Source organism: Vibrio sp. KMM 9700 (assembly GCF_058545285.1).
The window spans coordinates 2,421,457-2,536,799 of record NZ_CM178589.1 but is presented as its reverse complement, the minus strand read 5'-3'; the positions used below and the strand labels follow the sequence as shown (position 1 = coordinate 2,536,799).

97 protein-coding genes, 6 tRNA genes, 1 other RNA gene and 1 riboswitch (1 of these 105 running past the window's edge) are annotated in these 115,343 nt (G+C 41.8%); of the genes, 46 read left to right on the top strand and 58 right to left on the bottom strand.

Annotated features, from left to right (window positions below):
- Window positions 1-4 precede the first annotated feature (4 nt).
- Window positions 5-490, bottom strand: a complete 486-nt coding sequence (locus tag AC2VOY_RS11290) for a DUF3015 domain-containing protein (RefSeq protein WP_491831463.1) — start codon at window positions 488-490, stop codon at window positions 5-7.
- 241 nt (window positions 491-731) lie between these two features.
- Here AC2VOY_RS11290 and AC2VOY_RS11285 point away from each other — a divergent pair, with 241 nt between their 5' ends.
- Entirely contained in the window at window positions 732-917 is a 186-nt protein-coding gene (locus AC2VOY_RS11285; RefSeq protein ID WP_491831462.1) for a hypothetical protein, read from the top strand.
- A 75-nt stretch (window positions 918-992) separates the two neighbouring features.
- Here AC2VOY_RS11285 and AC2VOY_RS11280 read toward each other — a convergent pair whose 3' ends face one another.
- The 3 genes from AC2VOY_RS11280 to AC2VOY_RS11270 all read right to left on the bottom strand — a co-directional run bounded on the left by AC2VOY_RS11280 (window position 993) and on the right by AC2VOY_RS11270 (window position 2,834).
- The gene (locus AC2VOY_RS11280) at window positions 993-1,232 is read right to left on the bottom strand and encodes a hypothetical protein (protein WP_491831461.1); all 240 of its coding nucleotides are present in this window, start codon (window positions 1,230-1,232) and stop codon (window positions 993-995) included.
- A gap of 459 nt (window positions 1,233-1,691) precedes the next feature.
- Window positions 1,692-2,168, bottom strand: a complete 477-nt coding sequence (locus AC2VOY_RS11275) for a GNAT family N-acetyltransferase (RefSeq protein WP_491831460.1) — start codon at window positions 2,166-2,168, stop codon at window positions 1,692-1,694.
- Between the two features lie 231 nt (window positions 2,169-2,399).
- Window positions 2,400-2,834: a GNAT family N-acetyltransferase gene (locus tag AC2VOY_RS11270; protein ID WP_491831459.1), complete on the bottom strand. Its 435-nt coding sequence runs from the start codon at window positions 2,832-2,834 to the stop codon at window positions 2,400-2,402.
- A 127-nt stretch (window positions 2,835-2,961) separates the two neighbouring features.
- On the opposite strand from AC2VOY_RS11270, the gene AC2VOY_RS11265 reads away from it, so the two are divergent.
- Window positions 2,962-3,276 carry a helix-turn-helix domain-containing protein gene (locus AC2VOY_RS11265; protein ID WP_491831458.1) on the top strand — a complete coding sequence of 105 codons (315 nt, stop codon included), beginning with the start codon at window positions 2,962-2,964 and terminating at the stop codon, window positions 3,274-3,276.
- 93 nt (window positions 3,277-3,369) lie between these two features.
- Here AC2VOY_RS11265 and ffs read toward each other — a convergent pair.
- Window positions 3,370-3,466: signal recognition particle sRNA small type (gene ffs / locus AC2VOY_RS11260), an RNA gene on the bottom strand.
- Window positions 3,467-3,673: 207 nt separating this feature from the next.
- Here ffs and AC2VOY_RS11255 point away from each other — a divergent pair.
- Window positions 3,674-3,991 (top strand): MGMT family protein, encoded by a 318-nt coding sequence (locus tag AC2VOY_RS11255; RefSeq protein ID WP_491831457.1) that lies wholly within the window; start codon window positions 3,674-3,676, stop codon window positions 3,989-3,991.
- A gap of 90 nt (window positions 3,992-4,081) precedes the next feature.
- On the opposite strand, the gene AC2VOY_RS11250 is transcribed toward AC2VOY_RS11255, so the two are convergent.
- Together AC2VOY_RS11250 and AC2VOY_RS11245 are read right to left on the bottom strand one after the other, a co-directional pair.
- Complete coding sequence (locus tag AC2VOY_RS11250) at window positions 4,082-4,399, bottom strand: YbaY family lipoprotein (protein ID WP_491831456.1); 318 nt, start codon at window positions 4,397-4,399, stop codon at window positions 4,082-4,084.
- 29 nt (window positions 4,400-4,428) lie between these two features.
- Window positions 4,429-4,959, bottom strand: a complete 531-nt coding sequence (locus tag AC2VOY_RS11245; protein ID WP_491831454.1) for a hypothetical protein — start codon at window positions 4,957-4,959, stop codon at window positions 4,429-4,431.
- 92 nt (window positions 4,960-5,051) lie between these two features.
- Here AC2VOY_RS11245 and tesB point away from each other — a divergent pair, with 92 nt between their 5' ends.
- The gene (tesB, locus tag AC2VOY_RS11240; protein ID WP_491831453.1) at window positions 5,052-5,912 is read left to right on the top strand and encodes an acyl-CoA thioesterase II; all 861 of its coding nucleotides are present in this window, start codon (window positions 5,052-5,054) and stop codon (window positions 5,910-5,912) included.
- Window positions 5,913-6,170: 258 nt separating this feature from the next.
- Window positions 6,171-7,532: a glycerol-3-phosphate transporter gene (glpT, locus tag AC2VOY_RS11235; RefSeq protein ID WP_491831452.1), complete on the top strand. Its 1,362-nt coding sequence runs from the start codon at window positions 6,171-6,173 to the stop codon at window positions 7,530-7,532.
- Here glpT and AC2VOY_RS11230 read toward each other — a convergent pair.
- From AC2VOY_RS11230 to AC2VOY_RS11220, 3 genes are all read right to left on the bottom strand, one after another.
- A complete protein-coding gene (locus AC2VOY_RS11230) occupies window positions 7,527-8,000 on the bottom strand; it encodes an Lrp/AsnC family transcriptional regulator (RefSeq protein WP_491831450.1) in 474 nt (157 codons plus the stop codon). The two genes, glpT and AC2VOY_RS11230, sit on opposite strands and share 6 nt — an antisense overlap.
- Window positions 8,001-8,190: 190 nt before the next feature.
- Window positions 8,191-11,313, bottom strand: coding sequence for a multidrug efflux RND transporter permease subunit (locus tag AC2VOY_RS11225; protein ID WP_491831449.1), 3,123 nt, complete (start codon window positions 11,311-11,313; stop codon window positions 8,191-8,193).
- Window positions 11,314-12,435 (bottom strand): efflux RND transporter periplasmic adaptor subunit, encoded by a 1,122-nt coding sequence (locus AC2VOY_RS11220; RefSeq protein WP_491831448.1) that lies wholly within the window; start codon window positions 12,433-12,435, stop codon window positions 11,314-11,316.
- A gap of 450 nt (window positions 12,436-12,885) precedes the next feature.
- Between AC2VOY_RS11220 and AC2VOY_RS11215 the strand changes: the two genes are divergently transcribed.
- The 6 genes from AC2VOY_RS11215 (at window position 12,886) to AC2VOY_RS11190 (ending at window position 16,769) form a co-directional block, all read left to right on the top strand.
- Window positions 12,886-12,970, top strand: a tRNA-Tyr gene (locus AC2VOY_RS11215).
- A gap of 104 nt (window positions 12,971-13,074) precedes the next feature.
- A tRNA-Tyr gene (locus AC2VOY_RS11210) sits at window positions 13,075-13,159 on the top strand.
- 104 nt (window positions 13,160-13,263) lie between these two features.
- Window positions 13,264-13,348 (top strand) — tRNA-Tyr (locus AC2VOY_RS11205).
- 80 nt (window positions 13,349-13,428) lie between these two features.
- A tRNA-Tyr gene (locus tag AC2VOY_RS11200) sits at window positions 13,429-13,513 on the top strand.
- 436 nt (window positions 13,514-13,949) lie between these two features.
- Window positions 13,950-15,380: a nucleobase:cation symporter-2 family protein gene (locus AC2VOY_RS11195; RefSeq protein WP_491831446.1), complete on the top strand. Its 1,431-nt coding sequence runs from the start codon at window positions 13,950-13,952 to the stop codon at window positions 15,378-15,380.
- A gap of 24 nt (window positions 15,381-15,404) precedes the next feature.
- On the top strand, window positions 15,405-16,769 hold the full coding sequence (locus tag AC2VOY_RS11190) for an 8-oxoguanine deaminase (RefSeq protein ID WP_491831445.1): 1,365 nt from the start codon (window positions 15,405-15,407) through the stop codon (window positions 16,767-16,769).
- A 205-nt stretch (window positions 16,770-16,974) separates the two neighbouring features.
- Here the strand turns inward: AC2VOY_RS11190 and AC2VOY_RS11185 are convergent, their stop codons facing one another.
- The 15 genes from AC2VOY_RS11185 to moaA form a co-directional block, all read right to left on the bottom strand.
- Entirely contained in the window at window positions 16,975-17,271 is a 297-nt protein-coding gene (locus tag AC2VOY_RS11185; RefSeq protein WP_491831443.1) for a hypothetical protein, read from the bottom strand.
- Window positions 17,272-17,496: 225 nt separating this feature from the next.
- Window positions 17,497-18,819: an anaerobic C4-dicarboxylate transporter gene (locus AC2VOY_RS11180; RefSeq protein ID WP_491831442.1), complete on the bottom strand. Its 1,323-nt coding sequence runs from the start codon at window positions 18,817-18,819 to the stop codon at window positions 17,497-17,499.
- A 167-nt stretch (window positions 18,820-18,986) separates the two neighbouring features.
- Window positions 18,987-19,904 (bottom strand): glutathione S-transferase family protein, encoded by a 918-nt coding sequence (locus AC2VOY_RS11175; RefSeq protein WP_491831441.1) that lies wholly within the window; start codon window positions 19,902-19,904, stop codon window positions 18,987-18,989.
- 184 nt (window positions 19,905-20,088) lie between these two features.
- The gene (locus tag AC2VOY_RS11170; protein ID WP_491831440.1) at window positions 20,089-20,856 is read right to left on the bottom strand and encodes a cytochrome b/b6 domain-containing protein; all 768 of its coding nucleotides are present in this window, start codon (window positions 20,854-20,856) and stop codon (window positions 20,089-20,091) included.
- Entirely contained in the window at window positions 20,853-21,674 is an 822-nt protein-coding gene (locus AC2VOY_RS11165) for a 4Fe-4S dicluster domain-containing protein (protein ID WP_491831439.1), read from the bottom strand. The genes AC2VOY_RS11170 and AC2VOY_RS11165 overlap by 4 nt, the downstream gene beginning before the upstream one ends.
- Window positions 21,671-24,196 carry a molybdopterin-containing oxidoreductase family protein gene (locus AC2VOY_RS11160; RefSeq protein ID WP_491831438.1) on the bottom strand — a complete coding sequence of 842 codons (2,526 nt, stop codon included), beginning with the start codon at window positions 24,194-24,196 and terminating at the stop codon, window positions 21,671-21,673. The genes AC2VOY_RS11165 and AC2VOY_RS11160 overlap by 4 nt, the downstream gene beginning before the upstream one ends.
- Before the next feature lie 320 nt (window positions 24,197-24,516).
- Window positions 24,517-25,515 carry a murein tripeptide/oligopeptide ABC transporter ATP binding protein OppF gene (gene oppF, locus AC2VOY_RS11155; protein ID WP_491831436.1) on the bottom strand — a complete coding sequence of 333 codons (999 nt, stop codon included), beginning with the start codon at window positions 25,513-25,515 and terminating at the stop codon, window positions 24,517-24,519.
- Between the two features lie 14 nt (window positions 25,516-25,529).
- Window positions 25,530-26,507, bottom strand: coding sequence for an ABC transporter ATP-binding protein (locus AC2VOY_RS11150; protein ID WP_491831435.1), 978 nt, complete (start codon window positions 26,505-26,507; stop codon window positions 25,530-25,532).
- A 21-nt stretch (window positions 26,508-26,528) separates the two neighbouring features.
- The gene (gene oppC / locus AC2VOY_RS11145; protein ID WP_491831433.1) at window positions 26,529-27,431 is read right to left on the bottom strand and encodes an oligopeptide ABC transporter permease OppC; all 903 of its coding nucleotides are present in this window, start codon (window positions 27,429-27,431) and stop codon (window positions 26,529-26,531) included.
- A 12-nt stretch (window positions 27,432-27,443) separates the two neighbouring features.
- Window positions 27,444-28,364 (bottom strand): oligopeptide ABC transporter permease OppB, encoded by a 921-nt coding sequence (oppB, locus tag AC2VOY_RS11140; RefSeq protein ID WP_491831431.1) that lies wholly within the window; start codon window positions 28,362-28,364, stop codon window positions 27,444-27,446.
- Window positions 28,365-28,686: 322 nt separating this feature from the next.
- Complete coding sequence (locus tag AC2VOY_RS11135; protein WP_491831430.1) at window positions 28,687-30,306, bottom strand: ABC transporter substrate-binding protein; 1,620 nt, start codon at window positions 30,304-30,306, stop codon at window positions 28,687-28,689.
- Between the two features lie 475 nt (window positions 30,307-30,781).
- Window positions 30,782-31,285, bottom strand: a complete 504-nt coding sequence (moaE, locus tag AC2VOY_RS11130) for a molybdopterin synthase catalytic subunit MoaE (RefSeq protein WP_491831429.1) — start codon at window positions 31,283-31,285, stop codon at window positions 30,782-30,784.
- 1 nt (window position 31,286) lies between these two features.
- A complete protein-coding gene (moaD, locus tag AC2VOY_RS11125) occupies window positions 31,287-31,532 on the bottom strand; it encodes a molybdopterin synthase sulfur carrier subunit (RefSeq protein WP_491831428.1) in 246 nt (81 codons plus the stop codon).
- Between the two features lie 9 nt (window positions 31,533-31,541).
- Complete coding sequence (moaC, locus tag AC2VOY_RS11120; protein ID WP_491831427.1) at window positions 31,542-32,027, bottom strand: cyclic pyranopterin monophosphate synthase MoaC; 486 nt, start codon at window positions 32,025-32,027, stop codon at window positions 31,542-31,544.
- 90 nt (window positions 32,028-32,117) lie between these two features.
- The gene (moaA, locus tag AC2VOY_RS11115) at window positions 32,118-33,107 is read right to left on the bottom strand and encodes a GTP 3',8-cyclase MoaA (protein WP_491831426.1); all 990 of its coding nucleotides are present in this window, start codon (window positions 33,105-33,107) and stop codon (window positions 32,118-32,120) included.
- A riboswitch (molybdenum cofactor riboswitch) is annotated at window positions 33,096-33,223 on the bottom strand. It overlaps the preceding gene by 12 nt.
- Window positions 33,224-33,426: 203 nt before the next feature.
- Between moaA and yvcK the strand changes: the two genes are divergently transcribed.
- Entirely contained in the window at window positions 33,427-34,323 is an 897-nt protein-coding gene (gene yvcK / locus AC2VOY_RS11110; RefSeq protein ID WP_491831425.1) for a uridine diphosphate-N-acetylglucosamine-binding protein YvcK, read from the top strand.
- A 42-nt stretch (window positions 34,324-34,365) separates the two neighbouring features.
- Here yvcK and AC2VOY_RS11105 read toward each other — a convergent pair whose 3' ends face one another.
- The 4 genes from AC2VOY_RS11105 to uvrB all read right to left on the bottom strand — a co-directional run bounded on the left by AC2VOY_RS11105 (window position 34,366) and on the right by uvrB (window position 41,416).
- The gene (locus AC2VOY_RS11105) at window positions 34,366-35,931 is read right to left on the bottom strand and encodes a GGDEF domain-containing protein (protein WP_491831424.1); all 1,566 of its coding nucleotides are present in this window, start codon (window positions 35,929-35,931) and stop codon (window positions 34,366-34,368) included.
- Window positions 35,932-35,990: 59 nt separating this feature from the next.
- A complete protein-coding gene (locus tag AC2VOY_RS11100) occupies window positions 35,991-37,496 on the bottom strand; it encodes a GGDEF domain-containing protein (RefSeq protein ID WP_491831423.1) in 1,506 nt (501 codons plus the stop codon).
- 104 nt (window positions 37,497-37,600) lie between these two features.
- A complete protein-coding gene (locus AC2VOY_RS11095; protein ID WP_491831421.1) occupies window positions 37,601-39,124 on the bottom strand; it encodes a sensor domain-containing diguanylate cyclase in 1,524 nt (507 codons plus the stop codon).
- Between the two features lie 243 nt (window positions 39,125-39,367).
- Entirely contained in the window at window positions 39,368-41,416 is a 2,049-nt protein-coding gene (gene uvrB / locus AC2VOY_RS11090) for an excinuclease ABC subunit UvrB (protein WP_491831420.1), read from the bottom strand.
- 516 nt (window positions 41,417-41,932) lie between these two features.
- On the opposite strand from uvrB, the gene AC2VOY_RS11085 reads away from it, so the two are divergent.
- The 7 genes from AC2VOY_RS11085 (at window position 41,933) to AC2VOY_RS11055 (ending at window position 51,374) form a co-directional block, all read left to right on the top strand.
- Window positions 41,933-42,008 (top strand) — tRNA-Asn (locus tag AC2VOY_RS11085).
- 348 nt (window positions 42,009-42,356) lie between these two features.
- Window positions 42,357-44,534, top strand: a complete 2,178-nt coding sequence (locus AC2VOY_RS11080) for a heparinase II/III domain-containing protein (protein ID WP_491831419.1) — start codon at window positions 42,357-42,359, stop codon at window positions 44,532-44,534.
- Window positions 44,535-44,536: 2 nt separating this feature from the next.
- A complete protein-coding gene (locus AC2VOY_RS11075) occupies window positions 44,537-46,690 on the top strand; it encodes a heparinase II/III domain-containing protein (protein WP_491831418.1) in 2,154 nt (717 codons plus the stop codon).
- A gap of 630 nt (window positions 46,691-47,320) precedes the next feature.
- Complete coding sequence (locus tag AC2VOY_RS11070) at window positions 47,321-48,283, top strand: TRAP transporter substrate-binding protein (RefSeq protein ID WP_491831417.1); 963 nt, start codon at window positions 47,321-47,323, stop codon at window positions 48,281-48,283.
- A gap of 101 nt (window positions 48,284-48,384) precedes the next feature.
- Window positions 48,385-48,873, top strand: coding sequence for a TRAP transporter small permease (locus AC2VOY_RS11065; protein ID WP_491831416.1), 489 nt, complete (start codon window positions 48,385-48,387; stop codon window positions 48,871-48,873).
- A gap of 24 nt (window positions 48,874-48,897) precedes the next feature.
- Window positions 48,898-50,205 (top strand): TRAP transporter large permease, encoded by a 1,308-nt coding sequence (locus AC2VOY_RS11060; RefSeq protein WP_491831415.1) that lies wholly within the window; start codon window positions 48,898-48,900, stop codon window positions 50,203-50,205.
- Between the two features lie 101 nt (window positions 50,206-50,306).
- Window positions 50,307-51,374 carry a polysaccharide lyase family 7 protein gene (locus AC2VOY_RS11055; protein ID WP_491831414.1) on the top strand — a complete coding sequence of 356 codons (1,068 nt, stop codon included), beginning with the start codon at window positions 50,307-50,309 and terminating at the stop codon, window positions 51,372-51,374.
- Between the two features lie 135 nt (window positions 51,375-51,509).
- Here the strand turns inward: AC2VOY_RS11055 and AC2VOY_RS11050 are convergent, their stop codons facing one another.
- The 6 genes from AC2VOY_RS11050 to AC2VOY_RS11025 all read right to left on the bottom strand — a co-directional run bounded on the left by AC2VOY_RS11050 (window position 51,510) and on the right by AC2VOY_RS11025 (window position 58,365).
- A complete protein-coding gene (locus AC2VOY_RS11050) occupies window positions 51,510-51,866 on the bottom strand; it encodes a hypothetical protein (protein WP_491831413.1) in 357 nt (118 codons plus the stop codon).
- Window positions 51,866-52,600, bottom strand: a complete 735-nt coding sequence (locus AC2VOY_RS11045) for a hypothetical protein (RefSeq protein ID WP_491831412.1) — start codon at window positions 52,598-52,600, stop codon at window positions 51,866-51,868. Before AC2VOY_RS11045 ends, AC2VOY_RS11050 begins: the two co-directional genes overlap by 1 nt.
- A gap of 187 nt (window positions 52,601-52,787) precedes the next feature.
- A complete protein-coding gene (locus AC2VOY_RS11040; protein ID WP_491831411.1) occupies window positions 52,788-54,332 on the bottom strand; it encodes a polysaccharide lyase family 7 protein in 1,545 nt (514 codons plus the stop codon).
- Window positions 54,333-54,406: 74 nt separating this feature from the next.
- On the bottom strand, window positions 54,407-55,255 hold the full coding sequence (locus tag AC2VOY_RS11035; protein ID WP_491831410.1) for a polysaccharide lyase family 7 protein: 849 nt from the start codon (window positions 55,253-55,255) through the stop codon (window positions 54,407-54,409).
- A 175-nt stretch (window positions 55,256-55,430) separates the two neighbouring features.
- On the bottom strand, window positions 55,431-57,206 hold the full coding sequence (locus AC2VOY_RS11030) for a sodium:solute symporter family transporter (RefSeq protein ID WP_491831409.1): 1,776 nt from the start codon (window positions 57,204-57,206) through the stop codon (window positions 55,431-55,433).
- Between the two features lie 442 nt (window positions 57,207-57,648).
- Entirely contained in the window at window positions 57,649-58,365 is a 717-nt protein-coding gene (locus AC2VOY_RS11025; RefSeq protein ID WP_491831408.1) for a FadR/GntR family transcriptional regulator, read from the bottom strand.
- Window positions 58,366-58,743: 378 nt separating this feature from the next.
- Between AC2VOY_RS11025 and AC2VOY_RS11020 the strand changes: the two genes are divergently transcribed.
- Window positions 58,744-59,466, top strand: a complete 723-nt coding sequence (locus tag AC2VOY_RS11020) for an oligogalacturonate-specific porin KdgM family protein (RefSeq protein WP_491831407.1) — start codon at window positions 58,744-58,746, stop codon at window positions 59,464-59,466.
- 101 nt (window positions 59,467-59,567) lie between these two features.
- On the opposite strand, the gene AC2VOY_RS11015 is transcribed toward AC2VOY_RS11020, so the two are convergent.
- From AC2VOY_RS11015 to AC2VOY_RS11005, 3 genes are all read right to left on the bottom strand, one after another.
- Window positions 59,568-60,329 carry a 3'-5' exonuclease gene (locus AC2VOY_RS11015; RefSeq protein ID WP_491831406.1) on the bottom strand — a complete coding sequence of 254 codons (762 nt, stop codon included), beginning with the start codon at window positions 60,327-60,329 and terminating at the stop codon, window positions 59,568-59,570.
- A complete protein-coding gene (locus AC2VOY_RS11010; RefSeq protein WP_491831405.1) occupies window positions 60,329-62,188 on the bottom strand; it encodes a DUF294 nucleotidyltransferase-like domain-containing protein in 1,860 nt (619 codons plus the stop codon). Before AC2VOY_RS11010 ends, AC2VOY_RS11015 begins: the two co-directional genes overlap by 1 nt.
- A gap of 198 nt (window positions 62,189-62,386) precedes the next feature.
- Entirely contained in the window at window positions 62,387-63,106 is a 720-nt protein-coding gene (locus AC2VOY_RS11005) for a FadR/GntR family transcriptional regulator (protein WP_491831404.1), read from the bottom strand.
- Window positions 63,107-63,401: 295 nt separating this feature from the next.
- On the opposite strand from AC2VOY_RS11005, the gene AC2VOY_RS11000 reads away from it, so the two are divergent.
- From AC2VOY_RS11000 to AC2VOY_RS10950, 11 genes are all read left to right on the top strand, one after another.
- Window positions 63,402-64,742: an MATE family efflux transporter gene (locus AC2VOY_RS11000; RefSeq protein WP_491831403.1), complete on the top strand. Its 1,341-nt coding sequence runs from the start codon at window positions 63,402-63,404 to the stop codon at window positions 64,740-64,742.
- Window positions 64,743-64,841: 99 nt separating this feature from the next.
- Window positions 64,842-65,420: an electron transport complex subunit RsxA gene (gene rsxA / locus AC2VOY_RS10995; protein WP_491831402.1), complete on the top strand. Its 579-nt coding sequence runs from the start codon at window positions 64,842-64,844 to the stop codon at window positions 65,418-65,420.
- A 3-nt stretch (window positions 65,421-65,423) separates the two neighbouring features.
- Window positions 65,424-66,047, top strand: a complete 624-nt coding sequence (gene rsxB / locus AC2VOY_RS10990; protein ID WP_491831401.1) for an electron transport complex subunit RsxB — start codon at window positions 65,424-65,426, stop codon at window positions 66,045-66,047.
- The gene (rsxC, locus tag AC2VOY_RS10985; RefSeq protein ID WP_491831400.1) at window positions 66,044-68,653 is read left to right on the top strand and encodes an electron transport complex subunit RsxC; all 2,610 of its coding nucleotides are present in this window, start codon (window positions 66,044-66,046) and stop codon (window positions 68,651-68,653) included. The genes rsxB and rsxC overlap by 4 nt, the downstream gene beginning before the upstream one ends.
- Window positions 68,653-69,705: an electron transport complex subunit RsxD gene (rsxD, locus tag AC2VOY_RS10980; RefSeq protein WP_491831399.1), complete on the top strand. Its 1,053-nt coding sequence runs from the start codon at window positions 68,653-68,655 to the stop codon at window positions 69,703-69,705. Before rsxC ends, rsxD begins: the two co-directional genes overlap by 1 nt.
- Before the next feature lie 5 nt (window positions 69,706-69,710).
- Window positions 69,711-70,337 (top strand): electron transport complex subunit RsxG, encoded by a 627-nt coding sequence (gene rsxG / locus AC2VOY_RS10975; RefSeq protein ID WP_491831398.1) that lies wholly within the window; start codon window positions 69,711-69,713, stop codon window positions 70,335-70,337.
- A gap of 85 nt (window positions 70,338-70,422) precedes the next feature.
- A complete protein-coding gene (locus AC2VOY_RS10970; protein ID WP_491833081.1) occupies window positions 70,423-71,124 on the top strand; it encodes an electron transport complex subunit E in 702 nt (233 codons plus the stop codon).
- 75 nt (window positions 71,125-71,199) lie between these two features.
- Entirely contained in the window at window positions 71,200-71,838 is a 639-nt protein-coding gene (nth, locus tag AC2VOY_RS10965; RefSeq protein ID WP_491831397.1) for an endonuclease III, read from the top strand.
- Window positions 71,839-71,988: 150 nt separating this feature from the next.
- Window positions 71,989-72,405, top strand: coding sequence for a lactoylglutathione lyase (gloA, locus tag AC2VOY_RS10960; RefSeq protein ID WP_491831396.1), 417 nt, complete (start codon window positions 71,989-71,991; stop codon window positions 72,403-72,405).
- 236 nt (window positions 72,406-72,641) lie between these two features.
- Window positions 72,642-73,304 carry a ribonuclease T gene (rnt, locus tag AC2VOY_RS10955; protein WP_491831395.1) on the top strand — a complete coding sequence of 221 codons (663 nt, stop codon included), beginning with the start codon at window positions 72,642-72,644 and terminating at the stop codon, window positions 73,302-73,304.
- Between the two features lie 78 nt (window positions 73,305-73,382).
- Entirely contained in the window at window positions 73,383-74,714 is a 1,332-nt protein-coding gene (locus AC2VOY_RS10950; protein ID WP_491831394.1) for a Na+/H+ antiporter family protein, read from the top strand.
- A gap of 99 nt (window positions 74,715-74,813) precedes the next feature.
- Here AC2VOY_RS10950 and AC2VOY_RS10945 read toward each other — a convergent pair whose 3' ends face one another.
- On the bottom strand, window positions 74,814-75,470 hold the full coding sequence (locus tag AC2VOY_RS10945; protein WP_491831393.1) for a DsbA family protein: 657 nt from the start codon (window positions 75,468-75,470) through the stop codon (window positions 74,814-74,816).
- Between the two features lie 128 nt (window positions 75,471-75,598).
- Window positions 75,599-75,934, bottom strand: a complete 336-nt coding sequence (gene grxD, locus AC2VOY_RS10940; RefSeq protein ID WP_491831392.1) for a Grx4 family monothiol glutaredoxin — start codon at window positions 75,932-75,934, stop codon at window positions 75,599-75,601.
- A 401-nt stretch (window positions 75,935-76,335) separates the two neighbouring features.
- Between grxD and sodB the strand changes: the two genes are divergently transcribed.
- Window positions 76,336-76,917 carry a superoxide dismutase [Fe] gene (sodB, locus tag AC2VOY_RS10935; RefSeq protein ID WP_491831391.1) on the top strand — a complete coding sequence of 194 codons (582 nt, stop codon included), beginning with the start codon at window positions 76,336-76,338 and terminating at the stop codon, window positions 76,915-76,917.
- Between the two features lie 431 nt (window positions 76,918-77,348).
- Window positions 77,349-78,038 (top strand): SDR family NAD(P)-dependent oxidoreductase, encoded by a 690-nt coding sequence (locus tag AC2VOY_RS10930; RefSeq protein ID WP_491831390.1) that lies wholly within the window; start codon window positions 77,349-77,351, stop codon window positions 78,036-78,038.
- A 225-nt stretch (window positions 78,039-78,263) separates the two neighbouring features.
- Here AC2VOY_RS10930 and adhE read toward each other — a convergent pair whose 3' ends face one another.
- Entirely contained in the window at window positions 78,264-80,954 is a 2,691-nt protein-coding gene (adhE, locus tag AC2VOY_RS10925) for a bifunctional acetaldehyde-CoA/alcohol dehydrogenase (protein WP_491831389.1), read from the bottom strand.
- Window positions 80,955-81,582: 628 nt separating this feature from the next.
- Here adhE and AC2VOY_RS10920 point away from each other — a divergent pair.
- Window positions 81,583-82,227 carry a YchE family NAAT transporter gene (locus AC2VOY_RS10920; RefSeq protein WP_491831387.1) on the top strand — a complete coding sequence of 215 codons (645 nt, stop codon included), beginning with the start codon at window positions 81,583-81,585 and terminating at the stop codon, window positions 82,225-82,227.
- A gap of 131 nt (window positions 82,228-82,358) precedes the next feature.
- Complete coding sequence (locus tag AC2VOY_RS10915) at window positions 82,359-83,288, top strand: ion transporter (RefSeq protein WP_491831386.1); 930 nt, start codon at window positions 82,359-82,361, stop codon at window positions 83,286-83,288.
- An 88-nt stretch (window positions 83,289-83,376) separates the two neighbouring features.
- On the opposite strand, the gene asd is transcribed toward AC2VOY_RS10915, so the two are convergent.
- The 3 genes from asd to yejK all read right to left on the bottom strand — a co-directional run bounded on the left by asd (window position 83,377) and on the right by yejK (window position 87,200).
- Entirely contained in the window at window positions 83,377-84,492 is a 1,116-nt protein-coding gene (gene asd, locus AC2VOY_RS10910) for an aspartate-semialdehyde dehydrogenase (RefSeq protein WP_491833080.1), read from the bottom strand.
- A gap of 239 nt (window positions 84,493-84,731) precedes the next feature.
- Window positions 84,732-86,018, bottom strand: a complete 1,287-nt coding sequence (locus AC2VOY_RS10905; protein ID WP_491831385.1) for a chemotaxis protein — start codon at window positions 86,016-86,018, stop codon at window positions 84,732-84,734.
- Between the two features lie 180 nt (window positions 86,019-86,198).
- Window positions 86,199-87,200 carry a nucleoid-associated protein YejK gene (yejK, locus tag AC2VOY_RS10900; RefSeq protein ID WP_491831384.1) on the bottom strand — a complete coding sequence of 334 codons (1,002 nt, stop codon included), beginning with the start codon at window positions 87,198-87,200 and terminating at the stop codon, window positions 86,199-86,201.
- 179 nt (window positions 87,201-87,379) lie between these two features.
- On the opposite strand from yejK, the gene AC2VOY_RS10895 reads away from it, so the two are divergent.
- The 5 genes from AC2VOY_RS10895 (at window position 87,380) to AC2VOY_RS10875 (ending at window position 91,499) form a co-directional block, all read left to right on the top strand.
- Window positions 87,380-87,598: a YejL family protein gene (locus tag AC2VOY_RS10895; RefSeq protein WP_491831383.1), complete on the top strand. Its 219-nt coding sequence runs from the start codon at window positions 87,380-87,382 to the stop codon at window positions 87,596-87,598.
- A gap of 30 nt (window positions 87,599-87,628) precedes the next feature.
- Window positions 87,629-89,464 carry a DUF3413 domain-containing protein gene (locus AC2VOY_RS10890; RefSeq protein ID WP_491831382.1) on the top strand — a complete coding sequence of 612 codons (1,836 nt, stop codon included), beginning with the start codon at window positions 87,629-87,631 and terminating at the stop codon, window positions 89,462-89,464.
- Between the two features lie 168 nt (window positions 89,465-89,632).
- Window positions 89,633-89,723 (top strand) — tRNA-Ser (locus AC2VOY_RS10885).
- 268 nt (window positions 89,724-89,991) lie between these two features.
- Window positions 89,992-91,026, top strand: a complete 1,035-nt coding sequence (locus AC2VOY_RS10880) for a 2-keto-3-deoxygluconate permease (protein WP_491831381.1) — start codon at window positions 89,992-89,994, stop codon at window positions 91,024-91,026.
- 2 nt (window positions 91,027-91,028) lie between these two features.
- Entirely contained in the window at window positions 91,029-91,499 is a 471-nt protein-coding gene (locus tag AC2VOY_RS10875; protein ID WP_491831380.1) for a hypothetical protein, read from the top strand.
- Between the two features lie 226 nt (window positions 91,500-91,725).
- Here AC2VOY_RS10875 and AC2VOY_RS10870 read toward each other — a convergent pair whose 3' ends face one another.
- Both AC2VOY_RS10870 and AC2VOY_RS10865 read right to left on the bottom strand, forming a co-directional pair.
- Complete coding sequence (locus AC2VOY_RS10870; RefSeq protein ID WP_491831379.1) at window positions 91,726-92,970, bottom strand: alginate lyase family protein; 1,245 nt, start codon at window positions 92,968-92,970, stop codon at window positions 91,726-91,728.
- A gap of 127 nt (window positions 92,971-93,097) precedes the next feature.
- Window positions 93,098-94,009 carry a LysR family transcriptional regulator gene (locus AC2VOY_RS10865; RefSeq protein ID WP_491831378.1) on the bottom strand — a complete coding sequence of 304 codons (912 nt, stop codon included), beginning with the start codon at window positions 94,007-94,009 and terminating at the stop codon, window positions 93,098-93,100.
- A 161-nt stretch (window positions 94,010-94,170) separates the two neighbouring features.
- Between AC2VOY_RS10865 and AC2VOY_RS10860 the strand changes: the two genes are divergently transcribed.
- From AC2VOY_RS10860 to AC2VOY_RS10845, 4 genes are all read left to right on the top strand, one after another.
- Window positions 94,171-95,952, top strand: coding sequence for a sodium:solute symporter family transporter (locus tag AC2VOY_RS10860; RefSeq protein ID WP_491831377.1), 1,782 nt, complete (start codon window positions 94,171-94,173; stop codon window positions 95,950-95,952).
- Between the two features lie 171 nt (window positions 95,953-96,123).
- Window positions 96,124-96,672, top strand: coding sequence for an acyltransferase (locus AC2VOY_RS10855; RefSeq protein WP_491831376.1), 549 nt, complete (start codon window positions 96,124-96,126; stop codon window positions 96,670-96,672).
- A 10-nt stretch (window positions 96,673-96,682) separates the two neighbouring features.
- Window positions 96,683-98,893: a DUF4962 domain-containing protein gene (locus AC2VOY_RS10850; RefSeq protein WP_491831375.1), complete on the top strand. Its 2,211-nt coding sequence runs from the start codon at window positions 96,683-96,685 to the stop codon at window positions 98,891-98,893.
- Window positions 98,894-98,947: 54 nt separating this feature from the next.
- Entirely contained in the window at window positions 98,948-100,492 is a 1,545-nt protein-coding gene (locus tag AC2VOY_RS10845; RefSeq protein WP_491831374.1) for a polysaccharide lyase 6 family protein, read from the top strand.
- An 88-nt stretch (window positions 100,493-100,580) separates the two neighbouring features.
- Here the strand turns inward: AC2VOY_RS10845 and AC2VOY_RS10840 are convergent, their stop codons facing one another.
- From AC2VOY_RS10840 to AC2VOY_RS10825, 4 genes are all read right to left on the bottom strand, one after another.
- The gene (locus tag AC2VOY_RS10840; RefSeq protein WP_491831373.1) at window positions 100,581-100,841 is read right to left on the bottom strand and encodes a hypothetical protein; all 261 of its coding nucleotides are present in this window, start codon (window positions 100,839-100,841) and stop codon (window positions 100,581-100,583) included.
- Window positions 100,842-100,940: 99 nt separating this feature from the next.
- Entirely contained in the window at window positions 100,941-101,666 is a 726-nt protein-coding gene (locus AC2VOY_RS10835; protein ID WP_491831372.1) for a response regulator, read from the bottom strand.
- A gap of 3 nt (window positions 101,667-101,669) precedes the next feature.
- Window positions 101,670-103,103 carry an ATP-binding protein gene (locus tag AC2VOY_RS10830; protein ID WP_491831371.1) on the bottom strand — a complete coding sequence of 478 codons (1,434 nt, stop codon included), beginning with the start codon at window positions 103,101-103,103 and terminating at the stop codon, window positions 101,670-101,672.
- A gap of 130 nt (window positions 103,104-103,233) precedes the next feature.
- Window positions 103,234-104,379 (bottom strand): glycerate kinase, encoded by a 1,146-nt coding sequence (locus AC2VOY_RS10825; protein WP_491831370.1) that lies wholly within the window; start codon window positions 104,377-104,379, stop codon window positions 103,234-103,236.
- A 165-nt stretch (window positions 104,380-104,544) separates the two neighbouring features.
- Between AC2VOY_RS10825 and AC2VOY_RS10820 the strand changes: the two genes are divergently transcribed.
- A complete protein-coding gene (locus tag AC2VOY_RS10820; protein WP_491831369.1) occupies window positions 104,545-105,351 on the top strand; it encodes a Cof-type HAD-IIB family hydrolase in 807 nt (268 codons plus the stop codon).
- 103 nt (window positions 105,352-105,454) lie between these two features.
- On the opposite strand, the gene tsaB is transcribed toward AC2VOY_RS10820, so the two are convergent.
- The 7 genes from tsaB to AC2VOY_RS10785 all read right to left on the bottom strand — a co-directional run bounded on the left by tsaB (window position 105,455) and on the right by AC2VOY_RS10785 (window position 110,900).
- Window positions 105,455-106,201, bottom strand: coding sequence for a tRNA (adenosine(37)-N6)-threonylcarbamoyltransferase complex dimerization subunit type 1 TsaB (gene tsaB, locus AC2VOY_RS10815; protein WP_491831368.1), 747 nt, complete (start codon window positions 106,199-106,201; stop codon window positions 105,455-105,457).
- A 204-nt stretch (window positions 106,202-106,405) separates the two neighbouring features.
- Window positions 106,406-108,319: a DNA repair helicase YoaA gene (yoaA, locus tag AC2VOY_RS10810; protein WP_491831367.1), complete on the bottom strand. Its 1,914-nt coding sequence runs from the start codon at window positions 108,317-108,319 to the stop codon at window positions 106,406-106,408.
- A gap of 57 nt (window positions 108,320-108,376) precedes the next feature.
- On the bottom strand, window positions 108,377-108,664 hold the full coding sequence (locus AC2VOY_RS10805; RefSeq protein ID WP_491831366.1) for a hypothetical protein: 288 nt from the start codon (window positions 108,662-108,664) through the stop codon (window positions 108,377-108,379).
- Entirely contained in the window at window positions 108,642-108,980 is a 339-nt protein-coding gene (locus tag AC2VOY_RS10800; protein ID WP_491831365.1) for a type IV pilus modification PilV family protein, read from the bottom strand. Before AC2VOY_RS10800 ends, AC2VOY_RS10805 begins: the two co-directional genes overlap by 23 nt.
- Window positions 108,970-109,650 (bottom strand): PulJ/GspJ family protein, encoded by a 681-nt coding sequence (locus AC2VOY_RS10795; RefSeq protein ID WP_491831364.1) that lies wholly within the window; start codon window positions 109,648-109,650, stop codon window positions 108,970-108,972. Before AC2VOY_RS10795 ends, AC2VOY_RS10800 begins: the two co-directional genes overlap by 11 nt.
- Entirely contained in the window at window positions 109,637-110,188 is a 552-nt protein-coding gene (locus tag AC2VOY_RS10790) for a prepilin-type N-terminal cleavage/methylation domain-containing protein (RefSeq protein ID WP_491831363.1), read from the bottom strand. Before AC2VOY_RS10790 ends, AC2VOY_RS10795 begins: the two co-directional genes overlap by 14 nt.
- A 115-nt stretch (window positions 110,189-110,303) precedes the next feature.
- Window positions 110,304-110,900 carry a VOC family protein gene (locus tag AC2VOY_RS10785; protein ID WP_491831362.1) on the bottom strand — a complete coding sequence of 199 codons (597 nt, stop codon included), beginning with the start codon at window positions 110,898-110,900 and terminating at the stop codon, window positions 110,304-110,306.
- Window positions 110,901-111,241: 341 nt separating this feature from the next.
- Between AC2VOY_RS10785 and argS the strand changes: the two genes are divergently transcribed.
- Complete coding sequence (gene argS / locus AC2VOY_RS10780; protein WP_491831360.1) at window positions 111,242-112,975, top strand: arginine--tRNA ligase; 1,734 nt, start codon at window positions 111,242-111,244, stop codon at window positions 112,973-112,975.
- A 227-nt stretch (window positions 112,976-113,202) separates the two neighbouring features.
- Here the strand turns inward: argS and feoB are convergent, their stop codons facing one another.
- Window positions 113,203-115,343, bottom strand: partial view of a Fe(2+) transporter permease subunit FeoB gene (gene feoB / locus AC2VOY_RS10775; protein ID WP_491831359.1) — the 3' portion only. The gene runs 151 nt beyond the window's last position; the window shows 2,141 of its 2,292 coding nt (coding positions 152-2,292); the start codon falls outside the window, past its right edge; it ends in the stop codon at window positions 113,203-113,205.

The window sequence follows — 115,343 nt, the reverse complement described above, 5'->3', positions numbered from 1 at the left end:
TCGATTAAATACGATATGCAGCAAGCGCTTCGTCTTGTGCAATCACGTTATTTAGATTCGCAAATACTTCTTCAGAAGTGACATTTTCAGAAGCAAAAATATCTGAGAAGTTTTCTTGAACGGTCGTATTGAATGCAGATTGATCAGCTTGGTTAATGCCCCAGACTTCAGACAAGGTTGCCAGTGTTTCGCCATCACCTTTCGCCATATCACGTGCTAGGTTATCCATGTTGCCATCAATAAACATTGCAAGTTTTTGCGAAGAAGTAATAGTGCCTGAACCGTCACAACCTAGTGTACCAAAAGTGATACCAATCGTTTGGTTACCAGATGTGCCGTTGGTTGTTGCGCCAAGAACTTTTGAGACTTTGCCAGATTTACCAGCAAAAAGCATCGAACCTAAACCACAACCAATATCTTGGTCAGCAAGAGCTAGGTTAGAGAAAGGAAGCGTCGCAACCAGAGCGAGTGCAGCAAGCGTTTTTTTCATAATACATCCTTATAATTAAATATTCAGTCCATCATATGACAGCAAGATAAACCGCTTCAAAGCCATATGAATTTTCAATATAGCATAAGCGTATAATTTTTTTAACAAAACTAAGTCATTTATTTAACCAAAAGGTGTGATAGATACTTGCGCAGGTGCAAATGCGCGTAACGCAATAGGTAATTCGGTGATGGGTAGATTTTTATGTATACTCAAATGAATACACAAGTGGAGTTTAGTTATGAAAATTAGATATATTGTACTTTTGGCGCTCGCCTTTTCTTCCCAAACCTTGGCTGCGCAATGGAAGTTATCGCATGAAGTTGAGATTTCTGATACCAGAAAGGTTTGTGTTTACACGGACAAAGCAGGCAACACAAAGCAAGTGGAACAAGCCAAAACTCAGTATTGCCGAACCTATATTTGAATGGGGAAATGGCCGAGTGTGGTTGGATAGGCTAAGTAAATAGTCGCCACTTTAGATTTTCGACGACTCAATTCATTAACCTAGCACCCAATTCGTTGCATAAACCACCAAAGTGATCAGAACCACTGGGAGCACGGCGATCAGCATCACCTTTTTCATCAGGCTTGCGCGATCAACAACTTCGCCGTCTTCTTCTCTCAACCTTCTATCTTCATCAAAATGCCATTTAATCGCGTAGTAGGCACCAATGGCTAATATAATAAGCTTAAGCGCGCCAGCAAAGTATGGAAAGATATCCGCCCAACTCTCATTCATGACCTGTCTCCATCAAACTAAAGATTGGTAGTACCCTAACATAATCAATGAATCATGTTTACTTTTTTGTAACCACTCTCGCTGGATTATATATTAAGAGCCAACAGGGCCACCAAAATAGCGTTTCCCTATCTGAAGTCATAACATTAAAATTCTTGTATGCGTCGATACTATAGCCTCTTATAAGTCGCATAATTTACATGGGTTAGTTGATGTTGTAATACAAATCAATATATTAAGTCCATTAAATAACAGTTTAAGGGCTCAATATGAAAATGAACAAGGGCACTTCTTGTTAAAGCAAGCGACAGGAAATTATCCGGGTAATATCGATTTAGATGCATCTTTGAATTATGGGGATTATTATTATCTCGAAGCACTCAAACGTTGTGAGTCAGGTAAGATTTAATTTTAGCTAGCACACACTGCCAAGTGCTTTCTCTCTTACCAATAGATAGCTTATTCATTTAAATAACTGATTCGTTCCATGACAAAGTTACGTAATTGTTGGCCACGAACCTCAACCCTTTGTTCTTGAACAAGTTTAAATCCAAATTTTTCGTAAAACGCTCGCGCTGTGATGCTCACTTCTGAGTAAATCCTCGTGATGCCTTGTTGCTTACTAAGTGTCAGCAGATGCTCCATTAAGCTTCGTCCCACCCCTTTGCCTTGATATTCATGGTGACAAAAGAAATGATCGATTAGTCCATTTTCTTGAAGGTCTGAATAACCGACAATTACACCGTCTATTTCAGCAATAAAAGGAGACAATGCATTCATTCTTTGTTGCCATATTTCAAGATCAAAATTATCTGGCGCCCAAGCTTCTACTTGCTCTTGCGAATAATCTTGTATATTCACGTTGCGAACCGTATGAAAAAATATTGCCCATAATTCACGAGCGTCTGTTTCTTTATAATTTCTAATCTTGATCATGTTATTTGAACCCAAAATGGTAAGTGTTAAGTCATTCTTCAACAGATTGTTATTCGTTTTCTGGAATATCAATATAACCAAATAAAATTACTTTGCCCATTAGCCCCCCTATACATTGATATTGTATGTTAAATCCTGAACATCATCACCATATTACGACCACAGTTCCTCCTTTGAAACTATAACGCCGAGTTAAAAATTGTAGGTATTATCTGCGACAAAACTTAAGATTTATTGGTTTTGATTAACACCTAGGATTGAAAAGTGATGACTTGCAATATGAAAGCCTTCGCGCAAGTAGAACTTATGTGCTTGGAAACGCTGAACCCCAGAATCTAGATGGATTTGCTTACAACCGATTTCTAACGCATACGATTTAAACCAATCGATGAGAACACGACCCACCCCTTGCGAGCGAAATTGAGAGTTCGTCACCAAGTCTTCGATGTAAATATGCTTGCCCCATGCTAGTTTTTCACCAACACTGAAACCAGCAACAGCCAGTACACCTTCTGAGGATTTAGCGTAAACGACTTTATAGCCACTTAACTGCTGCTTCTCGACTTGGGCAGATAAAGAGTTTAAATCATAGTCTGGCCGAAGTTGCAATAATACTTCCATTACTAAAGCATAATCAGAGTTTTTCTCTAAAAATTGAACTTCCATGTTTTCTCCATTTTGATGGTTAACGCTCGGCTAAGAGATGAGCAACGAAGCTAAGGTTACTAAGCACTCAATTTTAAGCTAAACTTAGGAAATCTAAGTAATCTAGCGTACAAAAAAGAGTATTACCATGCAAAAAGATAACCCAATTCCAGCCAGACTTAAAGCAGTACGTAAAAAAGCCAAAATTAGCCAAAAAGAACTTGGGCTGAGAATTGGAATCGACGAAAGTTCAGCAAGTGGGCGTATGAATCACTATGAAAAAGGACGTCATATACCTGATATTAGTACTTTGCGTCGTATGGCAGAAGAGTTTGATGTCCCATTGCATTTCTTTTTTTGTGATGATGAAGTGAGTGCTGAGCTGATATGTCTTATGCATAAATTAAGTGACAGTGAAAAAATAAACTTAATTAAAACGCTAAAGCATAAGGTGGATGATTAAGATGAAGCTAGTTTTGGAGAGTTCGAGATCAGATGATAGATGTAAGTATTGATAAATTTAGGATTGGAGTTTTATCATAGAGCAGATAGGTGGAAGCCCCAGCCACATCCCGGCACACACGTCATCCGCTGTGGCTGCTCCCTTCCGGGCCTGACCAAGTTCACGAACTAGTATTGCGGGAGGACCAGGGCCTCCATAGATTTGTTGTTCGAAAGCAAGTTTGTACTATGCCTTGAACGTGTGGGGATTATGGCCTAAGCCATTCACAAATGCAAGCGTTAGACTTGAAAAACACCCCAACTTAGGTTTGAATGCACAAAGTTTATTCATCTCCCTTCTATCCAATCAAGCTTTAGAAGATTTTAGTAGAAAAACTCTTAGTTGAAGAAATCTTAATATGACTCAATTAGACAGGCAAGACTTTGAAAAGCAAGTTTATCTTGTACTTGCACATATTCCCCATGGCAAAGTCACCAGCTATGGCGAGGTCGCCAAAATGGCAGGCTTTCCTGGTTATGCAAGGCATGTAGGGAAACTCTTGGCTCGCCTTCCAAAAGACAGCACACTACCATGGCACAGAGTGCTTAACAGCCAAGGTCAAATATCGCTTAAAAATGAAGATATGTTGCGTCAAAAGAAAAAGCTTTGCTCTGAAGGCATTGAAGTCAGTGAGTCTGGACGCGTTCGAATGCGAGTTTATCGCTGGGATCTATAGCTAACGGATGAATTTTAAATAAAAAAATAGCGCAGCTAGAGACTAACTACGCTATTTCCCAAGTGAGAATCGATACAACTGGCTATGCTTTTATAAAGCGCTATCCATTACGATCTCAAGACCTTGGGTTGGATTGCCACCTGTGATCACTAAATAGTCCGAGTTGGTGCGGTAAAACTCTTCCCCGTGAATTTCAACATTTGCAGTGACAGCATACGAGTGACTTGGGTCGATCTTCGCGTTATCAAAAGTAATGTTAAAATCGAACGGCATTTGCAGGCCAGTCGGTTCTATTGTTTGTGATGCAATTACGGTTTCATCTTCAACAGACTTATCAATTAATACCACATTGATACGTGCACTTTCAGGTAATGAGATGTGTTGTCGGTATCCTACCTGTCCCGTCACATTTTCCGTTGCGATGGCGTTTTGGTTAATTAATTTTTTTTTTCTAAAGCGTCAGCGGCATCAGATGCTGCGTCTGCTGTTGCATCAGCTGCGTCAGATGCTGCTTGAGATGTTGCGTCTGCTGCATCAGATGCCATAGCTTTTGCTGAATCAGTTGCATCAGCTGCTGCTTCTGATGTTGCATCAGCTGCGTCAGATGCCATAGCTTTTGCTGAATCAACAGCATCAGATGCTGCGTCTGCAGTTGCGTCTGCTGCGTCAGTTGCTGCTGCTTTTGCTTCTTCAGTTTTCTCAGCAACTTTATCTGCAACTTGATCTTTCAGCTCAGCCGCGCTGTCTTTTAGCTCTGCAACTTTTGCATCGGCTTCAGCTTTTGCAGCTTCAGCTTCGATTGCTTGTTTTGTTGCTTCAACTTTTGCTGCTGCTGCGTCAACTGCTTGATCTTTTACTTCTTGAACTTGCTCAGCTGTTTCTGTTTTTGGTTCTTCTGGTTGACCACAGCCAGCTAGTAGAGATGTTGCTAGCACCATAGATGATGCAAATAGGATTGACTTTTTCATAAGACCTCTAAATAGTAAATTAATTATATCGAATCACTTGTTATTGAGAGTAATACCCCCAATAATCAAAATCATAGCATCTAGGAGGCACAATGAGCAAACAATTAGAACAACTACAGGAACTTCTTTTACTTGAGCGGTTAGATACTGGCCTATTTCGAGGACAGTGTGAAAATTTAGGCCTGCCACAGGTCTATGGCGGTCAAGTGATCGGTCAAGCTTTAGCCGCTGCGGGGTACACAGTCGAAGCTGATCGCGGCTTACACTCCTTCCACAGCTACTTTTTATTACCAGGGGATATTCACTCACCAATTATTTATGATGTTGAAAACTTGCGTGATGGCAAAAGCTTCTCAACCCGCCGCGTGAAAGCGGTGCAACATGGGCGTCCAATTTTTTATCTCACGGCTTCCTATCAAACTGAGCAAGAAGGCTTTGAGCATCAAACCCTGATGCCAGAAGTGAAAGGGCCTGAGCATTATGCTAATGAAGCACAGCTGATTCAGCCGTATCTTGAACACCTGCCTGAGCCAGTCAAAAAAGCCTTCTCGCCAGATAAAGCGATTGAAGTCCGCCCTGTGGTGGTCAATGATCCTATGCGCCCACAAGCCATTGAACCAAAACAATATTTATGGATGAAAGCAAACGGTAGCTTACCAGATGCTCAAAATATACATCAATTTTTATTAGGTTATGCTTCGGATTGGGGATTCTTAGTCACCGCATTATTCCCGCATAAAGTATCATTATTCACACCTAAGTTTCAGGTCGCTACCATTGATCACTCGATGTGGTTCCATCGCCCATTTAAAATGGATGAATGGCTGCTGTATGAGATTGATAGTCCAAATGCAAGCGGCACACGTGGGCTTGTCCGCGGTAATATCTATAATCGCCAAGGCGAATTGGTTGCAACTGCTGTTCAAGAAGGCGTGATGCGCTTTAAAGGATAATCCAAGACTGGGCTGCGAACATGTAGCCCTAGTTTGATACATGCACGATCTTTTATATCCACTCTATTTTTCTGCTTTACTAGCCATTTTGTAACAAAAATGCAATATTTATGAGCGAACGCGCATTTTTTAAATATTGAAAGTTTACTTTATTATTTTCGATCGTAAATTACCCCAAGAATCTTCAAACGAAAGATTCCGAGCAAATAACAACCAAAATTATGCTCGAATATACCAATAACAAATAAAGGGTTATTTATGATTTCTATATTCAAACCAAAACCTCATATCGAGCGCTTAGCCGATAACCAAGTGGATTCCACCTACTCCCGTTTACGTTGGCAACTATTTTTTGGGATCTTCTTTGGTTATGCTGGGTATTATTTAGTCCGTAAAAACTTTAGTTTGGCCATGCCCTACTTGATTGAATCAGGCTTTAGTCGTGGTGAGCTTGGAATTGCACTCTCTGCGGTCTCCATTGCTTACGGTCTGTCTAAATTTATTATGGGAAGTGTTTCCGATCGCTCCAACCCTAGGTACTTTTTAAGCGTTGGCTTGGTTATGTCGTCTCTTGTGATGCTTTGTTTTGGCTTTATGCCATGGGCAACAGGCAGTGTCACCGCAATGTTTATTTTGCTCTTTTTAAATGGTTGGTTCCAAGGCATGGGATGGCCAGCATGTGGCAGAACTATGGTGCATTGGTGGTCAAAGAAAGAACGCGGCGAAATCGTATCCGTTTGGAATGTCGCACACAATATCGGCGGCGGCCTTATTGGACCTATGTTCTTATTGGGTTTATGGGCATTTAATGATGATTGGCGCTCTGCGTTTTACGTGCCTGCGCTGTTTGCTTTGTTGGTTGCTTTTTTTATCTGGCTCACCGTGCGTGATACACCACAATCTTGTGGCTTACCATCGATTGAAGAGCATAATAATGATTACCCCGAAGATTACCAAAAAGAGCATGAGAACGAGCTATCGGCAAAAGAGATCTTCTTCCAGTTTGTGTTTAATAATCCAATTTTATGGATCATTGCGATCGCCAATGCATTTGTTTATTTAATTCGTTATGGCGTGCTTGATTGGGCACCTGTGTATCTTGGCGAAGTGAAGCATTTCACTGTTGATAAGTCTTCATGGGCTTACTTCTTATACGAATGGGCAGGTATCCCTGGCACCTTATTATGTGGTTGGATTTCCGATAAATTATTCAAAGGAAAGCGCGCGCCAGCGGGTATTTTATTTATGCTACTGGTGACGATTGCGGTCTTAGTTTATTGGTATAACCCTGCGGGTAACCCTGGTGTTGATATGGCGGCACTCATTGCAATTGGCTTTTTGATTTATGGCCCAGTCATGCTGATTGGTTTATATGCACTTGAATTGGTGCCAAAAAAAGCGGCAGGCACAGCAGCTGGTTTAACTGGATTATTCGGTTATTTAGGGGGCGCCGTCGCAGCCAACGCTATTTTAGGCTTTACCGTTGATATATATGGTTGGGATGGCGGCTTTAGCGTACTCGTTGGTGCCTGCGTCATTTCGATTATTTGCTTTATTATTGCGCACTTTGGAGAGACAAAACGTGCCAATGCACAAGCGATAACAACCTCAGCATCATAAATTTGTTAACGGCAATTGCGTCGTATACTTTAATTTTTCCATCGCAAAGGTGGACGTAACATCAGAAATGCCAGCCACAGAATTGACTAATTTTTTATAAAAGAAGTCATAGGCTGGCATATCTGTCACGACGACTTTGAGCATATAGTCATACTCCCCTGCCATGCGATAAAACTCCATCACCTCCGGAAAGCTACTCACCGCCGCCACAAAGTCTTGATACCACGCATTGGAGTGATTTGAGGTTTTGATCAGCGCAAAGGCGACAAACGAAAGCCCTAATTTATCTGCATCTAATAAAGCGACTTTTTTACGCACTACCCCAGCATCTTGCATACGCTTTAAACGCTTCCAGCATGGCGTTGTGGTTAAATGCACCGCTTGGGCTATCTCAGCAAGGGATAAATCTGCATCTTGTTGCAGAAGATCGATAATTTTTTTATCCGTACTATCTAAGCTAATTTTCATGTTTATCCCTTTTATTCAAGCGCATACGTTCCAGTTCTAATTTTAAAAAATTTAACTCATGTCGATTTGTAGAAAATTTTTCTATTAAACCAATTCGTTACGGTAATTTTATACTAAATAGAAAAAAGCGCAGCCCTTTTGATTTGGACTGCGCCTTTGTTTTGCTCTATGTAAGCCCATAAAGCTACATCTAATTTAACTCACCATGATTATGACGCTTCGCCGTATCTTGCTCTAGTGCCTTATTTAATAAGGATTCCACATGCCCCGGTGACTTCGTATGTTTGGAGATCAAACTATACATTTGTGGGATCACAAATAAGGTCACCAACGTCGCAAAGCTCATCCCAAAGAGCACCACTGTCCCGACGGCAACGCGACTTTCATAACCTGCGCCAGTTGAGAAGACTAGCGGTAATGAACCTGCAATAGTGGTAAATGCTGTCATCAAAATTGGACGTAAACGCCTCACTGCTGCATCTTCGATAGCAAGTTTAAATTCTTTGCCTTGATCGCGTAATTGGTTGGCAAACTCAACGATTAAGATGCCATTTTTAGTCACCATCCCAATCAGCATAATCATGCCAATTTGACTATATATATTAAAGCCTTGTTGCATCAATACTAAACCGACAAAGCCGCCAAATACGCCCATAGGTACAGTAAACATCACTACCAATGGGTTGATAAAGCTCTCAAACTGGGCGGCTAACACAAGGTATGCGACCAAAAGTGCTAAACCGAATACAATCGCCACACTTGATTGGTTCTCTTTAAAGTCTTTTGATTCACCACTGTAGGCAATACTGATATCTGGTGGCAAGGTATCAATTGCTAAATCATCCAAATAATCAAGCGCTTGACCAAGAGTATAATCTCCAGCTAAGTTGGCGCTCAAGGTAATCGACTTTTTCTTGTCGTTGTGTGCAAGGCGTGAAGCGGAGCCCACTTCTTCAATCTTAGTGACTGAATCAAGAGTAATTAAATCCCCGTTGGCAGCGCGTAAGTAAATCTGGCTAAGATCAGAAGCATTATTAAAGCTATCTTCATCGCCGCGGACATAGACATCATATTCTTCCCCGCGCTCAATAAAGGTGGTCTCATTGACCCCGCCAAGCATCACCTCAAGCGTATCAGAAATATCTGTCACGCTGATCCCAAGCTCGGCTGCGCGGTCTTTATCTATCGTGACCACAAGCTCCGGGGTTTTCTCTGAGTAATTTAAGTCTGCGCCGCTTAAGACGCCATCAGCTTCACCTTGTTCTTTGAGTTGATTGGCCCACTTGTTCAGCTCGGCATAATCTGAGCCACCTAGCACATATTCAACAGGTGAGTCTGAGCCACCACGAAAACCTGGCATCATTCGGCGCACACGTACATCTGGAATATCTTTTAAGGCTTTGCTTACGATCCCCAAAGCTTGTTGGGCTGTGAAATCTCTGTCTTGCCAATCAGGTAAGTTCATGATCACAAAACCTGTTTCATCCCCAGCGCGGCCGCCAAATGCAGGCGCAGATAAGCTAAAGGTACGTAAGGTACCATTTTCAACCAATGGATTAAGTCTTTGTTCGACAATATCCATATTTTGGCTCATACGGTTAAAACTTGTGCCATCTGCGCCCTTAATAAAGGCAAAAATAACCCCTCTATCTTCTTTTGGCGCTAGCTGTGATGGAACTAAGTTCACTAAAGCCGCACTACCTAAAATACAAGCCAAGATACAAATTGGCGCTAGCCATTTCATTTTTAATGCAAATTTAAGAATTCTTCGGTATGTATTTTCAATACGCTCAAAGATTTTATCTAAACACTGCGTCAGTTTGCTTGGTTTGGTATTGCCTTTAAGTAGCATACTGCCCATCACGGGGCTTAAACTTAATGCCACCAGTGATGAAAAGAGCACAGCCATCGCGAGCAAGACCGAAAACTCAGTAAACAGAAGGCCGACCATCCCATCCATAAATGAGATAGGTAAAAAGACCATCACCAACACAAGAGTGGTTGCGATCACAGCAAAGCCAACTTCTCGGGTGCCTTTGTACGCGGCTAAAAGTGGCGGTTCGCCCTGCTCTAAATGGTGATAAATATTTTCAACCACAACGATGGCGTCATCCACCACCAGACCAATTGCCAAAATTAACGCAAGTAAGGTGATAAGGTTAATTGAAAACCCAAAGAAATACGCGGCCATAAAGGCTGAAATCAATGAGACTGGCACAGTCACAGCAGGAATAAGCGTGATCCGAACTTGGCCAAGAAAGATATACAGTACCAAGATGACTAAACCACCAGTAATAAGCAAGGTGTTATACACTTCATCGATCGATTGGTCGATAAACACAGTCGCATCGTACGAAATCTCAAGCGTTGTGCCATCGGGTAGAAAGTCTTGAATTTGATCGACCTGCTCGCGTACAAGGTTCGCCACATTTAGCGGATTGGCATCGGTTTGCGTGATGATCCCCATGTTGACAACGGTTTTACCGCCACTTTTATACATCGAGCTTTCATTTTCTGCGCCAAGATAGACTTCGGCGACATCTTGCAGGTAAATCAAATGATTATCCGATGTTTTCTTGACAACTAAATAATCAAAATCATCTGCGCTCAAATAATTACGAGTAGTACGTACTGTCATTGAGGTGGTGTCATTACGCACTTCACCACTTGGATTTTCGACGTTTTCAGCCTTCAACGCATCACGAATATCTTGAGTGGTGATCGACAACCCAGCCATACGCACCGGGTCGAGCTTCACATACATCACCTTATTTAAACCGCCGCCAACATCAATTGAACTCACGCCAGTTAATAAGCTAAATCTATCTAGTAGCACTCGGTTGACATAATCAGTTAACTGGGTGCGATCCATTTTATCCGAAGCAACATCTATATATAGCGCGGCTTCCCCAGAGCCATTGTCCTTAAAAACAATAGGATCATCGGCTTCATCGGGTAATGATCGCTGCGCCCGTGCAATCGCATCACGCACATCGCTCACACCGGTTTCTAAGTCATAATCAAGATCAAAGGTAATCGTAATGCGCGAACTGCCATTACGAGTGACAGATTCAATATCATCAATGCCGCTTATCCCAGAGAGCTGATCTTCAAGCACTGTGGTAATTTGAGTTTCCATTATGGTGGCCGAGGCCCCGTCATAACTGGTTGAAACTGTGACCACTGGGCTTGTGATATCTGGCATTTCACGCACAGCAAGTTTGGTAAACGAGACATAACCGAAGACGCAAAGCAAGAGGCTTAAAACAATCGCGACCGTGGGTCTTTTCACTGATACATCAGAAATCCACATTTATTTACCCTCAACTTGCTCAGTTTTTTCAGTGCTCACAGGTAGCGCTTCACCAGATTGCGGATCATAACGTTCCAATATCTTCACTTCTAAACCATCTCGCATGTTGACTAAGCCTTTCGTCACTATGGTTTGTCCAAGCTTGAGGCCCTTTTCAACAACGATTTTTTCGCCAACACGTGAGCCTAAGACCACTTGTGTACGTTGAACTTTGTTATCCTCACCAAGGACATAGACATAACGTTTAGTACCTGAATATTCAAGAGCTTGCACCGGAATAATAGGCGCATCAATATCAGGGAAGACGAGGCGTGCACTCATTAACATCCCCGGTTTTAATAAGCCATCTGGGTTTGGGATTTCAAGACGAATACGAGCGCTCAAGCTATTTGGGTTAATACGGGTATCAATAAAAGTCACTTTGCCCATAAACTTGCGATCGCCCCAAGCATCCGATTGGGTTTCAACTTGCATACCTGTGCGCAGCTGGGATAAATAACGCTCCGGCACTTGAATATCCAGACGCATCATAGACAAATCATCTAAAGTAAATAAAGACTCCCCTGTATCGACCATTTCACCTAAACTAAAATCAATTAAGCCGATGGTGCCAGCAAACGGTGCTTTAATTGTCATATCAGAAAGATCCGCCAAAGCAACATCTAAGCGCGCTTTGGCAATACTAGCGCTCGCTAGTTGCGCTGCAAGCTCAGTTTTACTAATCGCATTTCGCTTTATAAGCTGCTGATATTCATTTGCTTTACGCTGTTCATCTTGTAAGTAAGCACGCGCTTCTGCAACGGCTGCTTGCTCTTTTTCACGGTCAAGCTCAATCAAAACATCGCCCTTTTGGACCATTTGATTGGAAGTTACCAAAATTTTCTCAACTTTACCTGTAACCTCTGGCGTAACCTCTACTGACGTTTTTGCATCAAGTTTGGCGATTAAAGACAAGCTCTGCGCAATCGGATATGCCTCAACATCTTCAACCCCAACAGCCGTTGCCGTGCGCGTTTGTTTCGCCTCAGGCATGGCATTTACAGAAAGACTAAAACAAGTCATCCCGATCAGGGCGAGAGACGTAAGGACAAAAGGGCGTTTAAAAGTGTGTTTGAGAGTCATAATCCATCACATATAAAGATACAGAAGTTGATAACAATAGCGAAAACAAGCAAATAGCAGTCCGCTCTAAAACATTAGATCTATTATTAATAAGTCTAACAGACTTCTAAGTAAAGTGATGTCAAGGTATGTAAATGTATGATGAATACTTAATGATCTTTGAAACATTTTTAACTATTTGTCACGTTTCCAAAATGCCGCTTCAAGCAGCAAATATCAACAAACTTGTCCTTATAAGATGATAAGCGCTTAAAATTAGATAAGAATATAAAACTGTTGTAGTTTTCAACACCTTGCGCAAGAAAGCTGCAAAGACAATTAAAAACGCACAAAAACCAAGCAAGCAGTTAGAAAAATTAAAAAACTACTTTACACCCTGAACAAGTTTGTTATTATTCGCCCCGTTCTTGTTTAGAGAGATATATTCTTTGTTAAACAAAACGACAATGTGGAGGAGTTCCCGAGTGGCCAAAGGGAGCAGACTGTAAATCTGCCGGCTCCGCCTTCGATGGTTCGAATCCGTCCTCCTCCACCATTATTCTTCTCTTTTGAGAATGATTATATGGCACATTGCTCGTGCGGTATAAAAAAGACAATTTGATTGGCGCTTATAGGCCAGCTGATCAATACGAAATTTGTGGAGGAGTTCCCGAGTGGCCAAAGGGAGCAGACTGTAAATCTGCCGGCTCCGCCTTCGATGGTTCGAATCCGTCCTCCTCCACCATTATTCTTCTCTTTTGAGAATGATTATATAGCACGTTGCTCGTGCGGTATAAAAAAGACAATTTGATTGGCGCTTATAGGCCAGCTGATCAATACGAAATTTGTGGAGGAGTTCCCGAGTGGCCAAAGGGAGCAGACTGTAAATCTGCCGGCTCCGCCTTCGATGGTTCGAATCCGTCCTCCTCCACCATTCTTTCTTATAGTGCTTTTGCATTATTATATGACAATTTGATTAGCGCTATTAGGCCTGCTTATCAATACAAAATTTGTGGAGGAGTTCCCGAGTGGCCAAAGGGAGCAGACTGTAAATCTGCCGGCTCCGCCTTCGATGGTTCGAATCCGTCCTCCTCCACCATTCTTCTCTCTTTATGAGAACATAAAGCCAGCCTTGTTGCTGGTTTTTTTTGATCTCTATCCCAAGTTTCTTATCCTATACAATCTCTCGCCCATTTTGTACACAAAAGTTGAAATTTTAAGCTTTACTTAGTCCAGCAGAAATAATTTAAACCATATATGAATTCGCCTTTTGCACTAAATCCGTACATTTATGCCTAAGTTTAGTGCAAAAAATGATCAGTTCGTGCTTTTTGCTTTAAAACAATTCAAAGCATAAAAATGATAACAAAGAATTTTGAGTCTAATTTACAATATAAGTTAATGATTAAATTAACCTTTATATTTTAGCTGTAACAGATTGGATACAATTTACTAAAATGGCATACATATTGCTTTATCTAAAGGAGAAAATGGAAGATCACTTATACATATGGAATGAATGAAAAGGATTTGTCATGAAACTACTTTATAGCCTAAATGAAAAGCCGCCACTAAATACTACCCTCCTCCTCGCCTTACAGCATTTACTGGCTTCCATCGGCGGGATTGTTGCTGTGCCTTTAATCGTTGGCACGTCGGTTGGCCTCCCACCAGCTGAAGTCGCAAACCTTGTGAGCGCAGCTCTACTGGTTGGCGGGATCGCAACTATCATTCAATGCTTAGGTCTTGGCCCTGTCGGGATACGTCTGCCTGTGGTCATGGGTTCGAGCTTTGGCTTTCTTGGTGTGGCGATCATCATAGGTAAAGAGCAAGGGATGGCAGGGATCATGGGCGCGGCCTTAATTGGTTCCTTTATGGTGATTATTGCCGGCTTTTTTATGGAAAAGATCAAAAAACTCTTTCCTGATGTGGTCAGTGGCGTGGTGATCACTTTAATTGGTTTGACCATTTTACCCGTTGCGATGAACTGGATTGGTGATGCACCAAAAGGAAGTCCTGAGTTTGCCACCTTACCTAAAGTCTTTTTAGCCACTCTTTCACTAGGTATTGTCATTCTGGTTTCCGTCTATGCCAAAGGCGTGATTGCAGCCTCTGCCATTGTTATTGGCCTTATTGGCGGCTATATCGCAGCTTTTGGCATGGGTATGGTTGATTTAGACCAAATCGGCGCATCTGCTTGGGTTGGAACGCCTATTCCCTTGAAATATGGCATGACATTTGATTTAGGTGCCATTTTAAGCATGAGTCTGGCGTATGTTATTGTCGTCGCAGAAGCAACCGGCGATTTTATGGCTGTTGCAGCAAACTGTCACACCAAAGTGACGGGTAAAGATCTTAAACGTGGCGTGCTTGCAGATGGTGTGGGCAGTTCCCTCGCGGCAGTCATGACAGCAATGCCTCTGGCTTCATTTAGTCAAAACGTCGGGATTGTTGGTATCACCGGAGTGGCGAGTCGTTTTGTGGTCGCAACCGCTGGTGCGCTGCTTGTGATTGCAGGCCTTTTCCCTAAATTTGCAGCCCTTGCCGTGAGCGTTCCTAAGCCAGTGTTAGGTGGTGTCGGTTTTGTGATGTTTGGCATGATAGCTTATGCTGGGATCCGCATCTTATTACGCGCAGCCGATACACGCCGTAATGCAATTGTGATTTGTGTCAGCCTTGGCGCCGGCCTTGCCGTGACTTATGAGCCACAACTTGTGCAGCACTTTCCAAAAGCACTTGCAAGCTTTATGCACTCAGGGATCACCACAGGTACAATTGTTGCGATTTTACTGAACTTATTACTGCCAACCTCACGCCAAGATAAAGAAAATGAAGAACAGGTAAATCATGTAGAAACAGATGACGGTGATGACAAACATATGCAACCTAACTTCACTTTAATTGAAGCGCAAAAAGAAGCTTTAAAACAACAGGCGATTGAAACCTTACAAACGCCCAATAAATAATACTGCGACACAAAAGGAAGGATGATGTCAAAAACTTGGATCAAAAACCCAAAGGCAATTTATACCGGTATAGATGATAATTTAGCCCGTGGCGGAATTGTGATTGAAGATGATCACATTTGTGAGTTAGTTAGCGCAGATAGCCAACCTCGCCAACCTGTCGATCATGTGATTGACGCCAGCGAGCATGTGGTGATACCGGGTCTTGTCAATGCGCATCATCACTTCTATCAAACCTTGACTCGCGCCTACCCAGGCGCACTAAATAAAGAGTTATTTCATTGGCTCAAAGCCCTATACCCTGTTTGGGCAGGGCTTGATCAAGAAATGCATCAAGTGGCATCTGAGCTTGCCTTAGTTGAGTTGTTAATGTCTGGTTGCACCACAGCGTCCGATCATCATTATCTTTTCCCACAAGGCTTGGAAGATGGGATTGATATTCAGGTAGAAACGGCGCAAAAGCTTGGCATTCGCGGAATTTTCACACGCGGTTCAATGAGCTTGGGTGAAGATCAAGGCGGCCTGCCACCACGTCAAACGATTCAAACCGAGCAAGCTATTTTAGATGATAGCCAACGTTTGATTAAGCAATATCACCAAGCCGAAGAAGGCGCAATGACGCAAATTGCTCTTGCCCCTTGCTCCCCTTTCTCCGTCACCACAGATTTAATGCGTGAAACCGCAACCCTTGCACACAAACATAATGTGATGCTGCACACCCATCTGTGCGAAACCATAGATGAAGAAGATTTTTGCTTGAAAATGTTTGGTATGCGCCCTGTTGATTATTTAGAAGATACAGGTTGGCTGAGCGAAAATACTTGGCTTGCACACGGTATTCACTTTAATGATGAAGAAATTAAACGTTTAGGCCAGGCAAAAGTTGGGATTTCACATTGTCCGACTTCCAATATGATGCTTGCTTCTGGGATTTGCCGTAACCTTGAACTGGAAGCTGCGGGCGTCAAAGTTGGTCTTGGCGTTGATGGCAGTGCCTCCAATGATGGCTCAAATATGATTGCAGAAGTGCGCATGGCGATGTACTTGCAGCGCCTTAAATACGGCTCAGCCAAAGTCACGCATTTTGATGCACTGCGCTGGGCAACACGAGGCAGTGCATTGGCGATGGGTCGCCGTGATATTGGCATCATCAACATAGGCAAACAAGCGGATATTGCAATGTTTAAGCTTGATGATATTCGCTTTTCTGGCAGCCATGATCCGCTTGCTGCCCTACTATTATGTGGCGCACAACAGGCTGATCGCGTTATGGTTGCCGGAAAGTGGCGCGTTCATGATGGTCAAGTCATCGGCTTAGACTTAGATGCGCTACTGAATCGACACCAGCAGGCGGCAAAAAAATTAGTGAGTCGGTTTATGGCGAGTTAGACTCATCTTTCAACCGAAACCCTTTTGGGCGCTCGAAGCTAAAGGTTGAAACATTTGCTGCTTTAATATCAAATATAGATATATTTTGAGGCGTTTGATTGATTTCAGATATAAGTTAACCTTAAATCTTACGCCTTTTGAACTAAGCCTAAGGGCATTATTTTGGCTAACACAACATCTTGTGCGCCTGTTATATATTCTATATTCAAATAGCGAGCAAAATAAACAATGCTTCTTCTGCCGTCATATTAGCAATAGATAAGCCAGCACTGGCTTGTTTCCAACGATAGCCATAAGGCTTGTCATGATCATCACGAATAATGTCAAAATGCTTGCATAACATTTCTAAATTGCGCTGAATCGTACGTAAATCACGATTAATCCCTGCCAGAGCAAGCTGTTGATGCAATTGAGATGCGGTAATTTTATGAGACTTAGGAATGCGTTTTAAAATCTCTATCAATAAGATCAACGACGAGCTTGTTCTTGTTGTTTTTGTCATGGCTTCATTCTTCACATAATAATGATCAATTAACTTGTAGGAAAAATAAGCAATATAAAATTCTCGCTTAATTAACCACATCGTTTATGGGAAGAGTATAAGGTATGCCTACGACAAGATGCGCCGCAGCAAATTTGCAAGGCGCATCTATTTTGTATTTATGGTGGTTATATTTCTTTTTGATTATTTTATGATCGAATATCTGTTATTTCTCTTCTTCTGCATCTAATTTAGCATCATAGATAAGGCATATCCGACGCTCGTTGCTACGCCAACACCAATAAACCCAGGAATAATAAAGCTGTGGTTTAAGACATATTTACCAATGCGAGTGGTTCCTGAACGGTCAAAGGTAATAGCTGCCAAATCAGATGGGTAAAATGGGAAGAAGAAATATGCATAACACGCAGGAATCACACCGATTAATACAGGTGTTGGGATCCCAAGGGAAACGCCAAGTGGGAACATAATCGTCAACACGGCAGCTTGACTCTTTAGAAAAACAGATGATGCAAACATAGCCAGCGCAAATGTCCAAGGATGTGATGCGACCATGCCGCTAACCATTTCAATTAAGTACGGTTTATGGAAAGTAATGATGGTGTCACTCATCCATGCAATCCCGAAGATGATGATCACAGCGCTCATCCCTGCGGTGAAGACATTCGTTTTTACTATCGCTTTTGGATCAACCTTAGTGATAAGTAAAATGACAGCACCCACTGCAAGCATTAAAAACTGAATGGCGACCGACATCCCAACCTTTTCAGGTAAAAACCCAAGAGAGTGTCCAAACATTGCAACAAAGACGACAAATGCAATCCCGCCGAGGAAAATATTCAAGCCTAGTTTCGCTTTTTTATCTTCTAAAATTGAGGTATCAGTGCCAACCTCTTCATCGATCAAGGCTGCTTTAAATTCAGGGTCTTTACAGCGATCTAGATATTCTTCATCTTTATCTAAATCTTTGCCTCTAAATAAGCTCCATGTTGCCGCAGCAAGCACACCAACCAAGGTTGCAGGAATCGTTACTTGAAGCACATCAATAAGGGTGATATCTAAATTGTGATCAAATGCTGTTGCCATCACGACCGAAGCTGCCGCTGCAATAGGGCTTGCGGTGATCCCCATTTGCGAGGCAACAGAAGAAATTGCCATTGGGCGTTCAGGGCGGATCCCTTTTTTAATCGAAACATCGTAAATCACAGGTAAAAGTGGGTAAACGCTATGCCCTGTTCCCACTAAAACGGTGAGAAAATAAGTACATAAAGGGCCTAGAAAAACGATTTGACTTGGATGTTTGCGCAATAGCTTTTCTGCATAAGCAACAAGTAATTTGAGACCACCCGTTGCTTCTAAGGTCGCCGACGCGGCCACAACAGCTAAAATAATGAGCATCACACTCACAGGCGGCTCGCCCGGTGTCACACCAAACACAAAAGTGAGTATACTCACCCCAAGCCCACCTAATAGGCCAAAGGCTATCCCGCCAAATCTTATCCCGACAAAGATAATAGCTAAAAGTAAAAGCATGTGTACATAAAACATAATCATAACCTTGTTATATAAATTTCTTATATAACGATACAAGTCTGAAATTATTATTAATTGTTTTAGAACAACAAAATATTCATTTAAGCTTTTGTTTTATAAGTTATAAAATCAATTATAGTTTTCACTTACAACCATGAAAAATATGATTTAAGTTTTGTATTTTATAAGTTTAAATCAGGCCCTTTGGGTACAATTTGGGTCGGATTTAATTGCTTGTGGCTAAAGTAATAATGGCGCTTTATTTGGCCGAAATCGACCGTTGATTTAACCGCCTCCAGCGCATAAATACGTTTCATATAAGCAAAAATATGCGGAAAATCTTCAATCCGGTTTCGGTTGCATTTAAAATGACCAACATACACAGCATCAAAGCGGATCAAGGTCGTAAACAAGCGAATATCCGCTTCGGTTAAACTTTCTCCAACCAAATAATCTGACTGAGCTAAATGCGCTTCGACTTTATCTAAGCAAGCGAAAACTTTGTCAAAAGCCTCTTCATACGCTTCTGCCGTCGTGGCAAACCCTGCGCGATACACGCCATTATTTAAATTTGGATAAATCTCATCATTCCAAGCATCAATTTGTGCGCGTTTATCTTGCGGGTAATAATCGGTTTGATTTGAACTCAATGCATGAAATTCACTATTTAACATGCGGATAAGCTCCGAAGATTCATTGCTGACTATGGTTTGATTGTGTTTATCCCAAAGCACAGGCACTGTCACCCGCCCCGTATAATCAGCCTTGGCATGGGTATAAACTGGGTGCAACTTGGTGTAGCCATATAAAGGCTCTGGCTCTTGAAACTCCCAGCCATTTTCAAGCATATCAGGACTGACAGCGGTCACCTCTATATGCTGGGTTAAACCTTTTAGCCCAAGCATAATCAAGACGCGGTGCGCCCACGGACAGGCATAACATACATACAGATGATAACGTCCTGATTCTGGTTTAAATTTAGCATCAGGCGCATCCTTTACCCAATCACGAAAGCCTGCATCTTCGCGCACAAATTTGCCGCCACTTTTGTCTGTGTCATACCAAACGTCGCGCCATTTTCCTTCCACTAATTTGCCCATTGCTTCGCCTTTTATTGAAGAGTTCTCACTAAGTGTAGCAGCAAGAAAAAATCAGACGAGACAAGCCTCTTAATAGAGATGTTCGAATAATCTGAAGCTAGACTTAAGAGCATAAAAAAGCCTTGGCATCAAGATCATGACGCGCAAGGCTATATAAAGCTAATAAGATAAAAGCTTGATGAAATTATTTCGCTTTGTGTGAGTCTGCTTGGCTCACATCACCCTCATCTTGCGCAGCTTTTGGCTCATCTTTTGTCGTCAATTTTTGATACCACAATGGGTGATGATGTTTAATATGCTCTTTTGATAGCATCCCATCACCAAACATAGACTTTAGGCCCGCGCGGTTAATTGGGAAAACGGCAAAATAGATATGGCAAATCATCAAGATCATTAAACCGATGAAGCTCACCGCATGCACCATGCGAAAAAATGCTTGCACGCCTAGGCTAAAGCTATCACGAAACATCAAGACGCCGCCAGAGACTGTGATCAGCACAACCAATGCAATAATCGCCCACGCCATCAACTTTTGCGCCATATTATATTTACCAACTTGGCCATGCTTAAAGGTCGAATAAGTATAAATCACCTCTTGCGCGCCTTTTAACATGGTTTTGGGATGCCAGCTTTTCTCCGGCCAGATATGCCATTCCTTGATGTGCTTAAGCATATATATCACAAAAGGAATCGAGCTAAAGACAAACAAGAAAGCAAACACACGATGCAGCATACGCGCGACATTTAAGCCATCGGCCAGCACCACACCTTCTGTGCCATTGATAAAATCATAAGGCCATGCAAATAAATACCCAAGCCATGAAAAACTATGCGAAAGCACAGGCAAGCCGGTGATGATAAAAAAGAACATAAAGTGAATGATATGTTTATGATACCAACGCTGCATGCCATTAAAGGCTAGGACTTTCTCCTTGGTTTGTTCAGGTTTCATTGTCCTCTCTCCTCATTTTTATCTTGCTCTGCTTGCTGCACTTCTTGCTTGCGATGTTTCATATAGAAAAGCCCATGAGCCGCCGCAGCAACCAGTGTTGCGCCTATGCCTAAGCTGCCTAAGCTTTTGGATACATTACGAATTTGCATGCCGGTTGCCGCAGGTGATTCAGGCAATAAATAGGCTTCTTGATATTCCTGCGGCGCAATACTTATCCAATTTAGCTCACCCACATATCGACTTGGCGCGTCCACGCCATAAACCAAAATATCTTGGCCGAGATGTGATTGATAATGCGCTTGGCGACGCAATGCTTCTTGCACCATTTCTTCACGCGTGCCACTTATCATAGCGCCAGTTGGGCACGCACTCACGCACGCTTGTTTTAGGCCACTTTCGACTCTGTCATAGCAGCCAATGCATTTACTCGCGGTATTCGTAGCTGGGTTATACACAGGCACATCAAATGGGCAGGCATCGATACAAGTACGGCAACCGATGCATGTTGCTTCATCAATCACCACTTGCCCGCCTGGGCGACGCTCAATCGCATGCGCTGGGCAGTTTTCAAGACAAGGCGCTTTCTCACAATGGTGGCAATGTTTAAAACCAACCAATGTTTTTGCCTCTGGGTATTCACCGGCCTCTGTTTTCACAGGTCTTAAATAATAGGTCTCATCTGCGCTTGTGTTGGCAGATACCGCAATATCCGCGTGAAATTGACGGCTTTGGCGCAAGCGATTTTCATTACTACAAGCCGTCATACACGCCATACAGTTAATGCAATCTATTGCATCATATAAAATTACATCACTCATGCTTCAACCTTCTCAATTTTTAAAATCACATCTTGTGGGGTATGGGTATGCACACCCGGCGCGCTGCGCATCTTGCCAAACTGATTGACGTTAATCCCACTTTGGGCGGCCAAGTGCAGTTTCTCTTTGGGACCAAAACGTCCGTTGCCGCCACAGTAATACGAGAAGATGGCATCAGGATGCAGGATTTCAGTCAATTGCAGCGTTGCAATTTGCTCATCGGCTTTATCATCCAAGGACCAAAGACGAACTTTATCGCCCGATTGAAGCCCCAGCTTTTCAGCGCGTTTGCGGTTCATCAATACATCACTAAAATGCATTTCTTGCTGCAAAAAGTGCAATAAGCCGTTATTACGCGCTTGCGCACCAGTGAAACTGCCCAGTGGCGAGAAGCCGGTTACCGGAACAAATTCATCCTTGCCAAGCTCACGTGTTTGTTGCAACCAAAGTGGTGGCAGTTGATGGTTTAATGGAGAGGCATGCTGACGTAGGCTTTCGTCTTTTTCTTGAGAATAATCTTTATAAATTTTTGCCAGTTGGGTGCTATACAGCTCAAAACGTCCGGTTGGCGCAATCGAGGTAAGCTTGGTATCACCACGCTCACCAGACCAACCGCCTTGCGCTTCAAGATCTGCCAATGACTGCGGAAAACTCGCTTTATCAAGTAAACTTAACCCTGTTACCCCTGCAAACTGGTTTTGTTTGAAAGTTTCAAAGCCATTTTTTTCAAGGTCCGCAAAATAGGTTTGATACTCAGTTTCTGAAAGTACACGTTTTGCTAATTGAGCTAAAATCCAATCCCCAGGTTTCGATTCAAATAAAGGATCGATGGCTTTTTTATGCACCCCAATCACTGGCACTAAGGTTTTAAAATCAGCGCCAAGTGGCTCATCTCGCTCAAGATAAGTGCAATCAGGCAAGATCACATCAGCGTACATTAAGGTGTCATTCCAAAACGGTGACACACCGACAATGCTTGGGATTTTTTTCAGCATCATTTCAATATCATTGCCACCGGCTGCGCCGCCAAGTAAATTATTCCCCCACAAGAAGAGCATTTCTGGGGCTTTTGGCATTTGCTCATGAAAAGCTTTGGCAACCAATGCACGATGTGATGTGCCATGTAAGCCCCAATAATCTGGGCGATTTTCTTGATACCAAGCGGTAAAAGACTGCGCCTTAGGATCTGGAACTTGAATCGGCGCACCACCAAGTGCTGCGTTGCGGTTCGCGAGGATCCCACCTTTTTGATTGAATGTTCCGAGTAGCAAGTTTAGCTGAATCGCAGCTAACTGAGCGCGCATATCTGAGCTATGGCGTGAGAAGCGATAACCAAGCTCAACAAAACAATGTGGCATCGCATCAGCAAGACGGTCAGCAACCGATTGAACCTGCTCTTTGCTGATCCCTGACTCAGCAAAAAGTTTATTTTCATCTAAGGCTAGAAGTGAATCGCGCCATACCTGCCACGCAGGAACAAGGGTTTGATTTTGATATTCAAACTCGCCTTCCAGCGCTGCTTCTTGGGCATTGGATTGCTGCACCACTTGGTTTTGCTTGAGATCATAGACCCAATAATCTTTACTCTCGCCAAATGGTTGCATGCTATGTTTATCAATCAGCTGATCGGCATTGGTGGTTTGCTTAATCGCTTTAATGTTGACCTTGTTGTGTTCTACAAGATATTTCATCACTGACAGCAAAAATGCTGTGTCTGTGCCAGGGCGAATCGGCAACCACTGGGCATAAGCTTGACCCAGTTCAGATGGGCGACGCGGATCAACAATCGTAAATGGCACGGCATTTAGTTGAGCTTTAGAAACTAAACCAGACCAGCCATAACCAATTACTGAGCCGGCTGGGTTTTTACCAATAAAGACGCCATATTTGGCATTGCCCCAATCAGAAGTAAATGCGCCTGCGCCGCCTTTGCCAAACACCATATTTTGTGCAAATACAGTGCTAGTCCAACAAGTATCGGCATAATCGATAATATTTGGCGTACCCAATAAATGGAAAAAAGCTTTGTCATATGTTGGCGCAGATGTATAACGATATAAATAATAAAGTTTTTCAATACTATTTTTTGCTTTTAATCCATTAATTTTTTCTGCAACTTTATTTAATGCTTCATCCCATGAGGCTTGTCTAAATTTCCCTTCGCCACGTTCACCATCGCGAATTAAAGGCGTTTGGATACGATCTTGACTATAAAGAGCGCCAATCCCAGCGCGGCCACGACCACATACTTTGGCATATTGGTTCACTGGATTATTCTCAATACGCACCACTTTGCCTTGATCAACAATGGCAAAGGCAGGACAAGTTTGCGCGCACATGCGACATAGAATGGGAACTTTCTTTTCGTAAAGATAGGTGGCGCTTGTGACCTTTAAACGGCTGACATGACCAATATTAGCAGCTTGTGCAGGCTTATAAATTGCACCCATCGCAGCAGCGCCGGCTGCGCCTTTTAAGAATTGTCTGCGACTACAACTTCGGTTATTGATAGATTTAGACATACTTGACTCTCATGGTTTTTAATTATGCAAGCAAATCTAACACCAAAGTAGTAACAAATTATGATCTAAATCAGTTAAGTTTAATAAGCTGAAAATAAATCTAAGTAGATAAAATTGATAACAATTAGTATTTATATTTGATAGCTATTTTATATCTATTTATTCAATCTATTATTTTATATATGAGATAAATAATATTATATATACAAAGTGGATACAGATATTTAACTTATTCAAAAACAAAAAAAACAGCCTGTATTTATTAAATATAAATAAACAGGCTGCTTTAATTTTTGGTTATATTATCGCGGCAGTATCTATTAAGCCACTGGCGATTCTTTTAATAGACAGGACACGGCGTGCGTATCATTGCCTTTAATTTGTGGCTTTTCTTGTGCGCATTGCTCTGTTGCAATTGGGCAACGGGTGCGGAACACACAACCAGATGGTGGGCTAATTGGCGACGGTAAGTCCCCTTCTAGCATTTCAATCTTTTTCGCCCGCTCTTTTTTCGGATCAGGAATTGGCACGGCCGACATCAAGGCTTTGGTATATGGATGGGTTGGGTTTTCAAACAAAGACTCAGCTTCACCTAACTCCACTGCATTGCCCAAATACATCACCAAGACGCGATCTGAGATGTGTTTCACCACTGACAAGTCATGGGCAATAAACACAAGGCTTAGACCAAGCTCATTTTGCAGCTCTTTTAAAAGGTTTACCACTTGCGCTTGAATCGACACATCTAGCGCAGAAACTGGCTCATCACAAATGATCATCTTCGGCTCAAGAATAAGCGCACGCGCAATCCCGATACGTTGACACTGACCACCTGAGAACTCATGCGGATAACGGTTGATCACGTTCGGCAATAAACCGACTTTATCCATCATTTGTTTAACTTTCAGTTTCACTTCATCTTTCGACAATTCTGGGTAGAAAGTTTGCAGCGGCTCAGCAATGATGTCGCCAACTGTCATGCGCGGGTTAAGTGATGCCAAAGGATCTTGGAAAATCATTTGGATATCTTTACGCGTTTCACGACGCGCCGCTTTGCCCATTTGGGTGAGATCATTACCCATCCAGACAACTTTGCCGTCCGTTGCTTCAACAAGGCCGATAATCGCACGCGCGAAGGTTGATTTACCACAACCTGACTCACCAACAACGCCCAAGGTTTCGCCTTCATAAAGACGCACATTGACGCCATCGACCGCTTTCAATTTTAACGGTTTGGTCCAAGGCCAAGCAGATTTTGGCGCAATATTAAAGTGCACTTTTAGATCTGAAATATCTAGAATTAATTTTTTATCTTGCATGATGAGCTCCTTGCCTATGCCTGCGCTGTCCAGATGGTGTGATCAGAGAAACACGCACGCGCTCTATCCGTGCCAAATGGCTCAAGGCTTGGTGCTTCTACTTTGCAGCGATCAATGCTGCGATGGCAACGCTCTTGATACGGGCAGCCCGGTGGCAAGTGAAGTAGGTTTGGCGGATTGCCTGGAATCGTTGGCAAGATATCGCCTTTGGTATCTAAACGTGGGATCGCTTTAAGCAGGCCTTCCGTATATGGGTGGCTTGGTTGATAGAAGATTTCATCAACTGTGCCATATTCCATGGTGCGCCCAGCATACATCACCAAGACTTTATCGCACGATCCTGCCACAACGCCAAGATCATGGGTGATCATAATAATCGAGGTATTAAAGTCTTTTTTCAGATCGTTTAACAGATCCATAATCTGGGCTTGAACCGTTACATCGAGCGCAGTGGTTGGCTCATCGGCAATCAGAAGTTTTGGACGACACAAAAGCGCCATGGCAATCATCACACGCTGACGCATACCGCCTGAAAATTCATGCGGATACATATGCACGCGGTTACGCGCTTCAGGGATTTTGACTGCCTCAAGCATACGAATAGATTCTTCGAGTGCTTCAGATTTGCCCATCCCTTTGTGCAGCATTAACACTTCCATTAACTGCGCACTTACCTTCATATAAGGGTTTAGCGAGGTCATAGGATCTTGGAAAATCATCGCGATTTGTTCCGCGCGGATTTTATTTAGCTCATGCTCAGGCAAGTTTAGGATTTCTTTGCCTTCAAACTTGGCACTGCCAGAAATCACGCCATTTTTTGCTAGCAAACCCATGATAGAGAAAACCGTTTGAGATTTCCCTGAACCCGATTCGCCAACAATGCCTAAGGTTTCCCCAAGGTTTAAGTTAAAATTTAAATCATTGACTGCGGTGACCATCCCATCTTGGGTTTTAAACTCAACGCGCAAGTCTTTTACGTCTAATAAACTCATGTTCAATTCCTTTTGCTGCAATTATCTGTCTTTTGGATCGAGCGCGTCACGCAAGCCATCACCGACATAGTTAAAACATAATAGTGTCACGACCATGAATGCGGTTGGGAAGCCAAGCTGCCAAATCGCAATTTCCATTGTCTGTGCCCCTTCTTGCAGCAAAGCACCCCAACTTGTCATCGGCTCTTGCACACCAAGGCCAAGGAAAGAAAGGAAAGATTCAGTTAAGATCATACTTGGTACCAATAGCGTTGAGTAAACCGCAACAATCCCGAGTACGTTTGGCACGATATGACGTGTGATGATGCGCCAGTTGCTCACCCCGCACACGTGCGCCGCTTCAATAAATTCTTTATTACGCAGACTTAAAGTTTGACCACGGACAATACGCGCCATATCCAGCCATGCAATCGCACCGATAGCAACAAAGATAAGGACGATGTTACGGCCAAAAAATGTTACCAATACAATCACTAAGAACATAAATGGGACGGCATAAAGCACTTCTAGGATACGCATCATGGTGCGGTCAACCTTACCACCGATAAAACCAGAGGCTGCGCCATACAAGGTGCCGATTAACACCGCAACGAGTGCACCTAGTACGCCAACTGCAAGTGACACACGGCCACCCATCAAGGTACGCACATATAAGTCACGTCCAAGGCTGTCGGTGCCAAAAATATGCTCAGCAGATGGCGCCGCATGCAGTGCATACCAGTCAGTGTCATCATAAGCAAATTGTGCAAACATCGGCAGGAAAATCACTGCCAAAGTGATAAGGCATAAGATCACAAGGCTGACCATTGCCGCTTTGTTGCGCATAAAACGAATACGCGCATCTTGCCACAGGCTGCGGCCTGCGATTTCTAAATTTTCAGAGAACTTCTCAAGTGCTTCTGTATTTTGTTTTTGAGATATCATGAGACTCTCTCCTTAGTAACGAATTTTCGGATCAATTAATGCCAGCAATACATCGACAATGGCATTAAAGACAATGAAGAGAAAACCAATCAAGATGGTGATCCCCATTACTAGAGAGTAATCGCGGTTAAAGGCAGCGTTCACAAACAGCTTACCAATGCCCGGCAGACCAAAAATGGTTTCAATCACAACCGAACCTGTAATGATCCCAACAAATGCAGGGCCCATGTAAGACACAACCGGCAACATCGCAGGTTTAAGCGCGTGTTTGAAAATAATATAGCGATAGCTCAGCCCTTTTGAGCGTGCGGTGCGGATAAAGTTTGAGTTCAGCGTTTCAATCATGCTGCCACGCGTGATACGCGCAAAGGTTGCGACATATAAAAGTGACATACCAATAATCGGCAAAATCATGAACTTCAGACCGCCGCCTTGCCAACCACCGGCAGGAAACCAATCTAGGCTAATTGAGAAGATATAAATCAGCCCCGGCGCAAGCACAAAGGACGGCAGCACCACCCCGAGCATGGCGGTGGACATGATGGTGTAATCAATCCAGGTATTTTGTTTCAATGCGGCAATGGTGCCAACACTCACGCCTAAGATCACGGTAAAGATAAAGGCAAAAAAACCAACTTTAGCAGAAACAGGGAGCGCCGCTTCCACCAATTCGTTTACCGTTCTATCTTGGTATTTGAATGATGGGCCAAAATCACCATGCAAGATATTGGTGAGATAAGTGGTGTATTGCTCAAACACTGGCTTATCAAGACCATATTTCGCGTTAATATTTTCCATTACTTGTGGCGGCAGTGGTCGCTCACTTGAAAATGGGTTCCCTGGCGCAAAGCGCATCAAAAAAAACGAAATGGTAATTAGCACCAACAAAGTTGGGATAGCTTCCACAATTCGTTTCAAAATAAATTTAAACATAATGAAACTTCCAGTTTTAACGCCAAGCGTTTGTCAAACCGCATCGAATTGCTCCAACTTTGGCTTTTCCATTGACAAATAAAATCAGTACTAGACTAACTTTCCACTTGGGTTGATTTTAAAATTATGATTCACACCTTTTGCCTGGTGCGAATAGGCTTTGATTTCATGCTACCAAATATCCACAATAAAACTAGACAAAAAACAGGATAATATGAATATTTATAGCTGTTTGCTGAATTTTTATACCAGACAGCTAAAACAACAAAGCTAGGCCTCAAAATCTGAGAGCCTAGCTTTACATGCAATAGAGGCTTATCTATTACTTAGCGATTTTATACAAATCTTTTGAATAGATATTATCTTGTGCATTCGCTTTTGGATAGCCACCGACTTGTGGGTTCACCTGACGCACTGCAACATATTGATAAACAGGTGCAAATGGCATATCTGTAGCTAGCAAGTTTTCTGCTTCTTGATAAAACTTGTTGCGCTCAGCTTCTGAGGTTGCTGCCAGTGCATTATCCATCGCTTTATCATAGTCAGCGCTATTGTAGCCCATATCGTTTGATGTGTTGTTGCTACGTAGCAAAGATAGGAAAGTTGAGGCTTCGTTATAATCACCACACCAGCCTGCACGCGTCATGTCGAAGTTGCCTTCACGACGGGTTTGAAGGAAAGTTTTCCATTCTTGGTTTTCAAGCTTCACTGTGATGCCAAGGTTCTTCTTCCACATAGAGCTCACGGCTACCGCTAGCTTCTTGTGGTTTTCACTTGTGTTATAAAGAAGTGAGATAGGTTTTGATGTGTCTAGGCCTGCTTCTTCAAGCAATGCTTTCGCTTTCTCATTACGCTCTTTTTGAGTCAGTTTTGCGTAATCAGGCACTTCTGCTGTAAATCCAGCCGTTACATCAGGCGTTAGTGCAAATGCAGGTTTTTGGCCTTGACCAAGTAAGATCTTAGTGACAACGTCACGATCGATTGCATAAGAGAGTGCTTGGCGTACACGCACATCATCAAATGGCGCACGACGTGTGTTAAAGCCATAATAATAAGTACATAGATAACCAGGGTTTTTGATGGTTTCTGGGTGTTCTTTCTGTAGACGTTTGAAGTGCTCGTTCGGGATTTCATAAGTCATGTCCACTTCGCCAGATAGGAAGCGGTTCATCGCTGCAACTTGATCTTCGATAGGTAGATAAACCACTTCATCAAGAACAGTGTCTTTGTTGTCCCAGTAATTTTCGTTGCGCACCATTTCCATGCGCTCGTTGATCACCCATTTGCTAAGTGTAAATGCGCCATTACCAACGAAGTTTTCAGGTTTTGTCCAATCTGTGCCAAATTTCTCAACCACATCTTTTTTCACCGGCATCATAGTCGTATGCGCGGTCATTTGAACAAAATAAGGAACAGGTTGCTCAAGTTCAACTTCTAGCGTTTGTGCATCAATCGCTTTCACGCCAAGTGTGCCCTTGTCTGCTTCGCCTTTGATGATTTTAGCTGCGTTTTTCATGGTGGTCATTTCAAGATACCATGAATAAGGTGATGCAGTTGCTGGATCAACCGCGCGTTGCCAAGAGTAAACGAAATCATCCGCTGTCACAGGCGTGCCGTCAGACCATTTTGCGTCTTCGCGAAGTTTGAAAGTAAAAGTTTTGTTGTCTTTAGTTTCCCAGCTCTGTGCCACGCCCGGTACCACTTCACCGTCGCCATTTGTGATCACAAGACCTTCGAACATGTCACGAATAACGTTTGACTCTGGCACACCTTCAGTTTTGTGTGGGTCAATTGAAGCAACTTCAGTGCCGTTATCACGAACAAGAACTTGTTCTTCAGCGAGTTTTGTACCTTCAGGAACTTGTGCTGCGAATGCAACATTAGCCGTTGCAGTGAAAGCGGTTGCAAGAATTAAAGCGCGGGTAATCGAATTTTTTAGCATGCGAGGAAACTCCTTGTTTCTCATTTTTTAGTGTACGTCCATGACACCTTGCCTAAGGCAACTCATTCAAATTGTAGAAATGCATTGCCATCATGGCATGTTTAAGACTGGTTAACTATTAATCAAAAGCATTTAGGTATCATTCTCTATAAAACTGCATAATTGCAAATTAAGCTTCTATTTAGATAGAACTCCTTGCACATTAGCAATAAATCTTGAAAATCACCATATATTATCTTTAACAAGTATGTCATATAAGTGTGATTTCGTGATCTATATCGCAAAAAATAGAAAGTTTAAGAGGTTAATTTATTACATAGAAAGGAATTTTTCGATGATTGGCAGTTTGATAAGAGCATAAAAAACTTGTTAAGTATTTGTTTTAACAAGCCAAGATGAATAGTAATGCTATTGCTATGGTTTATTTATGCAGAAAATATGCCATTTACTGCATAAATATATTACCACTTTAGAGCTACCAACGCGAGATCGCATCCTGATCAGACTGACGAGCATCAATCCAACGGGTTTCATCTTGTGCATTGGTTTTATGAATGGTTTCTTTTTTCCAAAATGGTGCACGTGATTTTAAATTGTCCATAATAAATTCACAGGCTTCAAATGCTGCGCCACGGTGCATGCTAGCGACGCCAACCAATACAATTTGATCGCCGGTTTCAAGGCGTCCAACACGGTGAATAACGCGTGTGCCAAGCAGTGGCCAACGCTGCCCTGCTTCCTCGCAAACTTCTTGCAACGCCTTTTGCGTCATCGCAGGATAATGCTCAAGGGTTAAAGTTTGAACAGTATCGCCAAGGTTCATATCACGAACTTTACCAACAAAGGTCACCACAGCGCCAATGCTGTGCTTTTCAGAAAGCGCTTGATATTCTGCGCCAAGATCAAAATCTGCTTCTTGCACATCAATTGAAATTGGATTATCTAGTTCTGTGTTCTTAGAGACGGCTTGCTCAGACATCTTAGCCCCCTGTCACAGGTGGAAAAAAGGCAACTTCATCACCGGCTTTAATTTCGCTATCCATGCTGACCATTTCTTGATTTACTGCAACCAAGAGTTTGTCACTTGAAAGCGCCGCTTGCCAGTTGTCCCCTTTTGCTGCAAGTTGGGCAACCAAATCTTTAGCAAGAATCGAATCAATCGCCAGATTAATCCCTTCTTCGCCAATCATTTCACGGGTTTGGGCAAAAAATAATACTTTAATCATGACAGCCTCTTATTTCTCATCTGCTTTAAAGTGACCAGATTTACCACCGGTTTTTTCAAGTAATCGCACAGAGCCAATCACCATGTCTTTTTGCACGGCTTTACACATATCATATATGGTTAAAGCGGCAACAGATGCTGCGGTGAGCGCTTCCATTTCTACGCCGGTTTTACCTGCTAGTTTGCACAAGGATTCAATGCGTACTTGGTTGGTTTCTGGAAGCGCTTCAAGCTTAACTTCAACTTTGGATAATAAAAGAGGATGACAAAGCGGAATGAGATCCCAAGTTTTTTTCGCAGCTTGAATGCCAGCAATGCGCGCAGTCGCAAACACATCACCTTTATGGTGCGCACCAGAGATAATTAAATCTAAGGTTTCTTTATTCATGGTGATAAAGCTTTCTGCGCGCGCTTCACGAACGGTTTCATTTTTTGCAGACACATCCACCATGTTGGCTTCACCAGATTGGTTAATGTGAGTAAATTGATTTGACATGCTATACCTTGTTTTACTAAATAATGACGAGGGCAAAGCTAGGCCCATTTCGACCGAACTAAAAAGATGCAACACAACACCTTCAGGCAATTAGCCACCAATTGAGGCTAAATGCGGGGTTGCGCCTGAATTGCCTTGCTCTAAAAAGTGGCTCACAGACTTTTTCCCGAGACTGTCTTGAATCCGAGCGATCAAAGCGTCTTCTTGTTTATCTTCTTGCATTAAATCACGCAACTCGACGCCTTCATCACCAAATAGACATAGGTGCAGCTTGCCGGTTGCAGAAATACGCAAGCGGTTACAACTGGCGCAAAAGTCTTTGCTATATGGCATAATTAAGCCAATTTCACCAATATAATCAGGATGATAGAAAACTTGCGCGGGGCCATCGTTGCTGTCTTTGGCTTTGAGCTGCCAGCCATTTGCCATTAAATGATTTAAAATCTCAACGCCTGATTGATGCTCACGCTGAAATAAGTCATCCATTTCGCCAGTTTGCATCAGCTCAATAAATCTAAGCTGAATCGGACGTGTTTTGATCCAATTTAAAAATGCAGGCAATTGATGGGCATTTTGGGTTTTCATTAGAACCACATTGACTTTAACTTGGGCATAGCCAATTTCCAATGCGCGATCAATCCCCGCCATCACCTCAGCAAATTTGTTTTCACCTGTAATTTGATGAAACTGGCGTGGATCTAAACTATCCACGCTCACGTTAATATTGGTCAGCCCTGCCGCTTGCCAAGCATCGACTTGTTTTGCCATACGGTAACCATTGGTGGTCATCGCGACTTTTTTGATGCCTTGGGTTTGCGCCACGGTTTCAATCACAGGCACGAGATCTTTACGTAAAGACGGCTCACCCCCTGTGATCCGCACTTTGGTCGTGCCGCAATCAGCGAAGGCTTTAACCACACGCTTAATCTCAGGAAGCTGAATAAAAGACGAGTTTTTTTGCCCCGAAGGCTTGTAGCCATCAGGTAAGCAGTAGCTGCATTTGAAATTACAAACGTCAGTAATGGACAGTCGTAAATAATAAAACTTACGCTGGAATTGATCTTCAAATTGATGCGTCACACAACACCTTTCCAAACACGGGAGGAATAGGCATTTCTACACTATTCCCTGGCTGAGATCCCATATACAAGCCAAGGCTTGAACTTAGAGAAAACCGCTCGGAGTTAACGACAAAGCGAATAAACCATACAAAGCAGATGGTATACTCATTTGTATCTAATTATTGCGAATTATACGCAAGTTTTAGTGCCCTTGCTAGCTATCAGCAAAAGAAAAGCTTTAACTGAATAGAAAATACCCATGAAAACTGACAAACAATTCGCCAAGCTGAATTAAAAAGCAGTATCATAAAGCAAAATATGTCTTTAAATGAAAACCAATGAATATTTATAAACAAAATAAAATAGTCGCCCTTGGCGGTGGTCACGGACTGGGACGCATGCTCGCGGCCTTACGTGACTTTGGCTCCAATGCAACAGGTATTGTTGCGACTACAGATAATGGCGGTTCTACTGGCAGAATTCGTCAGTGTCAAGGCGGCATTGCTTGGGGCGATACACGTAATTGTATTAATCAGCTGATTACCTCGCCTGATATTCCATCCATGCTGTTTGAATATCGCTTTAAAGGCGCAGGCGAGCTTGATGGGCACAATATGGGCAACTTGATTTTAACCGCGCTGAATAATCTGTCGATTCGACCATTGGATGCCATTCGCTTGGTGCGCAGCATTTTGAAAGTGAATGTGAATCTAATTCCGATGAGTGAACACCCTGCTGATTTAATTGGTTTATCTATCACAGGGAAATGGGTGCGCGGCGAAACTGATGTGGATGATTTTAATCAGCCACTGCGCCGTTTGTTTATTGAACCTGAAGTCCCTGCCACCGAAGAAGGCATTAGTGCGATTCAAAATGCAAATTGGATTATTTTAGGTCCGGGCAGTTTTTTAACGAGTATAATGCCGCCATTATTATTGCCTGAAATAGGTCGCGCAATTGCCAATAATACGCAAGCAAAAGTCATTTTTATTGATAACTTGTCCAAAGAATACGGCCCAGCGAACAGCATGGATCTAACCCAACGTATTGATTGGTGTGAGCGTGCCTGTTCTGGGCGAGCCTTAGATATTATTGTGACTCAAGCTGAGCAAGCGCAAGAATTGCAAGATAAATACCAAATCCATCAAACAAATCTTGCCTCACCGAACTATGAATGGCGCCATGATAGGGAAAAGCTCAAGGCTTGTATTGAGCATTTAATTTCGCAAGCTTAACCCGTACGTGATGGGTCAATCACACCCTCATCTGATTAAAGCTCAGTCTTTTGAGTGAGCTTTTGCTTTATTTGCATACAGCATTTTATCTATACGTGTATATGCGCCATCAAAACATTCATCTTCAAGAATCAAATCTGCAGCGCAGGTGACTGAAACACGTAGTTCACTTGGTGCATCGGGCAGAGCGTGCTCGGCTAAGTAGCTGTGAATTCGCTCACTTATCTGTTCAAGTAAATCAACATCAGCGCCAGAAACGATAACTAAAAACTCATCGCCCCCCATCCGAATACAAAAGTCTTTCTCCCTAGTTGAAGATTTAAGCGCCTGTGCTATCAATAAAATCGCTTTATCACCAACTTGGTGTCCATAGGTGTCATTAATTAATTTAAACTTGTTAGCATCAATTAAAATGATCCCTATCGGCAAATCTAAATAAGGATTCATATAGGCTTTGGCTTTATTGCAATAGACCTTCACATCAATATCATCAATCACACGACGATTATACAATTTTGTCATCGGATCTTGATTAAGCTGTTTATATAAGCGACGACTTTCTTCATGCCTTATTACGACTTGATAAATGGCATAATTAATAATAAACAGGGCTAAAATCATGGCAAGCCAAAAATAATTAAGCTGCGAAATATAAAACATCAAGCCATAATCAACTTCCAATACGCCTAGATAAGGCAATTGATATTGATATGTTGCGAGGTGAAAAGAAAGTTTATCCGCATCAAAGCGAATGATATCTAAACTATTCTCAGATTCTCTGAGGTTTAATGTGATATCGACATAACCTTGAAAGTCAGGATGCAGGAAAAAGAATTGATCAAATTTATTGATATCTAAATCCACCCCAATATCACCTATTAAATGGCTATCTTTATATACAGGTGAGACCACAGAAATAACTTTGTTGTTCTTCAATATATTTTGATAAGGATAGCTAAAAAAGAAACCTCGCTCAGCTAACTCTTGCTCATAAACCCCCTCTAAACCGCGGCGATAACGATTTTGCGACACCATATTATGGCGTATTTGAATACCGCGTTCAGCCGTTTGAATGATGCTTGATGAATACACATATTGAAAATCATAATTTGAAAAAAACTTATTATTAAACTGAGTTTTGGTATCCGAGTAGCTCCAAGCACGATCAAGTTTATAGAAGATTTTCTTTTGTCCGTCTAAACTAGGATCTGGCTTACCATAGCCGATCAAGGTGCCATTTGCTGGCGTATTCGGATAAACCCCTTGATTAAATCCATATTCATTACGATTCGTATAGGTTTGGATTTGCAATCGGTCAATTAAGGCTTGATCAATAGGTTCACTGGAATCATCTTTTAAGCTTGCTTCCAGTCGAAGCGCCAATTTTGCATTCGATTCACCAAGATGGGCTAAGGTCTCATCCATACGCTGAAACACCAGCTCAAAGTACTCATTGCTACGTTTTGTTTGGTACTCAATGGCCACAAGGCTTAATAATGCAAAAATAACTAAACTGATAATGATCTGTAACCACCACCATCGATTCCCCCCTCGCATGCCTTTTGGGATAATGATTTGTGCCTGTTCTTGCTTTTCTTTTCCAAACATAGGAGACCTTAAACTTATAGATAACTGTGAACTAGACCACAAAATTCATATTTTGCATTCTACTCATTTGGTATAGGTTTTCTTTTCTTATTTTGATAAAGCGCTTTATCCATTCGCTTATAAGCTTCGTCAAAGCTTTCATTTTCAAACATTAATCCGCCGGCGCTGGTGACAGAAATACGAAAGCTATCTGGCGCACCGGTGAGCACATGTTGGTTTAAATAGTTATGAATACGCGTTTGCACTTTATTGATAATTATTGGCGTGGCATTTGGAATTAAGATTAAGAACTCATCCCCTCCCATACGGATACACAGATCACCTTGGCGGGTCGAACTCGTCAGGGCTTGCGCAATCAATAAAATAGCCATATCCCCGACATGGTGCCCATAGGTATCATTAATACGCTTAAATTTATTCGCATCTAATAAAATAATGCCCACCGGAAGGCTAAGATGAGGGCTGATATAATCTTGATCGCTTGGGAGTTGATCTAATTTAATTTCATCAATAATTCGTCGATTAAAGAGTTTAGTCATGGGATCTTGATTTAACTGCTTGTGTAGCAAACGCGTTTCTTCACGACGAAGCACTGCTTGCCAAATCGCATAATTAATAATACTTAGGCCCATGAGTAAAGTTACAACAAAGTAGCCCATTTGCTTGATATAAAACAAAAGCCCGTAGTCAACATTGATCGTCCCTAGATAATCAAAATCATATTGATAATGCCCAACCTTAAAGAGTTGCCGCGCAGTGTCAGCTTGCTTTAAATCTAAACGCTGATCTGAATGTCGCAGCTGAAGTGATATATCAACATAACCATCAAATGCGGGATGTAAAAAGAAAAACTCATCAAAATTCTCTATGTCCAAATCAACGCCTAAATCGCCGACTAAACTGCCGTCGACAAAAACCGGCGAAATAACCGAAATCACTTGATTTGATTGAAGTAAATTCTGATATGGGTAGGTAAAAAAGAAGCCTTGAGCTAAGATTTCTTGTTGATAAAAATCTTCAATTCCGCGTCGAAAGCGTACAGGTGTAAGGGTTGAACCTTGGATTTTAGTCCCTTGTTTACGCGCGCTAACTAGGCTTTCAGAGTACACATATTTAAATTTATAATTGGTGAAAAACTTGTCATTGAAGCTAGTTTTTGTATCTGAGTAACTCCATATACGATCGAGTTTATAGAATATATCTTTATATTTTTCTAGCTCTGGGGTGGGACGACCGTAACCAAGTAAGGTGCCGTTCGCAGGTGTATCAGGAAATATGCCTTGATTAAAACCGAACTCATAACGATCTTTGTATGCATGAATAACGATTTTATCAAGCATATCATCTGAAATATCTATTTTATCCAGATGATTCAAGTTTCGCTGCAAGATTTGAGCTAACTTTGCATTCGAATACCCCAGCTCAGTCAAACGCTCATCCAAGCGCTCAAAAACTAAGTCAAAATATTGGGTACTGATTTTATTTTGATATTGAAGCGCAACCAAGGTCAGACCTATAAAGATCATACTGCTCACGAAAAGTTGCATCCAGAGTAAACGCTTCATTAACTAACCCATTTAAAATTCACCCTATATATAGTAAGTATATTTAATGAAAATCATTTTTTTTAACAGGAAAAACGCGATCTCGGTTACATTTATTTTACATTTTAGGCTGCTGAACCTGTCATGCTGACACCTTTGGCATCATAAAGCATTTTATCCACACGCTTGTAAGCGGCTTCAAAACCCTCGTCAGTTTGGATTAAGTCATAAGCAATCGACACATCAACTCTTAATAGCTCTGGCGCGCCTGGGATTTTATAGCGACGTAAATAATTATGAATGCGTTGCGCGACAATCGCCAATACCTCTGGGCTCGCTTTTTGCACTAAAATAATAAATTCATCTCCGCCCATACGGGTGCAGTAATCATTGCCACGGGTACACGAGCGCATCGCTTGAGCAATCGCTAAAATCGCTTCATCGCCAACCTGATGCCCATAATTATCATTAATTTGCTTAAAGCGGTTGGCATCCAGCGCCATTAACCCCATCGGCGGCTGAAAATGCTCTTCAACCAGGGTATTACCACGGCTTTCGGTATCATCAATAAGTATTTGTAAATCGTCAATCAAGCGACGATTATAAAGGTTGGTCATAGGATCTAGGTTGAGCTGTTCGCGTAAATCATCCCCTTCACGGCTTTGTTGATATAACTTCCATAAGCCATAGTTGATAACACTCAGCGTAACGATGAGGGCAAGGACGAAATAACTTAATTGCGCAACGAAGAATAAGATATTGTATTGCACGACCATTGCGCCTACATATGGCAACGAATACTTGTACTGGGCAACAAAGTACTTATTCTTAAGAGTGGTGGGATCGATTAAATTAACGCGGTAATCTGAATGACGAAATGTCATCAATACATTCACAAAGCCTTGATAGTCGGGATGTAAAAAGAAGAAATCTTTGAATTTATCTATATCTAAATCGACGCCTAAATCACCAATTTCCTGTCCTTTTGAATCATGCACAGGTGAAATCGCTGAGATCACACGATTATTTTTAAGTAAATTTAAATACGGCGTGCTATAGAAGTAACCGTTTTTCTTAATATCTTCTTGATAATCTCCCTCTAAATGACGACGAAAGCGCAGAGGGTCAAACCTTTCAGCTGTCATTTCTACGCCTTGATTACGATCATGCACAAGCGTAGAGGTATAAATATATTTATGTCGATAATGAATGAAGAATTTATCGCTTACTTTTATCTGATCGCGTGTGTAGTTCCAGACTTTGTCAAGCTTCAAGAAAAGTGCACGCTCAGCTAAAAGATGCGACGTTGGTTTCCCATAACCCACTAAACTGCCATTTGGCGTCGTATCTGCAAACACACCTTGGTTAAAGCCAAATTCATTACGCTCTGGGTAGGCATAAATCATGACACTGTTGATCGTAGGCTTGCCGATCTCTGATTCCAAAGCATAATTAGAAAGACTTTGCTCTAAACGCCAAGCTGTTTTTGCATTCGCGTCACCTATTTCTTTCAAGCGTGCATCCATGCGCTCAAAAACGACGCTAAAATAGTCATTGCTACGATCAAGTTGATATCTCACCCCAGCGGCAATCGCGGCGCAAAAAATCAGCACACTAATCAAACATTGAATGACGATACGGCCAAACATATACATCCCTATCAAGCTTGCAAACAACCAAAAAACTAGTTGAAATGAAAGACATGATATCTGACGGAAACAACTAATTAACTCGCTCTTGCCTTATTGCGTTAATGGCACACCAAGAAGGCGGTTATTAGAGCATTTATCAGAGAAAAGCAAAATATTTAAGGAATAAATTATTTATTGAATGGCATAAATACGATCCAAATCAAATTCATACTTTATTTGGTGTTAATCAGTCGTTAACATTTAACTATTTTGTATAAACTGCTCGCGTAATAGACTTATTTGATCACGGGTCGCAGCCGCTTTTTCAAACTCTAAATCTTGCGCATATTGATACATTTGAGCTTCAAGTTTAGAGATTTCTTTTTCTAACGCTTGCGGGCTTAGAGTTTCAAGATCTGGCGTGTTGGCAATATCTTTTAAGGCCACCACTTTGGATTCACCTTTGGTCTTGCCACGCGCGATATGTCCAAGCTCCATTATATCTTGGATATTTTTCTTCAATGCTTGTGGCGCTTGGCCTAAAGATTCATTATGTGCTTGCTGCTTGGCGCGGCGACGCTCGGTTTCATCAATCGCGCGGCGCATCGATTTGGTGACATGATCGGCATATAAAATCGCCTTGCCTTTGAGGTTACGCGCAGCGCGGCCAATGGTCTGAATAAGCGAGCGCTCTGAGCGTAAAAAGCCTTCTTTATCTGCATCTAAAATCGCAACGAGTGACACTTCAGGCATATCCAAGCCTTCACGTAATAAGTTGATCCCCACCAGCACATCAAACACACCTAAACGCAGATCACGAATAATTTCGACACGTTCAACCGTATCCACATCTGAGTGTAAATAGCGAACCTTCACCCCATGTTCGGTTAAATATTCAGTTAGATCTTCTGCCATACGCTTGGTAAGAGTGGTGACAAGCACCCTTTCATCAATTTCAACTCTTAGATTTATCTCAGAAAGTAAGTCATCGACTTGGGTGGTGACTGGACGCACTTCAATTTCAGGATCAAGTAGACCGGTTGGGCGCACCACCTGCTCCACCACATCGTTGCCGGATTTTTCAAGCTCATAAGCTGATGGCGTAGCCGAGACATAAATGGTTTGCGGCGCAAGGGCTTCAAATTCTTCAAAGCGCAGCGGACGGTTATCTAATGCTGAAGGCAGGCGAAAGCCATAATTGACCAAGGTTTCTTTACGCGAGCGATCGCCCTTATACATGGCGCCAATTTGCGGCACAGTGACGTGGGATTCATCAATTACCAGCAAACCATCAGCAGGTAAATAGTCAAATAAGGTTGGCGGCGCTTCGCCCTCTTCGCGTCCGCTTAAATAGCGCGAGTAGTTTTCAATCCCAGAGCAAAAACCGATTTCGTTCATCATTTCCAAATCAAACTGGGTGCGTTGGGTGATCCGCTGCTCTTCTAACAGCTTATTGTTTGCTAACAAATAGGTGCGTCTTTCTTCAAGCTCTGCTTTTATCTTATCAATGGCTTCTAAAATACGCTCACGCGGGGTCACATAGTGAGTTTTTGGATAAACCGTATAACGCGCCAGATCCCGTTGTAAGATTTCACCGGTTAACGGATCAAACACCGACAAACATTCGATTTCATCATCAAACATTTCAATCCGCAGTGCTTCGCTTTCAGATTCCGCAGGGAAAATATCAATCACTTCACCGCGCACGCGAAAATTACCACGCTCAAACACCATATCATTACGTTGATATTGCAACTCTGCTAAACGATTAATAATGTCGCGTTGGGAGATAAAATCACCGCGGCGCACATGCAGCATCATTTTTAAGTAAGAATCTGGGTCGCCCAAACCATATATAGCTGAAACCGAGGCCACAATGATGGCATCTTGACGCTCAAGTAGCGCTTTGGTTGCCGACAAGCGCATTTGCTCAATATGCTCATTGACGGAAGAATCTTTTTCAATAAAGGTATCTGTCGTCGGCACATAAGCTTCGGGTTGGTAATAGTCATAATAAGAGACGAAATACTCGACGGCGTTATGCGGGAAAAAGGCTTTCATTTCACCATAGAGTTGGGCGGCAAGGGTTTTATTTGGCGCAAGTAATATTGTTGGACGTTGCGACCTTGCAATGACATTGGCAAGGGTAAAGGTTTTACCTGAGCCGGTCACCCCAAGTAAGGTTTGATGCGCGAGGCCATTTTCTAAGCCTTCAAGCAATGATTCAATTGCCTGCGGCTGATCGCCTGCCGGCTGATAATCACTCACTACTTGATAAGATTGACTGTTTGCTTGTTTATCTCTTTGCATGAAAATTCCAACTCATAAAATGGCGCATCAAAAGAGTTTAAATTCTACGTTCTAAAAAGGTCAAAAACAATTTAAAAGTGTTAAAAACAAATAGTCTTTCTGTTTTATCTCTGCTACTATGTGTGTCCTTTATTTGTTCTACTCAAATGATTTTGGCAATATTCTTCTTGCCAAGCCTTCAAAGCATCCACTGTTTTTCCCCAAAAAAAGCTTGAATTTTCATAATTTCTTCATTTTGTAATTTTAGCCTCTTTTATCTAAATCTTAAAAATCACTCAAAAACAAAAAGAATCAATAACTTACAATTGTGGAAAATTCTAATCTGAATTTCATTTTTTGTGCATTCTTTTTATCAAACAACAATTCACATACTTATCCACAAAAACCGTGGATAACTGATGCAAGCCCTTGCCACGTCTAAGCTGCAAAAAAGTAAAGCTCAAAAAACTTAATTTTTTTATAGAAAAAAGATTGACACAAAAATACGAGATCGCTATTATTCCCCACCTAAGCTATTCCCCCTTAGTTCAGTTGGTAGAACGGCGGACTGTTAATCCGTATGTCGCAGGTTCGAGTCCCGCAGGGGGAGCCATATTCAAGAAAGCCGCATCTTCATGGTGCGGTTTTTTTATGCCTAAAATTCCCCCCTTCTATACCTCTCGCTATTCACCTTAGTTATTCTTAAATTATAAATATAGAAATGAAATAGACTTTCAAGTAATACAAATAGCGAAATAAGTAGCTGATTTAGATCAAATGAAAGCATAGTAGTCGAAGTATATTTTTTGTTACAAAATTACACCCAAACTTAGTTGCCCCATATAAATCAATAGATTAAACGAACTTATGTGACTTGCATCATCTTTTTTGGTAGGAAAATAGCAATAATAGTTATATTGTATTACTTTATCTCACAGTATTTTCCAATAAGGTGTAAAAAATGACAAGTCAAGCAATACTGCTCACAAGCGATGAAATCGCAAAACTAAAACAAGAAGTGGGGCAAGATACCTTGATGGGTAAAACCATCGCCAGCAACGTCAAGCAAGTTGAAGCATTTATGCAACTTCCTTTAGATGTCCCTGGTCATGGAGAAGCTGGTGGTTATGAGCATAACCGTCATAAACAAAACTACACATTTATGAACTTAGCGGGCCGCCTATTTTTAATTACTGGCGAAGAAAAATACGCTACATTCGTAAAAGATTTATTAGCGCTTTATGCTGAAAAGTACCTAACTTTTGATTTTCATGTTCAAAAGAATACCAACCCTACTGGTCGTCTATTCCACCAAATTCTAAATGAGCACTGCTGGTTAATGTTTACGAGCCTTGCTTATTCTTGCGTTAAACACGTGATGACAGAAGAAGAACGTCACGCTGTTGAAAGCCGCATTTTTGAACCTATGCTTGAGATGTTTACGGTTAAATATGGTCACGATTTTGACCGTATCCATAACCACGGCATCTGGGCAGTTGCAGCTGTGGGCATTTGTGGCCTTGCAGTGGGCAAACCTGAATATCTAAAAATGTCTGTTTACGGCATTGAAAACAACGAAACTGGCGGCTTCCTCGCGCAAATCTCTCAGCTATTCGCACCATCTGGCTATTATATGGAAGGTCCATATTATCACCGTTATGCGATCCGCCCTGCTTGCGTATTAGCTGAAGTGATCCACCGTCATATGCCTGAAGTTGATATTTACAACTACAAAAACAAAGTCCTTGGCAATACGATTCAAGCGCTGCTTGCTACCGCTTATCCAAACGGTCAATTCCCAGCACTAAATGATGCCTCTCGCACCATGAGTATTACCGATCTTGGCGTGCAAGTAGCTGTAAGTGTGTATGCAAAACACTATGCACTTGATGACAACATCTTAGGTATGGCTAAAATTCAAGATGGCGTTTGGATGCACGCATGTGGTCTTGAGCTTTCCAATGCATATAAAGAAGCGATTGCAGATCGCGAAATCAACATGCCATTTTGGGAAAGTGTTGAGCTAAACGAAGGCTTTGATGGCACGAAAGGCGCACAAGGCTTTATCCGTATGCAAGATAAAACCGGCGATGTCACCCAACTTGTGATGAACTATGGTCAACACGGTATGGGCCACGGTAACTTTGATACGCTAGGTATCAGCTACTTTAACCGCAGCCAAGAAGTGCTACGTGAATACGGCTTTGGTCGTTGGGTAAACGTTGAGCCTAAATTTGGCGGTCGCTACCTAGATGAAAACAAATCTTACGCACGTCAAACCATTGCGCACAACAGCGTGACCATTGATGAAACTTGCCAAAACTACTTTGATGTTGAGCGCGCAGATAGCGTTCACGGTTTGCCGCACTTCTTTGATGCGCAAAACCCAAACATCAAAGCGGTCAGCGCATTTGCAAATGATCACTATGATAACTTCAACATGCAGCGTAGCGTATTTGTGCTAAATCTTGAAGAACTTGATGCGCCGCTTCTGCTTGATCTTTATCGCCTTGATAGCCAAGATGGCAAAGAGCACCAGTATGATTATTCTCACCAGTATGCAGGCCAAATCGTGCGTACTAACTTTGAATATCAAGCACAATCTGAGCTAAACCCACTTGGCGCCGATGCAGGTTATCAGCACCTTTGGAAACTAGCAGCAGGTAAAGCAAGTGATAATGCACTGGTTAGCTGGCTACAAGATAAGACTTACTACACTTGGATTGGTACCAACGCGAACCTTGAAACGCAGGCAAGCACAGACAATGAAGTTGTCTTCACGCGTATCGGCGCAAACGATCCAAGCTTCAACCTTCGCTCAGAAACTGGCTTCATGCTACGCACCAAAGCAAAATCAAACCTATTTGCAAGCGTTCTTGAAACTCACGGTTACTTTAACGAAGAGTTTGAGCAGTCAGTTAATGCACGCGGTCAAGTTCAATCTGTACGCATTTTAGGTTTTGATGACCAAGCATCTGTGGTTGAAGTCACTACAGCGCAATCAGTTATCACTGTAATGCTTTCAAACCGCCAAGGCATTGACGCGCAAACCGACAATACAGCTGAATTTAACGGCACAACATATAGCTGGAAAGGTTTTTACCAAATTGAAGTCCGCCAAGCGGCGCAGGAGAAATAAGCATGAGTTATCAACCTCTTTTAATGAATTTCGATGAAGCAGCAGAGCTAAAAAAAGCACTTGGTACTGATACCCTGCTTGGCCATGCATTAAGCCGTGACATCAAAAAAACTGATGACTATATGCAAACTGTTGGCATTGAAGTGCCAGGACACGGTGAAGCAGGTGGTTATGAGCATAACCGTCATAAGCAAAACTATATCCACATGGATATGGCGGGTCGTTTGTTCCTTATCACTGGTGAAGATAAATACCGTGATTATATTGCAGACATGCTGACTGCTTATGCAAAAGTATACCCAACACTTGAAAGCAATGTGAGCCGTGATACCAACCCACCGGGCAAACTGTTTCACCAAACATTGAATGAAAACATGTGGATGCTATATTCATCTTGCGCATATAGCTGCATCTACCACACGCTTAGCGATGATCAAAAACGTCTGATTGAAGATGACTTATTCAAGCAAATGATCGACATGTTTGTTGTGACCTATGCGCATGACTTTGATATCGTGCACAACCATGGCCTTTGGGCGGTTGCTGCGGTTGGTATTTGTGGTTACGCAATTAACGATCAAGCATCGGTTGATAAAGCGCTTTATGGCCTAAAAGGCGACAAAGTTAGCGGCGGTTTCCTTGCGCAACTTGATCAACTTTTCTCGCCAGATGGTTATTATATGGAAGGTCCATATTATCACCGTTTCTCACTCCGTCCGATTTACCTCTTTGCTGAGTCTATCGAGCGTCGTCAACCTGAGCTTGAAATCTACAAGTTTAATGATTCAGTTATTAAAACAACGTCTTACGCTGTATTTAAAACGGCATTCCCAGATGGTACATTGCCAGCACTAAACGATTCATCAAAAACGATTTCGATCAATGATGAAGGCGTTATTATGGCAACATCTGTGTGTTATCACCGTTATGAGCAAACCGATACCCTTCTTGGTATGGCCAATCACCAGCAAGATGTCTGGGTTCACGCAGCAGGTAAAACTTTATCTGACGCAGTTGCTGCAACGGATGATATCAAAGCCTTCAACTGGGGTAGCCTATTTGTGACTGATGGTCCTAAAGGTGAAAAAGGCGGCGTGAGCATTTTACGTCACCGCGACAGTGAAGATGATGATACTATGGCGCTTATCTGGTTTGGTCAGCACGGCTCTGATCACCAATATCACAGCGCGCTTGATCATGGTCACTACGACGGCTTACACCTAAGTGTGTTTAACCGTGGTCACGAAGTCCTACACGACTATGGCTATGGTCGTTGGGTAAACGTAGAGCCTAAGTTTGGTGGTCGTTATATCCCTGAAAACAAATCATATTGTAAGCAAACTATTGCTCACAACACGGTCACTGTTGATGGTAAAACACAAAATGAATTCAACACAGCGCTTGCTGAGTCTAAGTTTGGTCAAAAGCATTTCTTCAATGCAGATAACAACAAACTCCAAGGCATGAGTGGCCGCATTTCAGGTTACTACCAAGGCGTTGATATGCAGCGCAGTGTACTTGTGGCTGAGCTAGAAGAGTTTGAAAAGCCACTTATCATTGATATTTATCGCATTCAAGCAGACGCTGAGCACCAATATGACCTACCGCTACACTATCATGGTCAAATCATGCGTACTGACTTTGATTATGAGATGAACGCAAGCGTGAAACCTCTTGGTCAAGACAATGGTTATCAACACTTGTGGAACCTTGGCTCAGGTAAAGTGGCTGCGGGTCAAAGCTCATTAGTAAGCTGGCTACATGACAGCAGCTACTACTCAATGGTCACCAGCGCGCAAAGCGAAAGTGAAGTCTTCTTCACCCGTACTGGCGCGAATGATCCAGATTTCAACCTACGCTCTGAGCCAGCATTGGTGATCCGCCAATCAGGTAAAGATCACGTGTTTGCATCTGTACTTGAAACCCACGGTTATTTCAATGAATCCATTGAAGCATCACTTAATGCACGTGGTTTAGTTGAGTCTGTGACAGTTCTAGCTGACACTGAAGTAGGCACAATTGTTGAGCTAAAAACAGCTAAATCTAGCTATCAGTTTGCAATTTGCAACCTAGATGAAGCTCAACAAGATCAAACCCATAGCCTTGAAGCCGATGGCACAACTTACACTTGGAATGGTGCATTTGCCCAGCTTTAAGCTGATTAACAGCTAGGCGAGTCTGCAAACTGCTTAGCTTTAAGAAACGTTATGACTATCCCTAACTAATTTATTTGGTTAGGGATTTTTTTATAGCCTTAGCGACTAAATCTGCAATAAAACACATTGTATTTATTTCCCACCTTCCCCCACATTTGTGCAATCTATTTTTCCTTTAATATTTAATTCACAATCTAAAAATAAATAACATTTATCAAAAAAGTTTAAGTATTAAAATAATATAACAAACCTAATTTAAATATATATTTCCTTGATTTTAATCAGCTTTAGTTATCTTTAATAATTAGATCTGTGTCGTATTTTCCCCTTAATCATATTGTATGATTTATAGGTTAAGTCCTAAACTGTGTATGAAAAATATAATAATGAAACAGCTTCACAAAAATAACTGAAACAAAACCTGAATATATACCCTTCATATTCGAAGCATAGCCAATGCATCAAATATAGAGGATATATACTCAAAATAGTTGGAATTGCAGCAAGGCAACAAGCGAGGAATCCCTAGGAGCATATAAGAATATGTGACTAGGGTGACGCAGAGCAGTTAACGCCGATGCAGTTTCAAATATGAAGAGTATAAATGGAACACACAAAAAGGATCGACATATGAAAAAGCTTATTTTACCTCTTGTTATCGCATCACTTTTCTCCAGCGCTAATGTCTTAGCAAAACAACTTACTTTAGGTCATGCAATGAACCTTGACAGTGCAGCGCACCAAGGCATGGTTATCTTTGCGGATAAAGTAAAAGAAAAATCTGACGGCGATCTAACCGTAAAAATCTTCCCTAACGCACAACTAGGCTCTGAGCGCGACCAAGCTGAACAAGTGGTCACTGGCGCAATTGATATGGCTAAAATAAATGGCTCACTTGCTGAATCATTTGAACCAACCTTTAAAGTAATTTCTCTGCCATTTCTATTCGATAGCCCTGAGCATGTGCGCAAATTCATGAAAAGTGATGTCGGCGCAGAGATGCTACAATCAAGTAAAGGCAAAGGCTTTGTTGGCCTAACCTTCTATGATTCAGGCTCTCGCGGCTTCTATGGTAAAAAAGCATTCAAAACACCTGATGACTTAGCAGGTCTTAAAATTCGTGTGCCTGAGTCACCAACCATGATGGAAATGATTAACCTACTTGGCGCGAAAGCAACGCCTATCCCATTCAACGAAGTCTACACTGGCTTGCAACAAGGCGTGATTGACGCGGCAGAGAACAACATCTCAAGTCTCGTTGAAATGCGTCACAGTGAAGTGGCGAAGTTCTACTCACTTGATCAGCACACCATGTCACCAGATTTAATTATTATCTCTGAAAACACTTGGAATAACCTCTCTCCAGATGAGCAAAAAATTGTCAAAGAGGCGGCGCTTGAATCACTAGATGAAGAAATCAAAATCTGGGATGAAGTGGAAAACGAAAATATCGAAAAAGCGAAAGAGATGGGCGTAACGTTTGTTGAAGTCGATAAAGCTAAATTCCAAGAAAAAGTGGCACCTATGATCGAGGAAGCGAAAAAAGATCCTAAACTAGGCGCTTATATTGAAAAAATTAAAGCGATTAAATAATAGGATTTAAATTTTTCGAAAAAGGCTAAACATACCCTGAGTATGCACCATCATACGAGGGGTATTGATTGCTTGTTAAGCTGTCACTAAGGATACTTCCTATGCAAAACACACTTCAAACTATTCGAGGCTATTTAGACAAAGCCATTTTAATTTTCTGTGGCTTTACACTTATAACACTTGTTATCACTGTCACTTGGCAGGTATTTAGCCGTTATATCTTAAATGACCCAAGTTCATTTACCGATGAGCTGTCACGTTATTTAATGATTTGGTTTGGATTGCTCGGAGCAAGTTATTTATTTGGTAAACGTGGTCACTTAGCGATCACTTTATTAGCGGATAGTATTTCACCCAAAGCAAATGTGGTGCTGCAAACTTTTATTAACTTACTCACTTTATCATTTGTATCCCTTGCAATGATCAAAGGTGGCTTAGCCCTAATTGGGCGCACCATGCAACAGTTTTCACCTGCGTTACATATTCCAATGGCTTATGTATATTTTATTTTGCCGCTTTCTGGCGCGTTAATAATATTTTATGTCGTCTTAAATATTATTAACCCACAAGCGCAAGTAGAAGAACAATAATCCGTTAATCTAAGGAAGTCTCACATGGATATTTCTATTGGTTTTTGGCTACTTTGCTTATTTTTAGCCATGATAGCTTTCAGTGTACCGATTGCGATTGCGATCGCTATGTCGTCACTTGTGATCATGTACAGCATACTTCCATTCGATGTTGCTTCAATGACTGCAGGACAAAAAATAGTAACGGGGATAGATAGTTTTAGTTTACTCGCGATCCCATTCTTTATTCTCGCCGGTAACATCATGAACCGAGGCGGAATAGCAGGACGCTTGGTTAACTTTGCTAAGCTCTTTGTTGGACGTTTGCCGGGTTCTCTGGCGCACGTAAACATCTTATCCAACATCATGTTTGGCGCAGTCTCTGGCTCAGCAGTTGCAGCGGCTGCTGCGGTAGGTAAAACCCTTACCCCTGAAATGAAAAAAGAAGGCTATGACAAGTCCTACTCGACTGCCGTAAACGTGGCATCATGCCCAGCTGGCCTCTTAATTCCGCCAAGTAACTCATTGATTGTATTCTCTGTCGTCAGTGGTGGTACTTCGGTTGCAGCGCTCTTTATTGCAGGTTATGTGCCTGGGATTTTAATGGGCATCAGCTGTATGGTTGTGGCGTATTTTATCGCGAAGAAAAAAGGCTACACCAATGAGCATGCTGTCTCATATAGCGTCTCTGATAAGCTAAAAATTGCCTGGCAAGCACTGCCAAGCTTAGGCCTTGTGGTTGTCGTGATTGGCGGCATTATTGCGGGTATTTTCACTGCCACCGAGGGTGCTTGTATCGCTGTGCTCTATTCGTTTATTTTATCGCTTTGTTATCGCTCCATGTCATGGTCTGATATCAAACAAATCGGTATTGAGACCACAGAGATCACCGGCATCATGCTGTTTATTATCGGCACTTCAACCATTATGTCTTGGGCGATGGCCTTCACAGGTTTGCCAAGTTTAATTAGTGATTGGATGTTGTCTTTATCTGACAGCCCAATTGTCATCTTTATTTTGATGAATATTATTTTGCTGATTGTCGGTATGTTTATGGACTTAACGCCAGCATTATTAATCTTCACACCAATATTTATGCCAATTGCCACCCAGCTTGGCATGCACCCTATTCATTTTGCCATGATGATTATTTTTAATCTCTGTATTGGCATCGCAACGCCGCCGGTTGGTACAGCGCTGTTCGTTGGCTGTAGCGTCAGTGGCGCCAAGATAGAAAATGTGATTCGAGCGATTTGGCCATTCTGCGCCGTGCTGATTATCACTTTATTGTTTATTACTTTTATCCCTGAACTAAGCCTGTTCTTGCCTCGCGCATTTGGTTTAATTCAATAACTGTGCAACCTTAAAAACCCAAGAAACTTAACCTGAGGGCCTATCTTAGCCTTTGGGTTAAGGATCAAGGGAAAATTATAAAACAAACAAAAGGACATGATATGTTGAAGAACAAACTGACCCACGCAATGATGTTAGGACTTTGCACCCAAGCTGTCGCGTTTGGCGCATTAGCAGCTCAAGAGCAAGCGCCACAACCTGTCCCTGCGGATAAGTTTGACATGCTAAACTGGAAAATTACCGTTCCACAAGATAAGGATAACAACGGTAAGATTGATGAAATTGAAGGCGTGGCGATGCTTAGCTATTCGCATCCTTACTATTTCTTCTTAGATGACAATGGTGACATGGTCTTCCAAGTTCAAAACAATGCGATCACCACATCTGGTTCATCTAATGCGCGTTCAGAGCTGCGTCAAATGCTGCGTGGCACTGACTTAACTATTGATACCAAAGCACCTGCAAATAACTTTGCATTGAGCTCGCATCCAAATTCAAAAGAGTTTGGCGCAATTGGTGGCACACTTGAAGCGACGTTAAAAGTCAACCATGTCGCAGTGAATGCGAAACACCCTGATAAGCTGCCTGCATACTCTGTCGTTGTCGGCCAAATTCACGCCAATAAAGATGACAAGATGATCAAAGCAAATACTGGCTTTGGTTATGGGAATGAGCCTTTAAAAATCTTCTATAAAAAATTCCCAGGCCATGATAAAGGTTCAGTATTTTGGAACTATGAGCGTAACTTAGCAAAAGATGATCCAAACCGTACGGATATCGCATACCCTGTTTGGGGTAACACTTGGGATAATCCAGCTGATCCTGGTGATGCTGGTATCGCGCTCGGTGAAGAGTTCAGCTACAGCGTTGATGTAGACGGCACTGTGATGAAGCTAAGCTTTAGCGCAAAAGGCCACGATACAGTTAACTATGAAATTGATTTAGCTAAAAACGTAATGCCTGATGGCAAAGTTGATCCAAAAGATAACCCGAAAGGCTATGCAGGTGACTCTTTCTACTTCAAAGCGGGTGCATACGGCCAATGTAGCATCAAAGATGACGGCGGTTTCTGGTCTCCAGGCTGCGCAGGTACGGGTGACTTTGTGAAAGACAAAGAAACTGGCGACTATAACAGCGTAAGCTTCTCTAAACTTGTACTAACTAAATAAATTTATTTCTCCGAATCACTTAAGTTTATTTAATTAACTAAAAGGTCTGGCATGATTGCTGGACCTTTTTTATATCCTTTATCTATACTCGAAATCATTCAAGATGCATCTTCAAGAATAAAGAGTAGATATTAATTACTGGCGTGTATTCTCAAACAAATCATCAATCTCAGCTTGTGTATGCCAGTTAAGCCTAAAGCCATGACTATCAAATTCAATAAATACGCCATGCCAAGGAAATTCATTTGTCTGCGCGCGATATCTGGCAATATCCTCAAATAAACTATCAAGTAAGCGTCTAAACGATGCATCATCATTCTCTTCATTTGCGCTTAAAAACCTTGTGTGGCACCTTGTTAGACTCTCAAAATCATCCCCCTCTAACGCACATAGATAACGAAACGAATGTCGCTTTTGCGCTGGAAATTGCTCAAGTAGCATGCAAAAACGTTTTTCAATATAATTCTCATCATAAGCTTGTATATCTTCCATTACTTAATCTCTTTCAAATAGTTAAGGATGTATTTTCTATACTCTTGATGTCCATTGTAAGCTCTTGGATGTGCAATTCGAAAGCAAGTTGCACCTGCACCTTGGAATTCCCATATTTTTTTACTCACAAAAGTCTCTTCATTTTTTACTATCCCATCAAAATAAGTATTAAACAGATCTTTAATTGCTTCATCGATAACGTGATGCACTCCAGTGGCAAAAATAATCACATCTGGTTTAAAGGATTCAATTTGTGCAGCTAGCAAAGCAACTGAAAGTCTTTTTATTTCTTCAAATTCTTTCTCTTTGCATTTTGGCGAAAGTAATGGTGACTTCTTATTATAATCCCAAGAAAAAAAGTTCGAATAAATCAAGGCTGAAGGTTCAAGCTCAAGAGTTTTAGCTATTTTAAAATAAAATTGTTTAAAGCGGCTTTTTGATTTGGTCGTTTCCTTACCTTTTGAATCTAATAAATGCTTTTTATATCGTTCAACACCTTCTTGTACTATTTGCTCAGCACCACAATCAATAATACGTTTTATCGTATTTTTACTATTATTCGTATTCCAACCAGCTGTTTCTCGACCAATAAGCATTACTTTTGTAGTTGCTAAATGGTAAGCATCAAAGGCAATTGGAAGAAAAACACCAGAATACTTATCATTTTGGGGATCGAATTGGCTATAATCAATACTCGCCAAAATTGATTTATATTTGTCTAATAAAATGTCCATTTACACCATCCTCAAACTCATACAATCAGATAATGACTACTATGCAACCATAACTCAATATATATTACACGGCATAATGACAACTTACGCCGTATCAAATTTAACGCTTTTACTTATGCTTACAACACAAAAAAGCCAGCAGATTGCTCCACTGGCTTGCAAACACTTTAAATCAAGTGATTAGGTATTATTTACCTTGATATGTGTCGTGAGACTTCTCTAGTTTATAGAAAGTCGCTTGAACATAATCATCTAGGTCACCCGTGATGTTTTGGTTATATACGCCTGCTTTGAAGTACATGTACTTGCCGCCTTTGTCGTAACCACTCTTACTCATATCAACCACTTGTTGAACGTCTTTTTTACCTTCACGCATTACAGTCACAGTTAAAGTATTACCTTTAACATTGATGCGGTAGCTAAATTTCTCACCAAGAGCGATACCTTCATCACCGATTTCACCCGTCATGCCACCAACAAGATCAAAGAACTCATCAGTACCTTTTAGCGTATTTTCATGCGCGAAGTAAACTGTACCTTTGTCGTTGTTTGGTAGTTTACGATAGTAAAGACGGATTGGCTCATCATCTTGATCATGGATTTGACCAATGATGAAACGACCCACTTCACCCGGTTCACCTGTTGTTGTGGTGTGATCAATTTTCAGTGTTGCTTCAAGTGTACCGTCAACGCCACCTGCTGCTTTTTGGTCTTCAACTGGCGCAGAGCTAAATACCCAGTTGTTTTTGTTTACGCCTTTAGTTGAGATAGACGTATCACCGCGACGTAACATTTCACGCATTTCTGTACGTGCATATTTAGTGTTTGGTGAAGTACGAACACCTTTGATGAAGCTCTTGAATACTAAGCCGCCGTCATCAGCTGTATAGAATACATCTGGGTGCTCATAACCATTTGCAAGGTTCCACTCATCTACGTCATCTGGACGACCATTTTCATCATGATCGAACGGTTGAGATAGATACCAAGAAGTTAGGTCAAAGTTCTCACTTGGCTTGTTGCCCGCTTTTGGCGTTGCAGGAAGATTTGTTGGGACTGGAAGTGCTGATTTAGTATCACATTCCACATCTTTGTCACATGGATAAACAGCTGGCGCTCCAAAGTTACCTTTACGTAAGTCTTTACGTGCTTCTTTTTTCGCTTTTTCAGCGGCTTTTTGCGCTTCAATCATTTCTTTTTCAGCTGCAATGACTTCAGGGCTAACGATTTGATTATCAGGGCAATCATTCACATTACAGTTAAGCGCTGTTAATTCAGTGACTGACGTCCAACCGTTATCATTGTTACCATGACCGACATATTTGATGTAACGCGCTTTCACAGGTGCAAATTCAAAACGCTCTAGACCGATAATTTTGCCTGAGCTTTCTTGGTTTTCTAATACAGTTTTCCAAGTTTTACCATCTTCACTCACTTGGATATCAAACTTAGTTTGACGCTCATTTCCTTTGTGGAAAGCGGCAGCGATTGCGGTAAACTCTTGCACACTGCCATAATCTAGCATTGCCCATTCACCGTCGCCATTAACAGACCAGCGCGTTGTAAGATCTTTATCAAACATTAAATTTGGACCATTACCATCATGGCCACTTGCTGTTACTTTTACTGGTGTAAGAATATCTTGGGTAGCTGCTGTTGCCATTGTGCCGACACTGCTAAGCGCTAACAGCACAGAAGAAGCAATCAGAGATTTTAGATATTTTTGTTTCATGTTATTCACCTATTTCATCATTATAAATATGATTGTTTTAATTGGACAATACGGGTTAATAAAATTATTGGGATTTATTTCTTTTCAACTAAATAATCTAGTTTGTAAAATTTAACTTGGCTTTCACCATGACTAAATTGGTTATATACACCGGCTTTAAAATAGCTTAAACGCTCTTTCCAATAACCAATGTTATGTTTAACTTTTGTCTCACCATCAACTTTAATTTCGATATTTTGATTACCAACAATAATATCAAAATCTGTCGCTTTATTTTCCTGATAAGCACCTAGATCAAACTTTTTATAAGCATTTTCAGCTTTACATGCACGGGTGTTTTTAGGATCAAAACCTTCGCCTTTACATACCAAGCCATTATTTTTAATCATCGCCCAGAAATGACCATCTTTGCCATCTAGACTTTTACGCCATACCACACGCAATAAAGGGTGTGGAATATAACCGGTTCCTTCGTTATCAAAACCTTTGTTATGAACCTGCAAATATGTGATTTCATTTTGTGTAAAATCAGAGTCTTTGACAGATTCTCGCGGGTTAATTGGCTCAAGACTAGCCGTTAAGTGATAGAAGGTGTCTGGCAAATCTGTGCGAAAGTTCTCCTGCACACGTAATTCATTACGCATTTTATTGCCAGACATCTTAAATACAAAGGCTTGTGAGTCTTTCTCAACATAGAAGAACTCGTTCATGATGCCATCAAAATTACTATCTAATGCAACTTCTTTTTTATTGCTAGGCTTACCATCTGGGTCGCTAATTTGCAGCTTAGATTCAGATAAAATATGTTGAAACTTTGCCACACTAGCTGGCGCAATATGTTCGCCAGTCTCTGCTGCCAAACTACTGGCAGAAAAAACAAGACTTGAAGCAATTAAAGATAAAGAAAGTAATTTATGTTTCATTAGTGACTCTTAATTTAATTATAAGTATTTAGAGATTTATACCAGCATAAAATATGCCGATAAGATTTAGAGATACACGGGTTTAAAAATATTGGATATAAAATAAGCAAATTTGAAATTAGGGTCAAAAAAAGCGGCCACCCTCTCAGATAACCGCTTATTGTTATTTCAAATCTTAGTTGCCGTTTGCTTCAGTAGCAGCTTCGACTTTATCATCTACCGCTTTCACAAGTAGAAGACCAACACCTAGTACAATCGCACCACATAGAACGAAGACTAGACGTCCCCATAATGGGTTTGGTAGTACAAACATTGCCATTACACCGATACCTGCAATTGCAATCAGAGTACCAAGCATTTTACGTTGTTTGTTATCAAGCGCTTTTTGCTCAGAACCTTCAGATACAAGCGGCGTTGCAAGGTTTTCGAAGAACTTATCAACATTTTTCTGACGCTCTTCAGTAAGAGGTTTGTAGAAGAACATTGATACTAGGAAGAAACCACCAGTAAATACTAGGTGAGCAATCAGACCAATTGCAACTTTAAGGTCAGACCATTCACGGCCAGTAAGCTCGTTAAGACCAAATGCATTTTGAACAATTTCTGGTGTGATAACGAAACCAACGATATAAGAAACAATACCACCCATTACAAGCGTACCCCAACCTGCCCAGTCTGGCGTTTTCTTAATGAAGAAGCCAAGGAATGCTGGAATAGTCATTGGGAAGCCGATTAGGGCACCAACATACATCATGGTATCAAATAAGCTCATACCTTTCAGTGAGTTGATGAATAGTGCAACCAAGATGATCGCGATACCAAAGAAAGTAGAAGTTAGTTTAGAAACAAATACTAGCTCTTTTTCTGTTGCGCCTGGGCGTAGAATCGGCTCGTAGAAGTTCTTAACGAAGATACCTGAGTTACGGTTTAGACCTGAGTCCATAGAAGACATGGTCGCTGCAAACATTGCTGCAATTAGAAGACCCACCATACCTACTGGCATGTACTCTTGTACGAAGTATAGGTATGCAAAATCACCTGCTTTAGAACCTTGCTCAGGGAATTGAGCAGCTAAGTCAACACCTTGACCTGCGATGAACCAAGAAGGAAGGAACCAAATAATTGGACCCATAGTCATCAAGATACAAGCAAGAAGCGCTGCTTTTTTAGCATTTTTTGAATCTTTCGCAGCAAGATAGCGATAAGAGTTCAACATGTTGTTTGTGATGCTAAATTGCTTGAAGAAGATGAAGAACGCCCAGATACCGAAGATGCTTAGGTAGTTTAGGTCGTTACCAGCTAGGAATGAACCACCTTCATCAACAGGGAAGTTTTGGATAATCTCAGTGATGCCGCCACCTTGAACAACTGCAACGATAGCACAAGTAACAGTTACCGCCATGATGATAACCATCTGCATGAAGTCAGATGCGATTACCGCCCATGAACCACCTGTTACAGACATAACCAATACAACTAGACCCGTTAGGATGATTGTTGTAGTCAAGTCAAAACCAAAGATACCAGATGCGATAATAGCTAGACCGTTTAACCAAACGCCCGCTGAAATCACACTTGTTGGCATACTTGCCCAAGTAAATACTTGTTCGTTTTTGCTACCAAAACGCATACGTACAGCTTCAATAACTGTGACAACACGTAATTGGCGGAATTTCGGAGCGAAGTACAGATAGTTCATTAGATAACCAAATGCGTTCGCAAGGAAAATCATAGAAACAGCGAAACCATCCGCGTAAGCTTTACCTGCAGCACCTGTAAATGTCCACGCACTAAACTGTGTCATAAATGCAGTCGCGCCAACCATCCACCACAGCATGTTACCGCCGCCACGGAAATAATCACTAGTTGTACTTGTAAATGTTCTGAACATCCAGCCTATTGCAATTAAGAATAGGAAATAGATGCCAACAATGAGAGTATTGAGTTCCATCTTAAGACCTTTTATGTAGTTATGTGTAATCTCTACGTCATATACTAACTAAGGGTAATTGCCATTTGTACTACAATAACTCAAAAATGTGACGAGCTACTAAATTTCAGCCAAAAAGTCGTACAAATAGAAGTGTTTCTTTTTCAAAAACATGACATTCGGGGATTTAATGTACTATTTATGTAGTTAATATGTGAACTTTAGCAAAGATAATCTTGTACATTTCTTAAACAAAGGTTTTTATTTTGTACTATAAATAAAAATAAAATTGCGTCTAAAAGGCCCATTTTATCTGCTTTAGAGCGATTATAACGAGCTTAAGATTGGCGTTTGGAAGAGGAAATGAGGGGTCACACTCGAAGGACAAATAGCGAATTAACTTATGTGAAAATCTTGAGTTAAATTTTCACATAAGTGTCATTTGAAGTTTTTCGGCTAGCATTTAAACAGCAACAGGTAATCGATGTTTATTTGCTTGTAAGTGATCAATTGAAGCTTGACGCGCTTTATCAGCTTGACCAGCCATTATTGCTTCATAAATTTTTCTATGCTCATTAATGCAAGTACTGCCTTCTTCAGATGAATAAGCAATAAAGTTTACAAACATAGTCGTTAAGACATTACCAAATGGACGATAGAAGTCATTGCCCGTCGCATTAAAGATCAAGCTATGAAAACGAATATCAATGCTTGTCCATTGCTCTTGATCAAATGGCTTTATCTCAGAAACCTCACACATCTTCTGGAAAATCTCTGATAATTCAATCCGTTGCTCAGCTGTCGCATGCATCGCAGCAAGTGCGCAAGATTCAGGCTCAATTGCACGGCGTAAGCTTAGAAATTGAGAGCAATAGGAGTCGATATCAATTAAACCGTCCATCCACTCTATCAATTGTGGATCAAGAAAATTCCAATATGCACGGGTAACCACTTTGGTGCCAATTTTAGGGCGAGAAACTAATAATCCTTTTGAGGTTAATAGTTTGACTGCTTCACGTAATGCAGTGCGACTGATCCCAAATTGTTCACATAATTGGATTTCACCTGGCAAAATAGAACCTTCTGGCAGTTCGCCAGATAAAATTCCGCGTGCAAGTTCGCGGGCAACTTGAACATGCAAACTGCGTTTTGCCCCCGCGATGACATTAAACTTATTCATGCTTTACCTATTTTTCTTCGTTATTTTTTTATATGTATTATTTTATGTTAAAGATAACACTATTTTCCCACACATAAAACAAGCAAATGTCAATTATTTAATACATATTATATTTTTTAAATACCTATACTAAATCAAACTTATAGCACGAGAATTTCACTTATAACCCAAATTATTGTGCGTAATATCGCCAAAATAGCGAAAAAATATGAGCCTAGTCGCATTATTATTTGTGAAATTAAAATTTCGTGAACCAAAAATAAAATCCTATTGTATGATTTATCTCGAATTAAGCGCAGAGTGATGCAAAACTAAAACCGATAATTTGTGCTTAAGAACGGAATCTTTTGAAATTCAATAATATGAACTGAGGCAAATATGAAAAAGTTTAACCTTACCCTTTTAGCAGTAACAACCTGTTTAGCAGCATCTGCAGTTTCAGCCGCTTCTATCGACTTTCGTGAAGAATACAAAGAAGGTCAAGAGGACTGGGCAGGTCGTGTAAAAATTAGTGCAAGTGTTGGCCAGCATTTCTTTGGCGTTGAAATGAAGCACCAAGGTGACTTGGGTGAGCTTGAAAGTGGTGATAACGAATTTGAATATGGTTATAAATGGAAACTAAGTGAAGATTGGTTATTAACAACTTCTATGCCAATTACTTTTGGCTCTGATAAAGTAACGTTTAAACCACAAGCCCGTATTCAATATTCTTTCGAAAATGGTTTAGTTGCTAAGTTCCGCTATCGTCATGAGTTCCGTAACTCAGATACTGAAGATAGTGCGGGTACAAAAGATAAAGACGGTAATTACCATGAGCACGTAAACCGTAGTAAGTTCACAGCAAACCTTGATTATAAATGGGAAGCATGGCAATTCGGTCTTGAAGGTAACTACGCAGAGGATTTCTTCAACGATAACTGGGCAATGGGCTCATCTTCTGATAAAGATCACGAGTGGGATTATAACTTAAAAGTTGGTTATAAAGAAAAAGGTTGGAAATGGCGTCCATATATTGAGCTAGGTAATGTTCAATGTACTTCTAGTGAATGTGATTCTTCACGCCAGCTACGTAGCCGTGTAGGTATTACGTACAGCTTCTAACCAACTGGCTCCACTGCCTAACTAAAATTCTTGTGCTTTCAAGGACTTGGTATCAATAATTTGGTACCAAGTTTTTTTACCTTTTCACCACCTGCACAAACCTAATCCCCTGCACTTACCTGATATAAATCCCCTAGCGTTAACCCCGTACGCTTTTTTCGACTCGCGTAACGTTTCTTCTGTACTAAGAGTAATTCGGCTGTGGCAACTGCATCGACCAAAGCATTATGACTATTATATTCAGGGAGTTGGTAACGCTCGCGGGTGCTTGCTAAGGTTAGATCTAAATCCATTTGATTGCGCGCTGCGGCCATTTTTTTCTCAAATGCAAGGGTATCAAGCCACAATAACGGCAAGCTTTCGAGCTGATAAGTTTGTTTGATGTAATGATCTAGAAAATTCTTTTCTATCACACAACCATGCGCCACGATGAGCTTGTTTGCTGCTTGAGTTAAGAAAATTTCTAAGGCCTCATCTAAAGCTAATCCCGACTCCAACATTTGTGGGGTGATATGGTTGATCACCGCTGATTCCGCTTTGATTTTGGCATGATCTTGTTTGATGTAAAAATGCTTCGCCAAGCTTAAGTCTATCTTTCCATTTATAATTTCCACCCAGCCGATGGATAAAATCACATCTTGCTGAGCATCAAAGCCTGTGGTCTCAAAGTCGAACACTATATAATTAAAATCTTTTGCTAACGCCTCTTTTTCATATTGCGCTGATAAAAGGTCAATATAGACTTGGGGCAGTTTGTGTATAGCTTCTTGGTGCTCTGTTAAGAAGTCAGCGCGTCGTTGGTTGAGTCGGTCTAGCGGATCAAAATACTCAAAGACTTTCTTAAAAATACTTTTCTTTTCCACTAAAAACCAAACCTTATTTTCGCAGCATCTTGGAGATCAGAAATAATTCGAAAAGCGTCTTTTAAGTGCATACGCTCAAAACTGCCAAAACTGTCTGGGTTGATATGATTATCCAAGAGCTCACCTTTTTTCAAAGACTCAAGCTGATGGTTAAAGCGAAATGATAAGATAAATTGATATGCGCCAATAATATTTTTAAACGAATCTTCCGGCAGAATCCCCTGCTCATAAGCAGCTTCAAATCGCTCCCCCGAAGACGACTTATTGTACTCACAGGCCAGGCCATAGACTCGCGCTAAATCTGTAATGAGATCGATGGCATATTTTTTTATGTCTAAGGTTTTTTTATTTTCACCAGTTTTTTCAAGTACTAAACTGTTAAATATACCTAAAGGTGGGTTCACTTTTATCGCATCACGGACCAATACAGATAAAAAGGCATCATTCTTTTTAATATTCTTATGTAGCTCATCGCGCAAAATGGTTTCAAAGTCTTGGTTGCCATATATGCTGCGGATCTCTAAAAAGACGCTAATTTGAAGTAAGCAGTCATATTCAGGGTTGGCAACCCACTTTTTATAATATTCTTTCCATACTTCAAGTGGTTGGCACCATTTTGACGTTGCTGCCATAAACTTTCCGCTACATAAAGGGTAAGCACAGGCAGCAAGGCCATTATTAACAATCATCGCGAGGTGTTTAAAGTAAGCTTTGTCACGATCACTTGCTCCATCAGCCATAACGATTGCATTATCTTGATCCGATAACATATGGATTTCATTACGCGCATGCGATCCTGCTGCTATCCATGAAAACTCACATGGCGGCTCACCAAGTTTGTCGATAGCCAGTTGGATCAAGCGGCGGTTATACGCATCCATAATCATGGTCATGACTTTGCCGATGATCTCTGCGCTCACTTTGCCCTCAACTAAAGCTTCAAAAATCGCTTGACGTTCCGGGGTAAATTTAGCCAGAGCATCGACTGAATTTGCATATTTAATTTTTTCAATCAAGAAGATAGCTTGCATGCGGTGATTTTGCACTAAGTGGCTAGTCGTTAAGACCCCAACAACTTTATTATCTCGTACTAAAGGAATATTGCGGACATTGTATTGCATCATTAGAGCTGCTGCATGTATGACGAGATCATCAGGGCTGATGGTGACGGGATCTGGCGTCATCACTTCAGAGATAGGCAAAGCTGTGCTTAAATTCTTTGCAATCACACGTTTTGTCATATCTCTATCTGTGATCACCCCGACTATTTTTTGGTCTTGATAGATAACAGCGCAAGGTGAGCACTGCTCCAGCATATCACAGGCAACTTCTTGAATACTTTGAGTAGATTGAACAACTGATACCCGCGTGCTGGCAATATCTTCAATCTTTTTGATGAATAAGCCTTTTTCTTTATTCGACCAAACTACATCTAAGGCAGAGTGAAGACGGACTTGGGCTTGGGAAGCTAAATGCTCGGCTGCTTCTGGATGCGCTTTAAGAAGTTTTTGTAAGGCGTGATTTGGGATCATATAAAGCAGAGTGTTTTCTATCGCGACAACACGATAAGCTTTTTCTTCTGCGAGATCGTTTTGCAAAAAGGTAAAGCCAAATAAGTCTTCACTGCCTAAACGTGCGCGCAACACGCCATTAGTCTTGCGCTGCTCCATTGATCCGGTCCGTACAATATAAAGGTATTTATCTTTATCGTCTGGTTTTGGATCAATCGACTCCCCTTGCATCAAGTAGCTTATTTGAACTTGACCCGCTAACTCTCGCACGCTTTCTTTAGGGAGTTTATCAAAAGGATCGATTTGACGGATAAATTGAAGAATATTCGGTAATAAAGATTCAGACATGGGATCCCATTTGAGCAAAACTACTTTAATGTATTAATGTAAGACAAATATAAAGTAATCCTATGAGCATAGCAATAAAGCAATCGAAGAATTAATCGAAACCTATATAGATTTAAGGACAGGTTTTGCCTATTACTTTACTGCTAGCTTTAAAATCCAAGGTGTCGCCTAAATTATAGCTTTAGTTTTAGCTTTAAATTAAGCATCATCATCGAGTCTATGTTTACAACTTTGCAGGTGATCTGCCGATACTTGACGCGCTTTATCTGCATTGCCAGCCATGATTGCTTCATAAATTAAACGGTGCTCTTCAATACAAGTACCGCCTTGTTGAGAAGAATGCACGATAAAATTGACAAACATAGTGGTTAAGATATTACCAAAAGGTAAATAGAAATCATTGCCAGTGGAGTTAAAAATCAGACGATGAAACTCCATATCGATGTCACTCCACTTTTGTTGATCCAGTGGCTTAGTATCCGAGATTTCACACATACGTTGGAAAATCTCTGAAAGTTCAATGCGCTGCGCAGCGCTAGCATGAATCGCAGCTAATGCACAGGCTTCTGGCTCTATCGCTCGGCGCAAACCTAAAAACTGATTATAAAAAACATTGGTATCGATTAAACCGTCCATCCACTCAAGCAATTGTGGATCAAGAAAGTTCCAATAGGCTCTATCCACGACACGCGTCCCTACTTTTGGACGAGACTCAAGTAAGCCTTTTGAAGTTAATAGTTTTACGGCTTCACGTAAGGCAGTACGACTCACACCGAAATCTTCACATAATTGCATTTCGCCGGGTAAAATAGAGCCTTGAGCCAGCTCACCAGATAAAATACCACGCGCGATTTCGCGTGCAACTTGAACATGTAGACTACGTTTTGAACCTGAAATTGAATGAAATTGACTACTCATTAATTATTATTCTCTAAAATATTTATTCTTTCAAATATATCATTATCAATCCTAACAACCAACTGATATATGAATCAAAAGCATCCAAAAAGGTGCCTTGCCTCTCAATATAAGGAATAAATTCAGGACAGAGAAAAATGAAAATGAAACAAAATTTCAAATGTGGTATTGTATGATAAATATATATATAACAAAATTTTATAGTCTGTAAGATGCTTTATAATACAAATCACAAGTTAAACTGCATCTTCGCTCTAATCCATTATATTGAACGAATCAAGTGAATTGAAAATCCATGGACAAATCTGCTCGCCGTAGTTTCATCAAACAAAATCTGACCCTTGCTTGGCCTCTTGCACTCAATGCTATCTTGATGCAATCCATGCTCATGATAGATACATTTTTAGTTTCCCCTTTAGGTGAGATATCCCTTGCTGCGCTTGGGGTTGCCACCACGATTGTGGCCTTTATTTTAGGTATCCAAATGGCGCTTGCAAATGGGACTCAGCTTATCATCGGGCGTGCGGTCGGTTCGCAAAGTCAGCAAGCACTCTCCCTCGCCTTTTGGTCTGGACTTGTGATTAACCTCTTTTTTGGCGTTTTATTTTGGCTCATATTAACTGTTTTTGAGCGACCTTTAATTCAATCCTTAATTGATGATCCTAAATTATACCTTGAGATTAGTGAGTATTTAAACGTCGCCAAGTACCTCCTTGTGGTAAATAGTATCACCCAAGTGATGATCGCCTTTTTTAATGGATTAGCCCGAACTAAGATCCCATTTAAAGGTTATTTACTTGAGATGCCTATTAATGCTTTGATGTCTTATGTATTAATTCATCATTTTAATTTAGGCGTGACAGGCGCAGCCTTGGGGAGCTTAATCGCGATTTTAATTCGCTTAGCTTACCTGACTTGGGCATTAAAAGGTTTCTCGCAAATCTCTTTCAAGTTAGAAGTAACAAAAGCGCAATTTTTGCAAGACACCCGTGCGCATTTGTTTGAGATTTTCCCAGTCGCAGCAAACGTTGCCATGCTTTCAACCGGCGCCACGGTTTATCAACTCTTGTTCTCACAACTTAGCTTATATGCCTATGTGGCGATCACCTTGATTATGCCTTGGATGCGTTTTGGCACTCAGTTTATTACCTCATGGTCACATGCCTCAGCAATTGCTATCAGTCAATCCTTAGGTTCAAAATCAACCAAAGATCTAGGTAAACAAGTTGATATCTGTATCGATCTTGCAGTTATCATGTCAATTATCAGCGCAGTCTTTTTCTTTATCTTGAGCTTAGTGATAGATAAAATTTACCCAGATTTAGATCCGCAAACCTATACTGCGCTAGCCTTAATTGCACCTTTATATATCTTGCTGCCGTTATCGCGTTGTTATAATACTATTCATGGGCATATGCTGCGTGCACTCGGTAAAACGACCGCTGTATTTAATATCAACTTTATTGGTCAATGGCTGATATCCATTCCGCTGTGCGCCTTGATGATTTTGTACTTTGATGTCGGTGTATTTTGGGCTTTTTTCTTCATTCCATTTGAAGAAACCATTCGCACCTTGCCACTACGTATGCTCGCGCGTAAGTCAGTCAAAGAGTTTAATGCCAAGCATTTGCTGTAAAAACAAGCAAGCTCGTCACCTGATTACGTCTATAAGGTTGTTATTCTGTCCATAAATGATGATAATATCGGGATCATTGATTAGCGATATAAGAAGACTATGACAGACTATCTACTTTTGCTTGTTGGCACCGTGCTCGTCAACAACTTTGTTTTGGTAAAATTTTTGGGGATCTGCCCGTTTATGGGGGTCTCCAAAAAACTTGAAACTGCGATTGGTATGGGGCTTGCGACTACTTTCGTGCTCACCCTTGCCTCTGTCTGCTCGTATTTAGTTCAAACTTATATTCTGCGTCCATTGCATATCGAATATCTGCAAACCATGAGCTTTATCTTGGTGATTGCCTTTGTGGTGCAATTTACTGAAATGGTGGTACATAAAACCAGCCCAACCTTATATCGCTTGCTTGGGATCTTCTTGCCACTTATCACTACCAACTGCGCTGTACTTGGTGTGGCGCTCTTAAATATCAATGAAAATCATAACTTTATTCAGTCTGTTACCTATGGCTTTGGCGCCGCACTGGGTTTTTCTTTGGTCTTAGTCTTATTTGCTGCGATGCGTGAGCGAATTGCGGCCGCCGATACGCCACTTCCTTTTAAAGGCGCATCGATTGCGATGATCACCGCAGGTTTAATGTCTCTAGCCTTTATGGGCTTTACCGGTCTTGTGAAATAATTTATGAATACAATTTTAATTGCCATTGTTGCGATTGCGCTTTTGGCTGCCATTTTTGGCGCGATTTTAGGTTTTGCTGCGATTCGCTTTAAAGTTGAATCCGATCCTTTAGTCGATCAAATCGATGCGATTTTGCCGCAAACCCAATGTGGTCAGTGTGGCTACCCGGGTTGCCGCCCGTATGCCGAAGCGATTGCCAACGGCGATGAAATCACTAAGTGCCCTCCTGGCGGTCAAGCTGGCGTTGAAAAACTGGCTGACTTACTCGGTGTTGAAGTGCCCTCTCTAGATGAAGAAGTTACTGAAAATGTCAAAACTGTCGCTTTTATTCATGAAGATATGTGTATTGGCTGCACTAAGTGTATTCAAGCATGCCCTGTGGATGCGATTGTCGGCGGCACCAAAGCCTTACACACAGTAATCAAAGATGAATGCACAGGCTGTGATTTATGTGTTGCGCCTTGCCCAACAGATTGTATTGAAATGATCCCAATTCAAGACACACCTGAGACTTGGAAATGGGAGCTCAATGCGATTCCTGTGACCAATATCCCAGCATCACCAGTTTCACAATCCACAGCTTCTTCAAACACAAAAGCTTCAACCGATGGAGATCAAAAAGCATGAGCCTATCTTTGATTGAACAAATTAAACAAGGCAAGCTTTGGGATTTTCATGGTGGTATTCACCCAAAAGAAAACAAAAAGCAGTCGAGTAAATCGCAGATCTTGCCAGCATTTGTGCCAAAAACCTTAGTATTACCGTTAAAACAGCACATCGGCACACATGGCGAATTATGCGTTAAAGTCGGTGAAAAGGTGATGAAAGGTCAAGCCTTAACCCGTGCTAATCTTGCGTTTATGGTGCCAATACATGCGCCAACTTCTGGCACTGTGGTGGCGATTGAGCCAAGAACTGTTGCGCACCCATCAGGGCTTAGCGATCTATGCGTTGTGCTTGAGACTGACGGCGAAGATACTTGGGGAGAGCAAATTAAATTCCCAGATTTTAAAGCCCAAACGACCGAGGCTTTAATTGAGCATATCCGCAGACTTGGGATTGCAGGGCTTGGCGGCGCAGCCTTTCCTACCGCGCGTAAACTGCAAACTGGGGTCGCTTCAACTGAAATTTTAATCATTAACGCGGCTGAGTGTGAGCCTTATATCACAGCGGATGATCGCTTGATGCAAGACTACGCTGACGACATTATTGAAGGCATTCATGTTCTGCAACATATCCTCAAGCCCAAGCTGACAATTATTGCGATTGAAGATAATAAACGCCAAGCGATCAATGCCTTGTATCGCGCAGCGACGAATGATGACTCAATTTTGATCCGCGTGATCCCAACCAAATACCCATCTGGCGGCTCCAAGCAGCTGATTCAGATTTTGACTGGTCGTGAAGTGCCACACAAAGCGCACTCGGCAGCCGTTGGCGTGTTAATGCAAAATGTCGGTACTGCCTTTGCGATTAAACGCGCCGTCGTGGATGGCGAGCCCTTAATTGAGCGCGTAGTAACAGTCACGGGCAATAGCGTGCGTGACAAAGGCAATCAATTTGTATTGCTTGGCACTTTAATTGAAGACTTATTAGCCGAGCATAATTATCGCCCAGACAAGAAAAAGCCACGCCTCATCATGGGCGGCTCACTGATGGGCTTTACTTTGCCGCACACACAAGTGCCGGTCACCAAAATCACCAACTGCATTATTGCGCCAAAACGTCGAGAATTGCCTGATCCTGATGAAGCCTTGCCGTGTATTCGCTGCAGTGAATGTGCCAATGCTTGCCCTGTTTCTTTATTGCCGCAGCAATTGCACTGGTACGCAATGTCTCAAGATTATGACAAATGCGATGATTATCATCTGTTTGATTGTATTGAATGTGGCGCTTGTGCTTATGTTTGCCCAAGTGATATTCCGCTTGTGCAGCAATACCGCCAAGCCAAAGCTGAGATCAAACAGCGCCGCGCCGATGAAGCAAGCGCTGAACGTGCAAAAATTCGTTTTGAAGAAAAACAAGCACGTATGGAACGTGAAAAAGCGGCGCGTGAGCAAAAATTTGCCGATGCTGCGGCCAAGCGTCGTGAACAAATGCAAAAAAATGAGGCCAAAGATGGTGATGGCGAGGATGCGATTGCTGCTGCGATTGCGCGAGTGAAAGCCAAACAAGCCGGTGGTGAAACGGCTGACGCTGCAAAATCCAATGCGCAAAAACCAGCGGTTGCGGCTGCCATTGCCCGTGCGAAAGCTAAACAAGCGGCAGCTGCCAAAGCTGGAAGCGCTGAGCCTGATAACAGTGAAATGAAAAAGCTGCGTGAAGCGCGTAAAGCCGAAGCGAGAGCGAAGAAACAAGCACAAATGCAAGAAGCGGCTAGCGAGCAACAAACGCCGCAAAATGCCACTTCACAAGAAACTGCAACCGATGCAGATCCGAAAAAAGCGGCTGTTGCTGCTGCCATCGCTCGCGCCAAAGCACGCAAAGCGGCGCAAGCGCAAGATACTCAAGAGAAAGCTGAGCCAGCTGCTGAACCTACTGCAGCTGAAAGTGATCCGAAAAAAGCCGCTGTTGCTGCTGCCGTCGCTCGCGCTAAAGCACGCAAAGCAGCGCAAGCGCAAGATGCTCAAGAGAAAGCTGAGCCAGCTGCTGAACCTGCTGCAAGTGAAAGTGATCCGAAAAAAGTCGCTGTTGCTGCTGCTGTCGCCCGCGCAAAAGCTCGTAAAGCGGCGCAAGCGCAAGCTTCTCAGCAAGAGGATTCTCAAACTGAAAACGTCGAAACTGAGTCAGAAAAATCAGAAGCGCCTGCACAAGCAGATATAGATCCGAAAAAAGCCGCCGTTGCCGCTGCCGTCGCTCGCGCTAAAGCACGTAAAGCGGCGCAAGCGCAAGCTTCTCAGCAAGAGGCGTCTCAAGATCAAACTGAAAATGTCGAAACTGAGTCAGAAAAACTAGAAGCGCCAGCACAAGCAGAAATGGATCCGAAAAAAGCTGCGGTTGCTGCTGCCGTCGCCCGCGCTAAAGCTCGTAAAGCGGCGCAAGCAAAAGCTTCTCAGCAAGAGGACTCTCAAGCTCAAACTGAAAACGTCGAAACTGAGTCAGAAAAATCAGAAGCGCCTGCACAAGCAGATATAGATCCGAAAAAAGCCGCCGTTGCTGCTGCTATCGCCCGCGCTAAAGCACGTAAAGCGGCGCAAGCCAAACAACAAGCATCATCAGAGGATAAATCTTAATGTCATTATTTGTATCAAGCTCCCCTTTTGATCGCAATAAACGCCGCACCTCAACCATAATGCTCTATGTGGCGTTAGCGCTTGTACCTGCAATTGGGGTTCAAACCTACTTCTTTGGTTATGGAGTTTTAATTCAAGCCCTACTTGCCATGCTGCTTGCTGTTGGCTTTGAAGCCGGCGTATTAAAACTTAGAGGCAGACCAATTCGACGCCAACTCAGTGATAACAGTGCAATCGTAACAGGCTTATTACTGGCTGTATCGATTCCACCACTTTCTCCTTGGTGGATTCTAGCCATTGGCCTTTTCTTTGCCATTGTGGTCGCCAAACATTTATATGGTGGCCTTGGACAAAACCTATTCAACCCTGCGATGGTTGCCTATGTGGTCCTGCTGATTTCATTCCCAGTACAAATGACAAGTTGGCTCACGCCTGAGCAACTAACGGGCGTGCACCTTCACTTTAAAGATTGTTTAAGCGTAATTTTTACCGGCTTTGATCGTGATGGTTCATCTTTGCAGCAAATTCGCTTAGGCATTGATGGTCTCACCAGCGCGACGCCACTTGATAGCTTTAAAACGGGTGTACGCCTTGGTAATACGCCTGAGATGATCACAAGCCAAGCGCCATTTAGCTTCTTAGCCGGTGTCGGTTGGGAATGGGTTAACCTTGCCTATTTAGCCGCAGGGCTGATTTTGATCCGCATGCGGATTATCTTCTGGCATATTCCTGTGGCGATGCTTGCCAGCTTAGCGATTTTTAGCCTATTTTTTGACTTAGTATTGCCAGGACAAACCGCATCGCCTTTGATTCATTTATTCTCTGGCGCGACCATGCTTGGAGCATTTTTTATAGCCACCGATCCTGTCACCGCATCCACCACAGTGCTTGGACGCTTGATTTATGGCGCGTTTATCGGAATTTTAGTATACATCATCCGCACTTGGGGTGGTTATCCTGACGGGGTCGCTTTTGCCGTATTGATTGCCAATATGACGGTTCCTTTAATTGATTATTATACTAAGCCACGCGCTTATGGGCATAAGAGGTAATTGACATGCTAGACTCAATGAAACGAAACGGTTTACGTTTGGCAACTTTTGCCTTGGCAACCACTGCTGTAGTGTCGATTACTTATGCCTTAACCGCAGATACCATTGCCAAGCAAGAACAAAAACAGCTTTTGCAAGTACTCAACCAAGTGGTGCCAAGTAGCCTACATGATAACGATTTGCCAAAATCTTGTGTTTTATTGCCCTCACAAACGAGCGTCACGCCAAATCCGATGCCGGCATATATTGCCAAGCAAGGTAATAAAACCACGGCAATAGCGATTGAAACCTATGCACCAGATGGCTATAGCGGCGCAATTAAGTTGATTGTCGGGATGGATATGGATTCAAATGTTCTTGGCGTGCGCGTATTGCAGCACAAAGAAACCCCTGGACTTGGCGATCGCATTGATTTAAGCGTGAGTGATTGGATTTTAGGTTTTACTGGCAAAACACTTAATGATGATAATCTTAGCACTTGGGCAGTGCGCAAAGATGGTGGGGATTTTGATCAATTCACCGGTGCAACCATTACGCCGCGCGCTGTCGTCAAAGCGGTTAAAAATACAATCCTTTATTTTCAACAAGATAAAGACAAAATTTTAGCAACGCCAATCGGTTGTGAGGAATAGTATGAGCCAAGTGGATTCAACAACAGATCTCAAGTCAAGCGCCGATCTTGAAACGCCAAACACAGACGCAGTGCAAAGCATTAATATGATAACGGCCGAAGAACATAAAACGCTACGCGACAATGGCTTATGGCAAAATAACCCAGCTTTAGTGCAACTGCTTGGGCTATGTCCTTTGCTTGCGGTGACCTCCACCCTAACCAATGCGATGGGCCTTGGGCTTGCCACAATGTTAGTGCTGATTATCACCAATACTGCTGTCTCGCTGCTACGCGAATTTGTGCCAAATGAAGTGCGCATTCCGATCTTTGTGATGATTATTGCAGCCACCGTAACCTGTGTGCAGCTCTTGATGAATGCTTACACCCATGGCCTTTTCTTATCTCTTGGAATATTTATTCCATTAATCGTGACCAACTGTATTATTATTGGACGCGCTGAAGCCTATGCTTCAAAAAACAGTCCGAAAAAAGCAGCGATTGATGGCTTTTGGATGGGGCTTGGCATGTTAGCCGTGCTGTGCGTACTCGGCGCAATGCGTGAGATTTTAGGCCAAGGCACCTTGTTTGATGGCGCTGATCGTCTGCTTGGCGATTGGGCATCTGTGCTGCGAATTGATATTTTACATCTTGATTCAAGCTTTTTATTGGCACTCTTACCACCGGGTGCGTTTATTGGTTTAGGCTTTTTAATTGCTCTGAAAACCTTTATTGATGAAAGACACGCAAAGCGCGCACCCAAACAAGAAAAACCAAAAATCGAACGTGCGCGTATTCACAAGGTATAAAGCTTTAAACCTGCGCTAGACAAAGTGCATCAAAAATAAAGACAAACGCACTGCGCAAAGATTCAAGGAAGTCACATGAACAATCTAAAACGCGTCGAGATCTTAAAAAGGCTGCGTGAGAACAACCCAAACCCGCAAACTGAGCTCAATTGGTCAAATCCTTTTGAGCTTTTGATTGCTGTGCTGTTATCTGCCCAAGCTACGGATGTGAGCGTGAATAAAGCCACGGATAAGCTTTATCCTGTCGCCAATACGCCCGAAGCTATTTTGGCGCTTGGGGTCGACGGTTTAAAAGAATATATCAAGACCATTGGCCTGTATAACTCCAAAGCTGAGAACACGATTAAGACCTGTAAGATCTTGATAGAAAAGCATAATAGCCAAGTACCAGAAGACCGCGCAGCACTTGAAGCCTTACCCGGGGTTGGACGAAAAACTGCTAATGTCGTGCTCAATACAGCTTTTGGCTGGCCAACCATTGCCGTCGATACGCATATTTATCGCGTCTCTAACCGCACCAAGTTTGCGATGGGCAAGACGGTGGATGATGTTGAAGCTAAGCTTTTAAAAGTCGTCCCAAAAGAGTTTAAACTCGATGTTCACCACTGGCTGATTTTACATGGCCGTTATACTTGTATTGCAAGAAAGCCCCGCTGTGGCAGTTGCATCATTGAAGATTTATGCGAATTTAAAGACAAAGTTTATCCTGAGTAACTAAATTTAATTAAAATATGCCAAATTGACGCATAAGTAATATGCATTCAAGTCATAAGCAATTTAGATTTAACTTTGTTAGAATCATATCAATTCAAATAATAATGAATGCCTTATGATGGGGCATAGACACATAACAAGGAGCTATCCATGTCAAATGCACGCATGCTACACACTATGATCCGTGTTGGCGATCTTGATAAATCTATCAAGTTCTACACTAAGGTTCTAGGAATGGATCTACTGCGTAAAAGTGAAAACACCGAATACAAATACACACTTGCATTTGTTGGTTTTGGTGATGAGTCACACAACTCAGTGATTGAGTTAACTTATAACTGGGGCACCACTGAATACGATCTTGGCAATGGCTATGGTCACATCGCACTTGGTTTTGATGATATTTACAAAACTTGTGAAGATTTAAAAGCTGCTGGCGCAAAAGTAACTCGTGAGCCAGGCCCTGTACTTGGTGGCAGCACTCACATTGCATTTGTTGAAGATCCAGACGGCTACAAAATTGAATTAATTCAAAATAGCCAAGCTGCTGGCGGCCTAGAAGGTTAAGCCACACGCGTATCACACGCATCAGTTTAGGCTTTAATCACTAACGACCTCAAAGGGTTTATGACCTTTTGGGGTCTTTTTATACCCAGAGAATTTGCTTTCCCTCACAAATATTTCACTTTGCGAAGAAAAAAGCCACAAAGCCATAAAAAAAGCAAAGGATTGCTCATAATATTGATGACCTTCATTTTTGAATCTGTAATAATACCCGCCTAAGTTCACAAATTTGAGTACACATGACTGTTGTTAATGAAGCTTTAACCCTAAAAAAACGCTTTCGTGGCTATTTTCCTGTCGTTATCGATGTTGAGACCGCGGGCTTTAACCCTAAAACGGACGCACTTTTAGAAATTTGTGCCGTCACCTTAAAAATGGATGAAGAAGGTAACTTGCACCCTGCTACTTGTTTGCATTTTCATGTTGAGCCTTTTGAAGGCGCTAATCTGGAAAAAGAAGCACTTGAGTTTAATGGGATCGACCCTTTCAATCCGTTACGTGGCGCTGTCAGCGAGCAAGAAGCCCTCAAAGAGATCTTCAAGCTTGTGCGCAAAGAGCAAAAAGCAGCAGATTGTAGTCGTGCGATTATGGTTGCACATAACGCCACCTTTGATTTGAACTTTACCATGGCAGCAGCAGAGCGCAGCAAACTTAAACGCATACCTTTTCATCCTTTTGCAACCTTTGACACTGCAGCCCTAAGTGGCCTTGCGTTTGGTCAAACCGTACTAGCAAAAGCGTGTAAAGCGGCGGGCTTTGATTTTGATAATAACGAAGCGCATAGCGCACTGTATGACACCAAGATCACTGCGGATCTTTTCTGCCATATCGTCAATAAATGGAAAGCACTTGGTGGCTGGCCGTTAATTGATGAGACTCAGAAAAACAACGAGTCAGCATAAAAAGAAAGCCGTTTAAACGGTCAACACACATTTACGATTAAGACTTTAACCATACATCGGACAGTATAGGAAAATAAAATGAATCCTGTTGTAATCTCCGTTTGCATCATGCTTGTGCTTGCACTCATGCGTGTCAACGTTGTGGTCGCTTTGACCTTTAGTGCCATTATCGGTGGCGTTCTCTCTGGCATGTCGATGACCGACGCTGTCAGCACTTTCCAAGGTGGTCTTGGTGGCGGCGCTGAAATCGCATTAAGCTATGCGATGCTTGGCGCTTTTGCGGTTGCGATTTCTAAATCTGGCATCACGGACTTACTTGCAAATGCTGTAATAAAACGCATTAACGGCAAGCAAAATGAAACTGCCTCTACCGGTTTGAAATATTTCATGTTGGTTTGCCTTGTGCTTATCACTATGTCTTCGCAAAACGTTGTGCCGGTACACATTGCCTTTATTCCAATTTTGATCCCGCCTCTTTTAACTGTATTTAACAAGCTAAACATCGACCGTCGTATGATTGCTTGTATCCTAACATTCGGCTTAACTACGCCTTACATGGTTTTGCCAATTGGTTTTGGTGGCATCTTCTTAAACAACATTTTGCTTAAAAACCTACACGATAACGGCCTAAACGATGTCACTGCAAGCCAAGTGCCGACAGCTATGCTTTTGCCTGGCCTTGGTATGGTATGTGGTCTATTAATTGCGGTATTCTTCACTTATCGCAAGCCGCGTCAGTATCAAGAAATTTCAATCGCTGATGAAAACGATGAGCCAAAAGAGCAAGGCATTAACAAGCAGCACCTATTGGTTGCAATTGTTGGTATCGTTGCTGCGCTTGGTGTTCAGCTTTGGACAGGTTCAATGATCCTTGGCGCATTGGCTGGCTTTATGGTATTCACTTTTGGCGGCGTGATCGCTTGGCGAGAAACCACTGACGTCTTCACCAAAGGCGTTCACATGATGGCAATGATTGGCTTTATTATGATTGCAGCAGCAGGTTTTGCGGCAGTGATGAAAGCAAGTGGCGGCGTTGAAACTCTGGTTTCTGCACTTTCTGAAAGTGTTGGCGATCACAAAGCACTTGCAGCCTTGCTGATGCTGATTGTTGGTTTGCTTGTTACTATGGGCATTGGTTCATCTTTCTCAACCATTCCAATTCTTGCAACCATTTATGTACCGCTTGCAATCGCATTTGGCTTCTCACCAATGGCAACGATTGCTCTTGTGGGTACAGCGGCAGCGCTTGGTGATGCAGGTTCGCCAGCCTCTGACTCAACCTTAGGTCCAACATCTGGTCTTAACGCTGATGGACAACATGAGCACATTTGGAACTCTGTTGTTCCAACCTTCTTGCACTACAATATCCCACTGATCATCTTCGGTTGGATTGCGGCAATGGTTCTTTAATCATTCAGCCTCTTTAATAAGAGTCGCTTTAAAATAAATGGCACTTCAGTTGATATTGAAGTGCCATTTTTTATACTGGTTAATCTATCGCTAAGCTTTTTATTCGACTTGCTTTAGGTAAGAATCTAGCTGCGTAAGTATACCCGTTACATCCTTATAATCGATTTGAACCGGCGCAATTTGAAAACTCGCTTCACCCTCTTGCTCGCTCTTGATTGCAAAAATAAGACTTGGAAAGCCGCTTGCTTGCAGCGCTTGAGCAAAGTCTAATTGCGCGCCAAGCTCAGCCTCTATTTCTGGAGATAAAAGATCTGTATGAAATGTCTCAAGATTCAAATCTAGCTGCGCGGCTAACGCAAGGTGGGTTTCAACTAAATGCGGCGCTTTGGCATGTAAATAATACGCCTCTTGAATCGCAACATTCATTGCCTCCCCTGCGCCTTGTTTTTGCGCCGCAAGCACAGCGCGGCACGCCGGATAAGTTGCACGCACTGGGGTCACCTTGTCCCAAAATTCAAAGTTAAACTCAGTCCCAAGTTCTTGCTGGATACGCTGCCACGTCTGTTTTAGATAGTTTTGCATCTGCACTGGCATGACTTCCTCACTATCCGGCGCAAGACCGCCGAGCACAGGTTCAAAGCTAATTTGTGGGTACTTAGTTGCCAGCGCTTGCTTTAACTCTTCCAGTCTAGGCTTAAAGCCCCAGCACCAACTGCACATAGGATCATGGACATAAAATAGATGAATACTTTTCATAGAAACTCCCTTTCTGATATCCTTGATAGTTAAATTGCCACTATTTAGATATGTTTTATCTTTCAAATCATACAGATAAAAAAAAAGAGCCAGCAGATGCCGACTCTCTTTATGTTTATTTAAATCTATTACTCTGCAGCCGCATCACGACGTGCAGCAGCTTCTTTAATAAGTGGTTGAAGCTCGCCTTTTTGGAACATTTCTAAAATGATGTCACAACCACCAATTAACTCACCTTCAACCCAAAGTTGTGGGAAAGTTGGCCATTGCGCATAAGCTGGTAGCTCAGCACGGATGTCTGGGTTTTGTAGAATATCTACATAAGCAAATTGTTCGCCACAATTCATCAGTGCTTGAGAAGCTTGTGATGAAAAGCCACAGCTTGGCAATTTAGGTGAGCCTTTCATGTAAAGCAAAATTGCATTGTCTTCGATTTGCTTTTTGATTTTATCAATAGTTTCCATAACATCCTCTATTCTTGCCCCTGCGGGCCAGTATTGCTGCATTCAAAATATCATTTTACTCTTAATTAGTGAAAAATAAAAAGCATAAATTTAACATGGCCATTTAGATGCTTATCTTTTAAGATGCAATTTATGTAATTGTAGGCACAGCTTTGCTGCTACGCTAGATTATTTAACAAATAATACCCCTACATTTGGTCATTTCTTAAAGAAATTTCAACAATTTGCTTTTAATAAAGTAAAAACTTGCTAAAATGCAATTCAGTACCAATTGGTTATCATCTTAAAATCAAGTACCAGTTGGCGATCTTCGGATCAGAAAATCAGTCATAACAACTGAACCACACACTAACTGAAGTAAGAAAGTTTTAGATTTACTTTCTATACATGGAGAACGAGCAATGGCATTTGAACTACCAGCACTACCTTATGCAAAAGATGCACTAGAACCACACATCTCTGCAGAGACACTAGACTACCACCACGGTAAGCACCACAACACTTATGTTGTTAAACTAAACGGTCTTATCCCTGGTACTGAGTTTGAAGGTAAAAGCCTTGAAGAAATCGTTAAAACTTCAACTGGCGGCATCTTTAACAATGCAGCTCAAATCTGGAACCACACTTTCTACTGGAACTGCCTAGCGCCAAACGCTGGCGGCGCACCAACTGGCGCAGTTGCAGAAGCAATCAACCAAAACTTTGGTTCATTTGAAGCTTTCCAAGAAAAATTCAATGACTCTGCAGTAAACAACTTTGGTTCTTCTTGGACTTGGCTTGTTAAAACTGCTGAAGGTAAACTTGAAATCGTTAACACTTCAAATGCAGCAACCCCACTAACAGATGGCGTAACGCCGCTACTAACTGTTGACCTTTGGGAACACGCTTACTACATTGATTACCGCAATGTACGTCCTGAATACCTAAAAGGTTTCTGGGAACTAGTTAACTGGGCATTCGTTGAAGAAAACCTAGCTAAATAATAAAATTTATTTTTTATAAATATATATAAGTGGTCAGCATTGCTGGCCATTTTTTTATTTAAAATTCACAAACCTGATACATTTTAAATAAAAATAACCTGCATTTATGTATGTAAATATATACTTCTATCATTAAATTTGTGACTTATATCAAGCCATTTTATTGTTTTAGATCAATGCAATATATTTACATTGAATTTACATCTGCGCAACATCGATCCCTTTCACAAATCCCAATCAAACTATGTAACTAAATTTGGTTTTCTTGGAGAAATGTAGTTTTATTAATAGTAGAAAATTTAATTTCAGCGACACCTTTTGAACTACATATAAACTTATGCCAAAATAGAATTATTCGAATTATCACGGCATTTGATGGGTCATATAACTATCAAGTAGTAAAAATTGCCGCTACAGATAAGGAGTTTCGAATGCAAATCCAAGATATCACTATTATGATCACGCATGCCTCGTCTCCCCTTGGCTCCGTGACCACAAACCACTTACTAAGCTTAGGGGCCCGGCTGATTATTGTCGATAGTCATGCGGGTAAGTTAAAAGAAGTCTATGAATCAGCCTTACTTGTTTCTTCAAAAGTTGAAATGCTGCATTTGGATTTAGAAGATGAACACTCTATTGCCTCTGCCTTTCATCATGAACTTGAAAGCCTCACAGCAACCTACCCAGTTCAATGCTTGATCAATCTTTGGCCAAACCTGAACTATCCACATATCATGCATAACGATGAGTTCACTGAACAATCACGAATCATCAGCAAAATGATCGCAAGCACAAACTATCTAACGCGCTTAACCGCACAGCAAATGTATGCCAAACGAATTTCTGGGATTATCATCAATGTAAATGATAAATCTTGTCAAACATCGAATTTATTTAATAGCACACCAATTATTATTCAGGGCTTTACCAAAAAATGGGCAAGTGAGCTCAAAGATTACGATATTCGTGTGGCGGGTCTTTTGCCACCAGATGAAAGCTTCAATCATCAAGGTTTACAAAATAAGGCTTCGGAGCAAGGGATTAACATTGATGAAATTGTGCGCAACATCGAATATATCATGCGTAATAAATACTGCTCTGGCCGAGTACATGAAGTATAAAAAGCAGCATAATACATCCCTCAAGTTTTGCCCTTAGTTGATAAGATTAAGGGCTTTTTTTATGCCTGTAATCTAAGTACATACCTAAACTAAAAATACAACTGATGACACCTCAAATCAGAATCAAGAGACGAAAAAAAGCCCCTAACTTAGTCGCTAGAGGCTTTGGCTTCATTACAATGATTTAAATCCTAAGACTCAAATCTATCACTCATTTTGGTTCTTTTATTTAGCTGTTGCTTTTTTCTTTGGCGCAGCTTTTACTTGTGGCTCTTCAGTTTTTTTAATCACTGTGGTGCCTTCGAACGTTTCACCTTCGATATAAGCTTTACCATAGTATGCTGCAAGTAGAACTTCTTTTAGCTCAGCAATTAATGGGTAACGTGGGTTTGCACCTGTACATTGGTCATCAAATGCATCCACTGCTAACTCATCAAGTTTCGCTAGGAAGTCTGCTTCGTTAACGCCAGCTTCTTGGATTGATTTTGGAATTTCAAGCTCAGTTTTAAGCTCATCAAGCCATGTCAATAGACGCTCAATTTTCTGCGCTGTACGGTCGCCCGCTTGTGATAGACCTAAGTGATCCGCAACCTCTGCATAACGACGACGTGCTTGTGGACGGTCATATTGAGAGAAAGCAGTTTGCTTAGTTGGGTTATCATTTGCGTTGAAACGAACCACGTTTGAAATCATTAATGCGTTAGCAAGACCGTGCGGCAAGTGGAACTCAGCGCCGATTTTGTGCGCAATTGAGTGACAAACACCTAGGAATGCGTTCGCAAATGACATCCCAGCAATGGTTGCTGCGCTGTGAACTTTTTCACGAGCAATTGGGTCTTTCGCGCCAAACTTATAGCTGTTTGGTAGGTATTCTTTAAGCATTTTAAGCGCTTGAAGAGCATGACCATCAGAGAACTCGTTTGCAAGAACAGAAACATAAGCTTCTAATGCGTGGGTCACTGCGTCATAACCACCGAATGCAGTCAATGACTTAGGCATGTTCATCACAAGGTTTGCATCAACAATTGCCATGTCAGGTGTTAGCTCGTAATCCGCAAGTGGGTATTTCGCGCCAGTGCGGTCATCCGTCACAACAGCGAAAGGCGTTACTTCAGAGCCAGTACCAGATGTAGTTGTAATACATACGAGATCTGCTTTTTCACCCATTTTAGGGAACTTGTAGATACGTTTACGGATATCCATAAAGCGCATTGCAAGCTCTTCGAAGTGAGTTTCTGGGTGCTCGTACATTACCCACATGATTTTCGCAGCATCCATAGGTGAACCACCACCAAGCGCTAGAATCACGTCAGGTTGGAAGCTCTTCATTGCTTCTGCGCCTTTTTCAACTACAGACAATGTTGGATCCGCTTCCACATCATAGAAAGTATGCACTTCGATGCCTTGTGCTTTAAGTAGGCTCACCACTTCATCTGCATAACCATTGTTAAATAGGAAACGGTCTGTGACTAGGAATGCACGTTTTTTGCCTGCAAGGTCAGTCAGTGCGATTGGCAGACTGCCACGACGGAAGTAAATTGACTCTGGTAGTTTGTGCCACAACATATTTTCAGCTCGCTTAGCTACTGTTTTCTTGTTGATAAGGTGCTTAGGACCCACGTTCTCTGAAATAGAGTTACCGCCCCAAGAACCACAGCCTAAAGTAAGAGATGGTGCAACGTTAAAGTTATACATATCACCGATACCACCGTGAGTGGTTGGGATGTTCACCAAGATACGTGCGGTTTTCATTTTATCGCCGAAGTATTTGATGCGATCGCCGTTCACGTCTTGGTTTGTATATAAACCAGATGTATGGCCGATACCACCAATTTCTACCATTTTACATGCTTGTTCAACAGCATTTTCAAAGCTAGAAGCACGGAACATACCTAGTGTTGGTGATAGTTTTTCATGTGCAAATTCATCATCATGTGAGACTTCAAGGCCTTCACCGATAAGTACTTTTGTATCTGCTGGAACAGTTACACCAGCAAGCTCTGCAATTTTCACAGCAGGTTGACCAACGATAGCCGCGTTAAGTGCGCCATCAATCAATAGCACTTTACGTACTTTGTTGGCTTCAGCTTTGCTTAATACATAACCTTTATGAGAGATGAAACGCTCTTTCACTTCTTCATAAACTTCGTCCATTACGATAACTGCTTGCTCAGATGCACACACAACGCCGTTATCAAATGTTTTTGACATCAGTACAGATGCCACTGCACGTTTGATATCAGCAGTTTCATCAATTACAACTGGCACGTTACCTGCGCCAACACCAATTGCAGGTTTACCTGAAGAGTAAGCTGCTTTCACCATGCCAGGACCACCTGTTGCAAGGATAAGATTGATGTCGTCGTGTTTCATCAGTGCGTTTGACAGCTCAACTGAAGGCTGGTCAATCCAACCGATGATATCTTTTGGCGCGCCAGCTGCAACAGCTGCTTCTAATACTAGTTTTGCTGCGTCATTAGTTGAATTCTTCGCACGTGGGTGTGGCGAGAAGATAATCGCGTTACGTGTCTTAAGTGAAATCAGTGATTTAAAGATAGCTGTTGAGGTTGGGTTGGTTGTTGGAACGATACCGCAGATGATGCCAACAGGCTCTGCAATCGTAATCGTACCAAACTCATTGTTTTCTTCTAAGATGCCGCAAGTTTGCTCATCTTTATATTTGTTATAGATAAACTCAGAAGCAAAGTGGTTCTTGATTACTTTATCTTCGATAATACCCATGCCAGACTCAGCCACTGCTTGTTGTGCAAGTGGGATACGCGCTTGGTTTGCTGCAAGTGATGCTGCACGGAAGATTTTATCAACTTGCTCTTGAGAGTAAGTCGCAAATTCTTTCTGCGCCGCTTTCACACGAGCAATCATCGCATCAAGTTCTGCAATATTTGTTACAGGCATATGTAATCTCCTAAAGATTTAAAATTAAAATTAAAAACTATTTAGTAATCCCACAGCGCTTCCATTTCTGTTAGAAATTCATTCTTATGCTGAAAGTACCTCGTTTTAAGATACCCCTTTAGGTTTAGTAAATCGCTTTCGATATCGAGTATAAGCAGGTATAAGATGAAAAATATTGATCTTCATCAAGTTTTTACATGACTCATACTACCAAAGCGTTAACATTCAGCATAAAGCATTGTTATTTAAAGAATATTATTTATTTCTACATATGAAATAATATTTTATTTTTATCAAAATCACTTATATTCGTCTAAAAAATAAGCATAATAGATAACCTATCATAAACAAGCTCGGAAAATAACCAGCGTTATAGTGTATTTATTTTTACAGTGTAAATTAAATACAAAATCGTTATAAAATTACAAAAAAATAACAAATTAAGTTGACTATATTCCGTTCGATTGATTAGAAAAATACACATAAATTTGAAAAATATTTCACTCGATATTTGTATGAAATTACCTTACATTATGCACTTCTTTGTGACTGCACTGGTTTGGCGTCGTTTCTCGGCGCAGCCATTGCAGATTTCTTATATGACCACTTATTACTTTGAGAAGATGGGATGGAAAATATTTCAGGCTTAGGTATCTACCTACAGTTCTTTTTAGGCTTGGTTGCAACCGTCAACCCGATTGGGATCATGCCTGTTTTTGTGTCGCTGACTGGGCATTTATCTAAAGATGAAAAGCAGCATACCGCGCGAACGGCGCACATTGCGATCGCCGTGATCTTAATCGTGTCTTTGCTTGCAGGTCAGTTTTTATTAGATATGTTTTCTATTTCTCTGGATGCGTTTCGCATTGCAGGTGGGATGCTACTCATTAGCATCGCCTTTACCATGATGAGTGGTAAACTTGGTGAAGATAAACAAAACAAACAAGAAAAAACTGAATTTGTTAGCCGTGAGCAAATTGGCGTCGTGCCCCTTGCTATGCCGCTGATGGCAGGCCCAGGTGCAATTAGCTCAACAATCGTATTTGGCGCGCGCTACCCGACCATGATGGATATTACTTTTATTATCCTAACTATTATTGTGTTTTGTTTTTGCTCTTGGTTATTGTTCCGCTCTGCGCCTTATATTGTGCGCTTTTTAGGTCAAACTGGGATCAACGTGATCACCCGTATCATGGGTCTTATTCTTGGCTCGCTCGGCGTGCAGTTCATTGCCAATGGTATGGTCAGCCTTTTCCCTGGCTTAACTGGCTAAGCGCTTAGTGCTTAGTGCTTGAACAGATAAATAAACCTAGTTAAAAAATAAAGCATTGTTTCAAAGGTGAGTTTTGATTAACCTTGAAGCAATGCTTTTTTTATCTTTGAATAAAAACTTTAGGAAAACCGATGGATACGGATAACCACCATAATCACCACGAACACCGCTGCGCCCTGCGTCATCAGCTCTATGTCATTATCTTTGGCACTCACACGCGCGCAGGACGTATTTTTGATGTGATGTTAATTATTGCAATACTCACTTCATTAATTGTTTTGATTTTAGAATCTGTTGAGTCCTTAGCGACTAAATATGGACATATCTTTGATATTATCGAATTTAGCTTCACGATTTTATTTACCATTGAGTACCTGTTGCGCTTATATTGCTCGCCAAAACCTATGGCCTACGCACGCAGCTTTTATGGCACAATCGACCTCATTGCGATTGTTCCGACCTATATCGCTTTCTTCTTTCCGCAAATGCATTACCTAGGTGTGGTGAGACTGCTACGTGTGATGCGAATTTTCAGAATTTTAAAACTTGTACGTTTCTTACAAGATTCTAATATTCTTACACGTTCACTGATTATGTCGCAGCGTAAAATTTTTATATTTTTCAGCACAGTGGCCGTTCTAGTCACAATCTTCGGCGCATTAATGTATGTGATTGAAGGCCCAGAGAATGGATTTACTAGTATTCCGAAAAGTATTTACTGGGCAATTGTGACCATTACCACTGTTGGTTATGGCGATATTGCGCCGCAAACCGATCTTGGCCGCGCATTAGCATCCTTAACTATGTTAATGGGTTATTCCATTTTGGCAGTGCCCACTGGGATCATCACCGCCGAATTAAACCAAGAAATTAAAGCGCACCGCGAACTCGTCTCTTGTCCAAACTGCGCGCGCAATGGGCATGAAACCGATGCGCTTTATTGCAAACACTGTGGCAGTGAGTTAGCCGATCCGGATAAACGTGTGGTGCCAGTTTCCAGTGCGCTGCAAGATCCACAAGCAAATAAAGACAAAACAGATAAGAAAGAGAAAACAGATTAAGATTAGATAGATCGAATTATATAGAAAAAGCCCTGCTGATTCGCTCCAAGCAGGGCTTTGTTGTAAAGAAAGAATCTAAATTTAGAGATTAACGGTTCTCAAGCAAAATACGTAAAGTGCGACGTAGTGGCTCTGCCGCGCCCCATAGGAGCTGATCACCAACGGTAAAGGCATTTAAGAAAGTATCACCCATTGCCATTTTACGCAGACGACCCACAGGAACAGAAAGTGTGCCGGTTACTTTTGCCGGAGACAGTTCTTGGCAAGTGATATCACGCTCATTCGGGATCACTTTTACCCAATCATTGTGGCTTGCGATAATATCTTCGATTTCATCCATTGGCACATTTTGCTTTAGCTTAATGGTTAGAGCTTGTGAGTGACAACGCATCGCGCCGATACGCACGCAGGTGCCATCAATTGGTACTGGATTATCCGATAAACCTAAGATCTTATTGGTTTCAACTGTGCCTTTCCACTCTTCCTTGCTTTGACCGTTTTCACGTTTCACATCGATCCAAGGGATAAGTGAGCCGGCCAGTGGCACGCCAAATGCATCGGTTGGCATGTCATTGCCACGAATAGCTGCGGCAACTTTTTTATCGATATCTAAAATAGCATGACCCGGATCAGCAAGTTCGCTGCGAACACTTTGCTCGATATGGCCCATTTGGCTGATGAGCTCACGCATGTTTTTCGCGCCAGCACCAGATGCCGCTTGATATGTCATCGCGCTCATCCACTCAACCATACCTTTTTCATATAGACCGCCAAGACCCATTAGCATCAGGCTCACGGTGCAGTTACCGCCAACGAAAGTTTTGGTGCCTTGTGCAATGCCTTGTTCGATTTGTTTAAGGTTCACAGGATCAAGTGTGATGATGGCATTATCATCCATACGCAGTGTTGATGCTGCATCAATCCAAAAACCTTTCCAACCTTGCTTTTGCAATTCTGGGTATACTTTTTCTGTGTAGCTGCCACCTTGGCAAGTAATGATCGCATCTAATGTTTTTAGGCTTTCAATATCAAAGGCATCTTGCAATAAACCTGCATCTTTGCCATCAAAACTTGGCGCTGCAATGCCCACTTGTGAGGTTGAATAGAAAACTGGTTCAATCAGTTTAAAATCACCTTCTTCAAGCATGCGCTGCATTAATACTGAACCCACCATGCCGCGCCAACCAACTAAGCCTACTCTCATTTTCATCTTCCTTGCGTTATTTAAATGTAGTTCATGACTCAAAAAGTATGTCTAGCATTTATATCAGCGAGTCAAGCATCTCGAGCACATGGATGTGCGAGTATAGCCCCATGGATGGTTTATGGCGGCTTGACGGAGTCGATATAAAGCTAGATGTACTTCCCACATAAACAATAAAGTCTAAATTTAAATCTATCACCTGAATAAATTATCGTCTAGCCTATTTGGCACAAAAAACACTACTTCCTCGCCGTTAAATCATTAATCCGTTGATTTAAGGATTCAATTTGCTGATTATAATTCTCGCCATTGCCCTCACCTTTACGTTTGCCAAGAACAAAACCTAAGCCAAATGGCACGAAGAAGGTTAAAAGCATAAAAATTATTAAATAAATGAGAACATTTTCAAGCACTTTGCCTAACTCTGAAATCACCTTTTGTACCATGGAATCAGTTAAGGTATGCACGTCTTGCATCAAGAGTTCACGCTGGTCATTAATCATCAGGCCAACTGAATTACGTTCTCGTTCAATTAAATCAGCCAAAGCGATGCGCTCACGCTCAACCAAGTCATTCAAACCTTGACGCTGCTCAGCCAGTTTATCTAACTTGGTATCCACACGCTGATCAAAGTCATCCATCACAGGGCCAAGCTCTTCACGAATTGTCGCCATCATCGAGCGCATATATTCAGGGTTATTGTTCACAAACTCCTGCATGCTTGAAGCCGTTGCATTAATGTTATCTAAGGTTTGTGACAACTGCTTACGTGTCAGTGAACTGTTACGCGCAATTAATTGGGCCTTCCATGTCAAAAGTTTTGGCGACATATCTGAGGTTAGACTTAAGCGATCGGACATATCCCCCAAAGCTTCAGGCAAAGTACCGATAGATTTTAGTGCGCTTTTCTCTTCGATGTTCTCCGAGTCGAGCCAAGCTTTATACGCAGGGGTTAAAATAAAGCTTAAATCTTCAAATGGATGCTCTTTAACGAATTTTTCCACAAATGCGCTGGTGGTCAGGTAACGCTCAGGGGTTAATAGCTCACGTGCAAGTTGTGAGATCTGCGCGCTGAAGTCATTACTTACTTTCAAGCCTTCCTTGATAAGCTGTGGCGGTATATCTTGCGATAAAGCCGGATCACCTTTTGCAAGACGCGCAAAGTAGGTTTGCATTTGATTGGTAAAGACCCAAGTATCAATCAAAGCGCCAATCGGTGAGACTTGGTAAGTGGTCTTTTTGATCCCCTCACTAGCATGAATTTTCCACAATAAAACATAGGAATTTGCCGTATTGTCATCTGGGTCGAGCTGATTTTCTAAATCGCGTCCACTGCGCTCAATTTGTGAGAACATCTTTTGCGCATATTCACGGTTTAGCACGCGCATATTGAGTTCTTGCTCAGTCAGTGGCACAGTTTGTGAATCAATTTCAATTAATGAGCATGCATTTAAAAAGCTGATAGATAAAAGTAAGCACACACTTAATTTCAACTGGCGCCACTTGTTTTCCCTAAACAAAGTCATTGATGATACCTATTCTTCCATTTTTATCGCAGTTGCGATGCGAAGTTTCAAACGAATATTAAAACTTAAATCTATTAAACTAAAGTTGTCTTAAAAAAGTCGATAAAAAAGGCTCACCAACTTGATGAACCTCTCTCAATATTATCTCTTTATTGCGTCAACTGCTTAGCTTTTCACAAACTATTGATGACGTAAGAGCTGATCTTTCAAATTTGGTGGAATGCCTTTAATCGTCAACGTATCGGTTTCTGGGTCATAGAAAACACGCTCACCAAGCAGCATACTATCAAAGTTAATTGATAAACCGCCTCCGCTGCCAACATATTTAGCCAGTTTACGAATAGTGGTGCGATCAACAGGAAAACTATCTTCTAGCTCATAACCTTGTTTTTGAGTAAATTCTGCAAAGCTATCATGATGGCCTGAGTTGGTAAGTTCGCCTGAAAGCTCTTTAATTGCAACTTCATCTCCAGCTTTAAGCTGATCGCTACAAAAATCATGCACTTGTTTACGAGTATTAACCGTTTCTTCTTTAGAAAGCTGCGCATCGGCGCAATAATCATCAATCGCTTGCATTAAAACTTGGTTTTGCGCTTTCGCATCAAGGCCAACTTCAGCTTGCAAGAAATCTAGGAAAAAATCAGAAACTTTACGCCCAACACGGCCTTTAATATAAGCAAGGTAACGGTTTGAGTTTGGATCGCTTTCATAAGTAGACAAATCAATCCGCGCAGCAATATCCATCTTCGCGATATCTAAATAATCAGTATTGCTGATCTCAAGCTCATCAGTGACTTTCAGGCTTTTATTGGTCGGCAGCAAAGCGACAAACAAATATTGAGTAGCAAGGGATTGATATTCAGCAATCACAAGCAGACCAGTTTCGGCAAATGGGTATTTGGCAATCTCGTTTTTCATGCGCTCGCCCGCTTTCGCAGAAAAGTCATAAAAATTTAATTCACCGCCACGCATCTGCTTCAGCCAATGCGCAAATTCACTTTCATCTTTATAGATACCAAAACCTTTCCCGGCCTTGGCATTAAAGCTGCGGTGAAGCTCGGCAACCAGTTGCTCTGTCTTTTCGTCGGCTTCTAAAGCAGTCGGGCGAAGACTAAGCGTGAGTTCATCTTGATCATTTTTTATGACCTGATGCAAAATTACGTTTGAAATATTTAAGCTCATGAGAAATAAGTTTTAGTTGAAAGTTGGGTTGTGAGGTAGACTAGGGTATCATACCCTGCTAAAACTAGCATTATTGTGTGTGAAGAAACAAACTGTAGCGAATTGTTTTAGATTCTAAATTGTGTTTTTAATGAAAACAAGACACAATCAATTTTAACTTAAGCGATACTGAAAATTTTATGCCTATCAATTCAAAATATAGCGATCAAGAGATCGAACAAATTCTTGCTCAAATTGCAACTATCTTAGAAAAACATCAAGCAAGTCCTGATCTTAGCCTAATGATCGCTGGCAATTTGGTGACCAACATTTTAAATAATGACGTTCCAAAAGCACAACGTAGCTATATTGCGGAGCAGTTTTCAAAAGCATTGTTATCCTCGATTTCGGATAAGTAATTTAAATTTACTAGAGAACATAAAAACTTCATGGTCGATACCGGAAATACATATGGCGAGCGCGTCTCTCGCTTGGTAAGTTGGGGGCACTGGTTTGCCTTCATCAATATCATTCTAGCTATGCTTATTGGGTTACGCTTTTTAACCCTTTCGCCTTGGCCTGAAACCTTACTCGGACAAGTTTATTTGCTTGTATCTTGGTTTGGTCACTTTGGATTTCTGGTATTTGCCTTATATATCTTGGTGATATTCCCTGTCACCTTTGCGATCCCCAATCAAAAAATATTACGCCTTTTTGGTGTCTGCTTTGCGACCTTAGGCTTAACCCTATTGATCCTAGATACCGAGGCCTATCAAAAGCTCCACTTACACTTAAATCCTGTGGTGTGGGAGCTTTTGTTAAGTAAAGATAAAACCACTTTCAATGCTCAGTGGCAACATCTATTCACCTTAGTGCCGATCATCTTTATTTTAGAGCTGGTATTTTCTGAGTTAATTTGGAAAAAGCATCGCCGTCTGGCGCGCAAGAAAATAGGTAAACCGGCAGCTGTCGTCTTCTTTATTTGCTTTTTATTCAGCCATTTAACTTATGTTTGGGCCGATGCGAGCTATTATTCGCCAATTACCTCACAGCGTTCTAACTTCCCGCTTTCATACCCAATGACGGCCAAAACCTTTATGCAAAAGCATGGTTTAATCGATAAAGAAGCTTATGAAGCGCGGATTGAACATGGGGATGGCGGCGCTGAAATGATTGATTACCCGCTTGAAGACATTAGCTTTGATGGCAAAGGGAAAAATTACAACTTATTAATTGTGATGGTCGATAACCTGCGCTCAGATATGTTGACCCCAGCAATCATGCCCAATACTTATAACTTTGCTCAGCAAAATCAGAACTTTACGAAGCATTATAGTTCAAGTAACGATGATTATGGTGTATTTGGCCTTTTATATGGTTTGCCTACCAACTATGCCAATAGTATTCAAAGACAAGCATCGACGCCTCTGTTCTTAAATATAATGAAAGATCGCGGCTATCAAATGGCAGCCTTTAGTGAGTTAGATTTTAATCAAGATGACTTTTTTGCTCAGGTCTTTGCCAAACTTGAAGTCGCTCTCGATCCAAGTGTGACCTTTGATGAAGAAGAAGCACAAAATCTTGAAATGCCAATTGATGCGCTTAGTCAATGGCAAAGCTGGTTAGACAAGACAAGCACTGGCAAGCCTTGGGTAAGTTATATCGAGATTGCCGATCCAAACGAATATGAAGATGATTCGCAGATCATGCCACAATTTGAGCCGAAAACCGCCAAGCTTGAAGATAAACTTAAAGCAAGTTATTTAAGCTCTGCATGGCGTGTCGATCAAAAAATGGCGAAGATCTTAAACCATCTTGAAGCGACTCAAAAGCTTGAGAATACTATCATTGTATTCACTTCAAATCATGGCATCGAATTTAATGAAACGGGGAATACTTGGGGCTCTGGCTCTAACTTTAGCCGCTATCAATTGCAAGTGCCTATGGTTATTAAATGGCCAGGGATGAATCCAAAAGCATATAAACGCGAAACCAGTCATTTAGACTTTTCTGCAACCATCATGCAAAATTTGCTTGATTCAAGTTCAAACCCTTATGACTACAGCAGTGGTCAAAGCTTGTTTGATGATGCGCAGCGTCAGTGGATTTTATCTGGTGATCGTGATGATATTGCTTTAATTACGAAAGATAGCACCACAGTTGTCGATAAATATGGTAACTATAAAGTCTATGATGAAAACTATAAGCGTGATAAAGAGAAGAAACCTAAGCTAGCAATTGTGATGCAGGGTTTATCTGAACTGAAGCGTTTTTATAATGATTAATGCTTTTTACTTGATTCATATGGATTTATTATCATTTATCTATAATTTTAAGGCGTTTCGTCTAAAAATAAATCAAACAGATAAAAACTTAAAAAAAGTCCTTGACCAAAGCAAGCGAATTCATTAAATTATCCCCTATCGAAGCACAACAAGTACTTTGATAATAAAGGAGAGATGGCTGAGTGGTCGAAAGCACCGGTCTTGAAAACCGGCAACCGTTAATAGCGGTTCTAGGGTTCAAATCCCTATCTCTCCGCCACTTTCTAAGCCCTAGCAGAAATGCTGGGGCTTTTTTGTATCCGCTTACTTCCCATTAATTCCCTTCTCTACCCGCAGCATCTTGCCTGTCCCTGCCAATTTTTCCGTCTGTTAAAACAACACTAAAAAGCAACATCTGTCGCATAAAAATGAAATGAATTTGCAAATAAAGATTTAAAAACTGATCAAGATCATTAACGGATTATACTTTTGGGGTAGTATCGCTTTATTGACTTATTGTATTACAATTAATAGAAAGGAAAACACACATGTCTTTAAAGAAATACATTGATAAGGTTCCTGGTGGCATGATGCTCGTACCTTTATTTCTAGGTGCAATCATTAATACCTTAGCGCCAAATGCGGGTGAAACTTTTGGTTCATTCACTGACGGTATCATGCATGGTATCATTCCAATCCTATCAGTTTGGTTCTTCTGTATTGGTTCATCAATCTCATTTAAATCAACTGGTACAGTGCTACGTAAATCTGGCGTTTTAGTTGTGACTAAAATTGCAGCGGCATGGGTAACAGCCGTTGTTGCAGCAATGTTCCTTCCTGAAGAAGGCATTATGACTGGCTTTTTTGCAGGTTTCTCTGTATTAACGCTTGTTGCTGCAATGGATATGACCAACGGTGGTTTATATGCATCATTAATGGGCCAATACGGTACTAAAGAAGAAGCTGGCGCATTTGTATTAATGTCAGTTGAATCTGGCCCACTGATGACTATGGCTATTCTAGGTACAACCGGTATGGCAAGCTTCCACCCTCTTGCATTCCTTGGCACTATCATTCCTTTTGCGGTTGGTTTGCTTATCGGTAATATCGACAAAGAACTAAAAGCATTCTTCACTCAAGGTGTTCAACTTCTGATCCCATTCGTTGGTTTCTCTCTTGGTTGTGGCATCAGCTTGACTGTTCTTGCTGACACCGGTCTTGCAGGCGTATTCTTGAGCCTTCTAGTTATTGTTGTAACAGGTGTTCCACTTATCTTTGCTGACAAATTCTTTGCAGGTGGTAACGGTACTGCAGGTATCGCGGCATCAAGTACAGCGGGCGCAGCAGTTGCAACGCCAGTGCTGATTGCAGAAATGGCGCCAGAATTTAAAGATATCGCTCCTATGGCAAGTGCACTTGTTGCAACCAGTACACTTCTAACTTCAATCTTAGTTCCTATCATCACGGCGCAATATTATAAGTGGGTGAACGGTGGTAAAGAGGCACCAAGTATTGCCGTAGATAACGAACTTGCTGAAGAAGCACAAGAAGAAACTATCAAACCAGTGGCACAAGAGGCTTAATCATGAGAACGAATAAAGAACTGGCACAAGCAGCAATCGAACTTGTTCTACCTGCAATTGAGAATATGTTTAAAATCGCGCGTCGTCCTGAGCTCCATATTGTCGTCATGGACCCAACAATTAAACCTTGGGAAGCAAGTTTTGAAGACGCTATCGTGTGTCAAAAAACACTTGGTAACCCTGAAGGTTGGGCGGTTGAATTTGATGTCCTAGCACGCAAAAAAGCCAAACAAGCTTGGGAAAATGGTCGCAGCAATATTGATGTGCAAACAAAGCACCCATCGCTGCTAAAAGAAGGCGATATCCTATGGACAGGTTCGTTTGTCTATGGCGGTATTGTGGTTGCTTGTAGTGGTGTTGAACCTGAGTTTGACATGCTAGCAAGTAGCTGGGTTGCCCTTGCATTTGAGCAACTTGCAATGCATGACTACCTACAAGATAAAGCTAACGAGCCAATGAAACCTGCGCGTTAATTGATGCCGTTGAATTTGCTTTAGCTAGAGCCTCTGATGATTCAGGGGCTTTTTATTTTGCTGATAAAAAAGCTAACTCGCGATGCCTCCCCATCACTATTCATCCATAAAAATACCCCATCAAGCACGAAACTCAATGAGGTATGACTTCTTCATCCTTGAAGATGCAACTTAGTTTATATTTATCACTAATCTAAGCCATATAGATTAAGATCAGATACTTACCTTACTTCAACAGACTTGGATAAAGCAGACCAATTTCTTGATAGATTTCTTTTGGATCGCCATTTAGGTTATCGCGCTGCTTCATTTCAGTCACAATTTTCTTGATCACTGCGTCATATTCTTGTGTGCCAGTATAATGCTCAATACGCGCAAGTAGTGGCAATAAATATGCAAAATCTAAGCCTGGGGTTTGATATTTCCAAGGCTTGCCTTCCACCGCTGGGACTAAATAATCAATCCCTGTTTTCAAGCTATTACCTTGTTCAGTTTTTTCATTCCAAATTGGATGCCCTGCTTTTTGCGCAATAATCGCCATGCGAGTTAATGGTTCAAGATTAAAAGTACTATAGAAGTAAGAGCGCGTACGTTCTAATTCATGCGGCTGGGAGCCATCTTTGGCAAATTGCGTCGCAAGATTTTGCTCAACCCCATCAATGCTAGATTTCACTAAATCATCTTTGCCTAAATACCAAGCTAAACTTAGGACTTGGAACTTATACCAAGAGCCGTGGTTATTGGTTTGTTTCGCGCCCTCTTTGCCTAAATCACTTTGCGTTAGCCAAGTTAAATACTCATTTAACCAAGCATCCATCTTGGTGTCATCTTGCTCTGTCCACTGCTTTGATTTTGAAAACAGCATCACAGAATCTAAGACTTTTTGCGGAATTAAACGACCATCCAAAATGCCAGAGCGGCGCCCTTCATTATAGCCCGGCACACTTTGCGCATACTCAAGGTTTGGATTCATTTTGGTGTCAGGATCTAAAAACCAAGTGCGGATCATCGAGACGCCTTTCTCGGCGTATTTTTCATCACCAGTAAGATAATAAGCAACGCCTAAGGTATAAACCCCTTGCGTCAGCACGCCAATACGTGGTCTATCGACTTTATCAGTTTGCGTGTCAGGATTGGTTTGACCGTCTTTGCGCACCCAAGGCGTGCCATCATCTTTGGTTTCATCCGGCCACCAATAACGACTTAAACTTAAATAATCATGCTTATCTTTACTTGGCGGAAAAAACTCTTTATCCATCACGGTAGGATTTTTAATATCAAGCAAGCTATCTGCATCTTTGATCACCTGCGTATAAACCGCTTTCACCGCCTCTGAGGTTTTATCCTGTTCTACTTGGCTTTTTAAAGAGGCAAGCGCGGCTTCATCAATTTGCACAAACTGACCAGCATAGCTAAGTGTTGACACACTCATGCCAAGCAGCAAAGTGCAGACGATTTTATTGAGTTTCATAGGGAGACCTTTTGTTTTTATATTATTTAAGATTGACCTTAAATTTAGACTCCCAAAAAACATCTTATATGACAATAGCTTGGATATAATCTTTATGTATAACAATCATGTACTTTCCGTATAGCAATTAAACTAAACTGGTTTGAATTTGTTCTTTTTGCGCCAAACATGAGTCAATAAACATCTGAATATGTGCTTTATTCGTCGTATTATGTCTGTAATACAAATACAGATCGATTTTGGTATCTAGCTCAGCAATAGGCAAGCAAACACAATAGTCATTGGCGATAAACTGGATGCAACTTGGTACAATCGACACGCCTAAACCTGAAGAAATTGAAGTCACTAAATGGCGCATATTATCTGGGTGATCGACCACATTTGGGCTAAAGCCGGATTGCTTGCATAAAGAGGTGATCTGCTCATAGATATCTTTCCATTGCGAGCGCTCAAATAAGATATATTTTTCATTCGCAAGTGACTCGAGATGGATTTCATTTTGGCTTGCCAAGGGATGATTTTTAGGCAAAATCGCAACCAGTCTATCCGTATAGACTTTTTCTTTATGAAAGAGTTTGCTATCTAAGGCCTCTTGATAGCGACAAAAGGCTAAATCTAACTCCCCTTCCAACAACCCTTGAAGCTGCTGCTTCCCTGTCATTTCATATAAATGCGGCGAAACATTACGATGTGTATGCGCATATTGATGAACGATATCCGGTAAAAAGAAAGAACATGCCGTGGCAAGATAACCTATCTTGATCTCAAGTGCCAACGATGCATCTGCCTGAATCAACAAAGCTTTGACACGTTTTTCGTTTTCTAAAATTTTAATCGCTTCATCAAGTAGGATTTCACCTGATTTTGTTAAGGATACCTTGTGGGTGGTGCGCATTACCAATTGCACACCTAACTCGGATTCTAGATCTGAAATATGCCGCGAAATAGTTGGCTGGACTGTGTGTAAGGCTTTGGCCGCAGCTGAGAAATTTTGGTGTTTCGCAACAGCAATAAAACTACGTAAAAGTTTGTTTTCCATGGTCTATTCATCTTTTGTATGATGTTTATACATTAATATTATTTCCACTTTGTTACAACTTACCCTAAATTAAATCATGCGTTAAGTCGCAAGATTACCTTTTTAAAGGGTCTACGGCATAAAAATTATAATCTACACCCTACGACAGACAGGATCCCACTATGGATATAGATATTATTGTAGTATTAGTTTACTTCTTATTTTTAATCGCCTTGGGCTGGGTTTTCCGCTCAGCGGCAAGTGATACCAGTGAATATTTCCGTGGCGGTGGCCGCATGCTGTGGTGGATGGTTGGCTCAAGTGCCTTTATGATGGCGCTCAGTGCAATGACCTTTACCGGCCTAATGGGGAAAGCACTCACCAGTGGGATGTCGGTGGCGATTGTGTTTTTCGCTAACGCACTTGGCTATTTTGTAAACTACCTTTTCTTTGCTGCCAAAGCGCGTCAAATGCGTGTGATTAGCCCACTTCAAGGTGCGCGCATGCGTTTAGGTAAAGTCAACGAGCAAGTTTTCACTTGGGCGAACGTTCCGCTAAGTGTGCTACAAGCTGCGATTTGGCTAAACGGTCTAGCCGTATTTACCAGCGCAGTGGTCGGTATCCCTCTCAATGAAACCATTATCGGCGCAGGCTTAGTGGTACTCTTTATGTCATTGGTTGGTGGCAGCTGGGCGGTTATCGCATCTGACTTTATGCAAATGATCATTATCACTGTGATGACCTTTATTGCTGCGGCAGTAGCCGTGTGGAAATCAGGTGGCGTGAACAACCTTCTTGAAGTTGGCCTGCCAACAGAGCAACTCATGGGTGAAGGCTATAGCCACGCTTACCTATTTGTCGGTTGGTTTATCTGTATTTTCGTCAAGCAATTCTTCAGCACCAACAATATGGTGGATTCATATCGTTTCATCGCATCAAAAGATACTCGCAACGCACGTAAAGCTGCGCTACTTGCTTGTTTCTTAATGATTTTAGGTCCTTTAATGTGGTTCCTACCTGCTTGGTTTGTGGCAGGTAACTACCCAGAAACTAGCACTTGGGGTCTTGAAGGTTTAGGCGATAAAGTTGCCGATGCGACTTACTATATGTTCGTGAAACGTGAAATGCCAGTCGGTATGGTTGGTTTAATGCTGGCTGCAATGTTTGCGGCAACCATGTCTTCAATGGACTCAGCGCTTAACCGTAACGCAGGTATCATCCTAAAAAGTGTGTATGAACCATATTTCTGTAAAGATAACTCTGAAAAACATTTGATGTCTATGAGTAAAATCCTGACAGCGGTATTTGGTATCATCATTATCTTAACTGCACTATTTTTAACTTCACTTAAGCAATATGGTCTGTTTGATCTCATGATGCTAGTGGGTACTTTAGTTGGCTTCCCTGTGCTTATTCCATCAATCATGTGTTTCTTTATTCGCAAAACACCAGATTGGGCTGGTTGGGGTACGATCCTCGTGGGTATGATTGTTTCAGGCATTATCGCCTTTGGTGTGACACCTGAGCTCATTCAAAATGTACTTGGATTGGATGCTCCATTAAGCGCACGTGAGTTTGCTGAAATGAAATCTGTTACCCTTGGCGTTATCGGTCATATGTGTATCACGCTACCATTCTTTGTATGTTCTCAATTCTTCTACAAAGAGCCATCACCTGAGCGTGCGGCTGAAATTGAGAAATTCTTCACTAACATTGATACAGAAGTTGTGGTTGAAGAAACTGAAATGAGCTTAGCGATGGATAACCAACAGCGCATCATGTTAGGCAAGATGTTACTAATTGCATCTGTGTTCTTAGCAAGCTTAGCGCTTGTACCAAACCCAATGTGGGGACGCTTCTTGTTCATCATCATTGCAGGCATCATCGGCGGCCTTGGTTATCTGCTCCTACGCGCAGCTAAGCAAGGGGTGAAAAAACTCAGAGCAAAAACCCAAGCGGCTTAAGCCTCCCCCTTATAAAGTCAAGATCCTTGAAGTTGCCATGCTTAATCGCGCAGCTTCAAGGATACAAAAAATTATTAAAATTTGATCTCATGTTCACATGGTTTGAGTACTTAAGACCTGCACAAAAACCAGATGTGAGATCAATCCCCTATCAAAAGTTTTGGAGTTGTTATGTCCGTTCAAGAGAAATTTGGCGGTGAACTCTCAGAAGAAGAGTTTCGCAAATTTACCTTATATACCACTCAAAGTAATAATTATGAAGATGACACTGCGCGTGCAAAAATCTTAGGCTTCACAGGCAAAGATGTACGTATTGCACCGGGCGCGATTGTTCGCATTGGTGAGAATCAAATTGGTGAAAAGTCTTATGTAGGTTTATATAGCTATGTCAATGGCGATGTCACAATCGGTGAAAATGTCTTGATTGGCCCACATGTCTCAATCGTTGGTTCGAATCACCTGTTTAGCCCTGAAACGGATACCTTTAGTGATCGCAGCTGCCCAATAAAAGGCAAAGTCGTGATTGGTGATGGGGTTTGGCTTGCAACCGGTGTTGTGATCACGCCTGGGGTTACCGTTGGACGTGCAGCGCTTATCTGCGCAAATTCTGTGGTGACTTCAAATGTACCAGATCACGGGATTATGGGCGGCACACCAGCCAAACAATTAGGACGTATCGATCCAACCACTGGCGAGTATATTTGGTTTCACAAACAATAGGATAATTGGCATGCTTACTTTAAATCGCACTCATGATTTTCAACTTTTCACCTCGCCTGCCAATAATAAACCGCTAGCGACAAATCCACCGAGCTTTAACTGGCCTCAGCCAAGCATGAGCCAAACTTATTTGCTAGAAATAGAGCAAACAGACGGCGCAAATAAATGGCAGTTTGAAGCGGTGGCTTCCCCTTTTCAGCCAAATTTCAAACTAGAAAAAGGTCAGTATCAATGGCGCTTGACTGACCAAACCGGCAAAACGTCGCAATGGATGCTATTTAGCATTGATGAAACCAGCCAAGATTATCTGCCGCCAAGCTCGCAAGAATTGTTTGCACAAGCAGCCAAGCAAGATCAATTCTTAATGTATTTTGATCAAGATATTGCGCAAATTCAAACGGCTTCTCAAGAGCATTATGACAGATTCAAAAAAACAGCTGCATTAGTTGATATCGACAAGATCACCTATCCAAGCCATTATCGCCGCGGTGAAGAAGAAGGCAAGCGCACTGCCATTACTAATGTGCGTGAATGGATCGACCGCGATCTTATGGCGTTATGTCTGTTATATAAAATTTGGCAAGAAGAGGACGCTGGCGAGAAAGCCTGTGAATTACTGCTGCGTCTTGCGACTTGGAGCCCTGAAGGCCCTGCCTCTTTATTACGCCCTTGCACTTGGGGGGATGAGGTTGGCTTATCCTTGTCGCGCAATCTTTTCCTTGCCTATCACTGGCTCAGCCCATTATTACGTGATAGCGAAAAAGACTTTATTCGTCCGATGCTCATTCGTATTGGCTATCAACTTGAAGAGCGTCTACAACAAGATGAATTTCATCAATACCCTGGGCACTCACATACTTCACGTTTGCCGGGTTATCTTGGCGTGGCAGCGCTTTGTTTACATAAAGAGTTTGACCAAAGCGTCTGCGCACGTTGGCTTGATTATGCGCTGATGATTTATCGCGGCGTCTTACCATTTTATGGTGGTGAAGATGGCAGTTGGGCGGAAGGTCCTTTTTATTCATCATCTTATTCAAAATGGTTCCACCCTTTCTTTTTAAGTGTGGAGCGTTTAAGCGGTTTCTCATTTTATAACCATCCGTTCTATCAAAACTATGCCAAGTTTGCGATGGACTTTGTGGCAACGGACCATCAAATCCACCCATTTGGCGACGGTTTTTGGTGTCGCCGTGATGGCAATGAATGGCCGGGCTTCTTCGCGCAAAATCCATTGCGTATTTATGCTGAGCGTTTTGGCGATGAAAAGGCCAATGCGACAAGCCAATTGCTTGAATCCAAAATTGACACCTATGCGCTGCATCTTTTAGATGTGATCCCAACCAAGGCGCAACTTAGCTTTAAACATCAAGCAGCTGCAAATATACCAAGCTCTGAAACGACATCTGATTTATCCCATGTGATGTATGAGTTTGCAGGCTTTGGTAAAGCGCAAGCGGCCGCGCAAAGCTTGTATTTTAGAGCGAGTCCATTTGGCAATAGCTCACACCGTCATGGCGACCAAGGTAATATTGCCCTGTTTGATAAGGATGCGATGCTACTTATCCCAACCGGTAGTTATGGCTATCGTTTTGGTAGTGGGCACCACAGCCAATGGACGCGTACGACCCTTGCGCACAATTTGCCTTTGGTCAATCACCAAGGTCAAATTCTAGATAGCGAGCAAACCAGCGCAAAAATCATCAAGCAATTCGAAGCACAAGGTTGTTTCATCACTAGTATTGATTTAAGTCTTTGCTATGCCGATTGTGAGCAGTATGTCCGCACGCTTGTGTTTATCCCTGAGCATGGCTTGGTCATGTTTGATCAGATGAGATTAACCTCTGCCTTGCCAGTCAACTGGCGTTTGCATACTGGCGTTAACCCAAGTCTTTCGGGTCAAAAAGTATTACTGGCAGCGGATAAGAGCGAATATCAAGTTGAACTTGTCAGCCAAAGCGTTCTACCTAGCATTGAGTTTGGTTATGAGCAAGAGGTAATGAGCCAAGAAAATGTCGCGCAGATCATCAGTGATGCGAGTCCTGATATTTGGCACCTTGATTGGCCTCTGCCAGCGAAGCAAAGCCATCAAGTCGTGGCGCTATGCGGACAAGGTATCCAAGCCAAGCTTGAAGCAAATCAAGTTTTGATTGAAACAAAATCTCAGAGCTTGGCGCTTGATCTGAGCAGTTTAGCACTCAAAGAAGTGGCGTTGGCTGAGTAATTTTAAGCATAAAAATAAAAATCTAATTTCAATAACGTGAACAAGGGACATCCAATGAAAAAAACAATCCTAGCAGGCCTCATTTTATTATGTTCAACCTCAAGCTACGCATTAGATTTGCAAGATGTATCGCGTGAATCTTTGTTATCTAGTAAGCGTCTGCATCAAGTTTCAAGCTCAGAAGTCGCAACACAATCTGCTGAGCAAGTTCAAGCATTGAAAAAACAATTGGAAGAGGCTAAGTCAGGGGATGTGGTAACGATTGCTGCGGGTAAATATCCAAATTTAGGCATCATCCATGTTAAAGCTGATAAGGTGCAAATTAAAGCGCAAGAAGCAGGTAAAGCTTGGCTAACAGGTTCGGTGCAAATAAATCTTGATGGTGATGATTCGCAAATAGAAGGACTCGTTTTTTCTGAAGGCGGCCCTGCGGCAAAATTTGGTGGCGTCGTCTTTAATGGCGATCGTAACCAATTAACAGACTCGACATTTTTCTACTTTAATGATGGTTATGACTATCAGCCAGATGCAGAAAGACAAGAATATCCAAAACGTATTTGGGTAAGTGTATTTGGTGAAGAAGCAAAAATTACAAATAATAGATTCGAGGGTAAAGAAAAGCGTGGCGCGCTTATGCTGCTTGATAAAGATGAAACTACTGATAAACATCTTGTTGAAAATAATATCTTTTTAGATATGCAAAAGAACAAAAATAACGAGCTTGCGAATAAAGATGCTGCACGTTATAACTCAAACAGTTGGGAAGCGATTCAAATTGGCTATAGCACCATGTCGCAATACCCATCCGAAACCAAGTTTAGTCATAACCTAATGATTAATATGAATGGTGAGCAAGAGCTAATTGCCGTGAAATCTTGCGATAATTTAATCACTAACAACACCATTTTTGAATCTCAAGGCTTGATATCTCTGCGTCATGGTAAGGGTAACCATATTGAGAATAATATTATTCTTGGCGGAAATAAGAACCTAACAGGCGGTATTCGTATTTATGATGAAGACCATGTGATTAAAAATAACTATATCAATCAAACTGCTGGTGGTGATGAAGGGATTGAAGGCAATGCAGATGTTCGTGCTGCAATTGTGATTAATACCGGAATCACAGATCCATCAAAAGATGAAGCACTTGCTGCAGATAAAAAAGGCAAAGAGCTGAATAAGCAATGGACACCTAAAAATATCACCATCGAAAATAACTCCATAATAGGTAATAAATGGGGCATCATCTATGGCGATCAAGTTCATCGTGTCAGCATGTTCGATGATAATGTAGCAGGCAATAGCTTTGGCGCAGATGAGGTTAAGTTTATGAATAATCTTATCTATTCAGCAGATAAAAATAATGTTGCAGTGAAAGCAACAGATATTACGCCAATTACCAATGCAACTTACAAAAATGAAATCTACCTCGGCAAAGTGATTGAACCGACACACGTGGGCGATTACTCCACACAATTGCCTAAAATGGAAACGGTTCATGGCTTCCAAAGTGCAAAAAATGTAGGCGCCGATGTGTCAAAACTTGAAATTATTACAGCAGATACCGCTGGGCCTGATTATTTCATTGTGAAATAACTAATCCCTCATCAACAATAACAAAAAAGCAGCCAGAGTTTCCTTGGCTGCTTTGTTATTTGGAGTGATTCAATAATATGATTAGGGCTTATTTTTTTGGACGCGCAGGCGGCTCTGGCATTTCATCTTCACTTAGATAGCCGTCACCGTCAGCATCAAGCGTGTCAAATTGCTCAGCCAGTGGCCCTTTCACTTCATCTTCTGATAAAACACCGTCACCATTTGCATCCATATCTTCAAATTTTGGTGGTGGCCCTTGATGCCCTGCTGGCTTGCTATCAGCGAGCACTACAGGTGATGCCAGTAAAGATGCAAGCAGTGTAGCCGATAGAAGATTTATTTTTTTCATTTGTTAGTCCTTTTGAAACATCTCAATCATGAAACTTAAGTCTAAAAGACAATTACGCAGGAAATATGAAGAAAATAAAAACAATGTTCACAAAATTATTCAAACTTCTTCGCTATATTTATACCCCATGCCATAAACAGATTTAATGCAATCAAGATCTTTGGATACATCCATTAACTTCTTGCGTAAATTTTTGATATGACTATCAATTGTGCGATCGGAAACCACGCGATGATCGGGGTAAATATAAGACATTAAACGGTCACGACTAAATATCCGCTCTTTCGCCTCAAATAAAACACTCAAAATTTTAAATTCTGCTGGGGTTAAATGGATCGTTTTATTGTTATATTTCACTTGCATCATTTCAGGATTAATCAAGAGCATTCCTTCTGCACTCATCTCATTTCTTGATATTTTTGCATCAGCTGATTCTTGCATTTCAGATGCGTGAATTTTACTTGTACGGCGCAAAATATTTTTGACTCGAACCACTAACTCTCTTGTGCTATAAGGCTTACAAATATAGTCATCGGCGCCAAGCTCAAGGCCAAGTAAACGGTCTATCTCTTCAACTTTTGCTGTCGCCATGATCACAGGCAAGTCACTAAAGCGTCTCAGTTCACGATAAATATCTAAGCCATCACGATTGGGAAGCATTAAATCCAAAATCATCAAGTCAGGTTGATAGATTTTCAAGGTATCTATCGCTAAGGCACCATCGTTAACTATATGTGTATCAAAACCTGATTGAATCAAATATTCGCTTAAAATTTGTGCAAGCGTTGGTTCATCTTCAACAATAAGTATCTTCTTTGCTTCCATTACTTATAACCCTTTTTTCAATTTTACTTGCACTGCAATCCCACCGAGATCTGATGGCGCAGCTAAAATTTCACCTTGGTGCATTTGCACAATATTTTTACAAATAGAAAGCCCAAGTCCTGATCCGCCATATTGACGACTTCGTGATTTATCGACCCGATAAAGCCTATCAAATAACTTAGGTAAATGTATTGCTGCAACACCTGGCGCGGAATCTTGTGCTGTTAACATCACAAACTCTTGTGATGCGGTTAGACTGATCGTGATATGCCCCGGTGCGTCCGTATAACGTAAACTATTTTCAAGCAGATTCGAAATCAAAATCCCCAACATCTGTGGATCGGCTGTGATCATTTGCGACTTAGATGAAAAATCCAAGCAAATAGCTAAACCGGCCTCTTTCATCCGAGCCTCAAAGCTAAGAGCGATATCTTTTATTAAATCAACAAGATTGACTTGGGTTAAATTGAGCTGATAAGTGGCTGTATCTTGCTTTGAAAGTTGGTATAAATCATCAATCAAGCGAGTTAAACCTAAAACTTGCTGGTGCATAGAATCGATATTTTCTGGTTTAGGCTCGCGTATTCCATCTTGAATGGCTTCTAATTCACTCCGCATCACAGCAACCGGTGTACGCAATTCATGAGAAATATCTGAAATCCATTGTTGACGCTGCTGCTGATTTTTCGCCAAGCTTTGCGCAAGAGATTGCAAACTATAAGACAAATCAGAAAACTCATCTTTGCTTTGATGATAAAATTTCACATCATACTGGCCTTTGGCTAACGTATTTGCTCCCTCAATTAACTGTTTGAGTGGACTGAACAAACGCCTAACCATAAAAAAGGCAATTCCAAAGGAAATAAGACCGGCAAAGGCGAGCCACCAAAATAAATTACCTTGCTGCTGCTCATAAAAACGCTCAATGATCGCCCCTTCAAGGTAGGTTTTTTGACTTAATACTAACCAAGCTTTCACTTCGCCATCAACCATGACTGGAATATCTTTTAATACCCAAATATCAGAATTATGGATAAGTGGACGCATAGGTAAAATTGGCTGCTTATTCACATCAACAAAATTAATCCGATGACTGAGCGGTGGTAGCAAATTATATTTATCTTCTTGTTTTGGTAATTGAGGCGCCGGATTTGGCCCAAAAGGTTTAACTGGAGGCGGTGGCGGAATGGATAGTTTTACAAACGCACGGCTAAAAATTTCAGGGTGTTTTGTGAGACTCTCCCATCCAGTGTCAGCAGAATAATATTGAGATAGGTTTGCAGCGATCTTGGTAGCTTGCTGCTGTTCAATCTGATTGAAATAATCATTAAAGCCGGTTTTAAAGTTATAACTGACAAATAAAGTCATGCCAACCACAAGCATTAAGCTAATGGCTAAAAAAGAAATAAAGAGTTTAAAGAAGATACTGCTGCGCATACTGCTCGAATGCCATTTGGGTATAAAAGAATGCATTATACTACTGCGTCTTCAATGATGAACCAATAAAGGAGCTTGTAAATAATTCAAACTCCTTTATTTCTCCACAAAGCGTCTCATAACGTTTAAATTAGCTTACGTTTAACCCTTGTCCCAGTTTGATACTTGCTGCAATATTACGCGCGGTGCGAGTTAAATTGGCTTCGGCTTCTGCCAACACTTGGGTTAAGGCTTGCGGGCTGCGCACTGTTCCAAAGACAGCGTCAATTTTTGAATATAAATCATCGACTTCTTCACCCAGTGAGCCGGCAATTCCAATCACAGGAATGCCTTTGTCTTTGGCGCGTTTGGCGATCCCATACGGCGTTTTACCATGAATGGTTTGATTATCCATCTGTCCTTCGCCTGTGATAACTAAATCAACGCCGACTAGTTTTTGATCGACTTTTAAAGTATCCAGCACCATATCAATGCCGGGCTTAATCTGTAAATCAAAGGCGAGAGATAAACCTTGGGGCGCGCCACCAGCTGCGCCAAAACTTGTTGCTTGGTGCGTTTGTTTTCCTGTTACTTGAGCGCAAACATCGGCAAAATGACTTAATGCAGCGTCAAGTTCCGCTATCATGCTTGGATCTGCGCCTTTTTGTTTACCAAAAATATAACTCGCACCTTTTGGCCCAACCAGAGGATTAGACACATCGCAGGCTAAAACAAACTCTACCGCTTGGCATCGTGGATGAATCTCACTTATATCAATGCTTGCAAGTGAGGCCAATGGCGCGCCGCCAACGCTTAATTCGTTTTGACTCGCATCATACAGCTTGCCACCTAAGGCTTGGAAAATCCCCGCGCCGCCATCATTGGTTGCGCTACCGCCAAGCCCTAAAATGATTTTATCGACGTCCAAATCAAGGACATGTTTGATGATCTCGCCCGTGCCATAGCTGGTCGCAATACGTGGATCGCGCGCATTTGGCTCGGTTAAATCAAGGCCAGATGCGGCGGCAATTTCAATTAAAGCGGTTCGCCCTTTATCTAATAAGGCAAAATGCGCCATAACTTGTTCGCCATACGGCCCTGTCACCTCAAGGCGCTGCATTTCACCATCAAGGCCGTCCAATAAGACTTCCACTGTGCCTTCACCGCCATCAGCAAGCGGCACTATGCTGGCGGTTAAATCTGGGTAAATGGCGCGAAATCCATTTTCGATACATGCGCCAACCTCTTTGGCACTAAGTGATTCTTTAAATGAGTCTGGTGCGATTAAAATATTCATTTAGGCTCCTTGTAATCCAATACTTTTTAAATGAACTAATATGAAGGTTAGCACTTCTCCTCAATAACGGTGAAATACTGAAATATTTTCAATGCTTTGATATAATTTGGCTTCATTAAGATACCAACTTATCTTATCCCTTTCGTCTAGTAAAAAGGTTTTCCCATGATCAAAGCTATTTTTGTCGATATGGACGGCACATTTTTATCCAATCAAAAAGATTACGATAGAGAAAGATTTGCCAAGCAGTACCAAGCGCTGAAAGAAAAAGGTATTAAGTTTGTGGTCGCAAGTGGGAACCAATATTTCCAATTGGCCTATTACTTCCCTGAAATTGCCGATGAAATCGCATTCGTCGCCGAAAACGGCACTTTTATCGTCAATCAAGGCCAAGAAGTCTCTCATGATGAGATCCCAACTGAGGCTGTGATGGATTCCATCGCGCTCTTGCAAAAACGTGATGATATTGATTTTGTCGTCTGTGGCCTTGCTAGTGCTTATGCGCCTATGGATGCCTCTGCGCCTTTCATGGCTACCGCTGGTAATCACTATCGCCGCTTAAAGCAAGTGGAAAGCTTTGAGAATCTAAATGATCCTATCATCAAGTTTTCGATTAAAGTGCGTGAAGGCCGTGATATTAATCAAGTGGTTGCAAATTTAGAGCAGGCGCTTCATGGCGAGCTGACGTTTGTCACCAGTGGTTTTAGCTTTATCGATTTAATGGTGCCGGGCGTCAACAAAGCTTATGGGGTGCAAACTTTGCTTGATATCTGGGGCATTGATGCAAAAGATTGCGCAGCCTTTGGCGACAGTAACAATGATGCGGAAATGCTCGCTCATGTTGGCCACTCGTTTGCTATGGGAAATGGCAATGAAAATGTAAAATCTATTGCAAAACAAACTATTGCTAGCAATGATGAGCAAGGCGTTTTGGATGTGATTGATCAGATCCTTGCATCCAAAATAGCGTAGACTCAAACCAGCCGTCTAAAAATAGATAAAAAAAGAAGCTGCGCAAGATTCATCACGCAGCTTCTCTTATTTGTCTTCACTATTCATAATAAGTGATTAAAACTTACTCTTTACCCGGCAGTTTTTTCCAAGTCACTTTATCACGTAAGTAGGTTGGTTGCGCTTGACTTGCATCCACAGCTTCTCCATTTTGCCATGCAAACTGAGCTAAAAATGCCATGTCTTGCGCTTCTGGATAAAGCACATCACTTGGCGTGGTTTGAATACTCAGCCCTGCCAGTTCATCGGCGTAAGTCTGCCAACCTGTCCCCGCTTGTAGCCAATCCGTGCGTTGCGCATCTTGCGCTTGAGCTAAATCGAGCAATACATTTGGCGCAATCACCATTTCTTGTTGCGTCAAGGTGCCATCTTCGGTGGTAACTTCAAACGCTGCGGCTTGCCAGTCACCGTTTTCTTGGCGGCTATATTGCGCCCAATAGACTTCGCTCATGCGCGCATCAATTGACGCAGCAACCTGCTCGGCTTGATGCAGACGAAAACCTGCTTGCGCCATCGCTTTTAAGGTTGAAATACCAATTAAAGGAACACCAGCGCCAAATGCTAACCCTTGCGCAATACCTATGCCAATGCGCACGCCAGTAAAACTGCCCGGCCCTTGACCAAATGCAATCGCGTCTAGGTCTTGCAGTTTGATCCCTGCTTCCTTTAGAACTTCATCCACAAAAGGTAAAATTTTCTTGGTGTGATCTCTTGGCGCAATCGCTGAGCGCGTGTAAAGGGTATCACCTAAGATGAGGGCGACTGAGCAATTTTCTGTTGCTGTATCTAGGGCTAAAATTTTAGCGGACATGGTTTCTCTCTTATATTTTTCTACACTGAAAATTACAACAGATGCTGAGCATTGATGGTGCTTGGGTTTGCAGAGCAAAGATTTATTTGTACAAGGATGTACAAATCATAGCGACCATGGATGGCGCGAGCGTCTTTGTGGCGCAATCCAAGTATCAGCAATGTGTGTAGGATTCGATAAATTCAAAGGTGAATACTAAATTAATTAGTCGGAACTGGCTAGAAAAAGTGTCACATTTTCCAAACAGCGCGTCCGCGGCATATCTGGTAGACTGTTCAAAAACACCTTGCCATAATCGCGCGTCACCAAACGATTATCACACAAAATCAGCGCCCCACGATCATCCGTATCACGGATCAAACGCCCCACACCTTGCTTTAAAGTGATCACCGCATCCGGTAATTGGACATCTGAAAACGGCTCGCCGCCACTTAATTGGCAATCTTCAATCCGCGCTTTAAGCAAAGGATCATCTGGCGAGCTAAACGGCAGTTTATCAATGATGACGCAGGATAAAGCTTGCCCACGCACATCCACCCCTTCCCAAAATGCGCCCGTTGCTACCAGTACCGCATTGCCTAAGCTTAAAAACTGCTGCAATAACTTTTGTTTATTAGTTTCACCTTGGGTTAAAACAGGCAGATCAATGCGCTCTTTTAATTGCTCACTGACTTGGTTCATCATTTGATGCGAAGTACAAAGAAAAAAGCAGCGCCCTTGGTTGGACTCAATCACGGGAATAAGTTTGCTGAGTAGGTTCTGCGCCCGTTTTGGATCATTGGTTTCGGGCAAATACCTAGGCACGCAAAGCATAGCTTGGGATTGATAATCAAACGGGCTAGTTAAGGTTAATTGCCCGCTTGGCTTTAAACCTAACCGCTTGGTAAAGTGAGAAAAATCTTCATTCACGCTCAAGGTTGCCGAGGTAAACACCCAACTGGCGTCTAAGCTTTGCATTTGGTCTTGAAATTTATCTTGAATCGATAATGGCGTCATATGCAAACCAAAGTGACGGCCACTGGCTTCATACCAATATGAATAGCCCGGAATACTGGTATCACATATACGTTCAAGCTGCTGATTAAGCTGTAATAATCTATCAAATACGCTGTCGAGCACTTCGCTACGGCCAAGAGCTAATTTAACTACCGCGCGGGCAAAAGTGAGCGCATCTTGCAGGCGCGTGATGGATTCCACAATGGCTTGATTTGATAGCGCTTGCCGCCAATTGCCGCGAAAACCGGGGGCGCCTAAAGCGAGGTTTAAATCTAAATACGCCGTTTCAAGCTTATGCGCCGCTTTTTCTAACTGACGCATATCCGATACTTCAGTGCGATAACTGAGCAAAATATCTCGCACCACAAACTGAAACTGACGACTGGTAATGGATTGCCCAAAGTAATGGCTGGCAATATCTGGCAACTGGTGCGCTTCATCAAAAATAAACACTTTCACATCTGGCAATAACTCGCCAAAGCCAGTGTCTTTCATTGCCATATCCGCAAAAAATAAATGATGGTTGACCACGACTATATCGGCATCAAGGGCTTTTTTACGCGCTTTTAAAACGTAGCAGTCGTCAAAATGTGGGCAATCTTTACCTAAGCAGTTTTCATTGGTTGAAGTCACAAGGGGGATGGCAGGGCTATCTTCTGCCAAGTCATCACATTCGCCCAAATCACCGCTTCGACTGCTCGATGACCAAGAACGAACCTTAACTAGCTGAGATAAAAGTGTTGGGTCACTCTGATGATGGTGACTTTCTGCAATTTGGCGCTCAAGCCTTTCAATACATAAATAGTTCGCACGCCCTTTAAGTAATGCAATCTTGCCTAAATAATCTAAGGCTTTGACCATTAAAGGTAAATCGCGATGATAAAGCTGCTCTTGAAGGTTTTTCGAACCAGTACTTATCATGGTTTTTTCACCACGCAGCAAAGCTGGCACCAAATAAGCAAAGGTTTTACCCGTGCCGGTTCCTGCCTCCACAACCAATTGGCTTTGATTGACAATGCATTCGTCCACAGCTTCGGCCATCTGCACTTGCGGCTGACGCGCCTTAAACCCTGAAATGGCTTTGCTCAGGGCGCCTTGCTCGGAAAATGCAGTTTTGATCATGACGAATATCTTCTATTAAGGGGCTTTTGTTAAGGGTGCATCTTGATTCAACACGCCCTATTGAATTGTTTTATCTTCTTGGCTTGGCTGACTGTCTTGGGTAATCCAATGCTCATGAATAACCGAACCTTCTGGGATAATCAACTCTTCTTGGACTAAGTTTTGCGCTTGCCATACATTTTGCTGCGCCTTCATTTGATTGAGCAGCACTTGTTGATGCATGTGTAATTGCTCAATCTGCATCAGCACCATAAATAAAGCGCTCAATAAAATCAAGCTTACCACTAGGATACTAATAAAACCTTTTTTATAAAACTGAGGATTATTTGAGGCTTTGGTTTTCATCAGTCACCTCCTTTTGCTGCGGATTTTCTGGATCTAGATTTATTTGTTTATCAAGTATTGCCTCTTTTGTGAAAAGAACTGCCTCTGCCTTATCACGCATCTTTGCTTGTATTTCAAGCCCTCTTTGCTGCTGGGCTTCAAACATAGCTTCACGCTTTGCAAGAATTTGTTGCGCCTGCTGGCCAAGCTTAATTTGCACTTCAATCAAACCAATGCTCATCATCGCGGCCAAAATAAGGCAAATCATCGTTTCGATTAAGCTCATGCCTTGACTGTATTTTCGCACGCTTCTTCTTACGCTTTCATTACTGCGCATGCATCTCTCCTTGTAATGCGGCGGAAGTTACATCTGCTGCGAAAGTTAAATCAGATGCTTCGCTAAGAGAAACAAAGTCAGTTGCAAAAGGTCGCAAGGCAATTTTATAACGTATGACATCTTCGTTAGTTTGCTGTTTTGCTTGGTTTTGCTTATGTTTAAGCCCAAACTCAAGCCAATACAGGGGATAAACAGGGTGCGGCTTGCCGAGGGTGAATTGAAAGGATTGGTGAAATTTTTGATTGTCTAGCACATGGTTATAGCGTCCAAAGCATCTTAAATCGCTTGGCTTTATCTCGGCTGAACTTGAGATTTCACGTAAATTATAACGACAAATTTTAAGCGCCTCGCCATCAAAACGCCACGCCACCTGCTGCCAATTTTGCTGCGCATTATTATAGATGATGACGCCAAAGCTTTGCTCGCTTGGTCTCACCCAAGACAGACTCGCCTGCTCAAATTCATAATCAATTTGCCATAAGACTTGGCTCACTAAATCAGAAGCTTGAAGTTTTTGGCTGCGCTCAACTTCAAGCCAAATAAATTTGACGCTCATTTGCATGCTGACAATAAAAATAAAGCTCATCACCGCCATGCTCAGCACTAGCTCAAACAGGCTAAAGCCTTGTTGATGCTGCGGGCGCTTCATACTTGAGTTAACAGCTTTCATAACCATAGGTCTTATTTGGATTCATCGCGCAGATCCGTGCCCGCGAGCTAATATTATGCAGGCTTAATTTAAGCGGATAGCTTTCATCAATATAAAAAACAAGGCTGGCGGACGGCCCTTGAATGCGCACTCTTTGAGAATCAAACACAAGGCGGGAAAAGGTTTGGCTTGGATGAATATGTAGATGTTTAAATTCAGATGAATCAAGTATATCCGCTGAATAAGGGTACTCGCGGCATTTGCTTGGCTCTTTTGCCTCAAGGGACATTCGCCACTTGTGCGAGGAGCGCTGCATCAGGTGCACTTGCTGGGCGCAGCCTTGATTGAGCGCGACAGCTTGCGAGTTAATCAGCCAACCGCTTAAACGACTCTCAAATTGTTTTAAGGCATGGTTTTGCTGCCAAGCTTGCATATTTGGCAGGACAAATAAACTTAAACTGGCAAGCAGACTCAAGGCAATCAGGGTTTCAAGTAAACTAAAGCCTTGCTGCTTATTTGATTGTTGAAAAGATATATTAAAATAAAAGGCTAAATGCATTGGGGCTTCCATCATCAAATAGATTGATTTAAGTATGGAAACACCGCGCCAAAACACTTAGCCAATGATAAAAAATCTAAGCCTTTTCTTAAAATTAAGAAGATCGATAAGCCAATCAGTCACGCTCGCTGTCAATCACGGCTTCGAGCGTATGAGGATGGATTTTGATGCAGACATTTTGATATTTAAATGCCAAGGTTGGATTCGCTAAACGCTCGCCTTCACCTTTTGGGCTAGATGCTTTCACTTTCACCCCAAGATCGGGTAATGTCGCGTAGGTTTGCTCAAAATTTGGAAATTGCTCAAATAGCGCATCAAGCAGTTCATCTGTGGTGCGGGCTTGGCAAGGCAACACAAACTCAACATGCTCCCAGCCTTCAACTGGGTATGTTTTTTCACTTGGATAAGGCAGCTCTAACACATCAATGTATTGTTGCGCCCCAGAGAGGTTTAACTCAAAGCCTTGGGTGAGCTTTAACACCACAATTGGGCGGCCATTGATCATGGCTTGAGATAAGGTTTCCCCTTGCCAGTCTTGGTGTAGACGCTTGGCGTCATCGGCATGGTTCACGCGCATTGCGATGTGGTCCGCTTGCAGTTGACTAAAGTCTAGCCCAAGCAGGCTGGCGAGTTGGTCAATCTTGCAGGAAAAGGTGTCGATATCGGCGCGTAAGGCTTCTATTGTTAATGAAGCTGCTAAATTTTGAGTCATTTTTATCCACTTTCAAACATCTAAGAGAAAAATATAGTCTAACCTAAGAATAGTTTTTTCAACATGCTTAAATTCTTGCTATGATGTGGCAATCTTTTTTCATTGATTTTGCCCTTAAATCAAAAGCAAAATAATGGAACCTCTATTTAAGTGTCCAATTGAGAACACAAACTTGTTTGCCCTTGTATCAGCGCAGCAAAGTTGTAAGGCACATGGATGTGCCGAATAAGCGTCCATGGATGGCTGAGAGCGACTTTGCGTAGTCGATATAAGGGGAAATAAGTAAACCTCTGACAAATTGATACTTTTTATATATTTAACTAATTTTATAGGAAATGCGCGTGAATATTGCTGCTCTTATTAACGATAAAGTCTCACAAGCACTTGTTGCTGCTGGCGCTCCTGCTGGTACCCCGGCTGCAGTACGTCAATCTGCAAAACCACAATTTGGTGATTACCAAGCAAACGGCGTCATGGGCGCAGCCAAAAAACTCGGCATGAACCCACGTGAATTTGCGCAAAAAGTCATTGATGAGCTAGATCTTGAAGGCATCGCAAGCAAAACCGAAATCGCAGGTCCTGGCTTTATCAACATTTTCCTTGATACCGACTTTTTAGCCAAGCAAGCGCAAACAGCGTTAAATGATGAGCGCCTAGGTGTTGCCAAACAAGCCGAGCAAACGATCGTTGCAGATTACTCTGCGCCAAACGTTGCCAAAGAAATGCACGTTGGTCACTTACGCTCAACCATTATCGGTGACGCAGTTGTGCGTACCCTTGAGTTTTTAGGTCATAAAGTTATCCGCGCCAACCACATCGGCGACTGGGGCACACAATTTGGTATGCTGATCGCAAACCTTGAGCGTGTTGAAAACGAGAAAGGCGAAGTCTCGATGGAGCTTTCTGATCTTGAAGCTTTCTATCGCGAATCGAAAAAACTTTATGATGAAGATGAAGAATTTGCAAAACGTGCGCGTGGCTACGTAGTAAAACTTCAAGGTGGCGATGAGCATTGCGCGAAAATGTGGCGCAAGCTAGTCGACATCACAATGATCCAAAACCAGCGCAACTATGATCGTCTAAACGTATCTTTAACCCGTGACAATGTAATGGGTGAGAGTATGTATAACGACATGCTGCCTGAAATCGTCAGCGACTTAAAAGCGCAAAATATTGCGGTAGAAGATAACGGCGCGCAAGTTGTGTTCCTTGATGAATACAAAAACAAAGATGGCGATCCTATGGGCGTTATCGTGCAAAAAAGTGATGGTGGCTACCTATACACCACTACAGATATTGCTTGTGCTAAATACCGTTATCAAGAGCTTGGCGCAGATCGCGTGCTTTACTTCATTGATTCACGTCAGCACCAACACTTAATGCAAGCTTGGACCATTGTGCGCAAAGCAGGTTATGTGCCTGAAAGCGTCTCACTTGAGCACCATGCATTTGGTATGATGCTAGGCAAAGACGGTCGCCCATTTAAAACGCGCGCAGGCGGCACGGTTCGTCTAGCGGATCTGCTTGATGAAGCATGTGAGCGTGCAGCAGCCTTAATCGAAAGCAAAAATCCAGAGCTTGACGTAGCTGAAAAAGAGAAGATTGCTAATACTGTTGCCATGGCAGCGGTTAAATACTCTGATCTTTCAAAGCACCGCACTACAGATTACATCTTTGATTGGGATAACATGCTGGCATTTGAAGGCAACACTGCGCCGTATATGCAATATGCTTATACTCGTGTTGCGTCTATCTTCGCCAAAGCTGGCCTTTCTATGGATAACCTAGAAGGTGAAATCAAAGTTGTTGATGAGAAAGAAAAAGCCTTGATTGCTAAACTTCTTCAATTTGATGAAGCGGTACAATCTGTTGCGCGTGAAGGTCAGCCGCACCTAATGTGTAGCTACTTGTTTGAGCTTGCCGGTCAGTTCTCTAGCTTCTACGAAGCCTGCCCAATTCTAAACAATGAAGACGCTGCAATTAAACAAAGCCGTTTAAAACTTGCTGCATTAACTGCAAAAACCATTAAACAAGGTTTAGCGCTACTTGGTATCGAAACCCTAGAGCGCATGTAATCAGCCTTTGTGATTAAAGCTAGTCTTTGATATGAGAAATAACTAAGCCTTGGAATTCGTTCTGAGGCTTTTTTTTGCCTGCCTTTCAGTCCAACCCTCTTGATTGCACAAAACAAAAACATATATGGCTTATTTCAAATATAAAAAATCAGCTTCTCTTGTAATAAAAAGAAGCTGATTTAAATTTTAATGCTGATTGATGCAGTCTTTAACTGCTGTTAATTATCTTAACTCACATTCACTACATCGATGCGCATGGCTTGTTTTTTCGCACCATAGCGTTTAAATAGCATATACATACCTATATATAAGGCGACAACAACCGCAAGGTAGATGCCACTTGTTAATGGCGTTTGCGCAAAGTTTACGGCTTGGTAAATAAATACGGCGCTGGTATAAGCCAAAAACATAGTATAAACCGCAATAAAGCGTGCAAACTTAGAGCCAAATTCACGCACATAGGCACCCATTGCTGCCACACATGGTGTATACAGCAAGATAAAAACTAAGTATGCAAAGGCTGCATGTGAGCCGCTAAAGTAAGATTGAAGGTTGCCAAAAATACTTGTATCCACGCCTTGATCTTCAGCAGTTGCTTCAGTGTCGGTTAAATCACCCACTTCAACGCCTAGTGGATCGCTATAGCTTAGTGCGGCAAAGTTGTCCCCAATACTTTGCACAGCTTCGGTTAAGCTTGCGCCTAAATCAAACTCTGCGTCTTCATCTGTTGGGGTTGCGTACAAACTATTTAATGTCCCAACGACGGCTTCTTTGGCAAAGATACCTGTGATAATCCCAACCGTTGCCGGCCAGTTATCTTCTTCTATGCCCATTGGCGCAAACACTGGGGTGACGATTTGTGAAGCTTTTGATAACACAGATTTATCTGAATCTTCATTACCAAAGCTGCCATCAGTGCCCAAAGAGTTCAAGAAGCTTAAAATCATCACCACAACAACGATAGTCTTACCTGCGCCAAAGACAAAGCGTTTTAGTTTTTGCCAGGTTTTGATCCCGACGTTTTTCAGTCTTGGCATTTCATAGTTTGGCATTTCCATGATAAAGCTTGAGCTCACGCCCGGATAAAGCGTTTTCTTAAGTAAAATACCAGTGAAAACAGCGGCTAAAATACCAAGTAAATACAAGCCAAAAACAACGTTTTGTCCAGATTCTGGGAAGAAAGCTGCTGCAAATAAAGCATAAACAGGTAAACGTGCGCCACATGACATAAATGGCGCCATGGCAGCAGAAAGTTTACGCTCTCTTTCTTGATCTAAGGTACGGGTTGCCATAATCGCTGGCACGTTACAGCCAAAGCCAAGCACAAGCGGGACAAATGCTTTGCCCGGTAGACCAATTTTTTGCATCACTTTATCCAGTACAAATGCTGCGCGCGCCATGTAACCAGAGCTTTCAAGTAAAGATAAGAATAGATACAAGCAAGCGATCACTGGAATAAAGGTTGCTACAGTTTGAATACCACCGCCAAGACCATCCGCAAGCACAGTGACAAGCCAAACCGGTAACACGCCATCAAGCAGATAATGTCCCCCATCAACGAGTAATGCACCCACACCAATATCAAAGAAATCGATGAATGCACTGCCAATGTTGATTGAGAACATAAACATTAGGTACATTACAAAGAAGAAAAATGGAATACCTAGGTATTTGTTTAATAGAAGTTTATCTATTTTTTGGGTCATATTCTGAGTGAAGCTTTTATCGTTTTGACGACAAGTTTCACAGATCTGGTGAATATGATCATATTTAGTGCTGGTTAGATTTAAATCAATATCTAAGGCACTATTTAAATCTTGATAAACTTTACTAAAGTTTGCTTTTTGCGCTGCGTCAAAGCCTTCAAGGATTAAGGCATCTTGCTCAAGTGAGCGAATCGCAAGTGCGCGTTTTGAAATCAGTGCATCTTGATTTTCAAATAAAGGCGTAAGCTTTGTAATCGCAGATTCAACTGCTGCTGGGTAGGTAACTTTTATTGGTTCAAGTGCAAGCTTGGCGTCTAACACTTCAGCCAAATCTTTCTTCAGCTCTCGCACTTCTTTTTGATTATTTGCTGAAAGCATAAACACAGGGCAACCTAATGTTTCGCTTAATGCTTTTGTATCAATAACTTGCCCTTCACGCGCAAGGATATCTGATTTATTTAAAATCACCACCATAGGGCGGCCGAGTTCACGTAATTGCAGCGTCATATAAAGGCTACGTTCAAGCGCGGTTGAATCGATGACATTAATAATCAGATCGGCTTGAATATTGACGACAGCTTTGGAAGCAATCGACTCATCTAGGCTGTTTTCATCATTGCCGCTATCAAGCGCATAAATTCCCGGTAAATCGGTTAAATGAT

Coding starts and splice junctions, on each gene's coding strand:
- AC2VOY_RS11290 (WP_491831463.1), bottom strand. CDS start 490: ATGAAAAAAACGCTTGCTGCACTCGCTCTGGTTGCGACGCTTCCTTTC.
- AC2VOY_RS11285 (WP_491831462.1), top strand. CDS start 732: ATGAAAATTAGATATATTGTACTTTTGGCGCTCGCCTTTTCTTCCCAA.
- AC2VOY_RS11280 (WP_491831461.1), bottom strand. CDS start 1,232: ATGAATGAGAGTTGGGCGGATATCTTTCCATACTTTGCTGGCGCGCTT.
- AC2VOY_RS11275 (WP_491831460.1), bottom strand. CDS start 2,168: ATGATCAAGATTAGAAATTATAAAGAAACAGACGCTCGTGAATTATGG.
- AC2VOY_RS11270 (WP_491831459.1), bottom strand. CDS start 2,834: ATGGAAGTTCAATTTTTAGAGAAAAACTCTGATTATGCTTTAGTAATG.
- AC2VOY_RS11265 (WP_491831458.1), top strand. CDS start 2,962: ATGCAAAAAGATAACCCAATTCCAGCCAGACTTAAAGCAGTACGTAAA.
- AC2VOY_RS11255 (WP_491831457.1), top strand. CDS start 3,674: ATGACTCAATTAGACAGGCAAGACTTTGAAAAGCAAGTTTATCTTGTA.
- AC2VOY_RS11245 (WP_491831454.1), bottom strand. CDS start 4,959: ATGAAAAAGTCAATCCTATTTGCATCATCTATGGTGCTAGCAACATCT.
- tesB (WP_491831453.1), top strand. CDS start 5,052: ATGAGCAAACAATTAGAACAACTACAGGAACTTCTTTTACTTGAGCGG.
- glpT (WP_491831452.1), top strand. CDS start 6,171: ATGATTTCTATATTCAAACCAAAACCTCATATCGAGCGCTTAGCCGAT.
- AC2VOY_RS11230 (WP_491831450.1), bottom strand. CDS start 8,000: ATGAAAATTAGCTTAGATAGTACGGATAAAAAAATTATCGATCTTCTG.
- AC2VOY_RS11225 (WP_491831449.1), bottom strand. CDS start 11,313: ATGTGGATTTCTGATGTATCAGTGAAAAGACCCACGGTCGCGATTGTT.
- AC2VOY_RS11220 (WP_491831448.1), bottom strand. CDS start 12,435: ATGACTCTCAAACACACTTTTAAACGCCCTTTTGTCCTTACGTCTCTC.
- AC2VOY_RS11195 (WP_491831446.1), top strand. CDS start 13,950: ATGAAACTACTTTATAGCCTAAATGAAAAGCCGCCACTAAATACTACC.
- AC2VOY_RS11190 (WP_491831445.1), top strand. CDS start 15,405: ATGTCAAAAACTTGGATCAAAAACCCAAAGGCAATTTATACCGGTATA.
- AC2VOY_RS11185 (WP_491831443.1), bottom strand. CDS start 17,271: ATGACAAAAACAACAAGAACAAGCTCGTCGTTGATCTTATTGATAGAG.
- AC2VOY_RS11180 (WP_491831442.1), bottom strand. CDS start 18,819: ATGTTTTATGTACACATGCTTTTACTTTTAGCTATTATCTTTGTCGGG.
- AC2VOY_RS11175 (WP_491831441.1), bottom strand. CDS start 19,904: ATGGGCAAATTAGTGGAAGGAAAATGGCGCGACGTTTGGTATGACACA.
- AC2VOY_RS11170 (WP_491831440.1), bottom strand. CDS start 20,856: ATGAAACCTGAACAAACCAAGGAGAAAGTCCTAGCCTTTAATGGCATG.
- AC2VOY_RS11165 (WP_491831439.1), bottom strand. CDS start 21,674: ATGAGTGATGTAATTTTATATGATGCAATAGATTGCATTAACTGTATG.
- AC2VOY_RS11160 (WP_491831438.1), bottom strand. CDS start 24,196: ATGTCTAAATCTATCAATAACCGAAGTTGTAGTCGCAGACAATTCTTA.
- oppF (WP_491831436.1), bottom strand. CDS start 25,515: ATGCAAGATAAAAAATTAATTCTAGATATTTCAGATCTAAAAGTGCAC.
- AC2VOY_RS11150 (WP_491831435.1), bottom strand. CDS start 26,507: ATGAGTTTATTAGACGTAAAAGACTTGCGCGTTGAGTTTAAAACCCAA.
- oppC (WP_491831433.1), bottom strand. CDS start 27,431: ATGATATCTCAAAAACAAAATACAGAAGCACTTGAGAAGTTCTCTGAA.
- oppB (WP_491831431.1), bottom strand. CDS start 28,364: ATGTTTAAATTTATTTTGAAACGAATTGTGGAAGCTATCCCAACTTTG.
- AC2VOY_RS11135 (WP_491831430.1), bottom strand. CDS start 30,306: ATGCTAAAAAATTCGATTACCCGCGCTTTAATTCTTGCAACCGCTTTC.
- moaE (WP_491831429.1), bottom strand. CDS start 31,285: ATGTCTGAGCAAGCCGTCTCTAAGAACACAGAACTAGATAATCCAATT.
- moaD (WP_491831428.1), bottom strand. CDS start 31,532: ATGATTAAAGTATTATTTTTTGCCCAAACCCGTGAAATGATTGGCGAA.
- moaC (WP_491831427.1), bottom strand. CDS start 32,027: ATGTCAAATCAATTTACTCACATTAACCAATCTGGTGAAGCCAACATG.
- yvcK (WP_491831425.1), top strand. CDS start 33,427: ATGAATATTTATAAACAAAATAAAATAGTCGCCCTTGGCGGTGGTCAC.
- AC2VOY_RS11105 (WP_491831424.1), bottom strand. CDS start 35,931: ATGTTTGGAAAAGAAAAGCAAGAACAGGCACAAATCATTATCCCAAAA.
- AC2VOY_RS11100 (WP_491831423.1), bottom strand. CDS start 37,496: ATGAAGCGTTTACTCTGGATGCAACTTTTCGTGAGCAGTATGATCTTT.
- AC2VOY_RS11095 (WP_491831421.1), bottom strand. CDS start 39,124: ATGTTTGGCCGTATCGTCATTCAATGTTTGATTAGTGTGCTGATTTTT.
- uvrB (WP_491831420.1), bottom strand. CDS start 41,416: ATGCAAAGAGATAAACAAGCAAACAGTCAATCTTATCAAGTAGTGAGT.
- AC2VOY_RS11080 (WP_491831419.1), top strand. CDS start 42,357: ATGACAAGTCAAGCAATACTGCTCACAAGCGATGAAATCGCAAAACTA.
- AC2VOY_RS11075 (WP_491831418.1), top strand. CDS start 44,537: ATGAGTTATCAACCTCTTTTAATGAATTTCGATGAAGCAGCAGAGCTA.
- AC2VOY_RS11070 (WP_491831417.1), top strand. CDS start 47,321: ATGAAAAAGCTTATTTTACCTCTTGTTATCGCATCACTTTTCTCCAGC.
- AC2VOY_RS11065 (WP_491831416.1), top strand. CDS start 48,385: ATGCAAAACACACTTCAAACTATTCGAGGCTATTTAGACAAAGCCATT.
- AC2VOY_RS11060 (WP_491831415.1), top strand. CDS start 48,898: ATGGATATTTCTATTGGTTTTTGGCTACTTTGCTTATTTTTAGCCATG.
- AC2VOY_RS11055 (WP_491831414.1), top strand. CDS start 50,307: ATGTTGAAGAACAAACTGACCCACGCAATGATGTTAGGACTTTGCACC.
- AC2VOY_RS11050 (WP_491831413.1), bottom strand. CDS start 51,866: ATGGAAGATATACAAGCTTATGATGAGAATTATATTGAAAAACGTTTT.
- AC2VOY_RS11045 (WP_491831412.1), bottom strand. CDS start 52,600: ATGGACATTTTATTAGACAAATATAAATCAATTTTGGCGAGTATTGAT.
- AC2VOY_RS11040 (WP_491831411.1), bottom strand. CDS start 54,332: ATGAAACAAAAATATCTAAAATCTCTGATTGCTTCTTCTGTGCTGTTA.
- AC2VOY_RS11035 (WP_491831410.1), bottom strand. CDS start 55,255: ATGAAACATAAATTACTTTCTTTATCTTTAATTGCTTCAAGTCTTGTT.
- AC2VOY_RS11030 (WP_491831409.1), bottom strand. CDS start 57,206: ATGGAACTCAATACTCTCATTGTTGGCATCTATTTCCTATTCTTAATT.
- AC2VOY_RS11025 (WP_491831408.1), bottom strand. CDS start 58,365: ATGAATAAGTTTAATGTCATCGCGGGGGCAAAACGCAGTTTGCATGTT.
- AC2VOY_RS11020 (WP_491831407.1), top strand. CDS start 58,744: ATGAAAAAGTTTAACCTTACCCTTTTAGCAGTAACAACCTGTTTAGCA.
- AC2VOY_RS11010 (WP_491831405.1), bottom strand. CDS start 62,188: ATGTCTGAATCTTTATTACCGAATATTCTTCAATTTATCCGTCAAATC.
- AC2VOY_RS11005 (WP_491831404.1), bottom strand. CDS start 63,106: ATGAGTAGTCAATTTCATTCAATTTCAGGTTCAAAACGTAGTCTACAT.
- AC2VOY_RS11000 (WP_491831403.1), top strand. CDS start 63,402: ATGGACAAATCTGCTCGCCGTAGTTTCATCAAACAAAATCTGACCCTT.
- rsxA (WP_491831402.1), top strand. CDS start 64,842: ATGACAGACTATCTACTTTTGCTTGTTGGCACCGTGCTCGTCAACAAC.
- rsxB (WP_491831401.1), top strand. CDS start 65,424: ATGAATACAATTTTAATTGCCATTGTTGCGATTGCGCTTTTGGCTGCC.
- rsxC (WP_491831400.1), top strand. CDS start 66,044: ATGAGCCTATCTTTGATTGAACAAATTAAACAAGGCAAGCTTTGGGAT.
- rsxD (WP_491831399.1), top strand. CDS start 68,653: ATGTCATTATTTGTATCAAGCTCCCCTTTTGATCGCAATAAACGCCGC.
- rsxG (WP_491831398.1), top strand. CDS start 69,711: ATGCTAGACTCAATGAAACGAAACGGTTTACGTTTGGCAACTTTTGCC.
- AC2VOY_RS10970 (WP_491833081.1), top strand. CDS start 70,423: ATGATAACGGCCGAAGAACATAAAACGCTACGCGACAATGGCTTATGG.
- nth (WP_491831397.1), top strand. CDS start 71,200: ATGAACAATCTAAAACGCGTCGAGATCTTAAAAAGGCTGCGTGAGAAC.
- gloA (WP_491831396.1), top strand. CDS start 71,989: ATGTCAAATGCACGCATGCTACACACTATGATCCGTGTTGGCGATCTT.
- rnt (WP_491831395.1), top strand. CDS start 72,642: ATGACTGTTGTTAATGAAGCTTTAACCCTAAAAAAACGCTTTCGTGGC.
- AC2VOY_RS10950 (WP_491831394.1), top strand. CDS start 73,383: ATGAATCCTGTTGTAATCTCCGTTTGCATCATGCTTGTGCTTGCACTC.
- AC2VOY_RS10945 (WP_491831393.1), bottom strand. CDS start 75,470: ATGAAAAGTATTCATCTATTTTATGTCCATGATCCTATGTGCAGTTGG.
- grxD (WP_491831392.1), bottom strand. CDS start 75,934: ATGGAAACTATTGATAAAATCAAAAAGCAAATCGAAGACAATGCAATT.
- sodB (WP_491831391.1), top strand. CDS start 76,336: ATGGCATTTGAACTACCAGCACTACCTTATGCAAAAGATGCACTAGAA.
- AC2VOY_RS10930 (WP_491831390.1), top strand. CDS start 77,349: ATGCAAATCCAAGATATCACTATTATGATCACGCATGCCTCGTCTCCC.
- adhE (WP_491831389.1), bottom strand. CDS start 80,954: ATGCCTGTAACAAATATTGCAGAACTTGATGCGATGATTGCTCGTGTG.
- AC2VOY_RS10920 (WP_491831387.1), top strand. CDS start 81,583: ATGGAAAATATTTCAGGCTTAGGTATCTACCTACAGTTCTTTTTAGGC.
- AC2VOY_RS10915 (WP_491831386.1), top strand. CDS start 82,359: ATGGATACGGATAACCACCATAATCACCACGAACACCGCTGCGCCCTG.
- asd (WP_491833080.1), bottom strand. CDS start 84,492: ATGAGAGTAGGCTTAGTTGGTTGGCGCGGCATGGTGGGTTCAGTATTA.
- AC2VOY_RS10905 (WP_491831385.1), bottom strand. CDS start 86,018: ATGACTTTGTTTAGGGAAAACAAGTGGCGCCAGTTGAAATTAAGTGTG.
- yejK (WP_491831384.1), bottom strand. CDS start 87,200: ATGAGCTTAAATATTTCAAACGTAATTTTGCATCAGGTCATAAAAAAT.
- AC2VOY_RS10895 (WP_491831383.1), top strand. CDS start 87,380: ATGCCTATCAATTCAAAATATAGCGATCAAGAGATCGAACAAATTCTT.
- AC2VOY_RS10890 (WP_491831382.1), top strand. CDS start 87,629: ATGGTCGATACCGGAAATACATATGGCGAGCGCGTCTCTCGCTTGGTA.
- AC2VOY_RS10880 (WP_491831381.1), top strand. CDS start 89,992: ATGTCTTTAAAGAAATACATTGATAAGGTTCCTGGTGGCATGATGCTC.
- AC2VOY_RS10875 (WP_491831380.1), top strand. CDS start 91,029: ATGAGAACGAATAAAGAACTGGCACAAGCAGCAATCGAACTTGTTCTA.
- AC2VOY_RS10870 (WP_491831379.1), bottom strand. CDS start 92,970: ATGAAACTCAATAAAATCGTCTGCACTTTGCTGCTTGGCATGAGTGTG.
- AC2VOY_RS10865 (WP_491831378.1), bottom strand. CDS start 94,009: ATGGAAAACAAACTTTTACGTAGTTTTATTGCTGTTGCGAAACACCAA.
- AC2VOY_RS10860 (WP_491831377.1), top strand. CDS start 94,171: ATGGATATAGATATTATTGTAGTATTAGTTTACTTCTTATTTTTAATC.
- AC2VOY_RS10855 (WP_491831376.1), top strand. CDS start 96,124: ATGTCCGTTCAAGAGAAATTTGGCGGTGAACTCTCAGAAGAAGAGTTT.
- AC2VOY_RS10850 (WP_491831375.1), top strand. CDS start 96,683: ATGCTTACTTTAAATCGCACTCATGATTTTCAACTTTTCACCTCGCCT.
- AC2VOY_RS10845 (WP_491831374.1), top strand. CDS start 98,948: ATGAAAAAAACAATCCTAGCAGGCCTCATTTTATTATGTTCAACCTCA.
- AC2VOY_RS10840 (WP_491831373.1), bottom strand. CDS start 100,841: ATGAAAAAAATAAATCTTCTATCGGCTACACTGCTTGCATCTTTACTG.
- AC2VOY_RS10835 (WP_491831372.1), bottom strand. CDS start 101,666: ATGGAAGCAAAGAAGATACTTATTGTTGAAGATGAACCAACGCTTGCA.
- AC2VOY_RS10830 (WP_491831371.1), bottom strand. CDS start 103,103: ATGCGCAGCAGTATCTTCTTTAAACTCTTTATTTCTTTTTTAGCCATT.
- AC2VOY_RS10825 (WP_491831370.1), bottom strand. CDS start 104,379: ATGAATATTTTAATCGCACCAGACTCATTTAAAGAATCACTTAGTGCC.
- AC2VOY_RS10820 (WP_491831369.1), top strand. CDS start 104,545: ATGATCAAAGCTATTTTTGTCGATATGGACGGCACATTTTTATCCAAT.
- tsaB (WP_491831368.1), bottom strand. CDS start 106,201: ATGTCCGCTAAAATTTTAGCCCTAGATACAGCAACAGAAAATTGCTCA.
- yoaA (WP_491831367.1), bottom strand. CDS start 108,319: ATGATCAAAACTGCATTTTCCGAGCAAGGCGCCCTGAGCAAAGCCATT.
- AC2VOY_RS10805 (WP_491831366.1), bottom strand. CDS start 108,664: ATGAAAACCAAAGCCTCAAATAATCCTCAGTTTTATAAAAAAGGTTTT.
- AC2VOY_RS10800 (WP_491831365.1), bottom strand. CDS start 108,980: ATGCGCAGTAATGAAAGCGTAAGAAGAAGCGTGCGAAAATACAGTCAA.
- AC2VOY_RS10795 (WP_491831364.1), bottom strand. CDS start 109,650: ATGAAAGCTGTTAACTCAAGTATGAAGCGCCCGCAGCATCAACAAGGC.
- AC2VOY_RS10790 (WP_491831363.1), bottom strand. CDS start 110,188: ATGCATTTAGCCTTTTATTTTAATATATCTTTTCAACAATCAAATAAG.
- AC2VOY_RS10785 (WP_491831362.1), bottom strand. CDS start 110,900: ATGACTCAAAATTTAGCAGCTTCATTAACAATAGAAGCCTTACGCGCC.